Raw genomic sequence first — 113728 nt, forward strand, 5'->3', positions numbered from 1 at the left:
CCTGGGTATTGTGGGTGTGTTTATGCGCTCACACATCAAAGAGTCCGCCACCTTTGAGGCTGAGCAGGCCAGCGAAAACAAAGATAACCGGTCGATTGTTGGCGCGCTACGGGAGATCGTAAAAAGTCACTGGCCGCAGCTGCTCATCGGTGCTGCTCTGGTGATGTGCGCTCAGGTGATTGGCTACACGCTCACCACCTTTATGCCCACCTACCTCACCGAAAACCTGGGGTATGACACCCTGCACGGTAATGCCCTGCTCGTTCCTGTGCTGCTCATCGTGTCTCTCTGCCTGCCGCTTTTGGGTATGGCCTCGGATCGGGTGGGCCGTAAACCGCTGATGGTAACGGGAGCCGTGCTCGGCATTCTGCTGGCCATCCCCTCTTTCTGGCTCATGATGTTGGGTGAAGTGTGGTCGACCTTCCTGGGTCTGCTGATCATGGGGGTTCTGCTCATGTTCCAGGTGTCGGTGCAGCCGGCAGCTCTGCCCTCGCTTTTTCCGACCCGAAGCCGCTACACGGCCATGGGTATTATGTTCAATATTGCGGTGGCCCTCTTTGGGTCTACCACCGGTTCCGTGGTGACTGTGCTTGAGGCATGGTGGAAAACCGACTACGCCGGGGCTATCTACATCATGATTGCCTGCGTGATCGGACTCGTGGGCATGTTCTTTATGAGGGAGTCTTCGGGCCGTAACCTGTTGGGGTCGATGCCGGCGGTGGAACACGAGCACGAGGTTTCTGAACTGGTCGAAACCCAGCTGGAGAACCCTCACCTGGACACCTCCACCATGCCGATTCCTCTGGCCAGGATCAGGGAGGCGGAGAAAAAACTGGAGTCGGAACAGTAGCTTTCTGTGGGCCCGGCGGTCCATTAGGTAAAGTGTGGGGTGGTCGAGAGATTTTTCTCGGCCACCCCCCACACTTTAACAATCGAATGGGCTCGCTCCGGTACCGTCGCTAGGCTGCATACCAACTATTCAGAGGTAGAAGCAGAGGCGGTTGAGCCGCTATCGGGGCCCCAGACGGTGTAGCCCTCAAGAGAGGTGGCTAGTGTAGCAAGATTGGCGTAAATATCGGCGATACTTTCTTCCCCGAGATTAATCTGCCAGTCACCGTCGGTCCAGATGAGCGGCATACGAATCACCATGTAGCGGTCGGGGTAGTTATCGCTGGCAATAACAACGGCCACCTGCGCCCTCTCCGAGGTGTACGATTCCATGCTGTAGGCGACCGGCTTAAAGGTGGTGTTGGCGGCGGATGCGTAGGTTTCCTCCATGCTGGCGAGCATGGAGTCGTAAAATTCCTGTGCCTGATCGGCGGGGTGATAGTGGTCAAGAATAACCTGCCTGAACTCTTCCTGGGAGAGGATAGACCCCTGATAGGTAGCGGCAGCAAAAAGAGCCCCCTCGGGCGAGTGCTCAAAACAGGAGGGGGAGCCGTTTGCACCGGTGCGCTCACCGCCGTACTGTTCCGATACCGGGCGCATCGCGGTACCCCAGGATACCCACCGGTCAACGGCCGGGGCCCGGTCAAGAGTGCTGCTGGTACTGCTGGGCCGTTCGCAGGCGGCGGTCGCTGCTGTCTGCGTGCTAGCGCTTGCGGTAGCCGACTCAGCGGCGCCGTCGTTTCCACCGCCGCAGGCAGAAAGAGCCAAAAGAGCCAGTGCGGAACAGGAAAGCAGGGTTTTCTTGGTAAACACAGGGTGTACCTTTCTGTAGTTTTTACCGGTGGTGGTACGGGCGCGGAGAAGGGTAGGTGGTAAGGCGTAGAGGGAAACACTGTACCTGTGCGCAGGCCCCACCGTTTAAAAGAAAGAAGGCTCGTGCCTTTCCCCCGAAGGGCACGAGCCGGGAGAACACGCCGTTAGGTGCTTCCCCAAGCACCTTCTCTCGCCCAAGGTTCTATCCCCTAAATACCCTTTGCGAGAGAATCACGGAAACCGTGTCCCCTAGTGAGCGCGATAGAGAGCACTCAAATCCTCTTATGTGAGGGTGTCAAATTTCTGATTGACAGTTCTTAACTATACCCCAGAAGTCACCCCAAGATACATCCTTCTTAGGGACGATAATTGTCCACACAAGAGCGAAAAATCAAGGATTTTGTGGGCCATTGTAAAGTATTTGTGGGTCATATGGTGTCGGTGCGTCCCGAGCGGATCTGCTCGTCGGTGAGCACCTGAAGGTTCTCGGTGAGGGGCTGGCCCGGTGTCCAAGTTTGCTTCTGACCAGCCGTGACACCGCGGCGGCGCCGCCAAATTTTGGGCCGGGGAACCTTGAGCGTGATAGGTTCGGGAAGCTGCCAGTTGCGGCTGCGAGCAAGCAAACCAATCACCAGGCAAGAAATGATTGACAGACCCATGGCAAGATTAGGTCTGTTAAAAATCTCATAGACAACTGCGCTTTCGCAGGCACCGATAAAGGCAACCGTGGCGTAAAGCGAACTCCCGCCAAAGATTGAGGGGATACGGTTGACCATCACGTCGCGAATAATGCCACCACCCACAGCGGTAACCACCCCCAGCGCAACGGCGGGCAGCCAGTTGAGGCCCAGACCCAGAGCCTTAATGGTTCCGGTAGCCACCCAGCAGCCCATACCCAGAAAATCAACAATCATCAGTAGCCAGTTAGCCCAGCGCGCCCCAAAATCAATGGTGTAGGCAAGCACCGCGGCCGCTATAGCCCCCGCCCAGTAGGAAGAATCGGTGAGAGCCACGGGAAGACCGGTGTTGAGCAGAACATCGCGGATAATGCCGCCACCCATACCGGTGATAACCGAGAGCAGAATAAAACCCACAAAATCAAAGCGGAAGGCACGCGCCACGGCGCCGCCCAGCAGGCCGCAGGCAACGATAGCGGAAACATCTACCGCACGAAAAACCAGTGTCGGGTCCCAAGAATCCATGTGCACCTATACACGAGTCAACAGATCACCATAAAAAACAGGCGGCGCGGATCTTTTCGCACCGCCTGAAGTGTAACAGCTAGCTATGAGCCAATCCTAGCTATCCTGATCTTTCTTGAAAATTCGCGAAAACCTATCTTTGACCCGGTCCTGGCGCTGCTGCGCCTTCTAGCGGAAATCGTCGCGCTCTCCTAAAGGAGCGACGACCAGAGACGGCAGATATTCTCAACGACCTTAACCCGGCCCGGACGGTTCACCCACTCGTCGTAGCGCAGGGTTTTACTGCGAGAAATATAGTCGCGGGCAATGAACTCCACCTCGGTGACCATGCGCTTACCCACGATAAAGGTGGACACCTCAAGGTTGAGCGCAAAAGACCGCGGATCCATATTGGAAGAACCAATGAAGGTGAACTCGTCATCGATCAGCATGAACTTGGAGTGAAGAACCGTGGGACCGGGGTACTGGCGAATCTTAATACCCGCCTTGAGTAGCTGCTCATAGTAGGAGCGCTGAGCCATATTGGGCAGAAACTGATCGCCCTTCTCGCACACCAGCAACTCCACATCAATGTTCGAGTAGGCGGCATTGGTCAGCGCCTGCAAGAGGGTGTCATCGGGAACAAAATAGGGGGAGCAGACAACAATACGGTGCTCGGCGTTATAAATCAGATAGTTAATCAGCCGAAGATTATTTTCTGTTTCAAAGCCCGGACCCGAGGGCACCACCTGGGCGAGATCACCGTTATTGACCGCCGGTATATGGGTGTTAATCTCGGACAGCGGTAGCTCCTTGGTCTCCGAATACCAGTCGGAAATAAAGACAGCGTTGAGTTCCTCAACGACGGGGCCGGTGCACGAGAAAGTGAGGTCCTTCCAGGCAAGACCGTTTTTAATATTCTTCTTCAGGTCATAGGAGCGGTCAATCGCGTTTTGTGAACCGGAGTAGGCGATCTCGCCATCAATCACCACCACTTTGCGGTGATTACGTAGATCGGGCCTCTGCCACTGCCCCCTCCAGGGCTTGACGGGAAGCATCAGCCGCCAGTCTATCGCCGACTCGTCAAGCATACGGCAGAGCTTCTTATAGGAGGGATACTTGCGTGAGCCAATATGGTCGATCAGCACACGCACCTGCACACCGCGGTCGGCGGCGCGAAAGAGGGAATCCCACAGCTGCTGCGTCGAGTCGTCGTAGGCGGTGATATAAAACTGAAAATGCACGTACTTGCGGGCGCGGTCGACCCGCTCCGCCATGTGCCGCATTGCTTCATGGTTATCGGGGTGCAGCTCAAAGTGGTTACCACCGACCAGCGGAAGCGCGCCCAGCCGATAGTTGAGGTTGGCGGCCACCCGGGCGGGTTCGGAGAGCTCCACGTGCTCACCCAGGACCGGGTGCTCCCCACCGTCACCGCTATCGATGGTGTCTCGAATCATCTCGTTCATGACGCGCTGGCGGGTCCGCCGATAGCGCGGCAGGTGCGATGACCCAAACACCAGAAAGGCGATAAAACCGACAAAAGGTATCAAAAAAATTGCCATAAGCCAGCCCAGCGCCACCACCGGCTTACGGTTGTAGGGTAGCCAGCAGATGGCAATAATGCGCAAAGCCGCGTCGATGAGAAGAAGGGTTATGGATAGCCAGTTGGGGAGATTGGCCAGCTCTGCTGCGTTGAGATAGTTCATCGCTCCCAGTGTAACGAGAAACCGCGCCCGGTTGAAGATTTATTGAGACCGCGCGCAAAAAACCCGCAAACCATGCTCCCGCACACGATTTTGCTAACTTGCACCGCCAATATCCACACATCGGTGTTCCGCAGACCATAGGCTGGTGTGAACACACCGATTCTATTGATGAGCTTGAGGAGACTCGTGATGAAAATTTTGACACCCACCACTATCACCCTCGACGAGTCCCTGCTGGGACTCAAAGACAACGATCACCTGGTGAGCTACGACCCCTCCCGGCCCCTGCCCGCGCAGGACCGTGATGCCGATGTCCTGATCGCCTGGGGAAACACCGAGGAGCAACTCGCCGACTCCGCCGCCCACCTGGGGCGGGTACGCCTGGTGCAGGCCCTTCTGGCGGGCCCGGACCAGGTGCGTGCAGCCGGATTTCGCCCTCAGGCGGTGATAGCTTCGGGAAGCGGCCTTCACTCGTTGACCGTGGCCGAACACGCCCTGGCTCTGACGCTCAACTTTATTCGTTTTTTGCCCACCCTCGCCGACGAGCAGGAGCGCTCGCACTGGGCCGAGGAGCTGGGCGGACCGCAGGAGCTGCACCCCAAGGGTAAGGTGACCACCCTGCTCGACTCTCGGGTACTTATCTGGGGTTTTGGGTCGATTGGCTACGAGACGGCCCGTCTTTTTGAGGCTTTCGGTGCCCGCGTCACCGGTGTGGCCCGCAGCTCCGGCCGGAGGAAGGGTTTTCCGGTGATCACCGAGGAGGAGCTCGCGGACTACCTGCCAACAACCGATGTGCTGGTGATGATTCTGCCTTCTGGCCGGGAGACCTACCGGGTGCTCAATCGCGAGGTGTTTGATCTGCTGGCTGAGCGTGCCTACGTGGTCAATGTGGGGAGGGGGTCCACCGTCGATGAGACCGACCTGATTGAGGCCCTGGAGAAAGGCAAGATCGCCGGGGCGGCAATTGATGTTGCCGAACTTGAGCCACTGCCGGCTGATAGCCCACTGTGGGGAACCAAGAACCTGGTTATTACCCCGCACAGTGCCGGTGGCCGGCCGGTCAACCCTGAGCGGCTGATCGCCCACAACCTTGCGGCGCTGCGGGCAGCGGATGCGGGAGAGCCGGCCGACTACCGCAACAGAATGAACGGGTAAAGCTGAGCCGGAACGGGTAGGGGAAGTCTCGCGGGGCGGACACGCCTTTCTAAAATTGAGCATTCTTTCAGAAAGAGGGCGGGAATCCGCGCCACTATAAGGCAGACGATAGGTTCACAGTAACCTTATCACCTGTCCGGCATTCGGTGTGTACTTTGATTTGGGTTACAGCTCCTATATAATCATTTGTCAAAACAAGGGTGACTACACTCACATATAAAACTGTCTTTGGCAGAAGGTACACACATGAAGAAGAAGCATCCGGAGCGCGGGGAGATGAGGGCCCGTGTTTAAATACGTGCTTAAGCGAGCTCTCACCTACGTGGTCATGATTTTTCTGGTGACCAGCAGCGGCTACTTTCTCGCGGTCATGACACTCAACCCGTCCCTCCTCGAACAACAAAAAGTACCCCGCCCCTTACCCGAGCAGGTCCAACAAAACTTTGCCTCGCTCAAACTTGACCCCCACATGAGCCCCTGGGATCGTTATGTGCAGTGGCTGAGCGATATCGTGCTGCACTGGGACTGGGGGCGTTCACCCGACGGCGCCTACGTCAATGCGGAGTTCGGCCAGCGTATCTGGGTATCCACACGTCTTTTCCTGGCCGCCATTATCCTCTCTCTGATCATCGGGATTGCGCTGGGAGTTTTTTCGGCGGCCCGCCAGTACAAGGCCTCGGACAGGATTATCACCGGCTACTCCTACCTGGTGTACATGATCCCCGCCCCGGTGGGATACTTTCTGGTGCAGCTGGGCGCTATCGCCATCAATCAGGCGGCCGGCACACAAATTTTCTACGTGACGGGAATATCGTCGCCGGGTGTCGAACCGGGCTGGCCGACCGTCCTTGATATGGCCGCCCACTACCTGGTTCCCACCTTCTGCATCACGATTATGTCCTGGGGCGGCTACCAGATCGCCCAGAGACAGTATCTCCTCGACAATGTCAACGCAGACTTTGTGCGAACGGCGCGGGCCAAGGGGCTAACCCGCAACCAGGCAATAACCCGCCACGCCCTGCGCGTCTCCTTTATCCCCGTGGCCCAGTCGATTGCCTTTACCATTCCGGCGATCTTTGCCGGCGGCTTCTTTGCCGAACAGATTTTTGCCTGGCCGGGTATAGGCCTCTGGTCTCTTGAGGCCATCAGCAAACAAGATGTCAACGTGGCCACCGCTACGCTTGCCTACGGGTCGGTGCTCTTTGCGATCGGGGCGATCCTGGCTGATATAGCGACCACCGTTGTTGACCCGCGCGTGAGGATTCAGTAATGGCACCTACACCCCAACACAGTGAAACACCTCAGCAGGAGAAGAATCCGCAGCGCCCGGGCACGGGAATGGCTCCACCGAGAGAATACGCGGTGGAGCACCCCGACCAGCTCAGCGCAGAGGTCATAGAAAACCCGGATTTCAAGATCATCAACAAGTCCACCATCATCACCCGGCGTTTTCTGCGGAATAAATCCGCGGTACTCGGTCTCGTCATCTTTGTTGCCATGGGCCTCTTCGGCCTGTTTGGGGGCTACCTTGCCCAGTGGGACACCAACACCATAGACCCCCTCTGGATGGCCAGCGAACCCAACGCCTCACACTGGTTTGGCACCACCAGCGCGGGCACCGACCTCTATGCCCAGGCGGTAGAGGGGGTGCGCGTCTCCATGATGATCGGCCTGATTGTGGGCGGGCTCAGCGTGGTTATCTCCGCTGTCTACGGCTGCCTCATGGCATATTTTGGGGGCAAGATCGACGCGGTGATGCTCTTCGTTCTCGAGGCCCTGATCATGGTTCCGCAGGTACTGATCGTGGCTATCGCCATTAACGGTGCTGGGGGGAGGATAATCCGCGAAAACCTGCCGGGCTGGATCATTCTCGCCTCGGTTCTACTGTTCTTCAACTGGATGTACGATGCCCGCGTGATCCGATCCATGGCGATGTCGCTGATTCAGCGAGACTATGTCAAAGCCGCCCGCTACATGGGGGTGCGGCCCTTCAAGATTGTTTGGAGGCACCTGGTGCCCAATATTGGGTCGTTGCTGGTGCTGAACTTTACCCGCGGTATTACCGCCGCGATTCTTTCGGAGGTCGCCTTTACCTTTATCGGTATCGGTGTTAAATATCCTAACTATTCCCTGGGCTCCCTCATCGCCCAATCTTCAAGCCAAATTAACACCCTGCCCTGGATGTTCTGGGTCCCCATGATTCTGTTTTTCTTACTGGTGGGCCCCCTCTCACTGATGAATGACGGGCTCCGGGACGCCTTTGATCCCACCTCCCTGTCCGTGGGTAAGGCAAGGAAGAAAAAGAAAGCAAAGAAGGCAGACTCATGAGTGTTTCTCCGGTTCTATCTGTTAGGGATCTTAGCGTTTCTTTTAACACCGAAAACGGTGTGCTCCACGCGGTGCGCGGTGTTGACTTTGACCTTTTCGAGGGCAAAACCCTGGGTATTGTGGGTGAGTCTGGCTCGGGCAAGTCTGTTGCCTCTTTGGCGATTATGGGGCTGCACCCTACCACCGCGAGTATTAGCGGATCGGTCACATACAGGGGTACCGAGCTTCTGGACTTGAGCGACAAGCAGATGTGTAGCTATCGCGGCAAAGAGATCGCAATGATCTTCCAGGATCCGCTGAGCTCCCTGACCCCGGTGTATACCATCGGAGATCAAATTGCCGAGGTCCTGAAAATCCATAACAGGGGCATGAGTAAACGCGCCCTCAAAGACCGCAGCGTCGAACTGATGAAGCTGGTGGGTATCCCTGATCCCGTCAACCGACTGCGAGCTTTTCCCCACGAGTTTTCGGGTGGAATGCGGCAGCGCGTCATGATAGCTATGGCGATAGCAAACGACCCGCGGGTACTCATCGCCGACGAACCGACCACGGCACTCGATGTAACCGTGCAGGCACAGGTGCTCGAGGTCATGGAAAAGGCACAGGAGGAGACCGGGGCCGCAATTATCATGATCACCCATGACCTCGGTGTGGTGGCCGGCATGGCAGATGACATCATGGTGATGTACGCCGGCAAAGCGGTGGAAAAAGCGCGGGCAGCAGATCTCTACGCTCACCCGGCCCACCCCTACACCATCGGCCTGCTGGGGGCAGTGCCCCGCGTCGACCGTAAAGACAAGGTGTCGCTGGTGCCCATCGAGGGTACCCCGCCCAACCTCCTGGACAGGGTGCGGGGGTGCTCCTTTAGGCCGCGCTGCCCCATTGCCCGGGCCGGTGGAAAATGCTGCAAGGACAGTGACGAAGAGCCCCAGCTGCGGCCCATTACGGGGGCCGGAGAAGGCCACTATGCGGCAGCCGATATTGCCGAAGACCTGGTGGAGTCGGCCCCCGAAGATCTCTACCCTGTGCCGCAGGTGCCGGTCTCTGACTACGACTCGATACCCCGCGAAGACCGGGCACCGGTGATTGAGGTAGAAAATCTCAAGAAATATTTCCCGCTGATGAAAGGGTCCCTGGTTAAGCGCCGCGTGGGTACCGTCAAGGCGGTCAACGGGGTTTCCTTCGATATTCGTGAGGGTGAGTGCTTCTCCATTGTGGGCGAGTCCGGCTGCGGCAAAACCACGACCCTGCTGGAAATCATGGAGTTCTCCCGGGAGACCGACGGCGATATCAGGATCAGCGGAATTTCAGCAAACAGCGGCCTCTCGGGGGCAGAGATCAGCAAGCTGCGCAAGAATCAGCAGATGGTCTTCCAGGACCCTACCGGTGCACTGGACCCGCGCTTTACCGTCTACGAGGTGCTGGCGGAGCCCCTGCACAATCTGGGGTGGGGTAGGGAAGAGATCAAAAAACGGGTTCTAGAGCTCATGCGGATAGTCGGCTTGCAGCCCGATCACGTGAACCGTTTCCCCAACCAGTTCTCGGGAGGCCAGCGGCAGCGTATCGGTATCGCCCGTGCCCTGGCGGTCAACCCCAAGCTGGTGGCGCTCGATGAACCGGTTTCTGCGCTGGACGTTTCGGTGCAGGCGGGAGTCATCAACCTGCTGGAGAAACTGAGGGTGGATCTGGGGTTGAGCTACCTCATGGTTGCCCACGACCTTGCGGTGGTTCGGCACGCCTCAGACCGGGTGGCCGTGATGTATCTGGGGAGGATTGTTGAGATCGGAGACGTTGACCTGGTCTTTGACCACCCGATCCACCCCTACACCCGGGCCCTCCTCTCGGCTATCCCGGTTCCCGACCCCGAGGTAGAGGCGCAAAGGAGCCGAATCATTCTTGAGGGAGACCTGCCCACCCCGGTGAATGCCCCCTCGGGCTGCCCCTTCAGCACACGGTGCCCCGTTTATAAACTTCTTCCCGACGACAAGAAGAAGGTGTGCACAGCGGATATGCCGCCCGTGCGCCAGGAGGGCAGCGAGGACCATGGCTACGCCTGCTACTTCCCCGAGCAGCAGATAGCGGTCTCTACCCCGCACACCGACCCGGAGGAAGTGGTGGGCTAAAGATTTCACAGTTTTGACACAGACGTGGGGCAGCGCAGCCCCACCGCAGTATAACCGCAATGACAACAACTATGTATCAGGAGAGATAACCGTGGCAAAAGAATACGTTTTTAACCGCCGTGCCCTGCTAGTGGGGTCATCGGCTCTGGGGGGACTGGCTCTTCTCACCGCCTGCGGCGGAGGTAATGGTGGTAGCTCAAGCGCCGAGTCGGCTTCGGCCCTGGGGGTCGGCGATGATATTTCCCAGCTCATCGATATTAACCCCAAGGATGTGTCTGAGCTTCAGCAGGGTGGTGAACTCAACCTGCCCGCAAACCAGATGGGCCCCGACTTCAACGTCGGTACACAGAACGGCTTTACCATCGGCAATCTTGCTGTGATAGCGCCGCTCTCACCCATTAGTGTGGTGGGCCTGTGGCAGAGCGACTACGAGGGCGAATACACCGTAAACCCCGATTTCTGCGAATCTTTTGAGGCTGAGCTGGTTGACGGGGTGCAGGTGCTACACATTAGGCTCAACCCCAATGCGAAGTACAATGACGGAACACCGATCGATATTGAGGCCCTGCGGGCCACCACAGAGATCCTCCGCGATGGCCGGGACAGGGGATTCAATATTGTTGACCCGGGCCCCCACGCCTTCATCGAGTCCCTGGAAGAGGAGGGGGACTCCTTTAGTGTGCGGGTGACCATGAGTCGGCCCTACTATCCGCTTTCCGATATTTTTGGGGCTTCCGTCTACCACCCGGCGGTGAATGACCCCGAGGTCTTTAACGATGGCTTTGTTGATAATTTCCATAGCGAGTGGCAGGCCGGCCCCTTTAAGCTTGAGAGCTGGAACTCCAGCGAGAAGGTGGCCACATTGGTCGCCAACGAGAACTGGTGGGGCGAAAAGCCCGTGCTTGATCGCGTTGTTTTTCGCCAGATGGACTCTTCAGCAACCCGGGCGGCTTTTAAAAACGGTGAGGTGGACGCTGCGGATGCAAGCACCCTTACCGCTTACAGAGAGCTTGAGGGCACGGCCGGTTCTGTGCTTCGCCGGGGACAAAACCTCTATGCCGGAGGTATTAACATGTCCTCGCTGCGTCTACCCCTGGAACTGCGGAAGGCGATCTTTGCCGCAATCGACCGGCAAGCCATGGCGGGAATTATGTTCAACGGGCTGAACTGGACTGAGACCATGCCCGGGTCCATGATGCTCATGCCTTTTTCTGACTACTACCGCGATAATTTTAGCGAGGCCACCGAGGGCTGGGATGCCGGCACAATTCTTGAGGAAGCCGGCTACACAAGGTCGGGTGACTATTATCAGAAAGACGGTGCAAACGCCAAGTTCGCCGTCACCACTTTCGGTGATGATCCCGTTTCCGCTGCCATGGCCCAGACCCTGGTGCAGCAGATGAAGGACGCCGGTATCGAGTGCACCATTGATAGCCAGCCTACCGCTAATTTTGGCACCGTGGTGGGAAACAAGGAATATGACCTGGCCTTTTCCGGCTATAGCGTGATCAGTGATGATGCCACCGCTGCCGCAGGGCCCTTCTACCACTCGGATAGCAATAACGGCACGGGCTCCGAAGAGATCGACGCCATGATCGATGAACTCTTCCAGATCGAGGATAAGGAAGAGCGCCAGAGACTGTGCAACGAGATCGAGCGCAAGCACATGGAAGAGTTCGCCATGATGGCCCCCTACAATAATGGACCCGTAATGACGGTGGTCAAGGAGAATCTTGCCAACTACGGCCCCGCCCTCTTTGGGACCCCCACTTTTAACCCGCACATGTGGTCAAGGATCGGTTGGGTGGCGTCATGAGATAGATAAAAATTTAAACTGATGAGTTTGAGGCCCTTTCCGGTGGAGACAGGCTGGTTTGTCAGCACCGGAAAGGGTAGCTGTTTACCCAAAAACAGTGACTAAAAAATGTGCACATTGATGAGAACCATATTTTATTTAGGAGTAACACCGTGGTAAAAGAGACAGTATTCAACAGAAGGACCCTGCTGGTGGGGTCGGCCCTGATCGGAGCAGGCGGGATGCTCACCGCCTGCGGCAGTGGCGGGGGAGGCGGTGCCTCCAACGCCGAGTCGGCTTCGGCTCTGGGCGTGGGTGAAGACATTGCCCAGCTCATCAGCGTTAACCCCAGAGAGGTCTCTGAATTACAGCAAGGGGGAACACTCACCCTTCCCCTGAATCAGCTGGGGCCGGACTTCAACAATAACTCCCAAAACGGGAATAGCTACTACAACGCTGTCGCGGTCTCCGCCCTGTCACCGATTTCTGTGACCGGTCTATGGCAGAGCGACTACGAGGGCAACTGGACACCGAACCCCGATTTCTGCGAATCCTTTGAATCCGAAACCGTCGACGGCACCCAAATATTGCATATCAAGCTCAACTCACAGGCACGTTTTAACGACGGGACACCGATCGATATTGAGTCCCTGCGGGCCACCACAGAGATCCTCCGCGACGGGATAGAAAACGGGTTTAACATCGTTGACTCCGGACCCCACGCCTACATCGAGTCCTTGGAAGAGGAGGGGGACTCCTTTAGCGTGCGGGTGACCATGAGTCAACCCTATTACCCGATTGCGGACATCTTTGGGGCCGGTGTTGTCCACCCCGCCATGAACAGCCCCGAGGTCTTTAACAATGGCTTTGTTGATAATTTCCATAGCGAGTGGCAGGCCGGCCCCTTTAAGCTTGAGAGCTGGAACTCCAGCGAAAAGGTAGCCACGCTGACCGTCAACGAGAACTGGTGGGGCGAAAAGCCCGTACTCGATCGCATTATCTTCCGCCAGATGGAGTCCTCTGCCGCCCGGGCGGCCTTTAAAAACGGTGAGATCGATGCGGTGCAAACCAATACCCTGGCAGCCTATAGAGACGCGGAGGGGGTAACCGGTACCGAGTTTCGGCGCGGGCAGAGACTTTTTGCCGGCGGTATGAACATGTCCTCGCTGCGTCTACCCCTGGAACTGCGGAAGGCGATCTTTGCCGCAATCGACCGGCAAGCCCTGGCCGACATCAATTTTAACGGCCTCAACTGGACCGAAGAACTGTCTGGTTCCATGACACTCTTGCCCTTCTCCGAACACTATGCAGATAATTTTTCGGAGGCTACCGAGGGCTGGGATGCCGGCACAATTCTTGAGGAAGCCGGCTACACAAGGTCGGGTGACTACTATCAGAAAGACGGTGCAAACGCCAAGTTCTCTATCACCACCTTTGGCGATGACCCGGGAACCGCTGCCATGGCCCAGACCCTGGTACAGCAGATGAAGACCGCCGGTATCGAGTGCACCATTGACAGCCAGCCCCACGCCAACTTCGGTACCGTGCTGGGAAACAAGGAATTTGATATGACCTTCACCGGGTACACGGTCGGCTCCGACGCAACAGTTCCCGTAAAACAGTACTACCACTCAGAAAACAACCAGGGCCACGGCTCAGAAGAAATCGACGCCATGATCCGAGAACTTGGCGGGGTAGAAGACGACACAGAGCGCAGCAGAATGTGCAACGAGGTCGAGCGCAAACACATGGAAGAGTTCGCCATGATGGGAACAGTATTCAACGGCCCAGAAATCTACGCGACCAAAACCAACCTGGCCAACTACGGGGCGGCCCTCTTCGGGAGCCCCAGGAATAACCCGCACATGTGGTCAAGGATCGGTTGGGTGGCCCAGTAACCGAGACCCTACCTTGCGTCCGAGTTCCTGGGTTATTTCCTAGGAACTCGGACATTCGCTAGGGCCTCGACGAAGGAGCGGGTGTTTGGTGACATAATGGGAGAAGTATCGCACACACTTCGTGAAGAAGGCACACCATGAGCCAGACCAAAGCTCCACAAGAACAGGCGGAGCAGGCTCCGCACACGTTTAACACGGGCACAGCCATTAAGGTTGCCGCCATCGTGCTTGTAACCCTCGCCATTTATTTTCTGCCCGCACCGGAGGGGGTTGACCCACGCGGTATGCACATGACCGCAATTTTCGTGGGCACTATCCTAGGTCTCATTCTTCAGCCGCTCCCCACGGCGGCGGTAGCCATCATCGGTTTAGCGGTTGCCATGATTACCGGCACCATGACCGCCAAACAAGAGGCGCTACAGGGCTTTGGGGATGCAACCATTTGGCTGATCGTTGCGGCCTTCTTCATCGCCGACGGTTTTCTCATCACCGGCCTGGGCAAGCGGATTGCGCTCATCTTTGTGCGTATCCTGGGCAAGTCATCGCTGGGGCTCTCCTACGGCATGACAATCACCGACCTCATCCTATCCCCGGCAACCCCCTCAAACACGGCCCGCGCCGGCGGCGTGGTGTACCCGATTATTAAATCGCTGGCCAACCTCAACAACTCCGAGCCCGTCTCAGACGAATCACGCCGCCGCCTGGGCTCCTACCTCTCCCTGACCGCGGTGCAGGTCAACACCATCACCTCGGCCATGTTTATTACCGCCATGGCGGGCAACCCCATAGCGGTTGGGTTTGCCCGAGACAGGGGAGTTGACATCAGCTGGGGCACCTGGGCTCTGGCAGCTATCGTGCCCGGCCTTGCCGCCCTAACTTTTATGCCCTGGGCCATGAGCAAAATCTACCCGCCCACGCTCAAGAAAACCCCGCAAGCACCCGAGCAGGCAAGCACGGAGCTCTCCGCGATGGGCCCTATGAGCGGTAAAGAGTGGATCATGCTCGGTACTTTTGTGCTGCTGCTCATCCTCTGGATATGCAGCGAATTACTCGGAGTCTCCGCCACCGCGGCGGCCTTTTTGGGTATCGCTATCCTGCTCTGTACCGGCGTTATTACCTGGAAAGACATGGCGGCCAACTCGGGTGCATGGTCCACCCTCATCTTCTTCTCGGTGCTGGTGGGCATGGCAAACCACCTCAACGAGCTGGGGGTGATCGGCTGGATCGGCGACTCGGCGGCAAGAACCGTGGGAGGTCTCTCCTGGCCCGTCGCTCTCATCGCCCTCCTGCTGGTCTACTTCTACGTTCACTATCTCTTCGCCTCAAACACCGCGCAGATCGTGGCCATGTACTCGGTCTTTCTGGGCACCACTATCGCGGCAGGTGCCCCGCCGCTGCTCGCCGCACTCGCCTTCGGTTTTGCCGGAAACCTCATGGGCGGTCTTACCCACTACGCATCGGGCCCGGCCGGGGTAATCTACGGTTCGGGTTACGTGAAGACAACGGAGTGGTTTAGGATCGGTTTTATTGCCTCGCTCGCCAACCTCACCGTCTGGGGTGTGGTCGGTGGAATCTGGTGGATGGTCCTGGGCTACTTTTAAGCGCGGGGCAACCAACCGGGAGAGATGGGGGTGCCGCTGAGACGTGGTGTCGCCCGTGGGGTCCGGGTCCCCGTCAGCCTGTAAGGAGAATAGATGAGCTGTACCAGCAAAAAAATTACCGTGCTCACCACCGGGGGGACCATCGACAAAGAATATAATTTTGACTCCGAGATGGTGATCGGTGAGCCGCACATTGGTCGGATCCTAGCGCGGGTAATCACTGACCTCACCTTTGAGATTGAACCGGTACTCAAACTTGACTCACTCGATATGACCGACACGGACCGGTCGGTGCTTGCCGCGGCCCTCGAAAAAGTAGAGAGCAGCCGGGTGCTCATCACCCACGGCACCGATACCATGGCCGAAACCGCCCGCTACCTGCACCGCCACGCCAACCACACCGGAAAAACAGTGGTGCTCTGCGGGGCAATCCAGCCGGCGGCCATGCGCGATACAGACGCAGACTTTAACGTGGGTGCAGCGGTTGCGGCACTCAACCTCCTGGGGCCGGGTATCTATATATCCATGAGCGGGAAAATTTTTAACGCGGAGTCGGTGCGCAAAGACCGGGCGAGGGGAATTTTCACAGCGGCCGACGGGGACAGCAAGCTTCGATAAGATGGGGGAGAGCTACACCGATAGTCGCTAGTCGCTTCCGATCACCGGGCCGCGCACACCGGCAGCCCGCACGTGAACGGCTGCCCCGCGTGAGGACCCTCAGGGAGGAGAACAATGACCGAAAACAACAGCTACCGCCCGCAGGAATACGCTGGCCATAGTAACGGTGGCCAGCCGCAACCGCCGTCCTACGCCCAGTACATGGGCTATAACAGCCCCACCGCCCCCGTGGAGAAACCGGCTGTACCGGTACAGACCAGGGCGGCCATCTACATCATGTATGCGATAGTTGCCCTCAGCCTCACCAGCGCTCTTCTCACCGCGCTTTTCCCCCTACAGATGGTAAGCGTCTTGAGGGAGGGTAGATTCGGAGTAAACTACTCCTCCCTACCCAACCATGAATACTTTAGTTTGCTCGCTACCCTCGGCCTCATTTTTGAATTTATTTTCTGTACAGCCTACGTCATCTTTGCGATCTTTGCCCGGCGGGGGGCCAACTGGGCCAGGATCGTTGTGACTGTTATTTTTGGCCTCTCCATTTTTGATCTTTTGCAGGTTTTAACCGCGGACCTCAGCAGATTTACCCTCCCCACTCTCGTGGCCTTGCTGGGCGTTATCTCGGCTCTGCTGGCTGTAGCGGGTATCGTTCTACTCTGGCTGGCACCGTCGAATGACTATTACAAATCCATGAAAACCTACCGCCAATGGCGGGTTCAATCCGCCCAGTACCGATAAGATCCGGAGGAGCAGGCCCCGGGTTAGGGGCCGGTGGTCGGCAGAGCCGCACTGCCCCTTGAAAGGGGGACAAGCTGTCTTCTTTAGGGTAGGCTGTAAAAGTCAAACCTCCTATTGGTGCTTGTCAGAGGGCAAAAACCTCGCAGGCACCGCCGAACAGTCCTGCCTCATGCACATACTCCTCATTACACACCACTACGAGCCAGAGATCGGCGCACCGCAGAGGCGTTGGTCTGCTCTGATCGAGCGCTGGCAGGAGGCCGGGCACAGGGTCACCGTCTTCTGTCCACCGCCACACTACCCGGACAGGGTCTCAACCCGGTCCCAGCGCGGGAGCAAAAATCGTGCCCTGCGGAGGGAGACCGGCAGACACGGCGAAACCCTGGTGCGTATGCCCTATATTTTGCACGGTTTTTCTTCCTACAGCCGCACGCTTGACCAGCTGGTTACCGCCGGTTGCACGGCGACCTATGCGGCGGTGGACGGCCTTATCCGGCAGCTCACCGGCTGCGGATATAGCCTGGTTATCAGCACGATCCCCGGCCTGCCCAGCCTGTTCGCCGGCTGCACCCTGGCAAAACTTCTGGGTATTCCCCACATCGCGGAAATGCGTGACGCCTGGCCCGATATCGTGACCGGGACCCCCGAGCCCCGGCGCGGGTCACGCTCCGTCGGGCAGTTAGCCAAAAACATGCTTTACAGGGCAGTTACCGCCGCACAGCGTTCGGCGGACGCGGTGGTGACCACCACCGAGCAGTTCGCCCAGCTTCTGCGCACGCGCGGGGTGGGCACGGTGACCGCCATTCCCAATGGTGCAGACGCCGGGGAATTCGACGAACTTGTGCCGCTCACCCCGGACCTTCACCGTGACCGCGCAGACGCGGAGCTGCGGGTGCAGTATCTGGGTACGGTGGGTAGAAGCCAGAGCCTTACGGTTCTTCTGAGGGCCCTGGAGATTGTGAGAACTCGCGCGCCGCACCTCAACATCCGGGCACGGATCGTGGGTAGCGGGGCGCAGCTGTCTCAGCTGAAAGCGGCGGCAGCGGATAAGAATCTTCCCCTCGATTTTCTGCCACCGGTTAGCCGGGGTGCGCTACCGGCAACCTACCGGTGGGCCGACGTCGCGCTGGTTTCTCTCAAAGATAACGGACCCTTTCACTGGACGGTCCCCTCCAAAATTTTTGAGCTGCTGGCTATCCGCCGCCGCGTGATCGCCCTGGTTGAGGGGGATGCGGCCGATATTGTGAGGGCTTCGGGGGTGGGTACCGTGCTCGCCGCAGAAGATGCGCGGGGACTCGCCGACGAACTCCAGCGGCTGGCCGAAAACCCCCGGCTCCTGTGCGTGGGATCGTCGGGGGTACAACTGCTGCGAACGAGCTATAGCTATGGGCTGATGTCGGATAGGTACCTGCGCCTGATAGATCGGATAGCCGGTGAGGGGCGGGGTACCGCGGGGCGAGCCCTGGGGGTGGCGAGGTGAATAGCGTAGAGCGGGTGCGCGGCCTGGGGCGCAACGCAGTGATAGTTGCACAGGTGGTGGGGCGAAACCTGGTTGACGACCCGGTGCTCTTTGCTCTTCAGGTGAGCAGGAGACTTCCCGATACCGTCTCCGGGAGGCTGGCACAGCTGCTGATACGTCTACCCGGCGCCGGCCTCCGTGCCCTGGGCCACCAGATGCGGGGGCAGAAGGAACTGTATGAACCCGCGCAGGAACTTTTGCGCAGACCGGGGCGGGGGTTGCAGCGCCGCATCGCTGCTGAGGTGGCGATAGGCTACGGCCTGGTTGACTGGCGTAGCGAGTCCCTACCCGCTATCACCAGGGCCCGGGCCGCCTGGGATTCCGGTGCTGTTTCTGCCGCCGTTGAGCTGGCTGAGGTGGCCGGTGCCCGGTCGTATGCCCGCCGCCTGCGCGGAGAAATAAATATGCTTGAAGATACATATAGGGTGTTGTTGCCCGGTACCGGCACACCTCTACCGGTACCTGGGCAGGCGGCAGCCGTCTCAGCCGGTACCGCAAAACCCAGCGTGCTGCACCTACTCACCAACTCGCTGCCCGACACCCAGTCGGGATACACCCTGCGCAGCCAGCGGCTACTGGGCGCCCTCCGCGAGAGGGGGGTGAAAGTGCGGGGAGTAACCCGTATCGGCTACCCGGTGACCATCGGCAGACTGACAGCTGCCGATACGGTGGAGGTGGACGGTATCCCCTATCGGCGGGCTCTACCGCTCGTCCCGGCACCAACCCACCCGCAGCGGCTCACCCAGTGGGCAAAAATCCTGCTGGCGGAGGCCGCTGTGCACCCGCCGCAACTGATACACACCACCACCAACTATCCCAACGCACTGGTGGCTGAGGCGGTCGCCCAAAAATTGGGGGTGCCCTGGATCTACGAGGCTCGCGGGGTTATGGAAGAGACCTGGGTGAGCTCCAAGAAAACCGCCGCAGCGGCAGCGGAGGCAGAAACAAGCCAGCGATTCCGCCTTATGCGACAGCGGGAAACCACTATGATGCTGCGGGCTGACCACGTCATCACGCTGAGCGAGACCATGAAAAGTATTTTTGTCTCTCGCGGGATTCCCGCCCACAAAATCACGGTGATCCCCAACGCGGTCGATAGCGGCCTTCTCCGGGAGGATCTCACCCCGGTGCAGGCACGAAAACGTCTGGGTCTCGACATGGGCGGGTTCTGGGTGGGGTCGGTCAGTTCACTGGTCGACTACGAGGGGTTTGACACCCTGCTGCTGGCGGTAGCGGAACTGCGCCGTGCCGGCCACGATGTGCGGGTGCTTTTAGCCGGTGACGGTGCTGCCCGCACCGGCCTTCAACGCCTTGCCGCCGAGCTGGCAGCGGATACCGCCGGGGGAGACTTCACCGTTTTTCTGGGGAAAATTCCCCGGGAAAAAGCCGCGCTGGCCCACCAGGCGCTTAACCTTTTTGTGGTTCCGCGCCGCAACGACCGCGTGTGCAGGTCGGTGACGCCGCTCAAACCGATCGAGGCGATGGCTCTGGGGCGTGCAACGGTGATGTCCGATATTCCCCCGCTGGCCGAACTCGTCAATAACGGCGTGAGCGCCCCGACCGGTAAACTGTGTACAGCTCAGAGCCCGCAGAGTTTTGCCGCGGCGATTCTTGAGGTGATGGGCAGTGAGGCAGAAGCTGCCGCCTATGCGGCGGCGGGGCGGCAGTTTGCGCGTACAAGAACCTGGGCGGGCAACGCTGCCCTCCTGGAAGATCTTTATTCTCGTGTGGTGAAGGAGGGCTTCGGTGGCTAGACACCTGCATAAAAATCCGCAAAATGTATCGCGGGCGGGGCGGAGCGGCCGGCAGCCAAGGCACGGGCCCCAGCTTTATACGGTCCGCTACCCGCTTGACCCGAGCCTGCGCCGCTACAGGGTCCCGATCGAATCGGGGCAGCTGAAGCCGGTGGGGGTGCGTTCCTCACCCCTCACCTATCTACGGGAAACCTGGGATAGGCGCGGGTATATCTGGAAGGAGGCGCAGACCAGGGCCCGCACCCAAAACGCCCAGCACAGGCTGGGTGTGTGGTGGCTGGTGCTGAAACCGACCACCGACGCTGTCTTCTACTGGGTCCTCTTTGCCCTGCTCCTGAAAACTTCGCGGGGCATGGAGAACTACACCGCCTACATCATTATTGGTGTGCTGATGTTTCAGTACTTTGCGGCGGCAATAACCGGTAGCAGTTCGGTGATGAAGTCGGGGCGGGCCATGATGAGAGCCTTCTCTTTCCCCCGGCTGAGTATCCCGCTGTCATTTGCGCTGCGCTCGGCCATGAACCAGGTGCCGGTGGTGGCGGTTATCCTGGTGGGGATAGTGCTGATACCTCCCCACGCCTACCCCGCTTTCTCCTGGGTACTGTTGGTTCCGCTCTTTGGCCTGTGCTTTATCTTTAACCTTGGCGTGACGCTGCTGATTGCCCGTATCGGCTACGTCTTTCCCGACCTCCACCAGTTTCTGGGTGTGCTCACCCGCTTCCTCATGTACGGTTCAGCGGTGCTTTTCCCCATTGAGCAGTTTATTAACCACCCGCTGATCACCCAGATAGTGACAATGAACCCCATCTATATTTTCTTGAACCTTTTCCGGGTGATTCTCATTGACGGCATGGCGGGGGCCGCGGGGCAGTGGCTGGCGGCAGCGGGGTGGTCCTGCGGTGTGCTGGTGGTGGGCTTCTTTGTTTTCTGGAGTGCGGAGGAGGTTTACAACCGTGAACTTAACTGAGAGCGAACGGCAACCCATCGATATCCCCTGGGGGAACGGGCCCGCCGACATATACGGTGCACACCCCCTGCCCAACCTGGTTGTCAACAGGGTTTCCCTTGACTACCGGGTGCCGGTATCGCGCGGTCTCTTTAAACCTGCCCGGTACCGGACGGTGCACGCGGTCAAGCCCCTCACTTTCGTCGCCGGCGAGGGCGAATTTATTGGCTTGGTGGGGCGCAACGGTGCCGGCAAAAGTTCCCTGCTGCGCATGATAGCCGGGCTGGAGGCACCCACCGCGGGACAAATTTTTGCCAGCTCAAAACCGGCCCTCATCGGTGTCTCTGCGGCCCTGAACCCCCAGCTGACCGGCTACGAGAATATCGAGCTGGGGTGCCTGGCGATGGGGCTGAAAAAGAGTGAGATCGAGCTAGCCCGCGAGCGCATCATTGAGCTGGCCGGGTTGGAGGAGGCCCTGGAGCGGCCCATGAAAACCTATTCGTCGGGGATGAGCTCCCGGCTGAGTTTTTCCATTATGCTGGCTAACCGGCCCCGCATTATGCTGATTGATGAGGCCCTGGCTACCGGTGATGCGGCGTCTTCGGAGCGCTACAAGAACGCGATGGATGATCTGCTGGACAGGGCGGGAACCGTTTTTCTGGTGAGCCACGCGGCACAGACTATTGAGAATATGTGCACCCGTGCCCTGTGGATTGATGCCGGGGAGTTTGTCATGGACGGTGACGCCCGTGAGGTTGCGCGCAAGTACCGCTGGTTTGCCCACAATCTGGCGCAGGGTAAGGAGGGGAAGGCGGCTAAGCTGCTGGACGATGCCCGTCGGGAGGGGAGAGCCGGATATGTGAAGAATACCGATTAGGGGTCCTCTTCCCACCCCTCGAGCCGATGCTCGATGTATTTGTACTGTTTGAATTCGCCGATGTCGTGTGATGGAGCCTGATTCGTGTGGCCACTCAAAAAATAAAGGTGATGACCGTCTATGGTACGCGCCCCGAAGCCATTAAGGTGGCGCCGGTTGTGAGCGCGCTGGAGAGGTCCGATGTTTTTGAATCAATTCCGGTGGTGACCGGCCAGCACCGGCAGATGCTCGCCCAGGTGAACAGGGTTTTTGGTATCCGCCCCCGCTACGATCTCAACGTGATGGCTGAGCGGCAGGGTCTCAACGGGCTTTTGGCTAGGGTGATCGCCGGGATCGACGGTGTCTATGAGCGTTTTCGCCCGGATGCTGTGCTGGTTCAGGGGGATACGTCGAGCGCCGTGGGGGCGGCTCTTGCCGCTTTTAACCGGAAGATTCCCGTGGTGCATGTTGAGGCGGGTTTGAGGTCCGGTGATATAGGTTCGCCGTTTCCTGAGGAGGCTAACCGTCGGATTATTTCGCAGATTGCCTCCCTGCACCTTGCCCCCACGGAGCGTACCCGGAAGAATCTTTTGCGTGAGGGCCACCGGGCGGAGACCATTGTGGTGACCGGTAATACGGTGATTGATGCGCTTTTAGAGGCGCTGGATTCACCGGTGGGTTTTAGCGATGAGCGGTTTGAGCAGGTGGTGAACAGCGGTAGGCGGATTGTGCTGGTGACCACCCACCGGCGGGAGAATCTGGGGCAGGGTATCCAGCGTATCGGTAGGGCTGTGGCGGAGTTGGCTGACCGCTACCCGGACACCTATTTCGTGGTGCCGCTGCACCCGAATCCCGCTGTTCAAGAGACTATCCGCCCCCACCTTTTGCGCGGCAATATTGTGGTGAGCACCCCGATTGCCTACGGTGATTTTGCGCGGCTGATGCGGCACACCTACCTGGTACTTACCGATTCCGGGGGGATTCAGGAGGAGGCTCCGAGTTTGGGCATACCGGTGCTGGTGATGCGCAAGAGCACCGAGCGGCAGGAGGGGGTGAAGGCGGGCACCCTTAAACTCATCGGCACCAAGAAAACGCGCATTGTGAGGCAGGCTAGCGCGCTTTTAGATAACCCCGACAAGCACGCTAAGATGGCGCAGAAGAAAAACCCCTACGGTAGCGGGGACGCTGCGGAAAAAATTGTGCGGGCTCTCCGGGACCTTTTGGTCTAGGGGTTAGCGCCAGACACCTCTGGTGTCGATCACCTGTGTGCCGGCTAGTTTCTGGGTGAGTTCGGCTGCGGTTGGTGCGGTGAATTCGCGGTGATCGACCAGTAAAACGACAAGGTCTGCGCGCTGTAGGGCCTCCTCAAAGCCGGCGAGTTCAAGGTTGGTCAACCCCCCGAGGGCGTCGGGTAGGGCGGTGATGTGGGGTTCAACCGCGAGAAGAGTGGCCTGCGGGAACCTCTCTGCCAGGGTGCGGGTGATCGCCACAGCCGGGGATCCGCGGAGGTCGTCGATATCGGCTTTGAAGGCCAGACCGAGCACGGCGATCACCGGTGCCCGGCGGTCACCGAGGGCCGCCTCCACCCGATCAACCACCCAGCCGGGTTTGGAGTCATTGACCTGCCGGGCGGTGCGCACCAGGTGTGAGTTGTGCGGGTCCGCGGAGACAATAAACCAGGGGTCAACGGCGATACAGTGTCCGCCCACCCCGGGGCCGGGCTGCAGAATATTCACCCGCGGATGCTTGTTGGCTAGGCTAATGAGCTCCCACACGTCAACCCCGAGGCCGTCGGCAACCATCGACAGCTCGTTGGCAAAGGCAATATTGACATCGCGGTAGGAATTCTCGGTGAGCTTGACCAGCTCCGCGGTGACATCGTCGGTTACCGCCAGCTCACCGGTGCAGAAAGTGCGGTAAACATCGCGGGCGAGTTCGGCGGCGCGCGGTGTCTGCCCGCCGATAATGCGCGAGTTGGTGGTCAACTCCTGGAGTGAACGACCGGGCAGGATGCGCTCGGGACAGTAGGCGAAGTAGACCACAGGTTTCCCGTGCGGGTTCTCGCTGCCGTCGGCGACCAGATCGGGGCGCAGCTCAAGGATAGCGTCCGCCAACTTGCGGGTGGTCGTGGGCGGGGACGTGGACTCGAGAATAATAAGTTCACCGCCGGTCAGCTGCCCGGCAATACTCTCGGCTGCCGCCATAACAAACGAAAGATCAGCCTGGTGGCTGTCGGTGAAAGGGGTGGGCACAGCAATCACATAGGTGTCCGAGGCAAAGATGCTCGTACTCGCCCTAAAATAACCGCTGGCTAGGGCGGCCTCCAGCTCGTCCTGAAGCCCGGGCTCCACAATGGTCACCTCACCCCGGCTAATCCTCTCAACGGCCGCGGCATCGGTATCAAAGCCCCTCACCCGTATCCCGTGATTGGCCATCACCAGGGCGGTGGGCAACCCAATATATCCCAGACCTACCAGCGTCAGGGTGGGGGAAGAAACAGACACGATACCCTCTTTTCGACGGTTGACTAGGAACAACTATAAACACGGACTCAGGCCCCATCGTACAGCAGGACTATCACACCGACCGTAATCTTAGGCTAGACTTACAGACGCGGAACCCATTATCTTTCATCGCTTGCTAGAGTGTTGAAGACCAAACGTAGGTTACAAATTCAAGGGCGTGAACGAGAAGAACTATGGCTCAAAAAACCGGTGGGGACAACACCCTAGAGCTCATGACAGATATTTTAGAAACCAACCACCACGCACCCTCCACCCTCCCCCTGCACTCCTTCCTCACCCCCGCCCGACCCATAAAAATCACCCCCGAAGAAATAATCACCCGAAAAATATTCGACTACCTGGGCGGCCGCCGCTGGGGATACGCGCGCAGAGCCCGCGAAAAACTCCTGAACCTGACCACCGGCCGAGGACTATCTACAGCCCCCGTCTTCCTCCTCGAAAGCCTCTCAGATATTTTTGAGGGCAAAGTGGAACGGGCGGTCAGCGCCTACCGGAAGGCATCCCATCAAGAGCACAAAGACAACCATGTACTCGACTTCTATATCGTCCGCGAATTCCTCACCTACCTGGGGGCCGACCGCCTCGAAACACCCCCTCCGGCCATCACCGACCAAGAACTCGCGCGGGCCCGCTGGTTTTTCTCCCCTATCGCCAGTGTGCTCTACCGCAGCAGGCAGGAAACCAGTAATGTGGTGATCAACGAGCTGGGCCAGCTCGCCGATGCCCTCATCAACGAACCGGGGACCACAAGATTTACCGCCGTCATACTGCGCGCCATCCAGGGCAACCGCCTCATTGAACGGGGAGAATACGCCTGGGCGCAGCGAGTCCTCACCTACACGCAGAAACGCGCGGACCGTCTCATGAGCTTTAACACCGCGCTCACCGACGGCATTCAGCGGGATCTCGCCATCGCCCACAACGGTTTAGCTCACCTTTCTTACCAGTAACAGCCGCCGAGAGAAAGCAGGAACACCGCGTGAACCACAGTAGAGGCTTGCCGGAACATCGTATTCTCGCAGACAGCCGTCTGTACCACCGCAGGCCCCTCTTCTCCATTACCGTGGCGGTCTACAACGTCGAAAAATATATGGCCAGCACCCTACGTTCTTTTCGGCGACAGGATATTTCCCCCGAACTGGTCGAATACCTCATCGTCGATGACGGCTCGGTAGATTCTTCGGTAGATATTGCCACACGCTTTGCCGACCGCCACCCCAATGTGCTGGTGGTTACCAAAGAAAATGGTGGGGTGGCCGAAACCCGCAAACTGGCGTTAGCGCTCGCCCGCGGCGAGTGGGTGAGCGCGGTGGACCCCGACGACCTCATCCGCTCCAACTATTTTTCAGAAGCCAAACGGTTTCTTGACGCCGACACCCGTGGGCAGATTTCCCTGCTCAGCTCCAGGGTCTTTATCACCGACGGCTCAGACGGAAGTTACCGCGACACCCACCCCCTGGGGGTGAAATTTCGCGGCGGTAACCGGGTGGTTTCCATGCTGGAGGAACCCACCGCGATCCAGATGGGTGCCACCACCTTTATGCGGCTGGACGTGCTCCGCCGGTACGGGCTCACCTTTGAAACAGACATCACCCCGACCTTTGAGGACGGCAACCTGGTCTGCCGCTATCTCGCTCATTTTGAGGAGCCGGTGGTGGGTCTGCTGGCCACCTCCCACTACTTCTACCGTAAGCGCTCGGACAGCTCCTCCCTGGTGCAGTCGAGCTGGCTTAAACCCGAACGTTACACCGTGGTCCCCGAGCTCGGCTACCTGGGGGCCCTCACCTATGCTGAAGAGCGCCTGGGCTATATTCCCGACTGGCTGGCTAACGTGATCCTCTACGACCTCATGTGGTACTTCAAAGAGGACGAAAAAATGGGGTCCGCGGTATCCGGTATCGACACATTGCTCAAAAGTGCCTTTATGTTGGCTGCCGAGAAGATTTTTGCCAAGCTCAGCTACGAGCAGATACTGCGGCAGACACTCAACAAGCCGGCCTGGCGGCTGCGGGAGTCCCTGCTCCGCAGGTTCGATCTTGAGCCCTCTGCCGCCCGGATTTTCCGGTGGGGCCGGCGCCCTGACGGGCGGCGCAACTATTCCCTGGTCACCTCGCCCGGTTCCCACGATATCCGCGTCTACTCGGCGGGCAAGCTGCTGGAGGTGACACACGAGGGTGCCACCAACCGTATCTACTTCAACGAGATTTTTGCTACCGAATACTCTTTCTCCCTCCCCGAGGCTCCCACCTATTTTGTGGTTGATGGCCAGTACCTCACCTCGGTGGGTAAGCTGCCGCCGGTCAGGCTAGCCGGCCCCTCCAGCTACCTGTCTCGGGTCACCGATCAGATCCGCTCCTCCACACCCGCCTACACCACCGGCCAGAAAATCCTCCAACGGTGGCGGGTGGCCGCAGGAATCCAGAATGTCAGCCTCGGGGAGGTGGCCCGGCAAAAACTGGTCGCCAATATCAGGCGTCTTTTTGCGCGACGGAAACCCGACCCTGACAAGCAGACCCGCCGGGATGTTGAACAGTTTATCGCCGGAGGTAAAGCCGAGAAATACAGGGGAGCCTGGCTACTGCTCGACCACCCGGACCGGGCCGATGACAACGCCGAGCACCTCTACCGCCACCTACTGAGGGAAGAGAAAGATACCGCGGCCTACTTTCTGCTGGAGCGCAGCTCACCCGACTGGGAACGGCTGGAGGCGGAGGGGTTTAGGCTGATCGACTACGGGTCGGTGGAGGCGATGGCCGCTGCCCGCAGTGCGGCCGTGGTGGCCTCCTCGGACGCGGTGGAAGAGTGTATCTACCCGGCCCCCCGCACCATTTTTGGTGCCCCCTCCTACCGGTTTATCTTCCTCCAGCACGGTATCACCAAGGACGATATATCGCGCTGGGTCAACGGCAAGAAAATTGACCTGGTGGTCTCCTCCACCCTGGCAGAATACCGGTCTTTCACCTGGCTTGATTCACCCTACGAATACAAGTACTACAACTCGGCGATTACCGGTATGGCCCGCTATGACAACCTTTACCGTCTGGCCCGAAACCGGACAGGCCGCCCCGGACAGGCCCGCTCCATTTTTGTGATGCCCACCTGGCGGCAGGAGCTACGTAACAGTATCAACGCCGCGGACAGCGAGCAGGAGCGGCTTCGTATACTCAAAGACTCAGAGTTCTACAAGAACTGGTGGGGTTTTCTCGGCGATCGGCGGATAGCGGGCCTTTTAGAAGAGCAGAAAATCCGCATTAACTTTATGGTGCACCCCAGTTTTGGGGACACCTTTAACAGTATTGACCGATCCGAGGGCATCACCTTCCTCATGCCCGGGGAAAGCGCCTTTCAAGAGCTTATTGCCGATGCCGACATCTTTCTCACCGACTACTCCTCCCTGGCCTTTGACTGCGCATACATCGACACCCCGCTCGCCTATTTCCAGTTTGACCGCGCTACCATGTTCTCGGGCGGGCACACCTACCGGCAGGGCTACTTCGACTACTTCCGCGACGGGCTGGGGCCGGTCTTTGAACACAGGGATGTTTTGGTGTCCTGGGTTGTTGATACCCTCAATAGTGGCTGCCGCATGGAACGCCAGTACGAACTACGCCGTCGTCAGACCTACCGCTATATCGATGACCACAACTGTGCGCGTATCACCGAGGTGATCAAACACATGGTTGCCGGAGATTGGCCGCCTGACGACTGTGAATATATTTCACTACCGGAAAGGTCACTGTAATGCTCATTGAGGGTATCAATGAATATAGAACCTCACAGGGACTCATCAAATATAAATTTCGCAGGGGAAGAAGCGATCGGAAACACCTGCTGGTTATTTTTTCCGGTTTCCGCACGAAAGACACCCTGGACTTTGGCGGATCCGCTATCGACTCTATCCAGCACAACGTGCTGTGGCTCTACGACGAGTTTGGGGAGCCCACCGAGAACTCCTACTATATAGTGCAGGACGGCCGTGACACGCCCGGGCGGATTGTTCAAGAATTTATTGGTCTGGTGTGCACCTGGCAGGGGCTCACTGTCGATGATCTCACCTTCGCCGGGTTCTCTAAGGGGGGATCGGCTGCCCTCTACCACGGGCTCACCCTGAAGGTGGGCGCGGTGGTGGTGACCGTGCCGCAGTTTGCTATCGGCAGCTACGTACGCAAAAACTGGGAGCGGGTTTTTGAGCGGATGCGGGCCGGGGTGGACGCCGATCGGGAGGTGGCCGAGCTCGACTCGATCATGCCCGAGCTTTTGGAGGCGTCCCGCTACGTTTCCACCCACGTCTACCTTTTCTCTTCCCCCTCTGACCGCCAGTACTCCGAAGAGATTGTGCCCCACCTGGATGCCCTGCGCAGGCTGAGGTTCTTCAACTTTATTACAGCCCAGTCTCCGCTGATTACAGAGCACATCGATGTCACCCCCTACACGGTGCCGGATATTCTGGCCCTCTTTCAGCTCTGCGCTGATAAGTTCTACCCCTATTTTGGGGAGATCAGCCAGATCAGTGAAACCAATCGGGTACTGGTGCAGAATCAGCTTGACCGGCGGCAGGGGCTGGCGGTGATAGAAAACATGACGCGGCGCGGGGAGCGGGTTGATTTTGAGCTCACCACGCTTATTCGCGGGGTGCCGCAGACCGACTGGGGGGCGGTTGACCGCACCCTCATACTCACCGGCGGGCAGGGGCTGGTGAGGCTTCCGCTGGGGAAGAAAAAAGCTGGGCACCTGTCCCGCAGATACTTACAGGACACCTATGTCGACTACAGCGCGGCCATGTCCGTCTCCCCGCGAGATGCCGCCTATGATCCCGCTGTCTTTCCCCAAGGCACAAGCACCATGACGGTGGAAATGACGGCTCGACAGCAGGGCCTGAGCCTGGCCACCCCCCTGGTGGCGCCGGCCCCCCGATTCTTCCACACGGTGGCCGCGGGGAATATTCTGCTGGTTGAGGCCGATCCGGAAAAAACCACGCTGACGCGGTGGGAGATCGCCACTATGCCGGCCTCAGAGAGGGCCCTGGTCTCGGTGGACACCCTGGAAGTGGCCGATGACCGGCTCAGGGTGCGCGGGGTGTTCGCCCCGGCAGGCACCACGGTGCGTAACTGGGGCGATATATCCTACTACCTGGTGTTTCAGGGGGACTCCACCTGCACCGTGGCGAGACTAGGGCTGCTTGACTCCGCAGCGCGCATACGGGAACTGGGGCTTCCCCTCTCTCTGCGCAAAGCCTACTTCTCCGACCTGGCGGGGGAGGGCCTGGACCTTTCCAGCCTGGACCCCGGCGACTACTCGCTCTCCCTCATAGCCGTCAACGCCGATGTCTGCGCCAAAAGCACGGAGATGGGCGGTCTCACCGTTGACGGGGAAACCGGGCTTGCACTTATCCGCTAGTTATAATCTGAACTGCCATACTGCCTATTTCTAAGGAAGCTTTTCTGAGCGGTAGATTAATGTTTGCGTAGACGAGTAAGAACCCGTCCAATAGAGAGGGAACCTACAATAGCGGGAAATGATGCCATATTTCCGAAGGGAAAAATGTGTCGACGAGCGGAAACATTGACTGACCGTGTAGATAAGAAGAACACACGAGCCGCAAGTAGTCCCATCAGGGGTGCGGTGATAAGCCCGCCGTTATAACGACGCTGTACTAGTCCCCGCCCTATGTGGGACAAAGCGTTTCCCACCAGAGCAGCTGAGGGACTTCCTAAAAGTACGGCACGGCAGGTTCCCCGTGATTTGAGCCCTCCCTCCAGCAGAGTGCCTGCAATCGCTGTCAACAGAACGGTTGATAGGGCAAAAGAGCCCCTATCTTCCCATAGCCCTTTTAGCCTGACCCGGGGTAGTAAGGTTTCCACATCGCGCGACAGGTGGGAGACTTCCTCCCCGTTGTGCAGTAAAAATGCCCCTAAAAGTAGTCGCGCACAGTCTCGTTCATCGGCAAACATCAGAGAAATATCTTTTCAATATAAATGGACCGTCAATCTGGTAGAAAATTGATATGAAACCGTAAAGAATTCCTCTGTGGATTCTTCACGGCTCCATTTCCTCATGTTATCGCTCCTGTTTATGCAGCCAACATAAGCGCAACATCATTCACATGGCGAGGCATCTGCTCGGGTTGCTTCTGTTGAATTCCAAAACTTTCCCAATCGGCGGTAGCTTCTTCATATACTTCCCACTGCTTCTCGGTTTTCGGGTACTCGACAAGAGCCAAAATAGTAGTCTTATCAGGTGAAAGTTGGTGGATGACCCCACTACTACTCTGGACTGTTGCTCCGTTGTTACGGAGCTTGCCAATATTGTGGGCGAAGGCAATACCACGGTCCCTTAAATCAGCTGTTGGGGTTACAGCGAAAGAGAAAGCTCGGGTAAGTTCCTGGTAAGAATCGGCCAGGACTGCCAGATCAATCTTGGTTGAACCCCTATCCATCTGCACTATCGGTCCCTCAGTGAGCTTTTGGGCAACCACCGCATTGCTCTGGTACAAATCCTTGGCTTCGCTACGAATCTGAGTAACTCGGTGAGCAGCCCTCTGCTCAGGCTGCTTACGGGTTACCAGTCGGTCAAACAAGAACTCACAGAGCCACCGAGCGGATTCACCGGCAGCCGGGATCGGTGCATCAATACGTAAAATACCGTAGTTCTGGCGACGCAACCGTTCAATAAACGATCGAGCAGAAGAAGTGTGCGAGAGAGCAAAACCTTCTTGCTGGAGGGTGTAGAAGATGAGGTCGCTCTCAAGGTTTCTGAGCACTTGAGCAAACTCCTTACGCGGCCCCCCAATATCGGGGATTTCATCATAGCGTCGCACGACTTTGACGGCTAAATCTGTGGGATCCTGCCCAATAACAACGACCCCTACACCGACAGTATCCGGTCTAGCGGTGTCCGGTACGTATCTCAGCAACCAATAATGGTAGAGCATGCCTTCCCCCTCTCTAAGATTTTAGTATCCTCTGATAATACCTGAGCTTATCCAGTGCATAGGGGATACGGTCAGCATCGGTGGCATGACCTGTGCATCCTGCGGAGCTTATCCAGTGCATAGGGGATACGGCCTATTGCGTAGTGAACCATCTCGTTAACAGTCTGGGAATCGACTCCCCATTCATCTGGAATACAGTGGTGAATATGGTTCAGGGTCTTGGGGTCAAAATTCTCAAGAGTGCTGATAGCAGAGACCCAATGCTCCTGTGGAATAGGTTCGGGAAGTCGGGGAATCTGAGTCTTGCCTGCTGGGTCAGTTGCTGGTGCAAGGAATCGGTTAGCCTCATGGGAGCCGAACCAGTATCCCTGGTCTACCGAATATACGGAGTAGTCCTCGGTGATGCTATACATCATCTGGATATCCTCTGCGTTGCAGATATACCAAAGAGCAACTAGCCGAGGAAAGCGATGGTAGTTATCGTCCTTATCGACGTATCGTATGGGGTCGTCAATAATAACGTTCTCGACTTCTCTAGACCCAAAGAGAGGAAGCTCTGAGAAAACAGCTCCCTCAAAACGTCGGTTAGCGAGTTCCCTAGGAACATCAACAATAGCCCAATCACAAACCGGTGCACCGATAGCTTTGCCGATCTCTATAGAGATGATTTCGTTGACTGTAGTTTCCTTAGCCCCTGGCCCATCAAAGCTCTTGCACCAGTAGCGCTGTTCATCTGCTGTCAGACATAAGATTGGCTTTTCACCGGTATTGGCCACCTTCTGCGGGGCTACAACGTGGGTTCTATGAGGCTGGAACTCTGATATGCGGGCAGGTTTCCCAATCATACATATGCCTTTACATTGTACATCTAGCAAGCAAAATCTGATTAACAGTATGCCAAAGGGGTGAAGACAAAGGTGAGCTAGCAGAGGTCTGAGTAGGCCGTGTCTTTATACAGAGTGGCTTTGAAGTGTAACCCTTAGAAACTAATCAGGAAAGTCTCCTGGTAATTATACTAGGCAAGATCTATAAAATCTGTGGCGGGATCGTCCCCAGCATACGCTAGGAGTTCCCCAGCAGCTTTTCCAGTAGTCGTCTACGGGCGTGGCCGTCGTGCAGTATCGGCAGATCGGGGGGCCCCGTTCGAGTCAGGGCGGAAACCTGCTGCCCCATCTGCTCCAGCCCGTCCACAAACGTAAAGCCCGGCAGCCGGTGGCTCGGCTCCACCTGGAGGGGGTCGGGGTACTGGCGCAGCATGAAAGCTGTAACCCCGATCATTTGGCCTTCATCGGCGATGGAGGAAGTGTCGGTCACCGTGGCTACCGACCGGGACAGGGATTCGGCGAGCCCGGAGCCGAAAACCGCGGGCACGGGCAGGGACAGGCCGTCCAGTGCCTCCTCCATATTGGGGTGCACAAAAAATACCGGTTTCAGCGGCGAACCGACAGCTAGCAGGTCTCCCGGGATCCACGACGTCCAGTTCCTCACCCAATCCCGCGCCGGTCCCGGATCCCGCCGTAGTTCCGGCACCCAGGTGGGGGCAATGAGCAGAGTATCTCTCACCGGCTGCTGCCGCCTGAGCGCCAGCAGAGAATCTAGCCGGGGCATACCGGTCTGCCACACCTGCGGGCTGCTAAGCGTATAGTGGCTACCGTCGGCGACGATGCCGGCGGTCTCATCGTCGGTGCTGGTGACCATCGCGTCGATCCGGCGCGGGTTTAGCCACCGCCAAATTTGTTTGCGGGTGATACCGTGCTGAAGAAAAACCAGCCTCTGGTGCCTGTCCAGCTTGGTGAGCAGGGGGGCCAGCACTGTGTCGCTAATATCGCTCACCAGCAGAGTCTCGGCCCCGGCGAGGGCCTCCTTCATGTTCTGCCCGCGGTCGGAGTCCACCAGGGTGAAACCGTCGGCTGATAACCGCTCCCAGTCGCTGCTGCTGCGGCTGAGCGCGAACACGTGGTGGACCTCTGGTAACCGGTTGACCGCATAGCGGTAGAAAGCCTCGGCATTATCGCCGGCCCGGTGAGCCCTGTCCATGTAGAACCAGGTCCGTGCAGCGGGCTTCACCTGCCGGCGCTGTACCGGTGCTTTTTTCTGCCGGTGGCGTAGATGCCACAGGGCCCGGCGGATGTCACCGAGCGGGCCGGTGCCCCTACGCTGCACCGGGTCAGAAACTCTATGAACGGTCGTGCCTGCGCGGGCAGTTTCTTTTGTGGCCGGTAGCCGCGGTAGTCCCCGGTAGGGTGCCACCGTTATATCCTCCCCGTTGAGCCGCACCGTGGGGTGGTCGGCGCCCCGGGCCTCGAACCACAGGATTCGCTCGCGCACAAACTCGATATCGAACAGGGTGTGGCTCACCCACTTCTGGCTGGCCGGCACCGGGGCCCGGGGCCGGCCTATAAATTCTTCGCGGGGTATATCGCCCGTAAAAAAATAGGTGTACTTGCCGAGCCGGTGCCCGGTATGCCGGTAGGAGATCACCTGCCCGTTGAGGGGCACAGACCTGTCCCCGCGCGCAGCAGCGGCAAACATCATGCGCCGGTCAAGGCTGAGCGGGGTCAGCGCATAATCCTCTACCGCCACCCGATCGACAGCGGCAAGCACCCGCTCCACCAGTTCGGCACAGTGCCGGCGGGTCTGCCGGTCAAGAGCACGGGAGGGGTGGTGGACCTGTCGGTCCGCCTCCACATACCAGCAGAGCTCATAGAGCAGGCTATTCTGTAACCAGCGGGGGAGGGAACCACAAACCTGCCGGGCGGCCTCAATCCAGGGTAGATAAAGCTCGGTGAAAGGCAGACTGTACTTGCGCGGGTCAGCCCAGGCGGATACCGTTGCCGTGCCCGCATCCCCCACCCGGTAGCGGTAAACGGCAGAAGCCGAAAACCCCACGGTAAACCCCGGACACCGCGCAGAGAGAGCCAGCAGGTAGCGCACCATAAAATCGGCATCCTCGGACCAGGGCGTATCGGTATTCACCCGCACCCCCGACTCAACCAGCATACTGCGCCTTACCGCTGCGGCCGCCATCGAGTGTCCGATCATGTGCGGCTCATCGTCCGGGCGGATAACACGGCTACCGGAGGAAAAACGGAACCGCAGCGGGTGGTCGTCGAGCTCTTGTCCCCCGCACACCCGCAGGATCCGGGTGTGCACCAGCGCCAGCTCAGGGCCGGCCGTATCAATCAGATCCGCCAGTGCCTCCGTGTAGCCCGGCGCGTACTCGTCGTCTGCATCCAGAAAAAGCACCCAGTCGGCTCGGCACTCCCGCAAGCCCAGGTTGCGGGCGGCCCCCACCCCCGATGCCCGGGACCGAAGAACCCGCACCCGCTCGTGCTGCCGAGCCAGACTCCGGGCCACCTCCAGGGTTTTCTCACCGCCATCAACCACCACAAACACCCGCCGAACCAGCGGCGCCAGCGCTGATTCCACCGCGGCAGCGAGCGTGCGCTCGGCACGGGCGGCCGGTATTATCACATCAAAGCTAGTCACCGAGAATCACCCGCAGCCACAGGTCCGCCACCGTGTCAAAGTCAAAATGTCGGGCATAGCGCCGGGCCAGGGCAGACTGCTCGGCCCAGGTACCGTTTTGTACCGTGGCGTGAATAAAATCGGCGATTTCTTCCGGGGCAGAGAAAAGCCAGCGGGAACCAAAAATGTCGTCCACCCCCGGGCGGGGCAGAAACACCGGGACAGCGCCCGAAGCCATCCCCTCGGCGGCCGCCAGATGGAAGGTCTCCCGCTCGGAGAGGGAAAGGACCCACCCCACCCGGCTCAGCCAGGATTCCACATTGGCCCCCGGAGCCTCAAAAGCGATACTGTCTCTCAGCTGCTCATCGGCACCAATCCGGGTGTACAGTTGGCGGGCCGCATCCGCCTCGTCTGCGCGGGAGAACCAGAGCCAGTCGTGGGTGGTGGGGCCGCTACCGCGCAGGTGTAGAACATAGCGGTCATCGCGGTGCAGCAGCTGCCGCAGAATCTCCACCGCCACCTGCGGTCGCTTCAGCAGCGGGGTGTAGCCGAGCATCCCCAGATGAAACGGGGAACCGGCCATCTTCTGGCGCTCAAAAACCGCGGTGGACAGTGAGTTAGGGACCACCGTGATATTCTCCGGTGCAAGAGACAGCCGCTCGCCCACCTGCCGAGCGTAGAAAGACGAGACCGCCAGAACCTTCTCTACCGCATCGAGGTTGAGCCCCCCGATCCACCGGGCGTCCACCTCAAAACCGTGAAGGCGCACCAGCAGACGTTTACCCTCCCCCAGGTTCTGCGAGTACCAGACGGCGTTTCTACCCGCCCATTCACAGAGCACGACGTCCGCCCACCGGGCCTGCCGCTGCTGCTGGGGGGTGGGTGTGGCGCTGGCGAGATCCCAGTGCTGCAGCTGAACCTCAAAGCCGGGTAGCCGCCGCAGCATGGTCACGGTGTCGGCAATAAACCTGAAATCGTGGCTGGAGACCAGTACTCTACAGGGCCGCCCTGCTCCGGTGGGGCGCGGAAAAGCCCGGTTGCCCCGGTCTACTGCCGCGGATCCGGTACTGTTGAGGGCCGATGCCAGCCCCGCCAGGGTGTGGGTTCTGCCCGAGGCCCCGGCGGCGGAATACTCGAGGGCCGAGCGGGAAGGCTCATCGGAGACAAGCAGGGCGTCGGCGGTGCGCGCCAGGTCCTCCACGTGGGTGAGAGCAGAATCGTAGATCTTCCGGTGGGTGCCGGGTATATCGGGGAGGGCGGCGAGAAAGAGGGGCCGGGGAGTGGGGCGGGCGGGCCAGCTGGCGGCAAGCTCTACCCCCAGCGTGTAGCCGACCGTGATGACCGCGGCCACCTCTTCGCTGGCGAGTAGGGTGTCAAGCTGAGCAAGCGCTGTGCGGTGGTCCGCATACCGGGGTGCGGGGAGGAGGGTGCAGCCCAGGCCGGATAGCTGGGCGCGCAGCTGCCCGGTCATGGCCTCGATTGAGTCTTGGGCGGTACCGTTACCGCTGAGAACCAGTACCGGCTTCACGGCGCACCGCTTTGTTGCGCATAGCAGGTAAGACTGTGTAGCAGGGGTGAGGGCGCAGGAGCGTAGGGGTCGGTGGTGGGAACGGGACTGTCCGGTGAAAGCCGGGCCGGTAGAGCACCCCGAAGACGCTCTAGAGGGGTTGACAGGGTGAGAGAGGCTGCCCCTGAGGTATCTTGCCCGGGGTGGTTTTCGATCAGCAGGGGGGTCATCAGCTGTTCCCGTGCGGCGGCGACCAGGGTAAGAATTTCGTCCAGCAGGTGCTCACCGCCGGGTTCCAGGGCCCCGAACCAAACCCCGCGGTACAATGCCGCGGTTTCCACCACAAAAAAATGGCAGTCGTAGTGGCGCACCACGGCCTCAGCCCAGCCCGGAGACAGCGCAATCAGCTCTTGATTCTCGGCGGATAGGTGCTGGCGCAGGCGGGGGGTCACCGGGCCGCAGACTCGCGCCCGCCCCCACGACGGGGGAGCGGAAGAAAAATCACGGCCAAAGAGGAGGACCGCGGTATCCCGTGTTGCCGCCGGGCCCGGCAGCAGTCGGCCGGTCGTCACCGGGGTCTGGGCCTCACCAGTAGAAACATCATTAGAAACTGCGGACCCGGCACCTTTGCGGGCCCCGGCCCTAACAAAAGACCTCAACCGGCCGGCTACAAGAGACCTCGGGCCCCTCACCGCGGATCACCCTCTACGCCGGCAAATTTGCGCAGGGCGGTGAGCATCTCATCATAGACTTCCAGAGTGTAGTGGAAAGGCGCTAACCCCCACCGGTGCAGGGGCTCAGCAAACACGGGGAAATCGGTGAGATTGATGAGCCGGAAACCCTCGGCCGCCAGCGCGTCATAGTAGGGCCGGTAGATTTCGTTTGCCTCGGCCGCGGGCAGCCCCATGCTGGTCGGGGTCGGCTGCCCCGCCTCTGTCTCCCTCGCCCAGGGCACCTGAAAGACCACCGTTTTCTCAAACAGGCCCAGCTGCCTCAGCTGCCCGGCAAACTCCTTCAGCCGCTGTCGCCAGAGACCCACGTGGTCGTTACCGCCAAAAGAGAGAAAAGTCTGCCGCTGGGCCACCTCCTCAAGGGGGGTAGCCATCATGTCTATCGTGCGGGTAACCATCGCGCCATCGTCGAACAGGTAAGCACCAAAACGCTCATCGGTCAGATCGAGAACCACCAGATCAAGTCCGGCGGCAGCCTCCCGACTCAGCAGGTCAAGCGCGCACCCCTGCCAGTCTTCACGGGCCATCGTGTGCTGAAAATGTGAATCCAGACGAAAATCTCCCGGCCAATGGGAGCTGGCGTCGCGCCCTACCGAGAGCAGAGACTGCCGGGCCACATAGCGTCTGATCACAAACTCCTGCTCACCCGCCAGCTCAAACATATCCCGGGACACGCACGAACCATAGATAAAGGTGCGAACAGGTGTATTAGTCAGCGCACTGCCTCCTATCCTTCCTACAGAAACATCTAGAAGCTACATTAGTAGCTAAAGCCTAAAAGCACCTAGACCAGCAACTATGAGGATTCTTTCATGCCAACGGCCCGTCAGTTCCGCGATTCCGTAGCCTACCTCCGCCGGGCTGCCTGGCACCTCCGCACCGGGGGACTCAGCCAACTACGCGCCTTCACTACCCGCCACCACACCCTCAGCGGCGCAGACGCCCGCCCCACCGTCTCCACCACATCCCCCCTGGCCGCCCTCCTCTCACGCAGCAACACCGCCTCGGTGACCCTCGATTTCCCCCCGGCACAGCAGGAGGGCCTCAGGCCGGCACCGTTCGGCGACATCACGGTGGCGGTGATCCTTGACGATTTCTCAGCCCTGGCCTGGGGGCACGAGTTCACCACCGTGGAGCTTACCGCGGGCAACTGGCACAAAGAGCTGGCCGGCGGGGTAGACATGCTCCTGGTGGAGTCGGCCTGGGCGGGTAAAAACGGTAGCTGGCGGCACAAACTCACCGGAAGTCAGGCCCCGGCTGAGGAGCTGACGGCCCTGGTTACCTACTGCCGTCAGCGCGGTATCCCCACCGTCTTCTGGAATAAAGAAGACCCCCCGCACTTTGAAGATTTTCTAGCCACCGCGGCCCTCTTCGACACCGTGTTCACCTCAGACTCCCGCAAAGTGACCGAATACAGAAAACGCCTGGGACACTCGAGGGTGGGTGTCCTCCCCTTCGCCGCCCAAACGGCAATCCACAACCCGGTGCGCCCCGCACACGGTTTTCACGAAAGGGACGTGGCGTTTGCCGGCATGTACTTTGCCCACAAATACCCGGAGCGTCGCCAACAGATGGACCTGCTGCTGGGGGCCGCCCACCGCGCATTCCCTACCCCCGCCCCGGGCCGAGGTCTAGAAATCTTCTCCCGCTTTCTCGGTGATAACCCCAACTACCAGTTCCCCAAACCGCTGGCTGAACATGTGGTGGGCTCCCTGCCCTACACCAAGATGCTCACCGCCTATAAGGCATACAAGGTTTTTCTCAACGTCAATTCTGTGACCGACTCTCCCAGTATGTGCGCTCGCAGAATTTTTGAAATTACAGCCTCGGGAACACCGGTGGTCACCACAGATTCGGCGGCTATCGCACACTATTTCAGCCCCGACGAGGTGCCGGTGGTCACCGGCGACCGGCAGGCGCAGAACACCATTCGTGCCCTGGTTCTCTCTGACCAGCTCAATGACCGCACCGTCCACCTGGCCCAGCGAAAAATCTGGGGTAACCACACCTACACTCACCGGGCAGTCAGCCTGCTGGATTCCGCCGGGGTTTCTACGCGTCACGGTAGCCCCGGTGATCGGCTGACGCTACCCGCGGTGTCGGTGCTGGCGGCCAGCAACCGGCCGGGTCAGCTCAATCACCTGCTGGATACCGTGGCGGGTTTTACCGGGGTCGATGCGGAGCTTGTTTTACTAACCCACGGATATGAGGCTCCGGCGGGTCTGGCGGACCGGGTGGCGCAGACCGGCCTTGAACTGAGGCTGCTTTCGGCACCGGCGCAGATGCCGTTGGGCCGCTGCCTGAATCTGCTTGTTGACAACGCCTCCGGGCAGGTGCTCGCCAAGGTCGATGACGATGACCTCTACGGCCCCCACTATCTGCTCGACATGCTCTACGCGCTGCGCTACTCGGGGGCGGAGGTGGTGGGCAAACAGGCCCACTACATGCACCTGAGCTCGTCCGGGGCAACAATTTTGCGCAGCCCGGAACGCGAGCACCGGTGGACAGACTTCGTGGCGGGCCCCACCCTCACGGGTGCGCGGGAGGTTTTTACCGCCCACCCCTTTGAGCCGCTTGCCCGCGGTGAAGACACCGCCTTTCTGCGGGCGGTCTCTGCCGGTGGCGGCAGAATCTACTCCTGCGACCGCTTTAACTTTATACAGGTGCGCAGCGGCAACCCCGCGGCCCACGCCTGGGACATTAGCGACGGAGAGCTGCTGGCCGCATCACCGGTCAAATTTTTTGGGCGGGGCTCAGAACAGGTGATGTTTTAGCCGGCTACCCCTCTGCCACCGGGCCAAAACGGTCTGCCAGGGTGCGCGACCAGGCCGAGCGCAACGCCTCCAGCGGAATGCTGGCCTCCCCCTGAATCTCAATTGCTTCAGCCTGAGCATCAACCACACCGACGCGGGCGAAAGCAAAGTTGCGGGCGGTGCACATGTCCTTGAAACGCACCTCTTCGGAGCGCGGCACCGAGACAAGTACCCGGCCCAGGGACTCGGAGAAAAGCAGGGTGAAGATATCGAGCCCGTCGCGCTCGGCAACCTCTCCCAGCCCGATGCGGGCACCCACGTTAAAGCGCAGGCTGGCCTCGGCGAGGGCGGCGGCCAGACCGCCGCCGGAAATATCGTGGGCGGCGTCGATCATGCCGTCGCGCGAGAGATTCACCAGGATATCGGCGAGCTCTTTCTCCTGGTGCAGGTCAACCCTGGGGGGTGTCCCGCCCAGGTGGCCCCGGTAGCGGGCCCATTCTGAGCCGTCGAGTTCGTCGGCGGTGGTACCCAGCAGGTAGATGGCTTGCCCGTCGTGGTCCGGCTGCCAGCCCGAGGGGATACGGCGGGTGACATCGTCCATGACACCCAGTACGGCCACCACCGGGGTGGGGTTGATAGCCTTGCCCGAGGTCTGGTTGTAGAGTGAGACGTTACCGCCGGTGACCGGGATACCCAGCTCCATGCAGCCGTCGGCGATACCGCGTACCGCCTCCACAAACTGCCACATGATATCGGGGTCCTCGGGTGACCCAAAGTTGAGGCAGTCGGAGACCGCGGCCGGGCGGGCGCCCACGGTGGCGACGTTGCGGTAGGCCTCAGCCAGGGAGGCCCTGGCGCCCTCATAGGGGTCGAGGTAGGTGAAGCGGGGGTTGGCGTCGGTGGAGAGCGCCACCCCGGCCCCGGTCTCCTCGTCGACCCGGATCACACCTGCGTCATCGGGCATAGAGAGCGCGGTGTTGCCCTGAACATAGCGGTCGTACTGGTTGGTGATCCAGGATTTATCGCACATGTTTGCCGAGGCCATGAAGTCGATGATCGCCTCTGCCAGCTGGCTACCGCTGGGGCGGAAGCTGTCGGCGGCAGAACCGTTAAAACGGTGAGCTTGCAGGTCGTCCTGCCAGACGGGGCGGGAGTGGGGGCGGTTGTAGGTGGGTCCGTCGTGGGCCACGGTCTTGGGGTCGACGTCGACGATGACCTCGCCGTCCCACTCGATGATCAGTCTGCCGGTGTCGGTGACCTCGCCGAGAATCGAGTATTCGACCTCCCACTTGGCCATAATCTCCTCAAAACGGGGCAGGTTCTCGTCGGTCACTACCGCCATCATGCGTTCCTGGGATTCGGACATGAGGATTTCGCTGGGGGTGAGGGTGGGGTCGCGTAGGAGCACCTTGGTGAGATCGACGTGCATACCCCCTTCACCGTTGGAGGCCATTTCGGAGGTGGCGCAGGAGATGCCGGCGGCACCAAAATCTTGGATACCCTCAACCACCTGCCCCTTAAAAAGTTCCAGGCAGCATTCGATGAGGACCTTCTCGGTGAAGGGGTCTCCCACCTGCACGGCCGGGCGTTTGGAGGGCTTACTGCTGTCAAAAGATTCTGAGGCCAGCACGGAGGCCCCACCGATACCGTCGCCGCCGGTGCGGGCACCGAACATGATGACCTTGTTACCCACACCCGAGGCGTTTGCCAGCCGAATATCTTCGTGGCGCATAATGCCCACCGCCAGCGCGTTCACCAGCGGGTTGGCCCGATAACAGTCGTCGAACTCCACCTCACCGCCGATATTGGGCAGCCCCAGAGAGTTGCCGTAGCCGCCGATACCGGAGACAACACCGGGGAGCACGCGGGCGGTATCGGGGTGGTCGATAGCACCAAACCGCAGTGGGTCCATGACGGCCACGGGGCGGGCACCCATGGAGATGATGTCGCGCACGATGCCGCCCACCCCGGTGGCCGCACCCTGGTAGGGCTCCACGTAGGAGGGGTGGTTATGCGACTCGATTTTGAAGGTGACCGCCCAGCCCCCACCGATATTGATGACACCGGCATTTTCGCCGATACCCACCATGAGATCCTTCTTCATCTCCTCGGTGACTTTCTGGCCGAACTGTTTGAGGTGAATCTTGGAGGACTTGTATGAGCAGTGCTCGGACCACATCACCGAGTACATGGCCAGCTCGGCGGCGGTGGGCCGGCGGCCCAGAAGCTCCACAATGTCCTTGAACTCGTTTTCTTTGAGTCCGAGTTCTGCCCAGGGCAGCTCGGTGTCGGGGGTGGCTGCTGCGTGCTCAACGGTGTCCAGGTTGAACTGTTTTTCACTCATGTTTTTGGTGATCCTTCTTTTGGCCGGTACCGGCGCGGGGATTACTGTGCTTCGATAATGCTGTGGAGAAGCGAGGTGAAGATGCCCAGCCCGTCGGTTCCCCCGCGCAGGTCGGCGCTACCGGCACCCGAGGATGAGGGCCCAAACCCGGCCTCCGTGGCGTGTTCGGGGTGCGGCATGAGACCCACGACGTTGCCGCGGGCGTTGCTGATTCCGGCGATGTCGTTGCGGGAGCCGTTGGGGTTGAAGCCCGTGTAGCGGAAGACCACCCGGTTTTCTTCTTCAAGCTGCTGGAGGGTGTTGGTGTCGGCGACGTACTGGCCGTCCTGGTTTTTGAGCGGGACGACGATTTCGTCCCCGGCGTTGAACCCGCGGGTCCAGGGGGTTTGAGTGCTGTCGATGCGTAGCCGCTGGTCGCGGCAGATAAAGCGGCGGTGGTCATTTTTGATCATGGATCCCGGGAGCAGGTGGGATTCGGTGAGCACCTGAAAACCGTTGCAGATCCCCAGCACGGGGAGGGCGGTGGCGGCGGTGGCCGCCTCGATAATTTTGTGCATGAGTGCGGCCTTGGCGGCAATGGCCCCGGCGCGCAGGTAGTCACCGTAGGAGAAACCGCCGGGGATGATGACCGCGTCAATATTTTTGAGGTCGGCTTCGTTGTGCCACAGCGATACGGCGGTGCCGCCGGCTAGTCGGACAGCGCGGGCGGCGTCGCGGTCGTCCAGGGTGCCGGGGAAGGTCACCACACCCACGCGTACACTGCTGAGCGCGGAGTCCGGGCCGGTGGGGGAGAAGTCGCCGATCAGCGGCAGGTCGTGGCTGGCGAGGGACTCTACCATGCTATGCCTCCACCACGGAAATGTTGACCACGTCTTCGATCACGGGGTTAGACAGCAGCTCTTCAGCGGCTTGGCGGGCCTGGTCGACCAGCTGTTGGGTGACTTCACCTTCGACGGTGAGCTCGAAACGTTTTCCCTGGCGGACGTCGGTGAAATTGTTTAGGCCGATGCGGGGCAGTTCGTTGGCGATTGCTTTACCCTGGGGGTCAAGAATTTCTGGTTTGAGCATGACATCAACAACAATACGGGCCATGTGAGGGTACTCCTCGGTGTGTAAAAACTACAGTGAGCTGCTACCGATTCTAGCCCAGGTGGGCGTGCTGTAGTAGCCGGAATGCGGCGGGCGCGTTGGGTAGGGACATATGTGTGTCGGTGTCTAGGCTTGCGTCCAGGGGGTACCCGATGAGTCGTCGGAGTCGCTGAGGATGTACCTGTGCATGCCCGCTGCGTCAATCTTCCACTGGCCGTCTACCTCCACAAGGTGGTATTGGCTGCGGTCTGAGCCGGAGACACCCACAAAGCTATCATCGACCCAGATGTCGGAGATGAGGCCGCTTATCACCACGTGGGTGTTGTCGGTCTTTTTTACGGTGGTGTCGCTGGAGGAGGCGCGGAAATCTTTGTATGTGGAGGATTCCTCGTTGATGCCGACACTGGCTGAGGATAATCTCATGAAGAAAGCCACCTGCTTTTGGGGAGATAGGTCGGCGGAGTCGACGACGGCAAGGTAGGGGAGTTCTTCGCGCATCTGATCGATGAGAGCCTGCGCCGAGGCGGTTCCCATCTGGTCGGCGATATCTTCTATGGTTGTGGTGTCATCGACGGTGAAGTCTGAGGGTATGGCGGAGGCAATGGTGCGCAGGTAGGTGTCGCGGTGGGTCGAGGCTGCTTCCCCCTCTTCGTACATGCCGCTGAAGAGCTGGTTGACTACCGGAAGTGTTTTGTCGAGAATCTCGGAGTCTTGGCTGGATTTGCCACCCGAGCTTGACGAGGGCGAGGGGCTGGATGAAGTACCGGGGCTGGTGCGTGAACCCGGGGTGCTTTCTTGGGCGAAAGGGTCAACCTGTTCTTCCGCGCTAGTGCTAGTGCGGGTGTCGGTGCTGGTGTTTTCAGCGCCTAGCCCGCAGGCGGAGAGGGCGGTCAGGAGGCAGAGGGTCAGGGCGGTGGCTGACGCTTTGCGCATGGCGGTTCCTTACATGTCTGTGGTAGCGGTGAGAACAAAAATTTTGTACTCATCATGGCATACCCTTGCCCGCTGTCGCCGGAAATTTTTTGCTGGGGCGCCAAGATGAAGCGCCACAAAAATGGGGCTAGATTTTTGGTTTAATTTATGGCAGTAGCCTCTCGCCGGGGGCTGAGATGTCCGAATACTATCCGCTGTTTTTGGTGTTCACTAGGACAAATAATCTATGCTGGTGGGGTTGGTGAAAGGGGAGCGGGTAGGTGGCCGAGGGGCCTACCCGCCCCCAAATATTACGTTACGGTCGCCGTGCACTTTACCGGGATTCTTGGGCGGGCAGAGCGCGCTCAACGATTTCCAATAGCCGTTGCCGTATCTCGGTGCCGCGCCGGGCGAAGCCCCGCTGCATTCGCACATACTCGGCTTTGCCCTCGGGACTTTCCACCGGAACAGGGCTATAACCCCAGTCGGTGAGATCGTAGGGGGCTGCCCGCATGTCGAGTTCGCGCACTTCCCAGGCCAGCTCAAACGAGTCGAGTAGCAGCTGCGAGTCCACCAGCGGTAGCAGCTTGTAGGCCCACTTGTATATATCCATGGTGGCGTGGAGGCAGCCCGGTTGCTCAAACTGGGGCTGTTGTTCGCGTGTGGGCTTTAGCTCATTGAGCGGTACCGCCTGCGGCATGAAGAACCGGAAAGCGTCAAAATGCGAGCAGCGCAGGCGGTGGTTTTGCACCACCCGGTCGGTGCCTTCAGCCCCCAGCCGTAGGGTGAGGTAGTCGTGCCGGATACGGTTTTCTTCGGACCTGTAGGCCATCGCCCACTCGTGCATGCCGAAACAACCAAAAAATCCGGGTTTTTCGGCGGTACTGTGCAGGATCTGTCGGGTGTAGTCCAGCACCCGACCCCTATCCCGGCGGAAAGCGGCGGTGTCAACCGTGGTGGCATGACCGGCAGCTTTTCTCACCTGGCCGTCCGACAACCCCGCGGCGGCAAGTTCGGCGGTACTCGCCGCCCGGTAAAATTTCTGCTCCCGTAGTTGAGGGCAGTCCAGCAGGATCGTGCCGGCACCGGGGTGCCAGCGCCTCAGCTGGGCGGGTTTGAGCCTGTAGTAGGTGAACAGAAAATCCTCGACCGGGTGCTTGAGCCCGCGATGGCGCCGCTGCAGGTAGGGTTCGGTGTAGCGGCCGACCCGCTGGCTGTGGTCCTCGGCCGCTTTTTGCCACTGTTCGGCGGTGAGCACGCGAAAACCGGTATCGGGGGCGGGCACGGCAGAATCTGAGGGGGACTGCATCACCTAGCGGCCGGTACCGCCGTAGACGGTTGCCTCAGAGCCCGAGTCGAGGCCGAAGGCGGTGTGTACGGCCCGGACCGCCTCGTCGAGTTTATCCAGCTCGGTGATAACCGAGATGCGGATCTCGGAGGTGGAGATCATCTGCACGTTCACTCCCGCGCGTGATAGGGCGTCAAAGAACGTGAAGGAAACACCGGGGTTAGCCTTCATGCCGGCTCCCACCAGGGACAGTTTACCGATCTCCTCGGTGTACTGGATGTCATCAAAACCCAGCCTGTCCCGGGCTAGGGAGAGTGTGGAGACTGCCTTCTCGCCCTGCTCCTGCGGCAGTGTAAACGAAATATCCGTTACCTCCGGCCGGTCTGTTGAAACATTCTGCACAATCATGTCGAGGTTGATGTCGGCCTCGTTGAGCAGGCCAAACACCTGGGCGGCAGAGCCCGGAATATCGGGGACCCCAATCACCGTTACTTTAGCCTGGCTACGGTCGTGGGCCACACCGGAAATAAGCGGCTGTTCCAAAGGGATCTCCTTCATGTTGTTGGGCTTGAGGTCGTCAGAATTTTCGGGGACGATCACGGTTCCTTCCCGGGGGGAAAACGACGAGCGCACATGCAGTTTGAGGTTGAATCGGCGGGCGTATTCCACGGATCTCAGGTGCAGGATTTTTGATCCGCTGGCCGCCATCTCAAGCATGTCTTCGCTGGTGATCGTGTCAAGCTTCCGTGCCGAGGATACCACGCGCGGGTCGGCGGTGAATACGCCGTCAACATCGGAGTAGATTTCGCATACGTCGGCGTGCAGGGCGGCGGCTAGTGCCACCGCGGTGGTGTCGGAGCCACCCCGCCCCAGGGTGGTGATATCGCCGGTTTGCCGGTTCATCCCTTGAAAGCCGGCCACGATAGCTACCTCGCCCTCGTCCAGTGCGCGGCGGATACGCTGGGGGTTGACCTCAACCAGGCGGGCTGCGCCGTGCATGCCGTCGGTGATCATTCCCGCCTGGGAGCCGGTAAAGGATTTGGCGGTCACCCCTTCTTGCCGGTTGACGGCCATGGATAAAACGGCCATGGAGATACGTTCACCGGCGGTGAGCAGCATGTCGAGTTCGCGGGAGGGGGCTGCGCCGGGGCTGATTTCTGCGGCAAGGTCTAGCAGGTCGTCGGTGGTGTCGCCCATGGCGGAGACAACCACCACCAGGTCGTTACCCTCCCGGCGTGTCTGCGCAATACGGTGGGCAACCCGGTTGATCCCTTCGGCATCGGCAACAGATGACCCGCCGAATTTTTGCACGATAAGACTCATTGAACTACTCCAGTCAGAATCAATAGGTACCAGATCTCCAGCAGGATTTATAGTACGCCAGGGCGGGGGCCCGCGGCGATATCGAGCTCACCAGGTGGTATTGCTACAAATGTTACGCAGTGTTACAGGCCGAATGTAAGAAAACAGGTCGCTAGCCCCTAGACCCAGGGGTTGACGTATTTTTTGCCGGGGATAGGGGGCGGCTCTGGTACCGCCGTGCGCAGCGGGGCCTTGTGCAATTCTTCCAGTTTCTGCCGGTAACTGGCGCGGGGGTCAGCTTCTTCACCGTCAGCTACCTCAGCTTCGTCCCGGGCCTCAACGACGCTCCGGGGTCCCTCGGTGTCGTCTATCTCCCCAAACATTGACCCCGACCACCGTTTCGCGGGCTCAACCTGCCGGTTCTGTTGCTCGTCTGCTCGGGCGGCCGACTCGTCTTCCAGCGCCTGCTCAAACTGCTCGGCATCGCGGGTCTGATCATCCAGGTTACCGGCAGAAATAATCTGCCTCCCCTCCAAGGCACGGCCCAGGGTAATCTCATCAGCATACTCAAGGTCACCACCCACAGGAAGCCCGGAGGCCAACCGGGAAACCCGGATACCCAGAGGCACCAGCAACCGAGAAATATAGGTGGAGGTCGCCTCCCCCTCCAGGTTCGGATCCATAGCAAGAATAATCTCCTGCACACGCTCATCGGAGAGACGAGCCACCAGTTCGCGGATACGCAGCTGGTCAGGGCCCACCCCGGCCAGGGGATTAACAGCCCCACCCAACACATGGTAGCGCCCGCCAAAAGAGCGGGTGCGTTCCAGCGCCACCACATCTTTCGACTCCTCCACCACACAAATCACCGAGGCATCGCGCCGGTCATCACGGCAGATCGCGCAGAGACTATCCTGAGAAACATTGCCGCAGACCTCACAGAAACTTACACTGTGCTTGACCGTGGAGATCGCGTCGGTAAGCTTTACCATCTCCTCCGCATCGGCGTTGAGAATATAAAATGCAATGCGCTGGGCAGACTTGGGGCCGATACCGGGAAGCCTCCCCAGCTCGTCAATGAGGTTCTGCACCGCTGCATCGTACACGTTTTACTCCTTACATCGCGGCGGTTACCTGCCGTGAGATTGCTCTTCAATCACTACCCCGCCCAGAACTTTCTCGACCGCCTCCCGACCAATGAGCACCGAGGACTCAAGGGCTTCATCGTCATCGGAAATACTTATATCTTCGGGTGCCGCAGCCGGCTCTTCCCGCGGTACGGCCTGCTGGCCGGTGCGGGCGGCCTCAAGCTGGGCGGCAAAGCGCTCGCGGAACCTGGCCCCGGGCTGGGCGGACGGTGCCGGGGGCTCAGTTTCCGTTTCCGGTGCAGCGGCCGGTGGGGTGATTTCTGCTTCCGACGCCGGTGCGGCGGGGGCATCACCCGGTACCTGTTCAACCGGGGTCACCGGGACCTCGGGGCGCCGCCACCGGTCCGATGCCGGGTGGTGATCCCGCGACCGCCCCTGTTTATCCTCCGGAGATGTGTCCCCGCGGACCACGCGCAGCTGCGGGGGCTGCTCCGCGGTATCCGGTGGCGGCGGTGTGTACTGGGTTCGGGCCGTTTCTGTCTCTGCCCCGGTCTCTACCGGGGATTGCGGGTCTGCCACACCGGAGCCGTCCGGCCGGTTGTCATCGGACCCCGACGGAATAGGGGCAACCTCCCAGTCGGTCACCGGATTATTCCAGTCGTCAGTGCTCCACTGCGGGGCCGCCTCTGAGAGGGGCTGTCCGTGGGCCTGCCACGCCCGGTCCCCGCCGCGGGGCCCGTCGGCCAGAGGGGGACGCCCGGCCGGTGACTCCCAACCCGGCCGGTGCTGGGTTCCCTGCTGTCCTCCGCCGGGATTTTCCGCTGACGTGAAAGGCTCCCGCTGCCCCCGATCCCCGGTGCCGCTGGCGGTCGACTGCGCCGGTTTCGCCACCTCGGCGTGAACATCAACATTGAGCTGTAGTACCTCGGCCAGGGCAGTTTTCAGCTGGGCAATATACTCTTTGACTTGACGCAGCGTATTAATATCGGAGCGGATATAGAGGGCACCATTTTCAACCTTGGAAGGCTCGCAACGCGCAAATCCACTGCGTGCCGGCGGCGACTGCACCCGGTCAATAATGTCTGCCCAGGCATTGCGTACCGTCAGAAGCGTATTCTGTCCGGGCTGGTGTGCGGGTGACCCCGCCGCGGGTGCCGGGGTAGCTGTACCTTCCGGGTGTCCAGTCCGCTGCGATGTCGCCGGAGACTGGCCGACGGCTGGCCGGTGCCCCTCATCCTGTGGCGGGGAGGCCGGTGTTTCCGGCCCCCGGGCAGCGGCGGACTGCCGGTTATCGGCGAGCTGCTGATTCTCGGTGGGCCGGGGCCGTAGATGGGCCAGAGGTGCGCCTCCCTCGGGGCTGGTGGCCGGCGCGGAAACATTCCCCCGGTCCGGGTCACTCCTCTGCCCGGTCTCGGGCCTATCCGCCGGTATCCCCGCGGGGGCCCTGTGCTCTAGCCGGTCTAACCGCGCACCCAGGCCGCCCAAGGTCTTGTCAGCTGCCGGCAGCAGAATCCGCGCGCACAGTAACTCAAGGTGCAACTGGGGAGAGGTCGCCCCGGCCATTTCGTTGAGCGCGGTATTGGTGGTGTCTGCCGCCCGAGAGAGTTCAGCGGCACCAAAAGCCTCTGCCTGCCTTCGCAAACGTGCCAGCTGGTCCCCGCTCATCGCCCGTAGGATAGCCGGTGCGGCATCGGGTACAGCCTGCACAATAATGAGATCGCGGAAACGTTCGAGGAGGTCTTCTACAAAACGCCGCGGGTCCTGTCCGGTTTGGATAACACGGTCAACGGCAGAAAAAACGCTGGCCGCCTCACCCGAGGCAAATGCCTCAACCACGCCGTCGAGCAACTCACCGTGGGTAAACCCCAGCAGCGCCACCGCAAGGTTATAGGAGATAGTGCCGTTCTCCGACCCGGCCATGAGCTGGTCCAGCACCGACAGGCAGTCACGCACCGAGCCTCCGCCGGCGCGCACCACCAGGGATAGCACACCGTCCTCAACGGTCACACCCTCCCACTGACAAATCTTCTGTAGGTAGGCGTGCAGAGTATCGGGCGGAACCAGCCGAAAGGGGTAGTGGTGGGTTCGTGAACGGATGGTTCCCAGAACCTTGTTGGGCTCGGTGGTGGCAAAGATAAACTTGATATGCTCGGGCGGTTCTTCAACAATTTTCAGGAGCGCGTTGAAGCCCTCCCGGGTTACCATGTGGGCCTCGTCAATAATAAAAATTTTGAAACGGTCGCGCACGGGGGCGAAGGTTGCCCGCTCCCGCAGGTCACGGGCATGGTCCACGCCGCCGTGGGAGGCAGCATCCATCTCGATGACGTCGAGGGAACCGCCGCCGTCGCGGGAGAGCTCGCGGCAGGAATCGCAGGTGCCGCAGGGGGTGGGGGTGGGCCCCTGTGCACAGTTGAGGCAGCGGGCCAGAATGCGGGCGGATGTTGTTTTGCCGCAGCCGCGCGGGCCCGAAAACAGGTAGGCGTGATTGACACGGTCGTGTTTGAGAGCGGTCATCAGTGGCTCGGTGACATGCTCCTGCCCGATGACATCGGCAAACGTTTCCGGGCGGTAGCGACGATAAAGTGCAGTACTCACAGCTCAACCCTATACGTTCGTGTGGTGGATACGGAATTGTGAACAGTCTACCGGGGGTAAACCGGCACACGAAGGGTGTTTTCTATCGGCGAGAGAACAGGGTAAGAGGGAAGAAAAGACCCCTTACGCACCCGTTAGAGCCCGGATACCCTTGCTGCCTTCCGGCCCTGGGGGAGTTCTCCAAGATAACGCCACGTAAGGGGCGTATAAAAGAATACAGCACAGCCTTATGGCTGGCAAACCCTCATAGGTTAGAGGAGGGCCTGCACCATCTGTTTGCCCAGCTCGTTGGAGGCCAGCGGGCTGTCTCCGGTCAGTAGGTTGCGGTCCCGGTGGACCTGCCCGGTCATGGAGTCGTTGATTACCTCAAGGCCGTCGGCGGTGAGGGCTTCCCCCAGCGCCCAGGGCATAACCCCGGGAATGTAGCCGATGTCGATGTTTGCCCCGGCGTCGAGGGTGTCGGGGAAAGCGCAGATCTGGTAGCCGGCGAAGGGGGACTTTTCCCTCCCCAGGGAGCCGGCGAGCAGGGCTGCTGGCCCGTGGCAGAGGGAAACGATCAGGCGGTCCTGGGCCAGGGCCCAGTCGAGTGCCGTCTGCACGTCGGCTGATTCGGGGATGGTGAGCATGGCGCCGTGTCCACCGGGGACAAAAACGGCGGCGTAGTCGCTGGAGGAGTCGAGGGTGGCGACAATGTCGCTGAGACGCTTGGGTGTTTTAAAGCTGTCTTTGAGGGTTTCCCAGGCGCCGGTGACCGCGGTGTCCTCGTGCGGGTAGGCCCACCACTCAAATTTTGCCGGTGCCCCGGTGAGGGTGGCAACCTCTACGGTAAAGCCGGCCTGAAGCACATGGTAGATGGGTAGCAGGGTTTCTACCGGGTGGTTGCCGGTGGAGAACATGGTGCCGTTTTGCATAAGCATGTAGCGCTCTTCGGTGCAGATGACCAGGATTTTTTTACCCGACCCTGCCGGTGCGGTGTGGACTACACCGTCGAAGTCGGTTTTGCTGGCGGTGTACTGGCTGAGCGAGTAGGGGGAGGGGAAGAAGGCTGCGTCTTCTGCGGGATCGGCTGTTGGTGTGCGGGAGAGGTCTTGTGAGGTCAAGGGTGAGTCCTTATGGTAGTTTGTCTTGTTTTCGCTAGTCGGGCTGTCCGAATAGTCTTCCCATGATAGAAGCCGTGTCCGCAGGTTGGCCAGTCTTGTGGTGTATCTCTCCGGTGCTGGGAAACGGTGAAATTGCTATGGGTCAAGCCGATGGGATAGAATCGTTTCTGCTGTCTTTCGTGATACCAATGTTTGGTGTGGGCAGTATCGAGGAGGATTCGCCTAGCGGCCTATGGCGCACGCCTGGAACGCGTGTTGGGTTCACGCCCTCGGGGGTTCAAATCCCCCATCCTCCGCGCAAAAATTAGGTCTCCCATCCCTGCTGGGGTGGGGGATTTTTTTGTTTAACTTTGTTGCCTCGACTTCCTACTTTTCGTCCCATATCCTGGGAAATAACCTGGGATCTGGGACGAAAAGTAGGAAGTCGAGAACGGCACAGGTGAGGGTGGCGCATAGAAAACCCCGGAAGCGCTGGGCTCCCGGGGTGGGTGCGGAGACGGGGGGATTTGAACCCCCGGTCGGGGAACCCCGACCCTTCATTAGCAGTGAAGTCCATTCGGCCGCTCTGGCACGTCTCCAATCCTGTCTTTGGCCGGCTCGTCAATGGCGGGCCGCAAGACAGTATTCACCATAGTAGCCGGTTCTTATGGCGAGGTCAAAGCAGGATGGGACTGCGGGGGAGAGGGGGAGCCCCTGTAACATTTTGTAATAATCCGACACGGCCCCGGAGGAGAACCACAAAAATAGGGGACATGTAAACCCGGGTATTACAAGCATCTACCTAACGGTGTCCCTATAAGTAATGACATGTTATTTCTAGCTTTTTGAAGTGTTGATGATGCTCAATAGGTTAACAAGAACATCGACAGGCTAAGGACATGAGGGCATGGCTGATATTCTTCAATTCGACTATGATCTGCTGCAAAGCTTTATCGATAATTTCAAAAACTGTGCAACCACGATGGAAAATTTTAACCGTTCTCTGGCTCCTCCGGTGAGTGTGGCAGGCACATGCTTGTCATGGGTTCCCGTTTCCTTGCCTTTCGTCCGGATCGATAGTAGGTCGGGTGTGGGCGGGGTCTGTGTGCACGAGAGGTGTGAGAGTACATGAAAAGAGTCCCCGGGGGAACACCCGGGGACTCTGTGCGGCGGATGGTAAGGGATTTGAACCCTTGAGACGGGGTTACCGCCTACTGGTTTTCAAGACCAGCTCCTTAGGCCGCTCGGACAACCATCCGGGAAAGACTCTACTGGATGCCCTCTCGCTTTGCAAAACCGCGGCGGGGTAGAGTGCTCTAGACCATGATGTCGCCCGGGGTAGGCGGCGGTAGCCTCGCCGCCGGGCTGGATCCACCCGTAAGCCGCCCTACCTGTAGGGCGGAGAAAAGCCGAACCGGGGAGCGATAAAACCGGGGTTTGTGTCTGCTCCACCCACTGCTTCATAAAACATCTTTTTCGGTGATAGGCCCGGTCACGCTGTGATCTCCCTAAAAATATAGATATGTTGGATGAGACACATACACTATTTTTCTCTAGGACACACACTATGAGTGAAACCGTACAGGCCGCGGAGCCTGCAGAAGACAGCCGTCCACCGGCATACGTTGACCCCGAGGTGCTTGAGGCCGAACACCGCACCTGGACCCCCAAAAAAATAGCGCTATGGGTGGCCATATCGCTGCTGGGTGCGGTGAGCTGGTGGATGCTGGCCATCGTGCGTGGCGAAACCGTCAACGGTATCTGGTTTGTTTTTGCTGCCGTCTGCTCCTACCTGATCGGCTACCGATTCTACTCGCGCTACATTGAGGCCAAGCTGACCCAGCCCGATGACCGCCGGGCAACCCCGGCCGAATACGATGCCGACGGTAAAGACTACGCCGCCACCGACCGCCGAGTCCTCTACGGCCACCACTTTGCGGCTATTGCCGGAGCCGGCCCACTGGTTGGCCCTGTGCTTGCCGCCCAGATGGGTTTTCTACCGGGCACGATCTGGATTATTGTGGGCGTTATTTTTGCCGGTGCGGTACAGGACTATCTGGTGCTTTTCTTCTCCATGCGCCGCGGCGGGCGTTCACTGGGCCAGATGGCCAAGGAAGAGCTGGGAACCGTGGGTGGCTACGCGGCAATCCTTGCAACTCTGGCGATCATGATCATTATTACCGCTATCCTCGCCCTGGTGGTGGTAAACGCCCTGGGTGAATCCCCCTGGGGTGTGTTCTCGGTGGGCATGACCATCCCGATCGCCCTGTTTATGGGTGTTTATCTGCGTTACATTCGCCCCGGAAAGGTGGGCGAGGTTTCACTGATTGGTTTTGTGCTGTTGATGGTGGCCATTATCGCCGGTGGCTGGGTTGCCGACACCTCCTGGGGTGTGGAGTATTTGACTCTTGACCGGGTGACACTGGCCTGGGCCGTGATTATTTACGGTTTTATTGCCGCGATTTTGCCGGTGTGGCTACTGCTGGCGCCGCGTGACTACCTGTCAACCTTCATGAAGGTGGGAACCATTGTTCTGCTGGCGGTGGGTATTGTTGTGGTGCGCCCGGAAATTTCTGTTCCGGCCTTCTCCGAGTTCGCTTCGCGGGCAGACGGCCCGGTCTGGTCGGGTTCCCTTTTCCCCTTCCTTTTTGTGACCATTGCCTGCGGTGCCCTATCGGGCTTCCACGCTCTGATCGCCTCGGGCACCACACCCAAGATGGTGGAGAAGGAGCGGCAGGTTCGTTTTATCGGCTACGGCGGTATGCTCATGGAGTCCTTTGTGGCGATCATGGCGCTGGTGGCTGCGATTACCGTTGACCGCGGTATTTATTTCGCCATGAACTCGGGCGCCGGTGCTACCGGTGGCACGGTTGAGGGCGCGGTTGCCTTTGTGAATTCGCTGGGTCTTGCCGGTGTCAATGTCACACCCGAGCTTCTGAGTGAGACCGCCGCGAACGTGGGCGAACACAGCATTGTTTCGCGAACCGGCGGTGCCCCCACCCTGGCGGTGGGCATGGCGGGCATCATGCACAATATGATGCCGGCTTTTGATCTGATGAGCTTCTGGTACCACTTTGCCATTATGTTTGAGGCGCTCTTTATTCTGACCGCCGTTGACGCCGGCACCAGGGTTGCCCGCTTTATGCTGTCAGATACCCTGGGCAATTTCTTCCCCCGTTTCCGTGACCATAACTGGAGGCCGGGTGCCTGGATCACCACGGCTGTGATGGTTGCCGGCTGGGGCGGTATTCTGATTCTGGGTGTAACAGACCCGCTGGGCGGTATCAACACCTTCTACCCGCTCTTTGGTATTGCCAACCAGCTGCTGGCCGCTGTTGCCCTTGCCGTGTGCCTGGCGATTGCGGCGAATAAGCGCAAGTTTAGGTATCTGTGGATTATTGCGGTACCGCTTGCCTTTGACCTGGTGGTCACGGTGGTGGGCTCCTGGCAGAAGATTTTTAGTTCTGACCCCAAGGTGGGTTACTGGGCTAACCACAGCGCCTACAGGCAGGCCCTCGAGTCCGGTGCCGAGAGTTTTCAGGCGGCCCAATCACCCCAGGCGATTGAGGCAGTGGTGCGCAATACCTTTGTGCAGGGTAGTCTCTCGATCGTGTTTGTGGTGCTCACCCTGGTTGTGGTGGTGATGGCGGTCGTTGAGGTGGTTCGTGCCTGGCGCGGGCACCAGGGCCACTCGCACGAGAACCCCTATATTGAGTCGAAGATTTATGCCCCGGCCGGTTTGGTGGCCACTCCCGCAGAGCGTGATGTGGAGAAAGAGTGGCGGAAGTTCTACGAGGAGCACCCCGAGGAGCTCGCCGGCTCTTCCGGACACGGCGGGCACTGACAGGTACCGGACGGGCTGCTCTGCGCACCCGTTTGGGTGAGATGAAAGGTTATTGACTGTGGTGACTACCCTGAAAAGATTTTTCACCGGGTTAACCTGGTATGCGCGCGGTGTGCTGGGTGCTGATAAATATCAGAAGTATCTTGCCCACCACCGGCAGAGCGGGTCTCAGGAGCCGCCCATGACAGAGCGGCAGTTCTGGCGGGACTACACTGACCGTATGGAGAAGAACCCCGGTAGTCGCTGCTGCTGATAGCCAAAAAATCTTCGTGAGGGGCGGGCCTAGGCCCGCCCCTCACAAATGCCCGGATCATGCCACCGGCCGCTGAGGTGAATATTAATGAGGTCGTCACGGCGAGACACCAAAAATTTAGGGTAACCTAATAATTAGGTGGAGATGTTGGGAGGGGGTACCCGTGGGACTCAAAGATTTTTTGCAGAAACGCCGCGATGATACAGAGTTGGGCGGTGGCGTGTGGCGTCGCGCCCATGACCGTTTTAACCGGGGGATAGATCGGTTTCACCAGATTCTGGAGAAGCTTCCCAATGACGAACTTCTCGACCTGGTGGTGCCGGAAGCAAACACGCTGGCCGACTTGATTCCGAGGGTGCGGTCTATAGCTGTTGAGGCGCAGGAGCTGGCCCCCAGTGACAGCCTCGATATTCCCCATTCTGACGATGGCGTGTATGCGGATCTTCACCGGAGCCTCTCGCGAGCGGGTAACGCGGTGGCCCTGTGTGCTGAGGCACTAGCTATGACCCGCTGCGCCGGTGACTGCATTTTTCGGTGTGACCGCCAGCTGGCGGTCACACGCAGGGTGCAAACGGTGGTTGAGCATGTTGAGGCTGCCGAGGCCCATCTGATGCGGGCTAGACACGGTGCGCAGGCTCTGACCGGCTGATGGGTATTCGCCGCGGGTTTGGCCTGTGTATGGGTCTTCTTCTGGCAACCGGGGCCGCGGGTGCTGCCGGTATTCTTGCCACACTTCTCTTGCACGGTGTTGAGGGGGTGTTTGCTCTGCTCACCGGTGCCTCTACGAGCTGGGTGGGGCCGCTGGCTATGGGCTTTGCCGGGTTCTTAGCCGGCTGTCTCTGGTGGTCCATTCGAGGTAGGCCGCTACCCAGCCTCACAGCGGTGGTGAAAGATCCCGCAAAAGATTTTCCGGTGGGGCGGAATACCCTTGACGCCGCGGTGCAGATATTCATAGTGGGTGCGGGCGCCTCCGTGGGGCGCGAGGTCGCTCCCCGCCAGTTCGCCGCGGCTCTCACCCACCGGTTGACCGGGCTTTTATCCCTTACTCTTGAAGATCGCCGGGTGCTGATGGCGGGTAGTGCCGGTGCGGCCCTGGGCGCTGTCTATAACACGCCTTTTGCCGGTGCGCTGTATACGCTGGCGGTGATGCTTGGGTCTGCGCGTCCGCTGGCTGTGGTGGTTGCTCTGGGGTCTTCGTGGGGAGGGGTGGCTATCGCCAGTGCGGTGCACAGCGGGCACAGCTACTATTCCTTTCCGCAGCAGACTATCACGGCGCAGGTCTGGATCTTGTTTCCGGCGATTGTGGTGCTGTGCAGTCTGGTCGGTGCTATCTTCCGCCGTCTGTGTGCCGGGGCAAAGCGGAGCCGTGTGCCGGCACACTATCTGCCGATCACTATAGCCGCTGCCATGGCGGCAACCGGGATGGTGGCCCTGTGGCAGCCCGATATTGTCGGTAACGGTGTGCTCGTGCTGAGTAGCGGCTTCAACGGGAGCCTCTCACTGCAGAGTCTTGCCCTGCTGTTTTTTCTAAAACCGCTGTTCACGCTGCTTACCCTACGTGCGGGGGCGGTTGGAGGTGTCCTCACCCCCGCCCTGGCTCTCGGGTGTGCCGGCGGGGGAGTGCTCGCCCACCTCACCAACACCGCGGATACGGCCCCGCTTGTGATGGCTCTTACCGCTGCCGCGGTGCTCTCTGTTTCCGAGCGTTCAGCATGGTTTGGTAGCATTTTCACCGCCGAACTGATCGGGGCCGATATTGAGTTCACCCTGCTTATTGGGCTGGCCTGCCTGGGTTCTCGCGCTGTACAGGTGGTCGCGGGGAGGCTGCCCCTGAGGCCGGGTCGAAAAAACGGGGGCAGACAGTAGCTTAAACTGTGCCGGTATGCCCCCTAAAATAGGGCCGTCATAGATTATGATGGTTTTTGCCACTCGCATTCTCTTAGCCTTTGAAGGATCTCATGAATCGCTACGCCCATATAGACGCCATGCGCGCCTTTGCTGTTCTCCTCGTGGTTTTTTCGCACGCGGGCCTCACCTTTGTGCCGGGCGGCTCGGGTGTCACCATGTTCTTTGTCATCTCGGGCTTTATTATCACCTTCCTCCTACTGCGGGAGCGTGAAAAAACCGGTGGGTTCGACATCGGCGGCTTCTATATGCGCCGGCTGATCAAAATCGTTCCCTCCCTGGTTTTGGTGGTTGTTATTCCCACGCTGATCTATATGGCTTTCGGGGGCCCCATCGATGTTGTTGATTTTCTGGGGCAGATTTTTTTCTTCTTTAACTGGCGTTACCTGGATTCCGAGATTATGGTGCTTCCGGGAACCCATGTGACGTGGTCGCTGGCGATTGAGGAGCAGTTCTACCTTGTTTTTGCGCTGATCTGGCTGTTGGCGGTCAAGAGTAAGCACTATATGAAGATAGTGGTAGCTATCGCTGTAAGTGCTATCACCTATTCGGTGGTTGCCCGCCTGGTGCTCAGCCTTCAGGGCGCACCCGGTAACCGTATCTATTTCGGTACCGATACCCGGGTGGAGGCGATCGCTATCGGCACCCTGGTTGCGGTCTGGTTTTTTTCCTATCGCTCCACCGATGCGGTGCGGGGCAGAGTGATTGGCAACCATTTTGCGCGGGTGGAAGCAGATAGCGGTGATCGTGCTGTCCCCCTGCTGGGCCGCAACTGGGTCATCCTGTTGGCCGTGACCATGTATGTGGTTTCGCTGGTGATCCGCGACGACTTCTTCAGGGACACCGTGCGCTACACGATGCAGGCGGTGGCCGCGGCCCTCATGATCCTGTGGGGGCAGGTGGCCTCGCGCCAGCGGATGGGGGACGCTCTCATGAATATTCTTCGCTGGCGTTTTCTTCAGCTGCTGGGGTTGGCAAGCTACTCAATCTACCTATCGCACGATGTGCTTTACAAGGTGATGGAGCCCCACCTGGAGTTTCTGCCCCCGGCTCTCCGGGTGCTGGTGATGGTGTCCGCCGGTCTGGCACTGGGCATCACCATCTATAAGGTGGTTGAGGTTCCCGCGTTGGCTTTCAAGGACCGCTATTTTGCCTCGGCGAACACCAGAGCGGAGCGGGAAGCGTCTTCCGCGGGTACCGGTCAACGAGCTTGACGGTGAGCTCTTCTGATCGAGTTTGCTTTGTGAGATGTACGGTTATACGGGCTGTCGGGGCGGGCCGGTGTAGCCCGTGTCCGCCCCGACAGCCCGTTGAGTTTTTAGAATTCGAGAAGAACCTTGATAGCCTCACGCTGGTCCATGAGCCGGTAGCCTTCTGCCGCCTCCTCAAAGGGTAGGCGGGCGTCAAAGACCTTACCGGGGTTGATGGTGCCCTCAAAGATGAGGTCAATCAGTGTGGGCAGGTAGGTGCGTACAGCGGCGGGGCCACCAAAGAGATGCACCTCGGCAAAGAAGAGCTCACCGCCGTCGAGCTCCACACCGTGGGAAACGCCCACGTAGCCCACGTGTCCGCCGCCGCGGCAAGAGTGGATAGCCTGGCGCATCGACTCCTGGGTGCCGACAGCCTCAACCACGGAATCTGCGCCGTAGCCGTCGGTCATCTCAAGAATCTTGGCAACGCCCTCGTCGCCACGCTCGGTGACGATATCGGTGGCGCCAAATTCGCGGGCTAGTTTCTGCCGTTCGGGGTTGCGGCTCATCGCAATGATTCTTTCTGCCCCCAGCTGTTTGGCGGCCAAAATAGCTGAGAGTCCCACGGCCCCGTCACCCACGACCACGACTGTCTTACCGGGGCCGGCCTGGGCTTCAACGGCAGCAAACCAGCCGGTACCCAGCACATCGGAGGCTGCCAGGAGACTGGGAATCAGGTCCGGGCTCGGCTGGGAGGGGGTGGCGACCAGGGTGCCGTCTGCCATCGGCACCCGCATTTTTTCGGCCTGTGCCTTGCTGGCAAACTGGCCGCGAATACACTTTGAGGGGTAGCCGTCTTGACAGTTGCGGCACTCACCGCAGGAAAAGACAAAGGAGCCGACCACAAAGTCGCCCACCTTCACGTTTTTGACCTCGGAACCAACCTGTTCAACAACACCAACGTATTCGTGACCGCAGGAAGAGCCCTTCTCCACCGGCTGGGCTCCGCGGTAGGGCCACAGGTCAGAGCCGCAAATACAGGCGGCTGCCAGTTTGATAACGGCATCGGTGGGTTCTTCAATAACCGGTTCGGCAACGTCAATGACCTCAACATCGCCCGGTGCGTTCATGACCACTGCACGCATTGATCTTCTCCTTGAGTATTTTCGACATAGGTTTTGGGGTGGTCTGTGCTCCACCCCGGGGGTCGGTACTTTTAAGCCTAACCCCGCAACGCCCGTCCCGGAAGGTACTGACAGTACCCCGGCCGAGAGGCCGGAGGCGAAATGTGCACGGGTGTTCACTTGCCGGGCTACCGGGGTAAAACACCGCCAACTAAACTGGTGGTAGTGAGACTCGTTTGGCGGAACTTTAGCTGAATACCCCTAAGGAGATACCGTGCCCCACTTTCACCGCAACGAACGCGCAGCGTCGCTACCTGCCCGCCTCTCCCGCTCCTGGCTGTTGGTCTCGGCCGCTTCCGATGAGGAGACGATTGCCGCGGCCCTTGAGTCGGAGGCGGACTCTATTCTTCTCGACCTTGAAGACGGCTGCCCCGCAGAGCAGAAGGATGAGGCGCGTGAGAAGGTGGTAAAACTGTTGGGGGGCGAGCTGGAGACGTGGGTTCGTATCAACGCTATGGGGACAGAGCACTGGAATAAAGACGTGCGCGCGCTCAACGGGCTGAAGGGTTTACGCGGGGTGATGTTGGCAACCACCGAACACCCGGACCAGGTGACCCGCACCGCTATGATGTTGGCTGCGGGCACACCGGTGATAGCGCTGATTGAATCGGCCCTGGGTATTGTTAACGTCGTTGATATTGCTCGCGCACCGGGCACCTTCCGCCTGGCTTTCGGTGTGGGGGACTACCGCCGTGATACCGGTGTTTCTGCCGACCCAATGGCGCTGGCTTACGCCCGTTCTCAGCTGGTGGTTGCCTCCCGAGTGGGTGAGCTGCCGGGTCCAATTGACGGCCCTTCCGTGGGTAAGCAGGGTGGGGCTCTCCTCAGGGACTGCGCTACAACTACCAGCCACGGTATGACCGGCAAGCTGCTGCTTGACCCCGGGCAGGCAGAGACCATTAATATTGCGTTGGCTCCGAGTGAGGAAGAGATTCAGTGGGCTCAGGAGATGCTTCAGGACACCGGGTCTGGTTCGGTGCCCAAAGATGGTTCTTACCTACCGCGGTTGGCGCGCGCTCGTAAAGTGTCTGAGCTCGCAAAAACCTACGGCCTATGGCGCAGCTAAATTTATCATCGTGATAATAAATTATTATACTTTTTGCGCGGAGTGGAGTAGTATGGGACTCATACCCAGGGAGTAGGGACTCAACGAGGAGCTTCACCCACAAACTCTTCACAAAAATGAGAGAAAAATTATCACTACGGGTCATTTGAACATGAACCCTTTGAAAGTTTTTCGCTCTCGCAGGCGCTCGTCATCCCGCACTCTGTGGTCTTGGAAACCTTGACTTACCAGGAGAACAACATGTCGAGCAGATCCCACGCCGCGCAAGACAATAAGGTAGGCTCACCCGAGAGCCCCGTACCCCCGGATGCGATCGAGCGCACGGGGCAAGAAACAGGCCGGCCGCCCGCCTGGAATAAAAGTGACACCCTATGGATGCTCAGCCTCTTTGGCACGGCTATCGGGGCCGGCGTTTTGTTTCTGCCAATCAACGCGGGAATCGGCGGAATCATTCCCCTGCTGATTATGAGCGTGGTAGCGTTCCCCATGGTTTACTGGGCCCACCGCGGGCTCACACGCTTCGTGCTTTCGGGCACAAATGAAGACGCGGACCTGACCCAAACGGTTGAGGAACACTTTGGCAAAACTGCCGGGGCGGTGATGACCGTGCTCTACTTCCTTTCGGTCTACCCGATTCTGCTGGTCTACTCGGTGACCATCACCAACACCGTTAACTCCTTTATCGAAAATCAACTGCATATGGATCCGCTTCCCCGCGGACTGCTCTCTTTTGTCCTGGTCGGCGGACTCATCCTTATCGTGCGCATGGGCAAAGACATGGTGGTTAAGGTGATGTCGGTTCTGGTATACCCCTTTATCGGTATCCTGGTTCTGCTAGCCCTCTACCTGATTCCCAAATGGAATACCTCGCTCTTTACCACCTTTGACCCCGCGGTGGCCCGCGAAGCATCGGGAAACAGCCTCATGGTTACCCTCATGCTCTTGGTTCCGGTTATGGTTTTCTCGTTCAACCACTCGCCCATGATCTCTTCGTTCGCGGTGGACCGCCGCCAGAAATACGGTGTTCACGCTGACTATAAAACCGGCCAAATTCTGCGCCGCGCCGAAATTCTCATGGTTATCGTGGTGATGTTTTTTGTTTTCTCGTGCGCACTGAGCCTCAGCCCCGCCGACATGGCTCGGGCTAAAGAGCAAAATATCACCATTCTCTCCTACCTGGCTAACCACTTTGATAACCCGCTCATTCAGTGGGTTGCCCCCATTATCGCCATGATTGCTGTAGCAAAGTCCTTCCTGGGGCACTACCTGGGTGCCGCCGAGGGCTTTGAGGGGATCGTCGTCAAATCGGCCAACGCCTCGGGTAAGCGTCAGGTGACCCGCAACAAGACTCTGGCCAATGCCACTTTAATCTTTATGCTGGTTTCGTCTTGGTTGGTGGCCTGGGCAGACCCCTCGGTGCTGGGCATGATTGAGACCCTCTGCGGGCCCACTATCGCAATACTGCTCTTCCTCATGCCCATGTGGGCTATCCACACCGTGCCGGCGCTCAAAAAGTACCGGGGCAGGGCATCCAACTACTTTGTGTTCTTTATGGGTCTGGTGGCTCTTGCCACGATTATCTACAGCATTGTTCAGGCTCTCTAGATTATTCACCGTCTTTCTACACAGGAGTAGATCATGTTTATTAGTGTTTTTGATATGTTCAAGATCGGGATTGGGCCCTCGAGTTCCCACACCTTAGGGCCCATGAAGGCCGGTAAGGCTTTTGTGGATCAGCTGATCCGCGAGGAGAAGCTTGACGCTGTTACCCGGGTCCGAGCCAACATCTACGGGTCGCTGTCGCTGACCGGTATCGGTCATTCTACAGACAAGGCAATTTTGTTGGGGCTTGCCGGCGAAGAGCCCGAGACCGTGGATATTGACAGCATCGATACTTTCACCGGCAGGGTGCGAGAAACCGAAAGGCTCCTGCTTGGCGGGGTGCACGAGGTGGATTTTCCTGCATCCGACGGTTTCCACTTCTACGACGACTGCCTGCCCATGCACGAGAACGGTATGTGCCTGGTGGCTTTCGCGGGGGATGAGGAACTGCTGCATAAAACCTACTACTCTATTGGTGGCGGTTTTATTGTGGACCAAGAGAACTTTGCTCGCCGGGATGAAACCGGCGTTAAGGTTCCCTTCAACTACAGCAGTGCCGCTGACCTGTTGGCTTTCTGCACCGAGCACGGTATCAGCATCCCCGAGGTGGGGTGGACCAATGAACTTGCGGTGGCCGATGAGGCGGATATCCGAGCCCACATGAATCAGGTCTGGGAGGTTATGCGCACCGGGGTTCAGCGCGGATCAACCACCGACAGTGTGCTTCCCGGTAATCTTTTGCTACCGCGCCGGGCGGCCGCTCTGCGCCGTCGATTGGAGACACAGAAATCTAATCCGGCCCTGGACATGATGAGCTGGATCAATATGTTTGCCATGTCTGTCTCGGAAGAAAACGCCGCCAGTGGCAGGGTGGTCACCGCACCCACCAACGGAGCCTGCGGGGTGGTTCCTGCTGTTCTGCACTACTACGACAAGTTTGTGGAGCCGGTGAACGATAAGAATCTTGCCGACTATATTTTGACCTGTACCCAGATCGCCGCACTGTACAAGATGAATGCTTCCATCTCGGGGGCCGAAGTCGGCTGTCAGGGAGAGATTGGGGTGGCCTGTTCGATGGCTGCTGCCGGTCTTGCCCAGCTCATGGGCGCTAGCCCCGAACAGGTGTGTATTGCCGCGGAAATCGGTATGGAACACAACCTGGGGCTCACCTGCGACCCGGTTTTGGGTCAGGTGCAGGTTCCCTGTATCGAGCGAAACGGTGTTGCGGCGGTGGAAGCGGTCAATGCGGCTAACATGGCGCTGCAGCGAGAATCCACTCCCTGCGTTTCCCTGGATAAAGTGATTGAAACCATGTACATGACGGGTAAAGATATGAACCGTAAGTACCGCGAAACGTCTTTGGGAGGTCTCGCCTCGGTTATTCACGTGGCCCCCTGCGGCTAACACGTATCTCGTAGCGTGAGAAAGAGAGTGTTCCATCGTCGATCAAAAAACGGTGGAGCCCTCTCTTTTTTGATTCTTTATGCGATAATAATTTTAAATTTTCAAGAATGTGAGTCTCCGCGATGTTCAAGGTAGTAAAGAATATGGCAGTGGAATCCAGTGATCAGCAAGGATTTATCGAACAATACATTCCCCTGGTAGATTTTCTTGGCCAAGCTATGGGCCCCAATGTGGAGGTTGTTCTCCACGACCTAGACGTGCCAGACAGGTCGGTGGTCGCTATCGCAAATGGTCATATCAGTGGCAGAAAAATAGGCGGGCCTGTGACCGATTTTGCGCTATGGTTTATGAAGCAGGGTGGGGCAGAACACCTGCCCATGCTCACCGGCTACCGTGCCGTGAACCCCGAGGGAAGAATCTGCCGTTCCTCCAGCTATTTCTTGCGGGACAAAAATAATACTATGCGCGGTATGCTCTGCATCAACGTTGATATGAGCCACTGGTCTCAGCTGCAACAGACCGTTTCTCGGGCACTTGACGCTGTGGGGTTTGTCCATGTGTCGGAGGAGCAGACCGCAGTGCTGGACGGCTCAGATAGGCCCTCTCTCCAAGATCGTCGGCGAGTATCCGAGCTAGCCCCGGCGGGGGCCCCACCGGACAACGAAAAGCGGAGCAAAGCCCTGCCCGATAAAATCGCGCAGCCGGAGGTACCGGAGGCAGAACCTATCACCGAAAACCTACGTGCCGACGTGCAAAACCTGCTCGAGTCCATGCTCGATCAAGCTACCGCCCGATATGAAACTCAGCCGGAAAGACTCCAGCGTGACGAACGTCTGAGCATCATCACATTCCTTGAAGAATCGGGTTTCTTCCTCCTCAAGGGAGGTATTACCGCCGCAGCAGAACGGCTGGGCGTCTCTGAACCCACCATCTACCGGGACCTTGTGAGAGTGCGAAACCAGATGTGAAATAGAAAAACTTTTTCTGCCGGCACACCTTTCAGAGCAGAGAGGGAGTCTACAATGGGGGCATGATTTTCAAGGCAGTCGGGGAGGGGCGGCCCTACCCTGAACACGGTCTCACTCAGCGCACCTGGGGAACCATCGCCCCGGAACAGGTGCGGCTTGACAGTCTCATTACCACGCAGCGAAAACTGGATTTGGGTACTCTACTTGAAGAGGATTCCACCTTCTACGGGGACCTTTTTCCGCACGTCGTTCGCTACCGGGGAGAGCTCTATCTTGAAGAGGGCGTGCACCGGGCCCTCCGTACGGCCCTGCAACGCCGCACAATCATGTACGCCAGGGTGCTCGACCTAGATACACTGCACCCCGGTTTACTCAACCGCGGCTAGGAAACCGCGCTCAGTGTGACCGTCTCCTGCTGACCGGTGATTCGCACCGGGTTACCCTGCTCGTCAAACCGGGCGCCCAGACCCATCTGGATAAAACGGATGGTGGATTCGATGTGGCGTGCCCGAGCCTGCGCGTCGGGGGCCCCATCGGTGCGATTGGCGCTTGCGGTGAGTGAGCCGTGCACCAGCTGTGCTACTTCACGGAGATCGTTGTGCGGCAGATAGCCCTGATTCATGGCCTCTCCCAGGATGGTGGAGAGTATGATTTGAAGGCCCGAGATGTGTTTACCCAGTTTGGCGTAGGACTCGGGGGAGAGCACCGAGCGCATGGCCGGCCCCGGCGGAATATGGTGCAGGGAGAGACGGTCTATTTCGAGCCGGATATAGACCGCTAGCTTTTCAATGGGGTTGGTAATTCCCTCAAGCGCCTCATTGAGTTCGGCCGTAAACTTGTCTGTCTCGTCTAGGGCGTAGGCGACCAGGAGCTCGCCCATGTCGGCAAAATAGTTGTAGACAGCGGTGCGGCCGATACCGGCATTTTTTGCCACGTCTGTCATGGTGAGCCCGGGAAGCCCGTGCGAGTAGAGGAGGCGACCAAAAGAGTCGAGGATAGCCCGCTTGGTGTTTTCACGCTGGGCGGCGTTTGATGCTGCTGAGATTCGAGGCATACTGACACTTTATACCTATATGTCACCAATTAGTGACACATGTGCCCGAAGTGTCAACTAATTTTGCTCAAACGTACAGGAATCAAGTAGGATTTTCACGCCCGGGTGGCAGACGGGCCCAGAATCAATGACCGATCAAAATATTTGAGGATACCCATGCCCGCACACGATCAACAGAGCTCAGCCACCTACGCCAGCCCGTCCCGCACCTACTATGATCTTCTTCTGGGAGCCTCGGCAATTATTCTGGTGCTCTCCAATATAGCCGCGACCAAGGGTGTGGCATTCGGCCCCGTGCTGACCGACGGCGGTTTCTTCCTCTTCCCTCTGGCCTATGTCATCGGCGATGTGCTCTCGGAGGTCTATGGTTTTGGAAAGGCGCGCAGGGCAATCCTGTTCAGCTTCTGCTCGGCGGTTGCTGCGAGCCTAACTTTTTGGGTTCTGATTGCGCTGCCCGGGGCCGATTTCTATGAGAATCAGCCGGCACTGGAGGCCGTGCTGGGCCCGGTCCCGCTAGTGGTGGTGGGTTCGCTCACCGGCTACCTGGTAGGTCAGCTGCTGAACTCCTGGGTGATGGTGCGCATGAAAACACGCTTTGAGGGCCGTTTCTTGGTGGGCCGACTGGTGGGATCCACCGTGGTTGGTGAACTGGCAGACACCGTGATTTTCTGTACGGTCGCCGCCCCCATTATCGGCATTAGCAGTGTGGGCGACTACCTTAACTATGTGGTGGTTGGCTACATCTACAAGTGCCTGGTTGAGTTTGTGCTGATGCCCATCACCGTGCCCGTCATTGGCTGGTTTAAACGCCATGAACCCTCCTACCCCGGCAGCGGGCACTAGCGCGTCAGCCGCCTGCCTATCTCAGCACGCAAAAAATCCGCCATAAATTTTCGGATAAGCCTTATGCCCGGAGTACGATGGTGAATCACACTCAATTTGTTCCTTGATCAGCAAGTAGGTTGACATATGGCCTCTCATAAAGAACAGGGCGCTCAGGGTTCGCTTGATCGCTCTCTGAATCACGGCCAAATGACCATGATTGCGTTGGGTCTGGCCGTGGGGACGGGGCTCTTTCTCGGGTCCGGCCGCGCCATCAGTATTGCGGGCCCCGCTGTGATTGTCTCGTACGCTATCGGATCGCTACTGGCCGCTATTATCGGTGCCTGCGCCGGTGAAATGGCGGTGCGTTACCCGGTACGCGGAGGGTTTGGCACTATAGCGGCTAAGTTTCTGGGCCCCTTCGCCGGCTATCTTACCCGCTGGGCTTACGTGGCCACCATGGTGCCGCTGGCCGGTGCTGAACTCGTGGCGGTGGGGCAGTACATGATGTACTGGTACCCCGATATTCCGCTCTGGGTGTGGGTTGCGGTATCCACGCTCATTATTGTGGGACTCAATGCCACCACGGTCAAAAATTTTGGCACCCTGGAGTTTTTTCTCTCCTCGATCAAGGTGATAGCGGTGATCGTCTTTATCATCTTTGGCCTGGTCCTGGTCTTTTTTGGTCTGCCGGATACCCCGCCGGCTGGCCTGGATAACCTGGTCGATGACGGCGGTTTTATGCCCATGGGTGTCGGCTCCATCTTTATTGCCCTGGCTGTGGTCATGTTTTCTTTCGGTGGTATTGAGATGATCTCCATCTCGGCAGCTGAGGCGCAGGACCCTGTGAGGTCGGTGCGTTCTGCTGCCAAGGCCATGATGTGGCGGTTGGCCTTCTTCTACGTGCTCTCCCTCTTTGTGGTGCTCTGCCTGATTCCCTGGCGTGAGGCATCGGGACTACAGGGGGATATAGAGACCTCCCCCTTTGTGCTGGTTTTCTCGACGGTACACATTCCTTTTATTGCCGGAATCACCAATTTTGTGGTGCTTATTGCCGCTCTCTCCGGTGCCAACGCAGCCCTCTACGGGTCCACCCGCCAGCTGCACGCTCTCGCCCACGACCGCATGGCCCCCCGTATCCTGGCGCGTACCAGCCATCGCGGCGTACCCAAACCTGCGCTGGCGGTATCGACCCTGGGGTCGGTGGTAGCGGTGGTTCTTTCCATCTCCGGGGTGGGCGGAATCTTTACCCTGCTCATGGCTCTGGTGACACTCTGCGTGGTGGTCACCTGGTTCATGATTCTTTTCAGCTACCTGAGTTTTAAACGGCAGGAGGGTAATTCGTCGCCCTTCCGTGTCTGGGGTGGGGCTGCCACCGCCTGCCTGGCAATTCTAGGGCTTATCATCACCTTTGTATCGCTTTTTCTGGTGAGCGATATGGCGGGCTCGGCCACGGTAGGGCTTATTTTCTTTGCCTTTATCTCGGTGATTTACCTGCTTTTTGTGCGCAAAGTACAGACCTCGGATAACTCTGCTTTCGATGAAGCCGGTCGGGTTGTCGCGTCGGAGTCGTCGCGCTAAACAAAATATCAATGTACTGTTCATCTACTTTCTAAGGGTTTCTTGTGGTTTCTTCGGTACAAGATCCCGCGCAGAAGAATGCGCAGGGTCTACAACGTTCTCTGACTCACGGTCAGATGACCATGATTGTGATGGGTTCTGCCCTGGGCACCGGTCTATTCCTGGGCTCGGGTAGTGCTATTAGTATGGCGGGTCCGGCTGTGATTGTTTCGTACGCTATCGGCTCGCTGCTGGCCGCCATTATTGGTGGCAGTGCCGGTGAGATGGCGGTGCACTCACCGGTGCGCGGTGGTTTTGGTTCTATTGCCGCCAAGTATTTGGGGCCTTTTGCGGGTTTTCTTACCCGCTGGGGTTACTGGACTGTCACCATGATTATTACCGGTATTGAACTGGTGGCGGTGGGGTCTTATCTCAAATTTTGGTGGCCGCAGCTTCCCCTGTGGGTGGGGATTGTTGTTTTTGGTGCCGTTATTATTCTGCTAAATATACGGAGCGTCAAATATTTTGGTGGCATGGAGTTTGTGCTTTCCTCCGTGAAGGTGATAGCTCTCGTGATTTTTATTGTGGTGGGTTTGTGCCTGGTTTTCTTTGGGCTTCCCGGCGGGCACGCACCGACCGGAGTGTCCAACCTGACCAATGACGGCGGTTTTATGCCCGGCGGTTTCGGTTCGGTGTGGCTTTCGCTGTCGGTGGTGATGTTTTCTTTTGGCGGTATTGAGATGATCTCGATTTCGGCTGCCGAGGCGAAAGACCCGGCGAGGTCGGTGCGTACCTCGGCTAAGACGATGATGTGGCGGCTGGCAACTTTCTATATTCTCTCGCTTTTTGTGGTGGTTTCGGTGATTCCCTGGAGACAGGCGGGGCAGCTGGGGCATGATGTTGAAGCGTCTCCTTTTGTGCTCGTTTTTTCGGAGCTGGGTGTTCCGGCTATTGCCACGATTACTAATCTGGTGGTGCTGGTTGCGTCCCTTTCGGCGGCTAACGCTAACCTTTATGCGGGCACCCGGCTCATGCACTCGCTGGCGACCGATAGTATGGCGCCTGCGGCACTGGGGAAAACTACCCGTGACGGTATTCCTGCGCGGGCCATGTGGGTTTCCTGTTTGGGCGTGATGCTGGCAATTGTTTTGGCGGTGCTGAGACCCGGTAATGCTTTTACGCTGATGATGACCCTGACCATGGTGAGTGCTCTTACCGTGTGGGTGCTTATTTTGCTTGCCTATATGGCCTTTAAAAGGGTGGAGGGGAACTCGTCTGTCTTTAGGCTCTGGGGTGGGCGGGCCACCGCTGCGGCGGGTATTTTGCTGCTCTTTGCGGTTTGGGCGGCACTCTTTGCTGCCGGAGAGAATGCTTTACCTGCCGCGGTTGGGCTGGTCTACTACCTGGTTTTAACCATGGTTTATTTTGCCCTGGTCAAGCGTGGTTATAGGCCCGATGAGGCTGCTTTTACCGAGGCGCGCAGGGCAAGTTCTACCGGCTCTACCGGGCCGGAAAAGTAAGAGCTGCAGCCGACACTGTGCATACTTGCTTTATACCGTCGGTAAACCTCTCAGCCCCGAGCTTTAAACAGGCACGGATAGGCCCCACGTAAGATATACCGGCTGCGGTATCGGCTACCACTGCTTGGTTACCTCGACGTCGCCGTAGTCGTCGGGGGAGAATCGGGAGTGATAGACCGTGGTCCAGTCGGTCAGCACCACGTCATTGAGTATGGCCTCGTTATAGGAGTCTAGGTCCGCAGAGGTGATGTCGTATGCTGTGAGGAGTTTCTGGGTAATCTGATGATCATATCCGCGGCCTTCAGTGTGCTCACCTTCGTCAAAGGTAGCCGTGATAGAGAGCTTCTTTGTCTTGGAGTCATACAGATTTGAAAAATGAATCCTAAATCCCCCCTCGACAGTTTTTGTAAAATAGAAATCTACTGTTTTCTCTTGGGTATCTATAAAAATAAAATCAATAAAAATAGATTTATATCCTGGGGGAATCTGATCATTATCATATTCATATATCGGTCCGCTACCTACAGGTTCTCCGAGGAAACCGTAGCGTTGAAAAGGGCTTACTCCCTCAATTCTTGGTATTTTATTACCCCCATAACCAAAATAGTTTTGAGTATCATAGAATATTTCATCGAAAATATTCATTCGGAGGGGAAACGTGTTTTTCTTGATCTCGGTAGCTGCCCATGCTGTGTATAGGGTGATGATGATCGTGATCATAATTAATACTAGGGTGCGTTCCGGTGTCTTGGTCATTGGTCTTCACCTCCGGCGTAGGAGCCAAGGTCGTTGTCTTCTTCCTCCAGGGAACGCAGGAAATTATAGGAATCCCGGTAACACTCTGCGTGTGTTCCCAGAGAGTTTCTAGACGGGTTTCGGTATGCCCGGACGACGGCTACCACTGCTTGGTTACCTCGACGTTGCCGTAGTCGTTGGGGGAGAATCGGGAGTGATAGACCGTGGTCCAGTCGGTTAGCACAAGGTCATTGAGGATAGCCTCGTTATAGGAGTCTAGGTCCGCAGAGGTGATGCCTTGTTGAGCTAGAATTTCCTGGGCAGCAGGATCGGTGTACTCTTTGCGTCCTTCGCTGCCTGGAGCTGTTCGTACAGCGGCTGAGATAGATAAACTCCTTGTTTTTGAATCATAGGTATTATGAAAAATGATACTGGTAGTATCATTAATTATCTTTTTAAAATAAACCATAAAATTTTTTTCTTCGCTATCAATAAATGTGAAAGTGATAGAAATAAACTCGTATCCGGCGGGAAGCCGATCATCATCGTATCCATACTCCGGACCCTCGTATACCGGTTCTCCGAGGAGTCCGCCGTAGCGGGGTGAGGTTACCCCGGGTATCTCTTTCAGACCGGCCTTGGCAAGACCCTTAAAATTATTCCTAGTATCGTAGAATATTTCATCGAAAATATTCATTCGGAGGGGAAACGTATTTTTCTTGATCCCGGTAGCTGCCCATGCTGTGCATAGGGTGATGATGATCGTGATCATAATTAATACTAGGGTGCGTTCCGGTGTCTTGGTCATTGGTCTTCACCTCCGGCATAGGAGCCAAGCTCGTTGTCTTCTTCCTCTAGGGAACGCAGGAAATTATAGGAATCCTTGTAGTTCTTCTGCACGTAGTTGCGGACTTCTTCTTCGGGTACTTCCTCGATCCAGGGCGGGGCAAACCCCAGGGCAGCGGCCTGGGCAGCATCTTCTGCACGATAGTACTTCCCGTCTCGTTCAGCATAGGGGGACAGCTGATAGACCTGCTGTTTGACCCGTTCATAGTCAACATTGGTCTTAAACTCTGTAGCCCGGTTGGTCTTACCCTCTCGGAGATCCCGGTAGTAGTCAGCCTGGACCTCCAGATAGCTCTTCGATGGGTTCTCATCCATACGCCGGTCAATATTAACAGCGTCCAGATCAGCCCGATAATCATCATTGCCCAGGCTAGGATCAGCCCCGGCGTCTTTGGTGACATCACCGCGCCAACCCGAAAGCTCCTTGACTATACCAAGATGCATTGCTTGCTCGGTTGCGGTTGTCACCGCCTGATGAGCAAAATCAGTACGACCATCATACTGGCCTTGCTTTTTATACCAGTAATCTTTGAACTTCTCATCAGAGACCTCACCGTAAATTTTTTCGTACTGTGCCCGCATCGCAAGATACGTTTTACTATCCGTGAGTTCATCTTCTTTCACAGCATGAAATCCCTCACCGGATAGGTTGTGCTGTAGGTTGAGTTGGTAGATTAATTTATGAGCTTCTTCCTCGGACAGCCCTAGTTGTTGGTAAACCTCTAGCATATTACCGGTATACGGCAAAAGAGGGCTCACCGTTTGGGTTGGTGATAGTACCGGCCAGGTAGTCGCATTCCATTTCAGAGTATCTACCGGATCATCACCACCGTAGACAGACCGACCCAGGATCTGCACAAAGAGCATGTTCTTCATGTTCTGCGGTAGATGGGAATACACCGGTGCCTCATCAATTCCCTGCTTGATGCGGTACATCAGGTACACGGTCTCATAGCTGAACCCGTACTGCTCCACCAAAGGATAAAGAAACTCAGCCGTCTCAGCATCCATATTGTAGACCTCAGCCATTCGATTCACAAAGTCGGCCAGGCCAACATCCTCCGCGCTATCCTGATCCTCGGTTTTAAAATCGGTTAACAGAAAATTGATCGGCTCAGACACGCCCCTATGGGTCACCGTCACCCGTGAGGCCAACACCCGGGCCGGAGCAAACTCGTACTGGGACCGTATCCGGGAGACCTCAGCCTCATACTCAGCCCGGATCTCATCCACCTCCCGCTGGGCAGCCTCAATCACCCACCGCTGCTCCATCACCTGATCTTCTAGACCCAGACCACCGGGACCGTCGAAAACGATCCTTCGCTGTAGATCATCCATGATCTGTTGGGCCTCGTAGGCCCTGTGCCAGGCTAGACCGGCTCGGGTCTGCATGTCTTCTAGGCTGTTACGCCAGGAAAGGATCACCATCGCGGCCTGTTCGTATTGTTCTGCCAGGGAATGCATATATTCTGCGGCCTGGATAAAAGCTAGTTCTAGCTTGCGAAAGGACTGTCCCTGAGCATCGATACTGGTATGGGCAGCTAGCTTCTGTCTTATTGATTCACAGGTCGATGCGCGGTTGTGCCAATCGGCAACCACACTATCCCACTCCTGCGGGTTACCCCGACACGGGTCCCCGCCGGTCAAAGGATACCAATCAGAAGGACGATAGAAACCGCCATACATCGCAACCACAACCTTTCTTCGTGTACTCTAAAGACCACTACTCCAGAAGAATCCTGGGTGAACGAGACAGGCAGGAGCCCTTACCCGCCGGCCCCTTCCGTGCTACCGGTGTGACCGGCCCGGTCGGCTTCCCTAAAATTCTCATCAATAGTCTCTGCCCCGACCCGGGCCTGAGAAAGGAAAACAACAGATTCCGTGAGAGAATCCACCTGGTACTGCCCGATCTGATCGTGGATTTCTGCTATCGGGTCGTCGCTGGCCGGGTGCGCTACCGCGTGCCCGGACATGGCCTCTGCCTCGGTACGGGCCTGTTCAAAAACCCCTATTATTGTGTGAATGGTTTCATAGTCAAAGTGTAGATCAGCCACCGTTAACACCCCTCTGTCGATTGCATCGTCTTGGGATCTTATTCTTGAAGAATCGCCCTGGCCTGTCTAGAGCAAGCAGCATCAACCGGGCATATGTCGGCCTAAAAGGGGACAAAAGACCGGCCAAAGTCCTACCCGGTATCCCGCATTATGAGACAACCGGGGTGCGACATGGCGGGGTCCCTTTGCTCGCGGTGCCTCCAGATAATTTGCTATTGAGAATCGTTTTTATTTATAGTGGAGGTATCGAAGGCGTGATCTTCTCATGCATTCAATGTCTGTGTGTTGCTGGAGCCCCTTTTCAGGGGCTCCAGTTTTACCATCTATCCTTTATATAAGAATGACTCTGAGTACATTTTCGATGTATGGCTATACAGGGCTCACCGGGTCTTAAGCCGGTCTTACACCCGGAGTAAAATTACGACCATGACCATCGCAGACCAAGAGAAAATCTTTACCGTGCAGGTACCCCTACGCTGGGCAGACATGGACGCCTACGGGCACATTAACAATGTCACCGTATTTCGCCTTCTCGAAGAAGCGCGCGTGGCGGTACTCGGCTGCCCGCCCTCGTCCGGTCAACCGGAAGGGGACGGCCCTCAACCACCCCTGCCTGTGTTCTCGCAACTGCCCTCCGGGAGCCAAGCACTCGTAGCCGAGAACCGGGCACGGTACCTGGCACCGCTGCCCTACCGGGGGCTACCGGCCCGTGTTGAGGTGCGTATCGCCGAGGTGACCGCGGCATCCCTCACCCTCGCCTACAATATTTACGACCCCGTTACCGGCACCCACTGCGTGAGCGCCTCCAGCGTCTTAGCCTTCTTCAACGCAACAAACAGAACACTTCTGCGCCTGGGCAAAGAAGAAAGAAAAGCGCTAGCCCGGTACCTCTAAACGGGGTAAACCTAGTTGGCCAAGAGCCTCTCAAGCTTACGGTAGGACGAGAGCCAGCCCTCGGTAGCCTGCTCGTGTATGTCTTGGGGGAGCGGCCCCTGGGCAATACGAAGAAGCGTTTCCCCGCCCCGACGGGGAATAAACTCTACGCGCATAAAGAAGGAGCTGCTCCCGCTATCCTCCGGTAGTGTCTGCACGCCCTCGATAAGTTTGCCGGGAATCAGGTTAACAAAGACAGCCTCAGAGGGGCTGGTCAGCTCGGGGTTTTCCCTATTGACCATGGTGAAAGTCCAGGAACCACCCACGCGCGGCTCAACCACCGCGGTCTCGCGAGGCACGGCGCACCCCTCGGGGCCAAACCACTGCACCAGCTGATCTACCGAGGTAAAAGCCTCAAAAAGTTGTGCTGCGGGTGCGGCAAAAACATGCTCAAGCACAAAAACCTGCTCGGGGGCTAAACTGTCGAGCTCAAAACGGGGAAGAGAATCTTCCACAGGACACCTTTCCTCAAAACCTATACCGGCATAGATTCTACCCGGCACCGTTGCGGCCCAGCAGCTTTTCAAGCTGGGCAAAAGACTGCCCCCAGGCCGCTCTGGTCTGCCCGTGTACCGCAGGCGGCAGCGGCCCCTGCTCCACAATCACGGTGGTACCGGGCCCCACACCGTCAGCGGTCACCACCGTGCCGGGAACAAACCGTATCCTCCAACCAATCAGCTGAGAACTCGGCTGGCCGGCAGGGTCCGCAATCGCCTCGGTAAGCTCAAGCAGGTTATCGGTAATCAACTCAAACCGCAGATACACCGGAGAGACCACCCCCGGGGCCGACTCGTGCTCCATCACCAGTTGAATCCTACCTCCCCGGGCGGGTTCAAAAATAAAATTTTCCCGCCGAATACTCCACCCCGCGGGCGCGTACCAGCGCTGAAAAAGATCACCCGAAGTGAAGGCCGCCAGCAGCTCATCGGGTGGAACAGCGAAATCGTGTTCGACCCTCACCAGCTCGTCGCGAGCCACGGAATCAAGAGGGAAATCAGCCATCATCTAGCCTTTCTGCCCGGCAGACTTCTGAGAATAGTAGCTGCCCAAAAAATCGTCTTTGTAATCAAAATAGGTGCCCCGGTCGATAGCGGTGCGGGCATCATCGACCATCTTCACAATAAAACGCTCATTGTGAATAGAAGCAAGGGTCGCGCTCAACCGCTCGCCCGCCTTAAAAAGATGGTGCAGGTAAGCACGGCTATAGTGGGTGCAGGTATAGCAGTCACACCCGGAAAAGATAGGCGAAAAATCCGTTTTAAAACGGGCATTGGTCAGATTCACCCGACCACCCGGAGTATAAACCGCAGAATTACGGGCAACCCTGGTAGGCGACACACAGTCAAAAGTGTCCACCCCGTTTTCAATACCGGTAAAAATATCATCGGGCTCAGAAATCCCCAGCAGATGCCGGGGCTTATTCTCGGGTAGCTCCTCGGTACACCAGCGCACAATAGCCCCCAAATTCTCCTTCTCCAGGGCACCACCAATACCGAACCCGTCAAAAGGCATAGCCCCCAGATCCCGGCAAGCCTTCCGCCGGAGATCCTCATACTGGGCCCCCTGGATCACCCCAAAAAGCGCCTGATAGGGCCTGTCTGCCCGCTCGTCCGTCAACCGCTGATGCTCGGCAATACAGCGCAGAGCCCACCGCCGGGTACGCTCCAAGGCATGCTCCTGGTAGGCGCGCGAATTATAGAGAGTGGTCAGCTCATCAAAGGCAAACATAATATCCGCCCCGATCTTATGCTGAACCTGCATAGACACCTCGGGAGTGAAACGGTGCATCGAACCGTCGATATGCGATTTAAAGTTCACACCGTCATCATCGACATGCGCCATACGCTGCCGGCCACGGGCAACGTCATCATCACCAAGCGGCCTACCATCGGCACCGGTAGCCCGAGCAACCGTACCCATATCAATCACCTTTTTAAAACCGGAGCCCAGGCTCATCACCTGAAAACCACCGGAATCGGTGAGAGTAGGCCCCGACCAGTTCATAAAGGCCCCCAGACCCCCGGCGGAATCGAGCACATCGGGGCCCGGCTGCAAATAGAGATGGTAGGCGTTAGCAAGCAGAGCCTGGGCACCGAGTTCCTTCATCGACTCGGGCAAAACAGCCTTGACCGTGGCCTTAGTACCAACGGGGGTGAAAGCCGGTGTGGCAATATCGCCGTGCGGGGTACGAATAATACCGGTACGACCCCCAAACTCACCGCCGTTTTTATCAATACGGCTAGCCTCAACGCCGGTGGCGTCACGGAGACGAACACCGGGTTCAAAAGAGAAAGTGGGGTGAGAAAAATCAGTATCGAGCACGGGAACCATTCTACAGGGAAGGCCCCAGCCACCCTCCGGGGCAGTTCCTACACCACCGCTAACCCTCGGCCAACACCCGGGCGGCAGCCTCCAGCACCATCCATGCCTGCAACTGCGGAGAAAGCTCTACCGGGGCGGCAGGGCGCAGAGTATCCGAGGTATGTCTCACCACATTGGTCGAAAAGAGTACCGCAGACTCACCGCGAATCTCCCGCACATCGACCCCGGGCTCGTTGAGCGGCAGATCGGGATCGAACTCGCGGCGACCCTCCCAAAACACCTCTGCGGTATGAACCACCAGATTACCGGCACGCTCCCGCAGCTGCCCGGGAAGACTTTCGCTCAGAGCAACCTGCCCCAGGTAACGGGCCAGAATACCGGTAAACAGCCCGGCATCACCATCCCCCTGGGTCTTGAGCACCCGCAGAGTCTCGATAGCCGAAAGCTCAAAATCCTCTACAAAATGCCGCTCAATACCGTCTAGCACCGCAGCCACACGGGACGGCACATGAAACCCGAGAGAACCACCGGCCTCCTCGGCTTCTACCATGGCAGAAAGCACGGGCCCCTGATTATAGGTAAACATGCCCTCGGCTAACTCCACACCGTCACCGCGCAGGGCAAGACCGTCAAGATAAACCTGCCGTGCAGGGTCCCACAGGTACTCGTCGAGCCAGTTAATCAGCGAAGATGCCTGCCCCACCCGGTGCCCGCGCACAAAAGCGAGCGCGGTGGGTGCGGTGGCCGGAGTATTTTTAAAATCCTTCCGGGTAGACCAAAAAACACCACCACCCAGATCTGAGGTAGCCCCCCTCGCCAGCGCCCGATACAGGGCAGAACCCGCGTCTTGGGCCGATGCCTCACCGCGGCCACGCAGAAGCTCAGAAAGAGCGTTGAGACGGCCCGCCGCCAGGGTGAGCCAGGCCATGTCATCGTAGTAGGTGTTGGTGTAGACACCAAAATTGCGGGTTTTGATACCGCGCAGAATCTGCTGGGACAGTTCAAACCAGCGCATGGAGTTACGCGTGTCGTAGCTACGGTGCGCTCGCAATGAGGCATCGACAGCGCAGTCGAGCAGGTGAGCCTGCCACCAGAAATGCCAGTCGGTGAAGCGGGTGCGCATATCGCGGGGGTCGGGAACCCGGACAGCTCCAATGAGGGTGCCCGGCACACCGAGTGCTTTTCTTCCAAAACGACGGATAATGCTTCGTCCGGCAACCTCGGCACGGTTACCCATCTCTTGGGCGTGTTCGGCCCTCAGCAGCCGGAGGTCTTCGGGGCTGGGCTCGGTGCGGTGGGAATATCGGGTTGGCAATTCTGTCATGTCTTCCTCGGATATTGGGGTTTCCTCTTTTATGGTACCCGCGGTAGAGAGGGTCGGTCTTGGTAGGGTGCAGACCGGCTGGTGTTTATCCCCTTTTAAGGGGATAAATGATGCTGGATCTGTGAGGCATCGACCCCGGGGTGTAGGGCAAGCTGCCTGCGACTTTCAATACGGATGTTTTCCCCGGTCAGCGGGTGGGCGAACGTGAGGGATCGGGCTAGAAGCTGAAGAGGAAGCGCCGCTTCGTCGGCTGCCCGATTGATCACATGCGGGTACATGGTGTCACCAATAATGGGGCAACCGAGAAGATTCATGTGCGCTCGCAGCTGGTGGGTTTTCCCGGTGCGTGGACGGAGACGGAAGTAAGCGAGAGGCTCCCGCTGCCGCGGAAAACGCAGTAGCGGGTTGCTGGTACCGGAGGTGGGGAAACCCCGAGGCGGCCAAAAGATCGCGAGGGTCTCGACCAGTGACTCAGCGTTAGGCACGATTTTTAGTCTTCGGCAGTCGGCGGCACTGTGCTGCACCACCTGCATCACCGAGCGCTGTTTTTCAATACGGCTGAGTACCCTCACCCGAGAACCGGGGCCGCAGTGGGGTAGCGGGTGGGCAACCGCCTCGTAGCTCTTGTGCATCTGGCCCCGCTGGAACATGGTTTGCAGGGCACCGCGCGCACCCCTATTTTTGCTCAAGACCAGCACACCTGCGGTCGCCCGATCGAGCCTGTGAACGGGGCTGAGCTCGGGGTTGCTCTGGCTGACCCGAAGCTTGACCAGAGCGGTTTGGGCCACAAACATACCCCGCGGGGTGGTCGGTAAAAAGTGGGGCTTATCCACGGCAAGAATCCACTCGTCTTCGTAGAGAATAGGCAGATCAGAGGGCAGTTCAGGCTCGGGGCCAAGCTCCCGGTAGTACCAGATGACCTGACCCCCGATAAAGGGTGCCGACACCGGGAGGGGGCACCCGGTGCAATCGACGATCTCGCCGGCATCCATGCGGTCATAGAGATGCTGGGGGTCATGCGGGTAAAACCGTGCTACCAGATAGCTGGCCAGGGTGGGCTCACCGGCGTAGGGAAAAACTTCGGGAAGCCTCAGCTTGACCGGGTCAACCCCGGCTCGCTGGGGGAGGGGACCGGGTCGGGAACCGGCCTTGCGACGCGCCATATCTCTCCTTATACGACAGGGAATATTGTCATGATGGTGTAGGGAAAAACCGGGATATATGTGGGCTAGAGAGGGGACATATAGTCCCCCGGTCATCAATTTGTGACTGGCCTAATGGCTGGTAGAGTGGTGAAACCAGCCGCCATCGAGGCGACTTTTACACCGCCATCTACACCGATGGAAAGGAGAAGAAAATGTCAGCGCTCATCACATACCTTATCGTTTTTGCTCTGGTCGCGCTCGCAGCTCTCACCGCAGCGGCAACCACCGTTCAGCTCATTCGATCGGTCAGAGAATTCCGCATCGGATACAGGGAACCCGACGAACACCATAAGTTCCACTCAACACTCTAGCCCCCTATACCGCTCTTCTGATTCTCAGCCCCCTGGGTGTGGAGTAGAAGCCCGCCGCACACAAGCCCTCACGTAAACCGGCTAGAGGGTGCCGATCCTCGGCCGAATCCCCGCCGGCTAATGAGTCTCCGACAATATCTACCCCGTTGACCTTCTCGATAATAATTTTATCGGCCGCACCGCGCCGCACCAGCTCACCCAGGGCCAGGCCCGCAGCCCTGGCAGATGCGGCATCTGCGGCAAAGAGCAAAACGGTGCGCTCGCCGCGTTCCAGGTAGAGGGCTAGCCTTCCGTCGAGGAGTACAGTCACGGCACCGGCCTTCCGGCCCGGATGGTGCCCGGTAGACCGCTTTCGGACCGGACCTGTAGCATGAGCTACCTCGCTGTCCTCACCCCGGTTGAGGTCGGGCACCGCGGGCCAGGGCAGGGCGGACCCGTAGGGGTTAGCCGGATCGGTTGCCGCACACAGCAAAACTTTGTGCCGCTCACGACCAGAACCGGCAGCGTTTTCTTCATCCCTGGTATGGGCGCGGAGGAGGTCTACCGTGGTCGCGGTAGAGAACTGGGCTGCTCCTAGCCCCTCAATAAAATATCCGCGGCGGGCGAGACCTTTCTCCTCGGCCGCGGCCAGCACACGGTACACCGCGTTGAACCCTCCGGGAGTGTTCTCTGCGGCTACGGTTCCGCGAGTTAGCACCCCGTAGCGGTCAAGTAGCAGCTCAGCACGGGCAGAGGCTGCAAGGGTCGGTTCAAGATCCCGGGCAGAAACCCGCGACCAGCGGCCCGACTCACGGGGTGAAACCTGCTGCCCGACCCCGCTGGAGGAGGAAGCGGAGGAATATCCCGCCACCGCAAGCCGCCCCGCCCCGCGCCGCAGAGCAGACCGCGGTGACGCCGCAAGTCCCCGAACCCGGTGAGCCGAATGCGACCGGGTAATCCGGGCCCGCAGCGGCACCAAAGTATCGTTGGTGACCAGTCCGGCCCACACCAGCCTCCACAGGGCAGCAGAAACCTTTTCGGTGTTAGAATCGGTAGCCGCCTCATCGGTGGCAAGGGCTGCGCAAATCTGTGCAAAAAACATTCCCCCGCCGGCAAGCACCCGGTATATCGCGTGTTCGAGCGGCCCAAGACCCTCCAGGCGCTCTGCACGTTCACCTTCGGTGGGCAGGGTGAGTGCTGCCGACTCACTCAGATGCAGGCTCACCCAGCCATCGCCAGCGAGTTCACCCGCACCGGCCCAGAGCACCTCGCCCGAGCTCAGAACCCGGTCAAGCATCTGTGGTGAATAGTCGCTCACCCGCGAGCGCAGTATCAGCGGCTCCAGCGCGGAGGCGGGTAGGCGCACCCCCGCGAGCTGGTCGACGGCGGTGAGTAGGCCGTCCTCGCCGGCCAGCATATGCTGCTGGCGAGGGTGCAGTCGCACATCTTTCCCGCCGGCCCCCGCTCCCCGGCCCGTTTCTTCCTCGGCCACCTGCCAGTACTCCAGATGCTGCCAGTCAGAAAGAAAGCTTCCATAGACCTCCGGTGGAACCGGTTCAATATCGGCGCGCAGGGCAGCCAGCGACCGGGTGCGCAGGGTTCTCAAAACCCCGCTGTCAACCCACTCGGTTTCGGGGCCACAACCTCCCCCGCGAGATTGGGCGAACTCTACCCGCACATCCCGGGGAAGAAACTCTCCGGAGATCACCCGGTTCTCGCCGGCAAGAGTGTGTAGAGCAACCTCCGCAACCGCCCTGCCGCACCCCAGCGCTACCGCAACCTGGGAGGCAGTGAAGGGGGCATGCGTTTTGGCGTAGCGGCCTACCAGGTCCACCAGCGGCTGATCTGCGGGCTGAAGAAAAGCAAGGGGCACACCCGCGGGGAGGGGAACTCCCAGACCGTCACGGAGCCGAGCCGCGTCCTCGATAGCCGCAAAGTGTTCACTACCGTGCAGCTGGAAAACCAGGGCGCGGTTTTCAGCAACCAGCCCCAGGGCATGAGCACGGGCTTGATCGGGTGTGAGGATCTGTATCGGCTGACCATCCTCTGCAACACCGCCGCTGTCCTGCTCTAGCCTCCTACCCAGCTGCTCTGCGGTGAGCGGACCCAGCAGACGCAGCAGATCCGCGACACCCTCGCGACCCCGGTAACGGTAGCCGGCCAGGGTGTGCTGGAGACGGGCTTCGGTCTGCCGGATCACATCGGGGTCAAGAAGCTCGCGGAGTTCGGTTCGGCCTAAAAGCTCTGAGAGAAGCGCCGGGTCAAGGGAAAGCGCCGCCGCCCGCCGCTCGGCAAGAGGGGAATCACCCTCGTAGAGATACTGCGCCACATACCCAAAGAGCAGGGTGCGGGCAAAGGGTGAGGGGCTTTCGGTCTCCACCTCGGCCAGCCGCACCCCACCGGACTCGATCGCGCGGTGCAGATCGATGAGCGCCGGCATATCGTAAACATCCTGCAAACATTCGCGCACGGTCTCCAAAATTATGGGGAAATCCGGGAAGTCACGGGCAATATCAAGCAGCTGGGCACCCCGCTGCCGCTGCTGCCACAGAGGGGTGCGGCGGGCCAGATTGTAGCGCGGAAGTAGCAGGGCGCGGGCAGCATTTTCTCGGAACCGTGAGGCAAAGAGGGCCGACGACCCCACCTGCGAGGTCACAATATCTTCGAGCTGGTCGGTCTCAAAAAGAAAGAGGGATGCGCTCGGTGCGGTGTCGGCGGCGGGTATGCGCAGCACGATGCCGTCATCGGCAGCCATTACTGAGGCATCCACACCGTATATTTCCTGTACCCGCTGTCGTAGAGCTAGCGCCCAGGGGGCGTGCACCGGCATTCCCAAGGGGGAGTGCAGCACAAGCCGCCAGTCGCCCAGCTCGTCGCGAAAACGCTCAACCACCAGCTGCCTGTCCGTGGGTACTAGACCGGTTGCCTCCTGCTGTTCGCCTAGGTAGGCGATCAGGTTGTCGGTGGCCCACCTGTCAAGCCCGATCTCCTCCAGTTCTCGCTCAGCCCGGCCCCGCTTTCCGGCGAGGGCGGCGGTAAGACGGCGGCTAAAAGCCCCTACCGCCCGGCCCAGCTCCACGGGCCGACCCGGCCCCTCTCCGTGCCAGAAGGGCAGCTTTCCCGGCTGTCCGGGGGCGGGGGTGACCGATACCCGGTCATGGCTGATGTCCTCGATACGCCAGGAACTAGCACCCAGCGCAATCACGTCGCCTACCCGGGATTCGTAGACCATTTCCTCATCTAGTTCTCCCACCCGTTTGGGGGCGGGGGAATCGTCAGATCCCACGATATATACCGGGAAGAGGCCGCGGTCGGGTATGGTCCCACCCGAGGTGACCGCGATCCGCTGTGCACCGGGCCGACCCTCCAGGGTACCGGACTCACGGTCCCAGATGAGACGGGGCTTGAGCTCGGCAAACCGGTTTGAAGGGTACCGCCCCGAGAGAAGGTCGAGGGTTGTCTCAAAGACAGACTGCGGCAGAGTCGCAAAAGGTGCGGTGCGGCGCAGGGCCGTGAACCAGGCAGTGACATCGATGGGGCCCAGTGCGGCGGCGGCCACCGTCTGCTGGGCGAGAATATCCAGCGGATTAGCGGGTATGCGAAGGGGCTCGATATTGCCGGCGAGCATACGTTTAACGGTGACGGCTGCGGTGAGCAGGTCTCCGCGGTGCTTGGGGTAGAGAAAACCGTGTGAGGTTTGGCCCACCCGGTGGCCTGCGCGGCCGACCCGTTGAAGGCCCGATGCTACCGATGGCGGCGACTCCACCTGCACTACCAGGTCTACCGCGCCCATGTCGATGCCCAGTTCGAGCGAGCTGGTAGCGACCACGCAGCGTAGCTGGCCAGATTTAAGGGAGTCTTCGATGACTTCCCGCTGATCTTTGGAAACGGAGCCGTGGTGGGCGCGGGCCAGCGGGGCTGTTGCGCCGGCATTGTTCCCCCGCCGGGCCTCTTCCCGGGTCCGATGAATGTCGTTAAGTCGGGAGGTGAGTTTTTCGGTTAGGCCGCGGGAATTGGTAAAAACGATGGTTGAGCGATTTCTCTCGATGAGGTCAACGATTCGTTCTTCGATGTGGGGCCACAGCGAGGACCGTTGCCCGGGGGTCTCGTGTGCGGTCTGGGGTGTGGTGACGCCGGTTTTTGGCCTTTCGGCGGGGGCGGTTTCACGGTGGGTGTCGTCTGGGAAGATCCCGATAGCTGCTTCAAGGCTGTCGGTCGGTACCGGTTGCCGGGGTGCGGTAGCGGCCGCCGACCCGTCGGCGGGACCGCTAACGGTGTCAGGCAGGTGCGTCATATCGGGTACGGGCACCGATACCCTAAGCCGCCAGTCTTTCTGCGAGGGCGGGTGAACAATCTCCACCGGGGCTGCCCCACCTAGAAACCGGGCGACGGTTTCAACCGGCTCAACCGTCGCTGAGAGTCCTATCCGCTGGGCGGGTTTTTCCAGAATCTGGTCAAGACGTTCGAGGCTTACGGCCAGGTGGGCCCCGCGTTTGGTTCCGGCCACCGCGTGCACTTCGTCAACAATGATGGTGTTGATATTGTGCAGTGTTGACCGTGCCTGCGAGGTGAGCATGAGGTAGAGGGATTCGGGGGTGGTAATCAGTATGTCTGGCGGGTGTGAGATGAGGTGTCGCCGCTGTTTTGCCGGGGTGTCGCCGGAGCGTATGCCCACGGTGATCTCGGGTGGTTCGGTGCCCAGGCGGCGGGCGGTTTGGGCAATACCGATGAGCGGGCTGCGCAGATTGCGTTCCACGTCAACACCCAGGGCCTTGAGCGGAGATATATAGAGTATTGAGGTGCCCTGACCGGTGTGTTCGCTGCCGTGTAACCTGTCCAGGGCCCAGAGGAAGGCGGCCAGTGTTTTACCCGATCCGGTGGGGGCCACCACCAGCGCGTGTTTGCCCGCGGCGATAGCTTCCCAGGCGCCGGCCTGGGCGGGGGTCGGTTTGCTGAAGGCACCCGTAAACCATTCGCGGGTGGCGGGAGAAAAATTATCCAATGCATGGGCATGTTGACCGCTTGACACCCGTTCATTATCGCAGACGGGTGCAACCGGCGGGTCGATGAGATTGGTCTGGCGCGGTGGTGAGCCTGGCCGAGAGGGACCGAAAAGGGTTATATTCTCTGTGGAAACATAAACTATTACGGAGGAAAAATATGACCCCCGCACTGCCCCAAGAGGCCCTGAGTACTCTCTTTACTGATGCCCGCACCGTGAGCGCGTTCACGGATCGGGAGGTGACCGATTCCGATCTGGAGGCCATCTGGGACCTCACCAAAATGGGCCCCACCGCGTTTAACTCGCAACCGCTACGCGTTACTTTTTTGCGGTCGGAGCAGGCCCGTGCCCGTCTTCTTGACCACCTGGCCAGCACCAATCGGGAGAAGACCCGGAAAGCCCCGGTTACCGCCGTCCTCTCTTTTGATACCCGGTGGTCTGACCGTTTCCCCGAGTTTAATCCGCGGGCAGCCGAGCAGGGGGTTGCGGCAATGTTTGAGGGCTCCGAGCGTGAGGAGGCCCGTCACGCTGCCGGATACCAGTCGGCAAACATTGCGGCAGGATATTTTATTATGGCTGTTCGCGCCCTGGGGCTGGCGGCAGGCCCCATGACCGGGGCAGATTTTGCCGGGATCGACGCGGAGTTCTACCCCGATGGGGACCGGAAAGCCTTCATGGTGGTCAACATCGGTTACGGTGTTACCCCCAACTACCCGCGTAACCCACGGTTTGGTTTTGACCGGGCAGCTGAGGTGCTCTAGCCGCACACGGTTTCCCCGCAAATCTAGCGGCTGGCCCCTACCTGGCCCACGCTGAGCTGGGTGACAGCCGTGCTGCTACAGGCTTCGGCGGGAAAGGCGATCACGAAGGAGCTGGAGGCGCCGGGGATACCTACCCGGTACCCGGCCGCCGTGGTTGACTGGCAGGTTTGCGGGTCGTAGAGGCCGGCGCGGGTTTCGCGCAGGGTGGCTGTGGCTGAACCGCCCGGGTTGAGCACCCTGGCGGAGCCGGTCCACTCAGCGGCTTGCGCTGCCGCAGAACCGATCTGGTTGCCGGCTGCGTCAACATAGTTGACTGCCGGGTAGCCGTTCACGGTGCAGGGGCTTGAACCCGAGTTGGTGAAGGTCAGGTTGATATAGCGGGAGCCGGCCGCACCCCCGCCGTCGGCGACCTGGGCGGCAACATGGATTTGCCCGTAGTCGCAGGTGGGGGTTCCTACCGCGGTGGACGAGCTACCCTGGGTTTGCGGCGCATCTGTCTGCCCGCTGTTGTCGGTGTCCGGGGCGGATTGTTCGGCTGCCGGGTTCGAGGCGGAGTCGCCGCCGGGTGTCATCTCGGTTTCGGTCACCGTGGGCGTGACGAGCGTGGGGGAAGGTGCCACCGTGACGGCTGAGGCTGACGGCGTGGAGGCAGCCGTAGAGCTGGTTGTGGTGGCCGCGGGAGAGCTGTCCGGCTGATCTTGGGCGGATGAACAGCCGGCTAGCAGGAGCGCTGCGGAGCAGAAAAGGGCCGCGGCGCGAAGGTGTGAAATATTTAAGATACCCATGATCACATCCCGGGTTTGAGGGTTACGGTGGCTCCGTCCATGCCTTCAGCATATTCGGTTTGGCATGAGAGCCGGGAGTATTCGTTGGCTACATCGTCGACCATGTCGAGGAGGTCTTCTTCGGCTTCGGTTCGTTCACCGGCGGCCGGGTAGTGCTCGGGGTCGATGTAGGCGTGGCAGGTTGCGCAGGAGGCGTTACCTCCGCAGGTGGCAAGTACGGGGAACCTGTTTGCAAGCAGGGCGTCGAGCAGGGTTTGGTCTTCTTCCCAGACCGCGCTGCCCTCTTCTCCGTTTTCGTCGATAACTTTGATCGTAATGCTCACTGGCATGTTCTCCTTGGTGTTCTACGTTCTTTATAAATCTTAGGTGCTATCGGGTGCTTCTGCTGTTTGTCGGGGCACTCTCGGGTGTTTTATTTCTGGTTTGAGGTGGCGGTGTACCTGTTGAATCGGAGAGATTGTGCCCGGCGGGGCCGCAATCACAATCTAGTGTTCGGTCTTCTGCCAGGGGATGGCCGCATAGAGTGGAGGGCTCAGGAACCCGGCTAGCATGATGAGTATTCCGCCCATGATAAAGGCCAATCGGTAGCCGGTTTCTGCCATGAAGTCTGCGCCCAGGTGTGAGCCTAGCCAGGCGTAACATGCCCAGAGGGTGAGACCTACGGTGGAGGCGGCTTGAAATACAGCTGTGAATGCTGTTGATGTTCTGCCCAGGAGGGCCCGGGGCGTGAATTGAATTTTTGCCGCCTGAAAGAGGCCGGATACCAGCCCCAGGAACAGGCCCTCTCCGAAGGTGGTTAATAATACTGTCTCCCAGGTGGGAGCCACTCCTTTTGCCGCAAAGCATAGTCCAAAACCCGTATAGCAGGCACTTGGCCAAAGTCTCCAGCGGATTATTTTTCGTGTCCAGCCTGTAGAGAGGGAGCCGACTATTAGTCCGAGGGAGAGCGCGACGGTAAGCAGACCATAGTTTCCCACGTTCTGCCCGAGGGTGTCCGTAACAAAATAGATATCAAAGGACTCGCGTGCCCGATTACCGAGAGCTTCGGTAGTCATAAGAATGAGGATAATTCCGATGTGTTTAACATATGTGAGGGATCGTAGGCCCGTACGGTTAGTGCTTTTCTTTAATGATCTGGGAGATCTTTTTTGTGTTCCCGGTAAGCTACGGTAGCAGGAAAAGGAGGTGAGCAAACCCTGCCAGGCCAGGCGAGGGGTCCAGGAGACGCGGAGTCCATAGCTCCGTTTTTCTAGAACTCGATAGGCAGGGGTGAGCAACAGCGCGAGGCTAAGTGCTGTGATAACGCAGGCGATCCCGAGTCCCAGATACACGGATTGCTGTACAGCATAGGAGGCTGCCATGGGAGCGAGAAATACGGCGATGAGGCCGATACGAAAGTCGAGAGCGTAATAGTCGGTTCGGCGTTCTTGGGGAACGATATGTGAGATAAAGACGTCGATGGCACTGTTGTAGGTGCAGGTGCGTGCTGAGGTGAGCAGGTTGAGGAGGAATAGCACCCCCAAAGTGAGCCAGGGGAGCGCGGGATGAGATAGCGCTATTGTCAGGGCTAAGAGAGGGAACAGGATAAGGTTGGCACCGTGGACGGAAAGGAGAAGCCTGTAGGGCTTGAATCGATCCACTGTGGAGCCCACGTGTTTCATGATGAGAAAGATTGAAAGCCCCGTGATGGCTAAGAAGAATGTTGAAGTGGTGGCGGGATCCCACGCGGTTTGCGGAAGAAAGCCGACGGTGAGCCAGATAAAAGAGGCCATCGTCGCAAAGTTTGAGGAGAATGTTTCGAGTAGACCGATCGCGATCATCAGCTTGGCTTCACGGGCAACTCGGTACGAAGGGTTTCTATGGTTCTTCATCAAGGTCTAGTCCTAGTCTCACGCCCAACTCATCGAGCCTTCCTCCTTCAGCTAGGCCAAAATGCCAATCATGTTCGCTACGCTCTTGACAACAATCGTGTAGTCAACTTAAATAAAATCAATTAGGAGTACGTCGTTTGCGGACATGCTACCTCCTATTTACTTATTTGAACATGCCGGGCCTGGTCGCCCGGCATGTTTTTATGTTGGTACACTCCTACTGGGCGTTGAGCTGCCCTGTAAATACTCGACAGTGGATTCAGTAGGTGCGGCGTAGATGCCTTCTGGCTTCTCAACGGGTACGAAAAAAGCCCCTCCCCGGAGGGGGAAGGGCTTTCGTCTGTTGTGCGCCCGAAGGGATTCGAACCCCCAACCTTCTGATCCGTAGTCAGATGCTCTATCCGTTGAGCTACAGGCGCATCCTGCCTCGCGGTAATCCTGTAGAACCCGCTGTGGCAACAGCTAAAACTCTACACCGGAGCGTTCGATCCGCCAAATTAAAACCGGGTGAGCCTCATCTCACAGTCGCGGTTGTTTCCCGGTATGCCGCGTTGTGAGGGCGGGCTGTCCTCCGTTCCGGTGTCCGTGCCGTGTTGAGACGCGCAATATATTCGCAAATCCGGGTTGAGCAGCTAACCTGGTTCTATCACAAAGAAGTGAGCAGCCCCGGTTTCGCTCCCGCCCACTTCCCGGTGGGCGGCGTTTTTGCTTTCTGATCGCTGAGGGAGCGTGAGAAACTGGGATTGCATACGGTACAAAGATGTGCCGGGAAAACTCAACATCTAAGGGGAATCGTCAGATGACTGACCTTTCACATGACACTGTTTCTTCCGGGTTGTCCGCACAGGTGCAGCAGCAGCTTGAGCAGGCACCGACCCAATATGCGGCACTGGTTAACTGGGTGCGTGAGGTCGCGGAGCTCACCCAACCCGATTCAATCCACTGGGCGGATGGCTCGCAGCAGGAATACGACCGTCTTGCCGGCGAGCTGGTTGAGGCGGGGACATTCATCAAACTGTCCGACCACGAATTTCCCAACTCGTATGCGGCCTTCTCCGACCCCGACGATGTGGCGCGCGTCGAGGAAAGGACATTCATTTGCTCCGAGGAAGAGCGGGGGGCCGGCCCCACCAATAACTGGCGTGACCCGGTGCAGATGAAGGAAACACTGATAGAGCTCTACAGGGGTTCTATGAGGGGGCGCACCATGTATGTGATCCCCTTTGTGATGGGGTCTTTGGACGCGACAAACCCCCAGTACGGTGTGGAGATCACCGACTCTGCCTATGTGGTGTGCTCAATGCGGATTATGGCGACTATCGGCAGTCGGGTGCTGAAAAAGCTGTCCGATACCGAGGCTTTCTTTGTTAAAGCGCTGCACTCTGTGGGTGCCCCGCTAGCCCCCGGCCAGAGCGATGTACCCTGGCCCTGCAACCCAGAGAAATATATTGTGCACTTCCCCGAATCTCGGGAAATCTGGTCTTTTGGGTCCGGCTACGGGGGCAACGCCCTGCTGGGTAAAAAGTGCTATGCCCTGCGCATTGCCTCGGTACTGGGGCGCGACAACGGTTGGTTGGCCGAACACATGCTCATTCTCAAGGTCACCAATCCCGAAAACAAGACCCGCTATTTTTCCGCAGCCTTCCCGTCAGCCTGTGGCAAAACCAACTTTGCCATGATGGAACCCACCATTGAGGGGTGGAAAGCGGAGATGGTCGGCGATGATATTTCCTGGATTCGTTTTGACTCTGAGGGAAAACCGCGGGTGGTTAACCCCGAGACAGGCATGTTCGGTGTGGCCCCGGGGACGGGCTGGTCCACCAACCCCAACGCCATGCGCGCCATTGCCAAGGGCAACACGATTTTTACGAACGTTGCGCTGACCGATGACGGGTCGGTGTGGTGGGAGGGGAAAACCGAAGAAGCTCCCGCTCACCTGATCGACTGGCGGGGCCAGGAATGGGCCCCTGATTCCGGTCGCCCTGCGGCCCACCCGAATTCTCGTTTCTGCACCCCCATAGACCAGGTGGACATGCTTGCCCCCGAATTTTATGAGCCCGACGGGGTACCGCTGTCGGCCATTATCTTTGGTGGCCGCCGCAAGACAACTATCCCGCTGGTCTCTGAGGCTCAGTCCTGGGAGCAGGGCGTGTTTAGGGGGGTGACGCTCTCGTCTGAGACCACTGCCGCCGCTAAAGGCGCGGTGGGTGTGGTGCGCCGGGACCCCATGGCCATGCTTCCCTTTATCGGCTATAACGCCTCTGACTATTTCGGCCACTGGCTTGAAATGGGGCAGCGGCACGGGGAGGAGAACATGCCCGGGGTCTACTATGTCAACTGGTTCCGCCGCACCCCTGACGGTGGTTTTGCCTGGCCGGGATTTGGTGAAAACTCTCGTGTGGTGAAGTGGATTTTCGAGCGGCTTGAGGGGAAGGCGGGAGGAGAGGAGACCCTCTTGGGGCTGGTGCCCCGTCAAGAGGATCTCGACCTGGACGGGCTGGATATTTCTGATGCTGAAATTGAGGCGGCGCTGGCGGTTAACCTGAATGAGCTGGAGGAAGAGCTCGCAGGTATTGACCGGTGGCTGGAAGAGTTCGGGGAGGACCTTCCCAGCCCTGTCCGTGATCAGCGCGATCAGCTGGCGCAGCGTATTGCGCAGGCTAGAGCTGATGCCTGAAACAGATAGCTGATAAACCGCGTGTTGCGGGTTCACACGATGGCGGTAGTGCGATTGCTTGCATTACCGCCATCGTGTGGGCTGTAGGGGAGTTTTTGCCATACAATAGTTGATTGACTTTGAAGTCTTGGGGAATGAGCCACATGGATCGAGAGCTATCTCAAAGAACACTCGCATTTGAAGGGAAATATCATAGTGGAGAAGTTGCTTCATGTTGAAAATCTGACCAAGTCCCACGAGCAGTTGCGCGCGCTTAAAGGTGTTGACCTTGAGGTAAACCGGGGCGAAATTTTGGGGTTGCTCGGCGAAAATGGGGCGGGTAAATCCACCTTCATTTCGATTCTCGGAGGCTGGGATACCGCCGATTCCGGCACGATGGTTCTTGCCGGCGAACCCTATAAGCCGGCCGACCCCGAGGAGGCGCTTGCCGCCGGCGTGGGCTCTATCCGGCAGAAATTTAAGGTGGATCCCGAGCTGACCGTGGCCCAGGCAATCTTCCGATCGAGCAGGCACCACCGTGACGAAGAGGCCAAAATGAGCCGGGCTACCGAGCTTCTACACGAGGCGGGGCTGGACATCGACGCGGAGGCCAAGATGGGTGATCTGGTGCGCGCCGAGCAGGCGCTGGTCGAGGTGATCCGGCTGGAAGCCGAGGAAACCCAGCTGGTGCTCATGGATGAGGTCGCGGCAACCTTCAACGATTACGAGATTTTTCAGTTCCACGAGATGACCCGCCGCCTGGCATCCGAGGGGCGGACGGTTATTTATATTACCCACCGGCTCGATGAGATCCGCTCGCTGGCCGACCGTGCCGTGATCCTCGATGAGGGCCTCATCTCCCACGAGATTGTTCCGGGCCATATGAGCGCGAAGGAAATAGCTTTCAAGATATTTCACCGCGATATACCTATGGGTTCGCGGCCCGAGGACTTCATGTCTGAAGATGACAAACTGGTGGTTCAGGGGCTCAATACCGCTGACGGGTTTTTGAAGGATGTTTCTTTCTCGGTGGGCCAGGGCGAGGTGTTTGGTCTGACCGGGCTTCGACGCTCGGGTATTAACGAGGTCGCCTCAGCCCTGGTCGGTGTTACCGACGCATCGTATGCGTCTCTGCGTATTCTGGGCGAGGAGGTTACCATTTCTTCGCCCGAGGATTCTGTCAAGCACGGCATAGGTTACCTCTCCGACGACGATGACGAGCTGGGGCTGGTCAGCGAGCGTTCGATCGCCAAAACACTGCTGGCCGATGACGAGCAGGAGGGCGGCTTTGTGCACGAGGTTTCTGCCCTGCGAGAGGTTGCCCGGCAGATCCAGAAGATGAATATTAAGACCACGAATATTCAGGCAGAGGTGGGCAAGCTTTCCGGCGGGGACCAGCAGAAGGTTGCGCTCGCACGCTGGATTGCCGCAGACTGCGAGATCCTTATTTTCAACCATCCCACCCGCGGGATCGATATGAGCGCAAAGAGCGAGATCTATAAGATGTTTCGGGAGCTTACCGCCCGGGGTATGTCTATTATTATGATCGGCTCGGACATGAGCGAGCTGATTGAGCTGTGTAACCGTATCGGTGTGATGCATGAGGGGAGGCTGGTGTCTATCCAGGAGAATAAGATAGCCACCGAGGACACCCTGATGGAGGCGGCTTTTGGGGAATAGCCGGTAGGTAGCGGAGGTTATTCCGCTTATCCTCTACGAAGGTGGCGGGTGAACCGGAATCGGTTCACCCGCCACCTTCGTATGTTGCGGTAATAAAAATTTAGATCGAGATACGGGAGGCGATAACGTTGAGCTTGTGGCGGGCCAGGGCGAGGTTGGCGGTGTTGCGGTCAAGAACCAGGTACACGAATAGCCCCGCGGTGTCGGAGGTGTTGAGCACGTTGATGAGGTGGTACTGGTCAGTGAGCGTGATCATGATATCTTCGATGGTGCTGTCGACCCCTAGATCAGCCATGGTTTTAAGTTTGGCGCGCACCACATTGGAGTTGCCTGCCGCGGCGACGGTGAGATCGAACCCCGGGTTACCGCCCGAGGCCAGGGCCATGCCGGATGCGATATCGACCAGTGCGGCGCCGTTGGCCCCCTCGATGGTGAGTAGCTCTTGGATGGAAGCGTCAAGAGTAGACATAGTCTGTGTCTGTCCTTTTCTTACTAGTTGAGTGATAAATAAATGTGCAAACCCTGTCGGCGGAGCAGCCATCTATCCGTGCTGTTCCGTCACCCAAGGCGCGTGAGGATCGGGGTAGGTGGAGTCCTTTAGACGACCTCCATATTACTCTCAAGTAAGTTTATTTTAAAAACACATGGTGCCTGTACCGAGATGTATTCGGTGTGCTGCGGGCGGTGTTGCGTTGGGGCAGGTCGGTAAAACACGGGTGTAGGTTTCTTGCCCTGACCCCGTCGCGTAGACTTAAAGGTGCCACCGCTGTGTGGGCTAACGGTATGTATAGATCAGGAAATCGGGGTGAGGAGGGTATGAGGCTAACAGCTTTCTCTGATGTCTCTTTACGCATCATGATGCTTCTTGCTGCATCCAAGGAGCAGAAACTATCGACACAGGCTATCGCTCAAGCTATTGGAACCCCCTATAACCATGTGGCAAAGTCCGTTGCTTTTTTATCTCACCGGGGGTGGGTGGAAGCAACGCGCGGACGATCCGGCGGGGTGGCGCTATCCGGTGAGGGCCACCGGGTGACCGTGGGGCAGATCCTCCGTATTACCGAGGGCGATGTTCCCATGATCGAGTGCGAGAGTCACGAGGGTAACTGCCCCCTTGACTACGCCTGCCGTTTACGTTTCTCTTTGAGCAGGGCACGGGAAGCTTTCTTAAAAGAACTGGATCCGGTGGTGGTTTCCCAGTTGCCTACGGAGAAGCAGATGGGGCCGGTTTTTGTTGAGCTGGGTCTGGGGCCGCTGGCTCAAACAAAGAAACTTGCTTCTGCCTAGCCGGGATCTGCGCGGTTGAGCGGGCGATACCGGGCAAATATAATTCGCATAATATATGCTATATTTGTGGGTGGTTTAATAACAGACTGTCACTAAGGAGAAGCAGTCCATGCTTTCTGAGAAATCCCGCCCCGTTATCGAAGCCACCCTCGGCACCGTCGCCGAACGCATGCCCCACATCACCCCCGATTTCTACCGGCGCATGTTTGAGGCCCGGCCCGACCTTCTCGACGGCATGTTCTCCCGCTCCTCACAGCTGGAGGGAACCCAGCCCCAGGCGCTGGCCAACTCCATCGTGATTTTTGCCGACTACATCTTTAACAACCCCGATAAATACCCCGATGAGGTTCTGGCCAGGGTCGCTCACAAACACGCCTCCCTAGGGTTGCGGGAAGACGAATACCCGACCGTTTACACGTACCTCTTTGAGGCTATTGCCGCTGATCTTGGCGATGTCTGCACCCCCGAGGTCGCTGAAGCATGGACAGAGGTCTACTGGCTCATGGCCAATGCCCTGATTACCCTGGAAAAAGGGCTCTACAGCCGGCAGGCAAACACCACCATGCACGCTCCCTTCACGCTGGTAGATCGCAGCGAAACCGGGGACAGGGTTGTTGTCCTCACCTTTGAGCCGGCCGATAATACCCCGATGACCGAGGCGCAGGCGGGCCAGTACATCACGCTGATCACCGAGGCGGAAGACGGTCTGCGGCAGCCCCGCCAGTACACCCTCCTTCCCGCGGAGAAAAACCAGCGTCGGATAGCTATCAAACTCGACCCCGACGGTGAAATGACCAAGCGTCACCACGCCCTTGTGCCCGGGGATATCGTAGAAATCTCCAACCCCTACGGCGACATAACCCTCGGTGGCTTTGGCGATGACGGCAGCGGCCCCCTCTACCTTTTTTCCGCGGGTATCGGGGTGACCCCCATGATTGCGTTCCTCAGTGAGCTAGTGGCCGGAAACTCCGACCGCCAGGTGGTGGTGGTGCACGCCGACCGTAGCACCAACAGTTGGCCGCTACGTACAGAGATGAGCGAACTGGTCGGCAAACTCTCCAATGCTCGGCTGGTATCTTTCCTTGAAGACGGTTCGGGAGATTTTGAGGGACACGTTGAGGTTTCCCGGCTTGAGGTTCCCTCCCAGGCCGCCGTCTATCTGTGCGGTCCGCTAGGGTTTATGAAAAATGTGCGGTCACAGCTGGTTGAGGCCGGTGTTCCCGGCGCTCATATCCGGTATGAAATTTTTGGCCCCGACCAGTGGATGCTGCGCGATACGGCCCGGGTCGCCTAAAACCTCACATACGGTAGCACGATCGGAGTATCACAAACACAAACCGCGGTGAGCCCCGCGGCAGCCAGTTGGTTGCCGCGGGGCTCACTCTTTCTTCATCTGGGTCTTCTATCGGGTGCTATCCGCGCACGATGGACAGGATACGGTCACGCACCCGTTCCATGGTCTGCGCATCGGAGGCTTCAAGATTGAGCCGTAGGAAAGGCTCGGTGTTGGAGGGGCGCAGGTTGGCCCACCACCCCTCCTCCCTGTTCTCAAAGGTGGTGCCGTCCATCTCTGAGACCTCCACGCTGTCGCCGAGTTCCTCCCGCACGCGGGCGATAGCGGCATCTTTGTCTTTCACCTCGGAGTTAATCTCACCGGGGGAGAAGTAGGGGGAGTAGTGTGCGCTGATCTCGGAGAGCGGTTTTGAGGACGACCCCAGTACAGCCAGCACGTGCATGGCTGCAAGCATACCGGTGTCGGCGTTAAAGAAGTCTTTGAAATAGTAGTGGGCCGAGTGCTCACCGCCGAACACGCCGCCCTCGGCCGCCATGACAGCTTTAATAAAGGAATGCCCGACACGGGTTTTGACCGCCCGGCCACCCAGTTTTTCCACGAGCTCGGGTACAGCCTTGGAGGTAATCAGGTTGTAAATAATGGTAGGTTCGTCGTTTCCCTCTGCCCGTGCCCGGGCAATCTCGCGCTTGGCAACAATTGCGGTAATAGCGGAGGGAGAGACCGGCTGTCCCAGCTCATCGACCACAAAGCAGCGGTCGGCGTCACCGTCGAATGCCAGACCCAGATCTGCCCCGTGCTCAACTACCGCTTTTTGTAGATCAACCAGGTTGGCGGGTTCTAGCGGGTTAGCGGGGTGGTTGGGGAAGGTTCCATCGAGCTCAAAATAGAGCGGAATGATTTCAAGGGGCAGACCGGGAAGAATCGAATCCCCCAGCACGGCCGGGGTGGTCATACCGCCCATACCGTTGCCGGCGTCAACCACCACTTTGAGGGGGCGGATGGTTGAGAGGTCTACAAGATTGCGTAGGTATTCGCTGTAGTCTTTGAGGAAATCCCTGCGTGCCACGGTGCCGGTTTTTTCTGCCTGCGGGATACCCTCGGCAAGGTATTTCTGCGCGAGGTCGCGCACCCGGTACAGTCCGGTCTCCGATGAAATCGGTACGGCACCGGCTTGAGACAGCTTCATGCCGTTGTATTCTGCCGGGTTGTGCGAGGCGGTGAAGGTGGCGCCCGCCGCGTTTTCTACACCGCAGGCGAAATAGAGCTCGTCGGTGGAGACCAGCCCGATCGTGAGCACATCCGCCCCGCGGGCAGTAGCGCCCTCGGTGAATGCCTGAATGAAAGCGGGGCCCGAGGGGCGCATATCGGAACCGACGAGGACCTTCTCGCCGGCAAGCCCTAGGACGTCTACAAAGGCGGCAGCGGTGGCGCGCACGGTTTCTTCTGTGATGGTCTCACCCACGATGCCACGAACATCGTAGGCTTTAAAAGATGCGGTCAAATCTATAGTGTTCACGAAAACATAGTCTATCCTGCCGTGTTTCATTTATCTTTATCCGCGGGTGTTTATGGTGTTAAACACTGGATTCTCGGTTTGGGATGGTCGGTCAAAAAAATCTGCAATGTGGTTGGATAAAGGTATGGGTGAAATTTTTCGACTGAACAACCAGATACAAAACTATGCCTGGGGTTCGCGCACGGTTTTGGCAAGGATGCGCGGTCATGAGTTTCCCACAGTCCAGCCCGAGGCAGAGCTGTGGGTGGGGGCGCACCCGGCTGCCCCATCTACGGTGGAACTGGGTTCATCCACGGTGTCACTGGCCGATATGGTTACCACCGACCCTCAGCGGGTGCTCCCCGCGCGCAGATCAACCGACTGGTTTCCTTTTCTTCTCAAAATTTTGGCCATTGACGCACCCCTGTCTATCCAGGTGCACCCCGACAGTCGGTCGGCGGCTGCCGGTTTTGCAGCGGAGGAGGCGGCGGGAATTTCACCCGATGACCCCGCCCGCACCTACCGGGACCCCTACTCCAAGCCGGAGACCGTGATAGCGCTGGAACCCATGCAGATTTTGACGGGTGTGCGCCCTCCCGATCAGCTGGCAGAACTGGCAGCCGCACTTGATTTGCCCTGGCTGCGGAAGCTTCTGCCGGGGAGGGGGGCAAGAGAGCTTTTGACCGCGATCATCCGTATGCCGGATACCGCTGCGGCGGAGGCGGTCCGCATGACCGTGGGGCGGGCAGCAGTCGCCCGCCCCACCCTTGAGAAAGGTTCTGTTTCAGCCGGGGTTGCCGACATGATTGTCGTCATCGACGGGAAACACCCCGGTGACCGTGGTCTGCTGGTGGCCGTGATCATGAACCTGCTCTCCCTTGCCCCCGGCGACTCTGTTTTTACCCCCGCCGGGCAGGTGCACGCCTACCTGTCGGGTACCGCCGTGGAGATTATGAACCCCTCAGATAACGTGCTGAGGGCCGGGCTGACCCCCAAACACGTGGACCCTGAGGAGCTGGTGCGGGTCTTGAGTACAAACCAGTCGCCCCCGCGCATTCAGCGGGCTAACCCCGACGGGGGACCTACGGGTGTTTTTACCACCTGGGATGAGCGGCTGACCGTTACCCGTTTGCGACTGACCGGTGAAAGCTGCCGGATCACCCTGGAGGGGACAGCGGCGGTCCTGAGTGTTGCCGGTAGCATGACCTTCTGTGCCGGTGCCGAGCGTTTTAGCCTGGCACCTACCGAGTCACTGCTTCATGTCGGGGAGCCCGTTGCGGCTACCGTGACCGGCACCGGCGAGGCCTATATCGCCGCCTACACGTGAAACCCACCCGGGCCCGGGGCGACAACGTCACAACAACGATAGAAAGACAAAGAACACCATGAACATTATTCTGACCGTGACCGGTCTCGACCACGAGGGCATTGTTGCGGCGGTGTCGACACAGCTGGCGGCACACCGGGTTAACATCACCAATATTTCCCAGACCCTCATGGACGGTTATTTCACCATGATTTTGCAGGGTAGTTTTGACGATTCCGCGCAGACTATCCAGGATATCCAGCAGGCTATGAAGGTCGTTGAGCAGGAGCAGGCGCTGAAGATCCGTATTCAGTCGGAGGCTATCTTCGACGCCATGCACACCCTCTAAGGAGCACACCGTGGTATTTGATCGCGACGCAAATATTCTCGAAACCATCCAGATGATCGAGGAGGACAGGCTCGATATTCGCACCGTCACCATGGGCATATCGCTGCTGGACTGTGCTGACTCGAACGGGGAGGTGGCGCGGCAGAAAATCTACCGGAAGATCACCGGCCGTGCGGCCCGGCTGGTTGAGGTTGCCCAGGGAATTGAGGCTGAGCTGGGTATTCCCATTATTAACAAGCGCATATCGGTGACTCCTCTGTCTCTGGTTGCCGGTGCCTCAGCAGATACTGACTACGTGGAATTTGCCCGCACCCTTGATGCTGCGGCCAAGGCGGTGGGGGTTGATTTTATCGGGGGTTTTTCCGCCCTGGTGGACAAGGGAAGTACCGGGGCCGACCGCACCCTGATGAGCTCTATTCCGCGGGCTTTGAACGAGACCGACGTGGTGTGTGCTTCGGTAAATATTGGTTCTTCGCGGGCCGGTATTAACATGTCCGCTGTGCGGCGGATGGGGGAGATTGTTCGGGAGACCGCCGAGGGGTCGGCTTCTGCCCACGGGTTTGGCTGTGCCAAACTGGTGATTTTTGCCAATGCTGTCTCCGATAACCCCTTTATGGCGGGGGCTTTTCACGGGGTGCAGGAGGCAGAGACCGTGGTGTCGGTGGGTGTTTCGGGCCCGGGCGTGGTTAAGCGGGCGCTGGAGCGAGTGCGCGGGGAATCCTTTGATTCGTGCGCGGAGGCTATCAAGAAAGCGGCTTTTAAGATCACGCGGGTGGGCCAGCTGGTGGGGACCCTTGCGGCCGAGCGGTTGGGTGTTGATTTTGGAATTATTGACCTGTCTCTGGCTCCGACTGCCGAGATCGGCGATTCTGTGGCGCGCGTGCTTGAGGAGATGGGCCTTGAGACCGTGGGCGGCCACGGCACGGTTGCGGCCCTGGCCCTGGTCAACGATGCGGTGAAGAAGGGCGGGCTGATGGCTTGCTCGCAGGTGGGAGGGTTGTCGGGGTCTTTTATTCCGGTCTCGGAAGACATCGGTATGATTGAGGCCGCCGCGGCCGGTAAGATCAGCCTGGATAAGCTTGAGGCGATGACGGCGATATGCTCGGTTGGTCTCGATATGGTGGCTATTCCCGGTGATACCCCGGCGACGACTATTGCCGCCATGATCGCCGATGAGGCGGCGATCGGGGTCATGAACCATAAAACCACCGCGGTGCGGGTAATTCCCGCTGTCGGACTGGAGGTGGGCGAGATGGTTGAGTTTGGTGGGCTTCTGGGGAGGGCTCCGGTGATGCCGGTCCACGGTGCCTCTGCCGAACTTTTCACTGCTCGCGGTGGGAGGATTCCCTCGCCGGTGCACGGCTTTCGTAACTAGAGCTAGAGCCTGCGGGATGTTTGTGGGGCGACACGGTGTGCCGGTCTGCGCAAAGAATTTTTTGGGCTTTTTTGGTTGACGGCGAATCTAATTTTCCGCGCCAGACCGGCGTGGGCCGGGCCTGCGGGGTCCGCGTAACCTCAGGGTTCAAGCGGTGGATAGACATCCTGTCGCCATAGGCACCTCCCCCTCGGGATTACTATATATAGTGTTCCCAAGAGAAAGTAGCCACAAGATGTTGTTGTCTGAAGAGAAGAAGGTTTCGTCCGCCCTCGCCGATTTGCAGCGTGGCGACTCGGCGGTCCTGCACGAAAACGCCAATAAAGACGCCACCGTGTTTAACACCCAGCGCGACCTCACCGCCGGGGCGGTGTCCAAAGATTTTGCCCTGCAACACCTGCTGCCTCGCGACGTGGCCCGGGCGCATATCAGCGGTGATATTCACTTTCATGACCTCGACTACTCGCCCTATGCGCCCATGACCAACTGCTGCCTTATCGATATCGACGGCATGCTCAAAAACGGGTTCACTATCGGCAACGCCAGGGTGGAATCTCCCAAATCCATTCAGACAGCCACCGCGCAGATCGCCCAGATCATCGCAAACGTAGCCAGCTCCCAGTACGGCGGCTGCTCGGTTGACCGCACCGACGAGATCCTCGCCCCCTACGCCGAACTCAATTTTGCCAAGCATATGAAGGATGCCCGCCGGTGGGTACCCGAAGACCGTCGCGACGAATACGCGCTAGAAAAAACCACCAAAGACATCTACGATGCCATGCAGTCTCTGGAATACGAGGTGAACACCCTCTACTCGTCGAACGGCCAGACCCCTTTCGTCACCCTGGGCTTTGGTCTGGGAACCGGCCGCTGGGAACGCGAGATCCAGAAGGCCATCTTGAAAGTGCGGCTGGCGGGCATCGGCAAGGACGGGCACACCGCCATCTTCCCCAAACTGGTGTTCGGCCTTAAACGCGGAACCAACCTGCGGGCAGAAGACCCCAACTACGATATTAAACAGCTTGCCCTGCGCTGCTCGACCAAACGCATGTATCCAGACGTTCTCAACTATGAGAAAATCGTGGAGCTCACCGGGTCCTATAAGGCACCTATGGGCTGCCGTTCTTTCTTGCAGGGGTGGACGGATGAGCAGGGCCGGGAGGTTTCCTCCGGGCGCATGAACCTGGGCGTGGTGACCATTAATCTGCCGCGGTTAGCGCTCCAGACTTCCCCGGCCCTCACCGGGGTGGACCGTGAGACCGGGCTGTCTCGTTTCTGGGAGCTGCTCGACCGCCGTATTGAGCTCGCCCGCCGGGCACTCTTTTACCGGGTGGACCGCTGCCGCCAGGCTCTGCCCGAAAATGCCCCCATACTCTACGAACACGGTGCTTTCGGGTTGAGGGCAGAGCGCGGTGAGTCGGTTGACCGTTTCTTTGAAAACGGGCGGGCCACCGTGTCTTTGGGGTATATAGGGCTCTACGAGGTGGCCGCTCTCTTTTATGGTGGTGCCTGGGAGACCAACCCCGAGGCAAAGCAGTTTACCCTTGATATTGTTGCTCGGCTCAAAGATAATTGCCGAGCCTGGTATGAGGAGACCGGTTTCTGGTTCTCGGTGTACTCCACACCTTCCGAGTCCCTAACGGATCGTTTTTGCCGCCTCGATAAAGAAAAATTTGGTGCGGTAGAAAACGTCACAGATAAGGACTATTACACCAACTCCTACCACTATGACGTGCGTAAAAAGGTAACACCTTTTGAGAAGCTCGACTTTGAAAAAGACTACCCGGTGTATGCTGCCGGCGGCTTTATTCACTACTGCGAGTACCCCAAACTCACCCACAATCCGGCAGCGCTTGAGGCTGTCTGGGACTACGCCTACGACAGGGTGGGGTATCTGGGCACCAACACGCCGATTGACCGCTGCTATGAATGCAATTTTGAGGGGGAATTTGACCCCACGGCAGACGGCTTTGCCTGCCCTGACTGCGGCAACACCAACCCCGAGACCTGCGATGTGGTGAAGCGTACCTGCGGCTACCTGGGTAATCCTGTCAAGAGGCCGATGGTGCACGGTCGGCACGAAGAGATTGCTGCCCGCGTCAAACACCTCGATGACTAGGACGCACGACGGCCCGCAGCAGCTCCCACCGGCCAGCGGGTCCTGGAATACGGCCCGACTGAGCCGTAACTTTGTGGCCGACTATAAGCCCGACGTGTTCGTTGACGGGCCCGGGGTACGCTGCTCACTGTATGTGTCGGGGTGCCCCTTTCGCTGCGCGGGTTGCTACAACGAGGCGGCCCAGTCATTCCGCTACGGGCAGCAGTATACGCGCGAGCTTGAAGACCGTATTGTGGCCGATCTGGGTAAAAGCTATATTGCCGGCCTCACTCTCCTGGGCGGGGAACCGTTCTTGAACACGGGTATTTGCCTACCCCTGGCCCGCAGGGTGCGGTCTGAGCTGCCGCAGAAGACTATCTGGGCTTGGAGCGGCTACACCTGGGAGCAGCTTTTTGCCTCGATTGCGCGCGGCAACACGGACCAGCTGGAGCTTTTACGCCTGTGCCATGTCGTGGTCGATGGCCCCTTTATCCGGTCGCGCTCTGACTCTCAGCTCGCCTTCCGCGGATCCAGTAACCAGCGCATTATTGATGTTGCGCGGTCGCTGCGCACCGGGGAACCGGTGGTGCTCACGCTAGACGAATGAGGCCATCATCGCCTCAAAGGCCAGCAGAGCACCGGCATTAGTTGAGATTCGCTGCCGGGTGAGAGCCACCGTATCCAGTCGTTTGAGGGTCTGCTCGGGGCGGGTTTGTGTTGCCTGTGCGTGCAGTTCTTCAGCCAGGTGCGCGTTCACCAGGGCGGAACCGGTATTTAGCTGTATCGTGAGCAGGTCGCGAAAAACCGTTTGAATATCAATCAGAAAACGGTCCAGCGTATCGGTTTTGATGCGCCGGGCACGGCGTTTCTGGTCTTCCTCAAGCTGCCTCAGCTGTGCCCTCATGGAGGGGGTGATCCTCTGGTTTTCGTCGATACCGAGCACGGACATCAGTTCGGTGCGTTCGTGTTCGTTGCGTTCCCGGGCATCAGCTTCTGCTTCTTCGTTGGCGATGTCGACCAGCTGCTGGGCAGCCGACATGGCCCGGGGGATAGAGTCGATACTCAGCGGCATACGAACCACGGCTTCCCTGCGGGTGCGTGCCTGCTCGGAGAGCGCTAGACGGCGGGCAACGCCCACGTGCCCCTGGGCCAGGGTGGCGCAGTGCAGAGCTAGGTCATCCGGTATACCCTCCTGCTGGCTGAGGAGCCGGGCAACCTCTGCCGGGGCCGGTACGCTCAGCAGTAGGGGCCGGCAGCGGGACCGGATGGTGACCAGCACATCAACTGGGGAGGGCGCACAGAGTAGCCAGATCGTGTGAGGCGGAGGTTCTTCGATGGCTTTGAGCAGGACGTTGGAGGTGCGCTCGGGCATACGGTCTGCGTCCTCGATAATCATGACCCTCCAGCGGCCCACCGAGGGGCGGTCCTGTGCTTTCACTACCAGGTCGCGGGCTTCGTCAATCTTGATGCTGAGGTTCTCGGTGGCAAAGTGGGTGAGGTCGGCGTGGGAGCCCCTGAGCACGGTCTGGCAGGAATGGCAGGTGCCGCAACCGCGGTTGAGGGGGTTTTCTTGCTGGCAGAGGAGCGCGGCCGCGAAAGCGAGCGCGGCGGTAGACCTCCCCGAGCCGGGCGGGCCGGTAAAGAGCCAGGCGTGGCTGGGGGTGCCGGCTGCGGCGGCACGGCGTAGTTGCTCAACCGCGCGGGGCTGGCCTATCAGGGTGTCCCACACGCTCATGCCTGTTTCTCCAGTATGTTTTCTACCGCATCGAGTATCCCGCGGTGGACCTGATCGACGGTGCCGGTGCCATCGATCAGGGCGTAGCGGTGAGACTGGTGTGCGGCTATTTCTCCGTAGGCGCGGTGAACCTTGGTGTGAAAGGAGTCCGGCTCCGCTTCTAGACGGTCTACCGTGCCGCGGGTTCCCCGGCGGTGGCGCCCCGTGTTGAGCGGGATATCCAGGAGCACGGTGAGGTCGGGGAGTAGATTGTGGGTTGCCCAGAGGTTGAGGGCGGTGACGTTGGCGATGCCGAGGCCCCGGCCGGCGCCCTGGTAGGCGGCGGAGGAGTCAATGTAACGGTCGCAGAGTACAATCTTGCCCGCTTGCAGAGCAGGGAGAATTTTTTGTTTCACGTGGGCGGCCCGCCCGGCGGCGAGTATCAGTGCCTCGGTGCGGGGGTCAAGATCAGCGTGATCGGTGGACAGCACCAGCGAACGCAGTATTTCTCCCAGCTCTGTTCCGCCGGGTTCGCGGGTGGTAAGCACCTCGTAACCATGCGCGGTGAGGGCCGTCTCCAGAAGCTGTACCTGGGTCGATTTTCCCGCGCCGTCTGCCCCCTCAAAAGCAATAAAGGAGCCGGTGAAGGTGGCGTGGGTGGGCCTGGAAACGGTGTATTTTAGCGAGTCATTCACCCCATTAGACTATCAAGCGGCGGCTGTGAGGTGTGGCCAAGACCCCCTGACCGGTGTTGGTCTGCCGCTCGCACGGGTGGGCAGGTGCGGGTAGGGTTGAGACTATGACTCCCATAGAACTTCTGAATGTTGTTGTTTTTGCGGTGCAGGGAATTTTTGCCCTGGTTCTTTTTGCCCTGTCGGTGTGGGCGCTGGTTGTTGCGCTGGGGGCAAGTGACTACGCTTACCGGAGCGCTTTTAAGCGCACCAAAACTTTCTGGGTGGCGGTCACTGGTGGGTGCACCGTGTTTTCGCTGCTGGGTTTGTCCGGCGGTGCCGGTAACCTTTTGATTCAGCTGATTATTGCGATTGTCGTGGGTGTGTTTCTTGCCGATGTGCGCCCGGCCGTGACCGTGCGTCGCTAGTGATGCGAGATGTAAACGCAACTAAACGCACAGTTAGATTCTTGAAGCGGAGGTGGTGCGCATGGTGTGCAGAGAGCCTGTGCTCGCAGATTGACTCTTAGGGAGTAGCTGACTTCAAGACTGTGATTTTTCTGCTTGCTCCACGGGGTGGGAATATCTTTGCACGTGTGATTTTTGGTGGGATAATGGGAGCTATGACATATAAACTAGTATTACTTCGTCACGGTCAGTCTGACTGGAACAAGAAGAACCTTTTCACCGGCTGGGTCGATGTGCCCCTCACCGAGCAGGGTGTTGAGGAAGCAAAGCGCGGTGGCGCGCTCTTGAAGGAACGCAACATCCTCCCCGATGTGGTACACACCTCTCTACTGCGTCGGGCCATCAACACGTCCAACTACGCCCTCGATGCCGCAGACCGCCTCTGGATCCCCGTCAAACGTAACTGGCGGCTCAACGAGCGGCACTACGGCGCCCTACAGGGCAAGAACAAGGCTGAAACCCTTGAAAAATACGGTGAAGAGCAGTTCACCACCTGGCGGCGCTCCTACGATGTCCCGCCGCCGGAAATCGATGAGGACGACGAATTTTCACAGTCGAGGGACCCCAGGTACGCTGACGTCGAGAACGCCCCCCGCACCGAGTGCCTCAAGGATGTTCTTGAGCGGATGCTGCCCTACTGGGAGTCCGAGATTAAGCCCGATTTGGCCGCCGGTAAAACGGTGCTGGTTGCGGCTCACGGTAACTCGCTGCGTGCACTGGTGAAGGAGCTTGACGGCATCTCGGACAGCGATATTGCCCAGCTGAATATTCCTACCGGTATCCCGCTCTACTACGAGCTTGATGATAATTTCAAGCCCGTCAAAGCCGGCGAGTACCTCGACCCCGAGGCAGCTGCGGCCAATATTCAGGCTGTTGCTAACCAGGGCAAAAAATAGTCTTGTGAGGAATGCAAAAAAATTCTCCGATCCCCACCGGGGTCGGAGAATTTTTTATGGTGCGCTACCGCCGGTCATACTGTGCGGGTGCTGTCTAGGTCCATTCACCGGTCACCAGGTAGGTGACCTTGCGGGCTACCGAAACCCCGTGGTCGCCGAACCGTTCAAAAAAACGGCTTGCCAGGGTCACGTCAACGGTGATCTGTGCGCTGTGGGGCCAGTTCTTGTCGTTGAGGACCGTAAAGACATCGCGGTGGAGCTGGTTGATGCGGGTTTTGGCGGCGTAGATTTTTTCGGTGTGTTCGAGTTCCCGGGTGCTGAGGAGCTGAATGAGGGAGTCGATGATCTGGGTGTCCAGGTCCACCATTTCTTCAAAGATGGCGGTCACCTGGGGCGGTACAGCGTGCTCGGGGAAGCGCATGCGAGCGATCTGGGCGATATGCCGGGCAAGGTCTCCCATGCGTTCTAACGATGAGCTCATGCGCAGTGCCGAGACGATGGCGCGTAAATCTGAGGCCACCGGCCCCTGGAGCGCCAGAATGTCGATGCAGCGTTCGTCGAGCTGGTTTTGGAGAGCATCGATGCGCTGGTCGTTGGAGATGACCTCCTCGGCGTCCTGCACATCGGCGTGGAGAAAAGAGTTGGAGGCGCGAGCCAGTGCCTCTTTTACCAGGGTGGCAATGTGCACGAGTTCTTCGCCAACCTGCTGTAGTTCTGATTGAAAGACTTTGCGCACGTGCGCGTCCTTTCTCCCTCGTAGTCGACAGTTGATAAGGCGCCGGCCGCAGCGCAGACACCTAGAGCTAGCTTGCCAAGTGAAGATGAACGAGTATTCTCCTGAGGGTAAACGTTAGCTGAATCGGCGGATCAATGTGTTTACCCGCGAGGGTGTTGGGCACAATTTATGGATATGCTGTTAGTCGTGGATCCTATCCTCCTGGTCTTAATTTCGATTCTTGTTGGGCTCTGTGTCGGCGTGGTGAGCATGTGGGCGGTTGGCAGGTCTGAGCGTGAGCGTGCCCGCTGGGCTGATGTTGAGGAGTCAGGGGTGGGCGACGGTGCCGCTGAAGTGCTGGCCGTTATTGGCCGTGCCTATCTGGTGGTTGATGCGGTGGACGGGGTGGTTCAGGCATCGCCCGGCGCGTATGCCCTGGGGCTGGTGCGGGGGCACACTGTTATCGATGATGAGCTGGTGTCTATGGTCCATCGTGCTCGCAGTCACGGGGTGATTGTCGAGCGTGAGATTCAGGTGGGGCGCGGCACGGTGGTAAAGAACAATCTGGTGCTCGATGTGCGGGTGGCTCCGGTGGGGGATGAGTATATTGTGGTGCTTGCCGATGACCGCACCGAGTTCTCCAGGGTACAGGCGGTACGCACCGATTTTGTGGCCAACGTTTCGCACGAGCTGAAGACCCCGGTGGGTGCTATCGGTTTACTCGCTGAAGCCATTGAGAGCTCGGCGGAGGACCCGGTGTCTGTTGACTATTTCTCCAGGCGGTTACAGCAGGAGGCCAAGAGACTAGGGTCTTTAATTCAGGATGTGATTGAGCTTTCTCGTTTGCAGTCGGCCGATGTGGTCAGCCAGGCGAAGCTGGTTGATGTGAACGAGCTGGTTGCGGCGGAAGTGGAGCGCAACCGCACGATGGCCGAGGGCAAGAGTATTAGTCTGCTTCTGGGCGGGAGTGCGACCCGGCCGGTACACGGGGACCCCGAGCTTTTAGGTACGGCGATCCGAAACCTTATCGAAAACGCGATTCGCTATTCACCCGAAGACACCACGGTGGGTATCGGTATCGGCGAGAAGGGTGGTAATGTGAAAATCTCGGTAAAAGACCGGGGGCCGGGTATCCCTGAAGATGAGCAGGACCGTATTTTTGAGCGGTTCTACCGGGTTGATCCCGCCAGGTCTCGGCAGACCGGGGGGACGGGTCTTGGGCTGTCCATCGTCAAACATGTGGTGGGTCAGCATAACGGTGAGATTTCACTGTGGTCTGTGGTGGGCGAAGGGTCCACCTTTACCGTGACCCTGCCCAGTGTTGATGAGGCGACGGAGCTGGATTTGCTGGCATCTGATGCTGTTGACGTTTCCGGTACCGGTGGTAGTACACCCCCTAATACCGATTCTGCGGATGCGGCCCCCACGAGGAAAGGCTCGGAGTAGTGACCAGGATTTTGGTGGTGGAAGACGAAGAATCCCTGAGCGAGCCCCTGGCATTCTTGCTGGGGCGGGAGGGCTTCGAGGTGCAGGTGTGCGATAACGGCGACGACTCGCTGGTTGAATTTGAACGCAACGGTGCTGATCTCGTGCTTCTCGATCTCATGCTGCCCGGTAAAGACGGCATGCAGGTGTGCCGGCAGTTGAGGGCGAACTCGTCGGTGCCCATCATTATGTTGACGGCCAAGGACTCTGAGATTGACAAGGTGCTGGGGCTGGAGCTGGGGGCCGATGACTACGTGACAAAGCCCTATTCGTCGCGGGAGCTGATTGCCCGGATTAGGGCGGTGCTGCGCCGCCGTGCCGAGGAGGTCGAGGGCCCCGCCGCTAACACGGTGGAGGGTGGGCCGGTACGTATGGATATTGACCGCCACGTGGTGACGGTCAACGGTAATCCTGTTGCCATGCCGCTCAAAGAGTTTGAGCTACTCGAGATACTGCTCCGCAATGCGGGGCGGGTGCTCACCCGCGCCCAGCTGATTGATCGCGTGTGGGGGTCTGACTATGTTGGGGACACAAAAACTCTTGACGTGCACGTTAAAAGGTTGAGGTCTAAGATTGAGCCCGATTCGTCCAGCCCCCGCTATGTGGTGACCGTGCGCGGGTTAGGCTATAAGTTTGAGTCCTAGTGCCGGTTTAGCGGCCCGCTGTGGCTGCCGGTGAGGCTGGCTCAAATTCGGGGGTTTCCAGGTAGCTGGGGGTGCTCTCAGCTGTCTCGGAGGCAGAGGGCAGATAGGGAGCATATTCGTCGAGGGTGCCGTCGAGTACCGGGATATTGACGGAGACAGAGTCGCCGTTGGTGCTGATCCGGGTGTCCAGAAGCATCTCACCGGGGGCAGCACCGGCCGGTGAAATGATCGTGGAGTTCGCCTCTTCCTCAAAACGGATTTCCTCACCGCTTGCCACGGTAACGGTACGGGTGCCGCCGGGGAGGTCGAAGGTTACCGTCGCGTCGGTGCTACCGCTGTTGAGCACCGTGCCGAGCAGGCGGCCATCGGAGTCTGCCGATGATGCGATCACCATGATGTTGCGCAGTTTTACGTCGCCGATGTTGGTGCTTGCCCCGTCGGAGGCGGCGTAGACGATGGTGGTGGGCTGCTGGCCGATGGCCACCGGGCCGCAGGCGGTGACGGATAGTAGGGCTGCACCGATAGCTCCGGCGGCAACCGCACGTTTGAGGGGGGTAGAAGCGGCAAACTTCACGGCTGAACTCCTTGCTGGTCACGAAGGCTTGATGCGTTGGCAGATTATTGCGTGTGTGTGCATAAACGAACGAATCAAACATTGAGAGTCATTATTTCTACAGTCTAACGGTTTATCGACGGAACGTCTGTATCGGCGGGAAGGTTTCTGGTGCGCGGGCCTTTACGCTTGCGGCTTCACACAGGGCCCCGTCCCTGACGCATGGTAGAATAAATAGGCTGAAAGGGGTTTATCCATATGCTTTTTGAGGTTGGCGAAACCGTCGTATATCCTCACCACGGTGCCGCAACGATCGAAGAAATTAAGATGCGCAAGATTCGTGGCGAAGAAAAGATGTACCTGAAACTCAAGGTTGCTCAGGGGGATCTTGTGATTGAGGTGCCCGCGGAGAACGTTGATATGGTGGGTATGCGCGATGTGGTCGACGAGCGTGGGCTCCAAGAGGTGATCGATGTTCTGCAGGCAACCGATATAGAAGAAGCATCGAACTGGTCCCGTCGTTATAAGGCTAACGTTGAAAAACTTGCTTCCGGCGATGTGCTCAAAGTTGCCGAGGTGGTGCGTGATCTGTGGCGGCGCGAAAATGACCGCGGGCTCTCTGCCGGTGAGAAGCGTATGCTGGCTAAGGCCCGGCAGATTCTTTCCTCGGAGGTTGCTCTTGCCAAAGAGATTGATGAAGAGGCGGCAGAAAAAGAGCTCGATAAAATTCTTGAAGAGGTTTAGCACCGAGAAATTGGGTAGGCTCAGTAGTCGTGATTGAGACTAACACTGTGTTGACGGGGGCGAACGATGCCGGTGCCGGGGCGCACCCATCGTTCGCCCTTATTCTTGTTGCCGCCGGTTCTGGTTCCCGGCTGGGCTACGGTAGACCTAAAGCCGAGGTGCCGGTGGCGGGTAAGGAGATTCTGCGCTGGGCCTTGGAGGGTGCCGATGCTGCGGTGCGGGCCAGTCGTATTGTCGTGACGGTGCCTGCCGGTGATAGTCTCTTGAGCGCTATCGCCGGCGAGTTTGGTGCTCTGGCGGTGACTGGCGGGGCTACCCGTGCCGATTCGGTGGCGGCAGCTCTTGCGGCGATCCCGCGGGCACCTCACCGCGGTGATGGGCCGGGGGATTCCGGGGAGGAACCCACGGCTGTGCTGGTGCACGATTGTGCCCGCTGCTTTACCCCCGGTGAGGTTTTTGAGAGCGTGCTTGCGGCTCTGGGGAGGGGAGAGCGGGCGGTGATTCCCGCGGTTTCTGTGGTTGATACGATCAAGACCGTTGATGGGAGCGACTATGTGAGCGCAACCCCGGCTCGTTCGCGGTTGCGGGCGGTGCAGACTCCGCAGGGCTTTGATTTGGCAACCCTGCTTGATGCCTACGGGCGGGCCGCCGAGAGGGGATTGGCTGAGAGCATCACCGATGATGCCATGCTTGCTGAGACTATGGGTATTCCGGTGAAGGTTGTTGCCGGTTCCGCTGATTCCTTTAAAATCACCACCCCGGTGGATGTGATGGTGGCAGAAGCTCTGTGTGGGAAGGATAGGTTGTGATGGTTCCTCGTACCGGTATCGGTGTTGATGTTCATGCGTACGGTGAGGAGGGAACTGAGCTGTGGCTGGCCGGTCTGCTGTGGCCGGGGCAGCGGGGGCTGAGCGGGCACTCTGACGGCGACGTGGTGGCGCATGCGGCCGCCGATGCCCTCTTTTCTGCTGCCGGTACCGGCGATTTGGGCTCTCATTTTGGTGTGGACAGACCTGACATGGCGGGTGCATCCGGTCTGCGGATTCTGTCTGAGGCGGCGGCTATTGTGCGGTCTTCCGGGTTTGAGGTTGGAAATATTGCGGTGCAGTTGATAGGGAATAGGCCCAGGTTCGCGCCGCGGCGGCAGGAGGCGAACCGGGTTTTGAGCCGGGCCGCGGGTGCGGCGGTGACCGTCACCGCTACCACCACCGATGGGCTGGGGCTGACCGGTCGCGGTGAGGGCGTTACCGCCGTTGCCACAGCACTGGTGTATGCGCGGGAGAGCTGACCGGCTGTGAAGAGAAAGAAGCGTGATTCGGGGCTGTAAACCGCCCAGGGGGCTTGGCTTGCCCCTAGACTGGAAGACGTGACTTTGCGTTTTTACGATACAGCTACCTCTTCCGTTCGAGACTTTGTGCCCGTGTATGAGGGCGAAGCCCGCCTCTACTATTGCGGTGCCACCGTGCAGGGTGCCCCTCATATTGGGCATGTGCGCTCAGCGCTGGTGTTTGACCAGCTGTCGCGCTGGTTGAGCTACCGGGGTTTCAGGGTAACCACGGTTCGCAACGTCACCGATATTGACGACAAGATTCTTACCAATTCGGCCCGGTCATTTGAGCCGAGCTTTGAGGGTGAATATCCGCGGGAGCCGTGGTGGGCTCTCGCCTACCGTTTTGAGAAGGTTTTTAACGGGGCGTACGAGGCCCTGGGTATTGCTCCACCCACCTATGAGCCGCGTGCAACCGGTCATATTCCCGAGATGCAGGCGCTGATTCAGCGGCTGATTGACCGTGGCCACGCCTACCCGGCGCTTGATGGTTCGGGTGATGTTTACTTTGATGTGCGGTCTTGGGCGGACTACGGTGCTTTAACCCATCAGAGTGTCGATGACATGAAAGATGCTGAGGACGCTGATCCTCGCGGTAAGCGGGATCCCCGTGATTTTGCCCTGTGGAAGGGCAGTAAAGAGGGGGAGCCGGCCACAGCGGCCTGGCCATCTCCCTGGGGTTCGGGGCGTCCGGGGTGGCATCTTGAGTGCTCGGCGATGGCGGGCAAGTATCTGGGGGAGAGCTTCGATATTCATGGTGGGGGCCTTGATCTTCGGTTCCCCCACCACGAAAATGAGCTGGCACAGTCGGCGGCGGCGGGGTACGGGTTTGCTCGTTTTTGGCTCCATAACGGACTGGTGACCTACGGGGGTGAGAAGATGTCTAAGTCTCTTGGTAACACGGTCTCACCCGCCCAGATGTTGGAGCAGGCGCGGCCTCTGGTGGTTCGTTATTATCTGGGGCAGGCTCACTACAGGTCGGTACTGGACTACCGTCCCACCTCTTTGGAGGAGGCGCGGGTGGCCGTTGAAAGGGTGGAGACTTTTTTGCGCGACAACCTTGAGGTCATCGATGGGAAGACCCTGGTGCCGGCAGAATTTGCCGATGCTATGGACGATGACCTCAATATTCCCCGTGCCCTGGCTGTGCTTCACGAGCACACTCGTGCGGGTAATGCGGCGCAGGCTGGAAGTAAAAATGCTGCGGAGTTCGCACAGTCTGTGTACGCTATGGCGGATGTTCTGGGTCTTGTGCAGCTGATGGATCTGGCTAGCGGGGGCAGGGCCGAAGGCGAGCGGGCTGCCCTTGACTCGCTTGTGCAGTCTATGCTGGAGCAGCGGGCTCGGGCGCGTGAACAGAAAGACTGGGCTGTAGCCGATCAAATTCGTGACTCCCTTGCGGCGGCGGGTATTAGCATCAAAGACGGTGTTGCCGGTTCGTCGTGGTCTCTGGATTAGAGTTATCGGGTGAGATGGTTGGGGCCCGTTCTGTGAGTGAGCTAGGCTGTCTAGGGTTCAAATTTTTGGGTGGACTGTGATCCGCTGACAAGGAGAAGAGGTAAGTGCATGGCAAAGGCAGGGCGCCGTCCCGGTGCTGTTAAGACTAAGAAGGGCCCCACGAAAGGTTCTGGGGGTAAGGGTCGTAGGGCCCTTGAGGGTAAGGGGCCAACTCCTAAGGCTGAGGACCGTCCTTATCATAAGGCCTATAAGATGAAGCGCGCCGCGGAGCGGAGGCAGGCGGGCAGGCATCCCCGCAGCTATCAGCCGCGCCTGGGCGGTAAGCGTACAAGTGAGGAGCTGGTGACCGGACGCAATGCGATCTTGGAGGCGCTGAAGACCGATATTCCGGCCAAGCATCTTTATGTGATGAGCCGTATTGAGGCCGATGAGCGGGTACGGGAGATTATGGTTCTCGCCCAGAAGTTTGAGCTTCCCATGCTTGAGATTTCTCGTGGTGAGCTTGATCGGCTCACCGAGGGCGCGGTGCATCAGGGTCTTGCTTTGCAGATTCCGCGCTACACCTACCTCGATGCCGACGATCTTATCGTGTCGGTGGGTAGGAGAAACGGGGAGGGGAAGGTTACTAGTCCGCCGCTCTTTGTTGTGCTTGACGGTATTACCGACCCCCGTAATCTGGGTGCAATTATCCGCAGTGTTTCTGCTTTTAGCGGTGACGGTGTGATTATTCCTGAGCGGCGTTCGGCTGCTGTTACCGCTTCGGCCTGGAAGACCTCGGCCGGTGCCGCAGCGCGTGTTCCGGTGGCTATGGCCACCAATCTCACCAGGGTGATTCAGCGGGCTAAGAGTTCCGGTTTTTTTGTGGTGGGGTTGGATGGTGGAGGAGATGTTGCTCTGCCGCAGCTTGCCCTGGCTACGGAACCGCTGCTGCTAGTTGTGGGTTCGGAGGGTAAGGGGCTCTCACGGTTGGTGGCTGAAAACTGCGATCAGATTGTTTCGATTCCGATTGATTCTGCTATGGAGTCGCTTAATGCTGCGACGGCCGTGGGTATTGCTCTCTACGAGGTGTCGCGCCGGCGGGCAGGGGGTGCTGGCCTGGTCGACTAGGCGGCGTCCTGCTGTGTTCGGGGGTGCTTAAAAAGTTTTTCCAAAAAATTTTGACCGCAAAATATGCCTCTGACTAGCGCAAACTCTGGAATGACAAAAGTGTAAGTCACTCAGAACACGCTTTTGCGAGTTGCATGGGTGTGGGAGGGTGCGTATAGTTATATGAGTCGTCGCGGCCGGTGCTCAAGGTCTGGTGCCTTCCGATGTGACCTATTGAGAGATGGGTTATCTGGAGTATGCGGATTTTGGTGGTCGCGATATTGAGACGGCCTTTTTCTTTCACTCTTATTTTATTGTGGTGAGAGGTGGGGTCTGTTGTTTGAGAACTCAATAGTGTGCTTTGTTTGATGGAATATGCGCAGGCTGGTGGTTTCTTGCG

Annotated in this window: 94 protein-coding genes, 4 tRNA genes and 1 other RNA gene (1 of these 99 only partly in view); 54 read left to right on the forward strand and 45 right to left on the reverse strand. The window is 58.8% G+C overall.

The genetic code is table 11. The features are described 5' to 3' along the window. A protein-coding gene (locus ACS1BR_RS04785; protein ID WP_463560565.1) for an MFS transporter crosses the window boundary here: on the forward strand, window positions 1-850 show its 3' portion. It extends 635 nt beyond the left edge of the window; 850 of the gene's 1485 nt are visible here — the last part of the coding sequence; the start codon falls outside the window, past its left edge; it ends in the stop codon at window positions 848-850. Window positions 851-975: 125 nt separating this feature from the next. On the opposite strand, the gene ACS1BR_RS04790 is transcribed toward ACS1BR_RS04785, so the two are convergent. From ACS1BR_RS04790 to cls, 3 genes are all read right to left on the reverse strand, one after another. Further along, window positions 976-1701, reverse strand: coding sequence for a hypothetical protein (locus ACS1BR_RS04790; RefSeq protein ID WP_463560568.1), 726 nt, complete (start codon window positions 1699-1701; stop codon window positions 976-978). A gap of 428 nt (window positions 1702-2129) precedes the next feature. Then, window positions 2130-2903, reverse strand: coding sequence for a trimeric intracellular cation channel family protein (locus ACS1BR_RS04795; RefSeq protein ID WP_463560570.1), 774 nt, complete (start codon window positions 2901-2903; stop codon window positions 2130-2132). A gap of 191 nt (window positions 2904-3094) precedes the next feature. Further along, window positions 3095-4588 (reverse strand): cardiolipin synthase, encoded by a 1494-nt coding sequence (gene cls / locus ACS1BR_RS04800; RefSeq protein ID WP_463560572.1) that lies wholly within the window; start codon window positions 4586-4588, stop codon window positions 3095-3097. A gap of 189 nt (window positions 4589-4777) precedes the next feature. Here cls and ACS1BR_RS04805 point away from each other — a divergent pair, with 189 nt between their 5' ends. The 14 genes from ACS1BR_RS04805 to wecB all read left to right on the forward strand — a co-directional run bounded on the left by ACS1BR_RS04805 (window position 4778) and on the right by wecB (window position 23145). Next, window positions 4778-5743 (forward strand): NAD(P)-dependent oxidoreductase, encoded by a 966-nt coding sequence (locus ACS1BR_RS04805; RefSeq protein ID WP_463560574.1) that lies wholly within the window; start codon window positions 4778-4780, stop codon window positions 5741-5743. 286 nt (window positions 5744-6029) lie between these two features. Next, window positions 6030-7013, forward strand: coding sequence for an ABC transporter permease (locus ACS1BR_RS04810; protein ID WP_463560576.1), 984 nt, complete (start codon window positions 6030-6032; stop codon window positions 7011-7013). A 68-nt stretch (window positions 7014-7081) separates the two neighbouring features. Continuing rightward, entirely contained in the window at window positions 7082-8071 is a 990-nt protein-coding gene (locus ACS1BR_RS04815) for an ABC transporter permease (protein WP_463560760.1), read from the forward strand. After that, the gene (locus tag ACS1BR_RS04820) at window positions 8068-10194 is read left to right on the forward strand and encodes an ABC transporter ATP-binding protein (RefSeq protein WP_463560579.1); all 2127 of its coding nucleotides are present in this window, start codon (window positions 8068-8070) and stop codon (window positions 10192-10194) included. The genes ACS1BR_RS04815 and ACS1BR_RS04820 overlap by 4 nt, the downstream gene beginning before the upstream one ends. Before the next feature lie 91 nt (window positions 10195-10285). Then, entirely contained in the window at window positions 10286-12010 is a 1725-nt protein-coding gene (locus ACS1BR_RS04825; protein WP_463560581.1) for an ABC transporter family substrate-binding protein, read from the forward strand. 152 nt (window positions 12011-12162) lie between these two features. After that, the gene (locus tag ACS1BR_RS04830; RefSeq protein WP_463560584.1) at window positions 12163-13887 is read left to right on the forward strand and encodes an ABC transporter family substrate-binding protein; all 1725 of its coding nucleotides are present in this window, start codon (window positions 12163-12165) and stop codon (window positions 13885-13887) included. A gap of 137 nt (window positions 13888-14024) precedes the next feature. Then, entirely contained in the window at window positions 14025-15488 is a 1464-nt protein-coding gene (locus tag ACS1BR_RS04835; RefSeq protein WP_463560587.1) for an anion permease, read from the forward strand. A gap of 93 nt (window positions 15489-15581) precedes the next feature. Further along, window positions 15582-16106 (forward strand): asparaginase domain-containing protein, encoded by a 525-nt coding sequence (locus ACS1BR_RS04840; protein ID WP_463560589.1) that lies wholly within the window; start codon window positions 15582-15584, stop codon window positions 16104-16106. Window positions 16107-16220: 114 nt separating this feature from the next. Beyond that, entirely contained in the window at window positions 16221-16841 is a 621-nt protein-coding gene (locus tag ACS1BR_RS04845) for a hypothetical protein (protein ID WP_463560591.1), read from the forward strand. A 121-nt stretch (window positions 16842-16962) separates the two neighbouring features. Continuing rightward, window positions 16963-18321, forward strand: coding sequence for a glycosyltransferase family 4 protein (locus ACS1BR_RS04850; RefSeq protein WP_463560596.1), 1359 nt, complete (start codon window positions 16963-16965; stop codon window positions 18319-18321). Then, window positions 18318-20114: a glycosyltransferase family 4 protein gene (locus ACS1BR_RS04855; RefSeq protein WP_463560600.1), complete on the forward strand. Its 1797-nt coding sequence runs from the start codon at window positions 18318-18320 to the stop codon at window positions 20112-20114. The genes ACS1BR_RS04850 and ACS1BR_RS04855 overlap by 4 nt, the downstream gene beginning before the upstream one ends. Continuing rightward, complete coding sequence (locus tag ACS1BR_RS04860; protein ID WP_463560602.1) at window positions 20107-21081, forward strand: ABC transporter permease; 975 nt, start codon at window positions 20107-20109, stop codon at window positions 21079-21081. The genes ACS1BR_RS04855 and ACS1BR_RS04860 overlap by 8 nt, the downstream gene beginning before the upstream one ends. Next, complete coding sequence (locus tag ACS1BR_RS04865) at window positions 21068-21937, forward strand: ABC transporter ATP-binding protein (protein WP_463560604.1); 870 nt, start codon at window positions 21068-21070, stop codon at window positions 21935-21937. Before ACS1BR_RS04860 ends, ACS1BR_RS04865 begins: the two co-directional genes overlap by 14 nt. Window positions 21938-22047: 110 nt before the next feature. Next, complete coding sequence (gene wecB / locus ACS1BR_RS04870) at window positions 22048-23145, forward strand: non-hydrolyzing UDP-N-acetylglucosamine 2-epimerase (protein ID WP_463560605.1); 1098 nt, start codon at window positions 22048-22050, stop codon at window positions 23143-23145. Window positions 23146-23148: 3 nt separating this feature from the next. Here the strand turns inward: wecB and wecC are convergent, their stop codons facing one another. Then, window positions 23149-24420, reverse strand: coding sequence for a UDP-N-acetyl-D-mannosamine dehydrogenase (wecC, locus tag ACS1BR_RS04875; protein ID WP_463560607.1), 1272 nt, complete (start codon window positions 24418-24420; stop codon window positions 23149-23151). Between the two features lie 194 nt (window positions 24421-24614). Between wecC and ACS1BR_RS04880 the strand changes: the two genes are divergently transcribed. The 3 genes from ACS1BR_RS04880 to ACS1BR_RS04890 are packed head-to-tail and all read left to right on the forward strand — an operon-like array spanning window position 24615 to window position 29838. Beyond that, a complete protein-coding gene (locus ACS1BR_RS04880; protein ID WP_463560609.1) occupies window positions 24615-25391 on the forward strand; it encodes a hypothetical protein in 777 nt (258 codons plus the stop codon). A 29-nt stretch (window positions 25392-25420) separates the two neighbouring features. Then, on the forward strand, window positions 25421-28183 hold the full coding sequence (locus ACS1BR_RS04885) for a bifunctional glycosyltransferase/CDP-glycerol:glycerophosphate glycerophosphotransferase (RefSeq protein ID WP_463560611.1): 2763 nt from the start codon (window positions 25421-25423) through the stop codon (window positions 28181-28183). Beyond that, window positions 28183-29838 (forward strand): hypothetical protein, encoded by a 1656-nt coding sequence (locus ACS1BR_RS04890; RefSeq protein ID WP_463560613.1) that lies wholly within the window; start codon window positions 28183-28185, stop codon window positions 29836-29838. Before ACS1BR_RS04885 ends, ACS1BR_RS04890 begins: the two co-directional genes overlap by 1 nt. A 56-nt stretch (window positions 29839-29894) precedes the next feature. Here the strand turns inward: ACS1BR_RS04890 and ACS1BR_RS04895 are convergent, their stop codons facing one another. The 7 genes from ACS1BR_RS04895 to ACS1BR_RS04925 all read right to left on the reverse strand — a co-directional run bounded on the left by ACS1BR_RS04895 (window position 29895) and on the right by ACS1BR_RS04925 (window position 37809). Then, window positions 29895-30392 carry an HXXEE domain-containing protein gene (locus ACS1BR_RS04895; protein ID WP_463560615.1) on the reverse strand — a complete coding sequence of 166 codons (498 nt, stop codon included), beginning with the start codon at window positions 30390-30392 and terminating at the stop codon, window positions 29895-29897. Window positions 30393-30511: 119 nt separating this feature from the next. Then, on the reverse strand, window positions 30512-31372 hold the full coding sequence (locus tag ACS1BR_RS04900) for a hypothetical protein (protein WP_463560617.1): 861 nt from the start codon (window positions 31370-31372) through the stop codon (window positions 30512-30514). Window positions 31373-31443: 71 nt separating this feature from the next. Continuing rightward, window positions 31444-32217, reverse strand: a complete 774-nt coding sequence (locus tag ACS1BR_RS04905; RefSeq protein WP_463560618.1) for a HipA family kinase — start codon at window positions 32215-32217, stop codon at window positions 31444-31446. A 217-nt stretch (window positions 32218-32434) separates the two neighbouring features. Next, a complete protein-coding gene (locus tag ACS1BR_RS04910; RefSeq protein WP_463560620.1) occupies window positions 32435-34861 on the reverse strand; it encodes a bifunctional glycosyltransferase/CDP-glycerol:glycerophosphate glycerophosphotransferase in 2427 nt (808 codons plus the stop codon). Further along, a complete protein-coding gene (locus ACS1BR_RS04915; RefSeq protein WP_463560622.1) occupies window positions 34854-36368 on the reverse strand; it encodes a glycosyltransferase family protein in 1515 nt (504 codons plus the stop codon). The genes ACS1BR_RS04910 and ACS1BR_RS04915 overlap by 8 nt, the downstream gene beginning before the upstream one ends. Next, window positions 36365-37006 carry a hypothetical protein gene (locus ACS1BR_RS04920; protein ID WP_463560624.1) on the reverse strand — a complete coding sequence of 214 codons (642 nt, stop codon included), beginning with the start codon at window positions 37004-37006 and terminating at the stop codon, window positions 36365-36367. Before ACS1BR_RS04920 ends, ACS1BR_RS04915 begins: the two co-directional genes overlap by 4 nt. Before the next feature lie 29 nt (window positions 37007-37035). After that, window positions 37036-37809: a DUF6270 domain-containing protein gene (locus tag ACS1BR_RS04925; RefSeq protein WP_463560762.1), complete on the reverse strand. Its 774-nt coding sequence runs from the start codon at window positions 37807-37809 to the stop codon at window positions 37036-37038. An 81-nt stretch (window positions 37810-37890) separates the two neighbouring features. Here ACS1BR_RS04925 and ACS1BR_RS04930 point away from each other — a divergent pair, with 81 nt between their 5' ends. Further along, window positions 37891-39852 (forward strand): glycosyltransferase family protein, encoded by a 1962-nt coding sequence (locus tag ACS1BR_RS04930; RefSeq protein WP_463560626.1) that lies wholly within the window; start codon window positions 37891-37893, stop codon window positions 39850-39852. A 4-nt stretch (window positions 39853-39856) separates the two neighbouring features. Here ACS1BR_RS04930 and purL read toward each other — a convergent pair whose 3' ends face one another. The 10 genes from purL to hchA all read right to left on the reverse strand — a co-directional run bounded on the left by purL (window position 39857) and on the right by hchA (window position 51549). Beyond that, on the reverse strand, window positions 39857-42175 hold the full coding sequence (gene purL, locus ACS1BR_RS04935; RefSeq protein ID WP_463560628.1) for a phosphoribosylformylglycinamidine synthase subunit PurL: 2319 nt from the start codon (window positions 42173-42175) through the stop codon (window positions 39857-39859). 41 nt (window positions 42176-42216) lie between these two features. After that, a complete protein-coding gene (purQ, locus tag ACS1BR_RS04940) occupies window positions 42217-43014 on the reverse strand; it encodes a phosphoribosylformylglycinamidine synthase subunit PurQ (RefSeq protein WP_463560630.1) in 798 nt (265 codons plus the stop codon). 1 nt (window position 43015) lies between these two features. After that, window positions 43016-43267, reverse strand: coding sequence for a phosphoribosylformylglycinamidine synthase subunit PurS (gene purS / locus ACS1BR_RS04945; RefSeq protein ID WP_463560632.1), 252 nt, complete (start codon window positions 43265-43267; stop codon window positions 43016-43018). A 123-nt stretch (window positions 43268-43390) separates the two neighbouring features. Next, entirely contained in the window at window positions 43391-44197 is an 807-nt protein-coding gene (locus ACS1BR_RS04950) for a hypothetical protein (RefSeq protein ID WP_463560634.1), read from the reverse strand. A 313-nt stretch (window positions 44198-44510) separates the two neighbouring features. Continuing rightward, the gene (locus tag ACS1BR_RS04955; protein WP_463560764.1) at window positions 44511-45485 is read right to left on the reverse strand and encodes a 3-methyladenine DNA glycosylase; all 975 of its coding nucleotides are present in this window, start codon (window positions 45483-45485) and stop codon (window positions 44511-44513) included. Between the two features lie 3 nt (window positions 45486-45488). Then, on the reverse strand, window positions 45489-46787 hold the full coding sequence (locus tag ACS1BR_RS04960; RefSeq protein ID WP_463560636.1) for an aspartate kinase: 1299 nt from the start codon (window positions 46785-46787) through the stop codon (window positions 45489-45491). Between the two features lie 158 nt (window positions 46788-46945). Continuing rightward, the gene (recR, locus tag ACS1BR_RS04965) at window positions 46946-47872 is read right to left on the reverse strand and encodes a recombination mediator RecR (protein ID WP_463560638.1); all 927 of its coding nucleotides are present in this window, start codon (window positions 47870-47872) and stop codon (window positions 46946-46948) included. A gap of 24 nt (window positions 47873-47896) precedes the next feature. Further along, a complete protein-coding gene (locus tag ACS1BR_RS04970; RefSeq protein ID WP_463560640.1) occupies window positions 47897-50449 on the reverse strand; it encodes a DNA polymerase III subunit gamma and tau in 2553 nt (850 codons plus the stop codon). A 112-nt stretch (window positions 50450-50561) separates the two neighbouring features. Further along, window positions 50562-50656: signal recognition particle sRNA small type (gene ffs / locus ACS1BR_RS04975), an RNA gene on the reverse strand. 44 nt (window positions 50657-50700) lie between these two features. Beyond that, on the reverse strand, window positions 50701-51549 hold the full coding sequence (gene hchA, locus ACS1BR_RS04980) for a glyoxalase III HchA (protein ID WP_463560642.1): 849 nt from the start codon (window positions 51547-51549) through the stop codon (window positions 50701-50703). A gap of 211 nt (window positions 51550-51760) precedes the next feature. Here hchA and ACS1BR_RS04985 point away from each other — a divergent pair. Next, window positions 51761-51845 (forward strand) — tRNA-Ser (locus tag ACS1BR_RS04985). Between the two features lie 195 nt (window positions 51846-52040). On the opposite strand, the gene ACS1BR_RS04990 is transcribed toward ACS1BR_RS04985, so the two are convergent. Further along, window positions 52041-52127 (reverse strand) — tRNA-Ser (locus ACS1BR_RS04990). Between the two features lie 571 nt (window positions 52128-52698). Beyond that, window positions 52699-52786, reverse strand: a tRNA-Ser gene (locus ACS1BR_RS04995). 309 nt (window positions 52787-53095) lie between these two features. On the opposite strand from ACS1BR_RS04995, the gene ACS1BR_RS05000 reads away from it, so the two are divergent. The 5 genes from ACS1BR_RS05000 (at window position 53096) to ACS1BR_RS05020 (ending at window position 58744) form a co-directional block, all read left to right on the forward strand. After that, window positions 53096-55372: a carbon starvation CstA family protein gene (locus ACS1BR_RS05000; RefSeq protein ID WP_463560644.1), complete on the forward strand. Its 2277-nt coding sequence runs from the start codon at window positions 53096-53098 to the stop codon at window positions 55370-55372. A 61-nt stretch (window positions 55373-55433) separates the two neighbouring features. Further along, on the forward strand, window positions 55434-55625 hold the full coding sequence (locus tag ACS1BR_RS05005) for a YbdD/YjiX family protein (protein ID WP_463560647.1): 192 nt from the start codon (window positions 55434-55436) through the stop codon (window positions 55623-55625). 163 nt (window positions 55626-55788) lie between these two features. Next, a complete protein-coding gene (locus ACS1BR_RS05010) occupies window positions 55789-56274 on the forward strand; it encodes a dehydrogenase (protein ID WP_463560649.1) in 486 nt (161 codons plus the stop codon). 29 nt (window positions 56275-56303) lie between these two features. Next, entirely contained in the window at window positions 56304-57491 is a 1188-nt protein-coding gene (locus ACS1BR_RS05015; RefSeq protein WP_463560652.1) for a chloride channel protein, read from the forward strand. 92 nt (window positions 57492-57583) lie between these two features. Continuing rightward, the gene (locus ACS1BR_RS05020; RefSeq protein WP_463560654.1) at window positions 57584-58744 is read left to right on the forward strand and encodes an acyltransferase family protein; all 1161 of its coding nucleotides are present in this window, start codon (window positions 57584-57586) and stop codon (window positions 58742-58744) included. Window positions 58745-58848: 104 nt separating this feature from the next. Here the strand turns inward: ACS1BR_RS05020 and ACS1BR_RS05025 are convergent, their stop codons facing one another. Then, window positions 58849-59865 carry a zinc-binding dehydrogenase gene (locus ACS1BR_RS05025; protein ID WP_463560657.1) on the reverse strand — a complete coding sequence of 339 codons (1017 nt, stop codon included), beginning with the start codon at window positions 59863-59865 and terminating at the stop codon, window positions 58849-58851. 253 nt (window positions 59866-60118) lie between these two features. Here ACS1BR_RS05025 and ACS1BR_RS05030 point away from each other — a divergent pair, with 253 nt between their 5' ends. From ACS1BR_RS05030 to ACS1BR_RS05050, 5 genes are all read left to right on the forward strand, one after another. Beyond that, window positions 60119-60970 carry an HpcH/HpaI aldolase/citrate lyase family protein gene (locus ACS1BR_RS05030; RefSeq protein WP_463560660.1) on the forward strand — a complete coding sequence of 284 codons (852 nt, stop codon included), beginning with the start codon at window positions 60119-60121 and terminating at the stop codon, window positions 60968-60970. A 240-nt stretch (window positions 60971-61210) separates the two neighbouring features. Then, window positions 61211-62575, forward strand: coding sequence for a serine/threonine transporter (locus tag ACS1BR_RS05035; protein WP_463560663.1), 1365 nt, complete (start codon window positions 61211-61213; stop codon window positions 62573-62575). 33 nt (window positions 62576-62608) lie between these two features. Beyond that, the gene (locus ACS1BR_RS05040) at window positions 62609-63976 is read left to right on the forward strand and encodes an L-serine ammonia-lyase (protein WP_463560665.1); all 1368 of its coding nucleotides are present in this window, start codon (window positions 62609-62611) and stop codon (window positions 63974-63976) included. 143 nt (window positions 63977-64119) lie between these two features. Next, window positions 64120-64944 carry a helix-turn-helix transcriptional regulator gene (locus tag ACS1BR_RS05045; protein ID WP_463560667.1) on the forward strand — a complete coding sequence of 275 codons (825 nt, stop codon included), beginning with the start codon at window positions 64120-64122 and terminating at the stop codon, window positions 64942-64944. A gap of 62 nt (window positions 64945-65006) precedes the next feature. After that, window positions 65007-65330 carry a type II toxin-antitoxin system VapB family antitoxin gene (locus ACS1BR_RS05050; RefSeq protein WP_463560670.1) on the forward strand — a complete coding sequence of 108 codons (324 nt, stop codon included), beginning with the start codon at window positions 65007-65009 and terminating at the stop codon, window positions 65328-65330. Here the strand turns inward: ACS1BR_RS05050 and ACS1BR_RS05055 are convergent. Further along, complete coding sequence (locus tag ACS1BR_RS05055) at window positions 65327-65998, reverse strand: TetR/AcrR family transcriptional regulator (RefSeq protein WP_463560672.1); 672 nt, start codon at window positions 65996-65998, stop codon at window positions 65327-65329. The genes ACS1BR_RS05050 and ACS1BR_RS05055 overlap by 4 nt on opposite strands. A gap of 156 nt (window positions 65999-66154) precedes the next feature. Between ACS1BR_RS05055 and ACS1BR_RS05060 the strand changes: the two genes are divergently transcribed. The 3 genes from ACS1BR_RS05060 (at window position 66155) to ACS1BR_RS05070 (ending at window position 69900) form a co-directional block, all read left to right on the forward strand. Then, the gene (locus tag ACS1BR_RS05060; RefSeq protein WP_463560674.1) at window positions 66155-66841 is read left to right on the forward strand and encodes a queuosine precursor transporter; all 687 of its coding nucleotides are present in this window, start codon (window positions 66155-66157) and stop codon (window positions 66839-66841) included. Between the two features lie 126 nt (window positions 66842-66967). Next, complete coding sequence (locus ACS1BR_RS05065; RefSeq protein ID WP_463560677.1) at window positions 66968-68401, forward strand: amino acid permease; 1434 nt, start codon at window positions 66968-66970, stop codon at window positions 68399-68401. A 44-nt stretch (window positions 68402-68445) separates the two neighbouring features. After that, on the forward strand, window positions 68446-69900 hold the full coding sequence (locus tag ACS1BR_RS05070) for an amino acid permease (protein ID WP_463560680.1): 1455 nt from the start codon (window positions 68446-68448) through the stop codon (window positions 69898-69900). 114 nt (window positions 69901-70014) lie between these two features. On the opposite strand, the gene ACS1BR_RS05075 is transcribed toward ACS1BR_RS05070, so the two are convergent. The 4 genes from ACS1BR_RS05075 to ACS1BR_RS05090 all read right to left on the reverse strand — a co-directional run bounded on the left by ACS1BR_RS05075 (window position 70015) and on the right by ACS1BR_RS05090 (window position 73535). Further along, window positions 70015-70656, reverse strand: coding sequence for a TipC family immunity protein (locus ACS1BR_RS05075; RefSeq protein ID WP_463560682.1), 642 nt, complete (start codon window positions 70654-70656; stop codon window positions 70015-70017). A 139-nt stretch (window positions 70657-70795) separates the two neighbouring features. Then, window positions 70796-71443, reverse strand: coding sequence for a TipC family immunity protein (locus ACS1BR_RS05080; RefSeq protein ID WP_463560685.1), 648 nt, complete (start codon window positions 71441-71443; stop codon window positions 70796-70798). Beyond that, window positions 71440-73080 carry a hypothetical protein gene (locus tag ACS1BR_RS05085; protein WP_463560688.1) on the reverse strand — a complete coding sequence of 547 codons (1641 nt, stop codon included), beginning with the start codon at window positions 73078-73080 and terminating at the stop codon, window positions 71440-71442. The genes ACS1BR_RS05080 and ACS1BR_RS05085 overlap by 4 nt, the downstream gene beginning before the upstream one ends. Window positions 73081-73247: 167 nt before the next feature. Further along, a complete protein-coding gene (locus ACS1BR_RS05090) occupies window positions 73248-73535 on the reverse strand; it encodes a hypothetical protein (RefSeq protein ID WP_463560690.1) in 288 nt (95 codons plus the stop codon). A 426-nt stretch (window positions 73536-73961) separates the two neighbouring features. Between ACS1BR_RS05090 and ACS1BR_RS05095 the strand changes: the two genes are divergently transcribed. After that, window positions 73962-74429 carry an acyl-CoA thioesterase gene (locus ACS1BR_RS05095; RefSeq protein ID WP_463560693.1) on the forward strand — a complete coding sequence of 156 codons (468 nt, stop codon included), beginning with the start codon at window positions 73962-73964 and terminating at the stop codon, window positions 74427-74429. An 11-nt stretch (window positions 74430-74440) separates the two neighbouring features. Here the strand turns inward: ACS1BR_RS05095 and ACS1BR_RS05100 are convergent, their stop codons facing one another. The 5 genes from ACS1BR_RS05100 to ACS1BR_RS05120 all read right to left on the reverse strand — a co-directional run bounded on the left by ACS1BR_RS05100 (window position 74441) and on the right by ACS1BR_RS05120 (window position 79277). Beyond that, entirely contained in the window at window positions 74441-74923 is a 483-nt protein-coding gene (locus ACS1BR_RS05100; RefSeq protein ID WP_463560695.1) for an SRPBCC family protein, read from the reverse strand. A gap of 37 nt (window positions 74924-74960) precedes the next feature. Further along, window positions 74961-75473, reverse strand: coding sequence for an SRPBCC family protein (locus ACS1BR_RS05105; protein WP_463560698.1), 513 nt, complete (start codon window positions 75471-75473; stop codon window positions 74961-74963). Further along, window positions 75474-76799, reverse strand: a complete 1326-nt coding sequence (gene tgt / locus ACS1BR_RS05110) for a tRNA guanosine(34) transglycosylase Tgt (RefSeq protein WP_463560701.1) — start codon at window positions 76797-76799, stop codon at window positions 75474-75476. Between the two features lie 49 nt (window positions 76800-76848). After that, window positions 76849-78114 carry a glycoside hydrolase family 76 protein gene (locus ACS1BR_RS05115; RefSeq protein WP_463560704.1) on the reverse strand — a complete coding sequence of 422 codons (1266 nt, stop codon included), beginning with the start codon at window positions 78112-78114 and terminating at the stop codon, window positions 76849-76851. A 95-nt stretch (window positions 78115-78209) separates the two neighbouring features. Next, window positions 78210-79277 carry a pseudouridine synthase gene (locus ACS1BR_RS05120; RefSeq protein WP_463560706.1) on the reverse strand — a complete coding sequence of 356 codons (1068 nt, stop codon included), beginning with the start codon at window positions 79275-79277 and terminating at the stop codon, window positions 78210-78212. 194 nt (window positions 79278-79471) lie between these two features. Between ACS1BR_RS05120 and ACS1BR_RS05125 the strand changes: the two genes are divergently transcribed. After that, the gene (locus tag ACS1BR_RS05125) at window positions 79472-79630 is read left to right on the forward strand and encodes a hypothetical protein (RefSeq protein WP_463560708.1); all 159 of its coding nucleotides are present in this window, start codon (window positions 79472-79474) and stop codon (window positions 79628-79630) included. Between the two features lie 4 nt (window positions 79631-79634). On the opposite strand, the gene ACS1BR_RS05130 is transcribed toward ACS1BR_RS05125, so the two are convergent. Beyond that, window positions 79635-84638 (reverse strand): DEAD/DEAH box helicase, encoded by a 5004-nt coding sequence (locus tag ACS1BR_RS05130; protein WP_463560710.1) that lies wholly within the window; start codon window positions 84636-84638, stop codon window positions 79635-79637. Between the two features lie 131 nt (window positions 84639-84769). On the opposite strand from ACS1BR_RS05130, the gene ACS1BR_RS05135 reads away from it, so the two are divergent. Then, entirely contained in the window at window positions 84770-85372 is a 603-nt protein-coding gene (locus ACS1BR_RS05135; protein WP_463560712.1) for a malonic semialdehyde reductase, read from the forward strand. A 23-nt stretch (window positions 85373-85395) separates the two neighbouring features. On the opposite strand, the gene ACS1BR_RS05140 is transcribed toward ACS1BR_RS05135, so the two are convergent. The 4 genes from ACS1BR_RS05140 to ACS1BR_RS05155 all read right to left on the reverse strand — a co-directional run bounded on the left by ACS1BR_RS05140 (window position 85396) and on the right by ACS1BR_RS05155 (window position 88447). Next, window positions 85396-86157: a DUF4232 domain-containing protein gene (locus tag ACS1BR_RS05140; RefSeq protein ID WP_463560714.1), complete on the reverse strand. Its 762-nt coding sequence runs from the start codon at window positions 86155-86157 to the stop codon at window positions 85396-85398. Between the two features lie 2 nt (window positions 86158-86159). Next, window positions 86160-86486 (reverse strand): 2Fe-2S iron-sulfur cluster-binding protein, encoded by a 327-nt coding sequence (locus ACS1BR_RS05145; protein WP_463560716.1) that lies wholly within the window; start codon window positions 86484-86486, stop codon window positions 86160-86162. 156 nt (window positions 86487-86642) lie between these two features. Then, window positions 86643-88028, reverse strand: coding sequence for an MFS transporter (locus ACS1BR_RS05150; RefSeq protein ID WP_463560718.1), 1386 nt, complete (start codon window positions 88026-88028; stop codon window positions 86643-86645). A gap of 346 nt (window positions 88029-88374) precedes the next feature. Further along, window positions 88375-88447 (reverse strand) — tRNA-Arg (locus tag ACS1BR_RS05155). A gap of 380 nt (window positions 88448-88827) precedes the next feature. On the opposite strand from ACS1BR_RS05155, the gene ACS1BR_RS05160 reads away from it, so the two are divergent. After that, on the forward strand, window positions 88828-90705 hold the full coding sequence (locus ACS1BR_RS05160) for a phosphoenolpyruvate carboxykinase (GTP) (protein ID WP_463560719.1): 1878 nt from the start codon (window positions 88828-88830) through the stop codon (window positions 90703-90705). A gap of 195 nt (window positions 90706-90900) precedes the next feature. Next, a complete protein-coding gene (locus ACS1BR_RS05165; RefSeq protein WP_463560721.1) occupies window positions 90901-92364 on the forward strand; it encodes a sugar ABC transporter ATP-binding protein in 1464 nt (487 codons plus the stop codon). Window positions 92365-92464: 100 nt separating this feature from the next. Here ACS1BR_RS05165 and ACS1BR_RS05170 read toward each other — a convergent pair whose 3' ends face one another. Beyond that, the gene (locus ACS1BR_RS05170; protein ID WP_463560722.1) at window positions 92465-92833 is read right to left on the reverse strand and encodes a hypothetical protein; all 369 of its coding nucleotides are present in this window, start codon (window positions 92831-92833) and stop codon (window positions 92465-92467) included. Window positions 92834-93180: 347 nt separating this feature from the next. Here ACS1BR_RS05170 and ACS1BR_RS05175 point away from each other — a divergent pair, with 347 nt between their 5' ends. Next, window positions 93181-93651 carry an RrF2 family transcriptional regulator gene (locus ACS1BR_RS05175; RefSeq protein WP_463560724.1) on the forward strand — a complete coding sequence of 157 codons (471 nt, stop codon included), beginning with the start codon at window positions 93181-93183 and terminating at the stop codon, window positions 93649-93651. A 109-nt stretch (window positions 93652-93760) separates the two neighbouring features. Further along, window positions 93761-94945 (forward strand): globin domain-containing protein, encoded by a 1185-nt coding sequence (locus ACS1BR_RS05180; protein ID WP_463560725.1) that lies wholly within the window; start codon window positions 93761-93763, stop codon window positions 94943-94945. Window positions 94946-95063: 118 nt separating this feature from the next. Here ACS1BR_RS05180 and ACS1BR_RS05185 read toward each other — a convergent pair whose 3' ends face one another. Continuing rightward, complete coding sequence (locus tag ACS1BR_RS05185; RefSeq protein ID WP_463560726.1) at window positions 95064-96461, reverse strand: phosphomannomutase/phosphoglucomutase; 1398 nt, start codon at window positions 96459-96461, stop codon at window positions 95064-95066. Window positions 96462-96585: 124 nt separating this feature from the next. Between ACS1BR_RS05185 and manA the strand changes: the two genes are divergently transcribed. The 5 genes from manA to nrdG all read left to right on the forward strand — a co-directional run bounded on the left by manA (window position 96586) and on the right by nrdG (window position 102175). Further along, window positions 96586-97767, forward strand: coding sequence for a mannose-6-phosphate isomerase, class I (gene manA / locus ACS1BR_RS05190; RefSeq protein WP_463560727.1), 1182 nt, complete (start codon window positions 96586-96588; stop codon window positions 97765-97767). Window positions 97768-97825: 58 nt separating this feature from the next. Further along, window positions 97826-98095: an ACT domain-containing protein gene (locus tag ACS1BR_RS05195; RefSeq protein ID WP_463560729.1), complete on the forward strand. Its 270-nt coding sequence runs from the start codon at window positions 97826-97828 to the stop codon at window positions 98093-98095. Between the two features lie 10 nt (window positions 98096-98105). Next, on the forward strand, window positions 98106-99470 hold the full coding sequence (locus ACS1BR_RS05200; protein WP_463560731.1) for a DUF711 family protein: 1365 nt from the start codon (window positions 98106-98108) through the stop codon (window positions 99468-99470). Window positions 99471-99705: 235 nt separating this feature from the next. Then, window positions 99706-101589: an anaerobic ribonucleoside-triphosphate reductase gene (gene nrdD, locus ACS1BR_RS05205; protein ID WP_463560732.1), complete on the forward strand. Its 1884-nt coding sequence runs from the start codon at window positions 99706-99708 to the stop codon at window positions 101587-101589. Further along, window positions 101582-102175: an anaerobic ribonucleoside-triphosphate reductase activating protein gene (gene nrdG, locus ACS1BR_RS05210; protein WP_463560734.1), complete on the forward strand. Its 594-nt coding sequence runs from the start codon at window positions 101582-101584 to the stop codon at window positions 102173-102175. Before nrdD ends, nrdG begins: the two co-directional genes overlap by 8 nt. Here the strand turns inward: nrdG and ACS1BR_RS05215 are convergent. Then, window positions 102164-103303, reverse strand: coding sequence for a DNA polymerase III subunit delta' (locus ACS1BR_RS05215; RefSeq protein WP_463560736.1), 1140 nt, complete (start codon window positions 103301-103303; stop codon window positions 102164-102166). The two genes, nrdG and ACS1BR_RS05215, sit on opposite strands and share 12 nt — an antisense overlap. Then, window positions 103300-103977, reverse strand: coding sequence for a dTMP kinase (gene tmk, locus ACS1BR_RS05220; protein ID WP_463560738.1), 678 nt, complete (start codon window positions 103975-103977; stop codon window positions 103300-103302). Before tmk ends, ACS1BR_RS05215 begins: the two co-directional genes overlap by 4 nt. A 104-nt stretch (window positions 103978-104081) precedes the next feature. Here tmk and ACS1BR_RS05225 point away from each other — a divergent pair, with 104 nt between their 5' ends. Next, a complete protein-coding gene (locus ACS1BR_RS05225) occupies window positions 104082-104381 on the forward strand; it encodes a DUF2516 family protein (RefSeq protein WP_463560740.1) in 300 nt (99 codons plus the stop codon). A gap of 194 nt (window positions 104382-104575) precedes the next feature. Next, on the forward strand, window positions 104576-105316 hold the full coding sequence (locus ACS1BR_RS05230; protein WP_463560741.1) for a phosphoglyceromutase: 741 nt from the start codon (window positions 104576-104578) through the stop codon (window positions 105314-105316). Between the two features lie 94 nt (window positions 105317-105410). Here ACS1BR_RS05230 and phoU read toward each other — a convergent pair whose 3' ends face one another. Further along, window positions 105411-106052 carry a phosphate signaling complex protein PhoU gene (phoU, locus tag ACS1BR_RS05235; RefSeq protein WP_463560743.1) on the reverse strand — a complete coding sequence of 214 codons (642 nt, stop codon included), beginning with the start codon at window positions 106050-106052 and terminating at the stop codon, window positions 105411-105413. Between the two features lie 174 nt (window positions 106053-106226). On the opposite strand from phoU, the gene ACS1BR_RS05240 reads away from it, so the two are divergent. Together ACS1BR_RS05240 and ACS1BR_RS05245 are read left to right on the forward strand one after the other, a co-directional pair. Next, entirely contained in the window at window positions 106227-107477 is a 1251-nt protein-coding gene (locus tag ACS1BR_RS05240) for a sensor histidine kinase (protein ID WP_463560744.1), read from the forward strand. After that, window positions 107477-108160 carry a winged helix-turn-helix domain-containing protein gene (locus ACS1BR_RS05245; RefSeq protein ID WP_463560746.1) on the forward strand — a complete coding sequence of 228 codons (684 nt, stop codon included), beginning with the start codon at window positions 107477-107479 and terminating at the stop codon, window positions 108158-108160. The genes ACS1BR_RS05240 and ACS1BR_RS05245 overlap by 1 nt, the downstream gene beginning before the upstream one ends. Before the next feature lie 7 nt (window positions 108161-108167). Here the strand turns inward: ACS1BR_RS05245 and ACS1BR_RS05250 are convergent, their stop codons facing one another. Continuing rightward, the gene (locus tag ACS1BR_RS05250; RefSeq protein ID WP_463560748.1) at window positions 108168-108734 is read right to left on the reverse strand and encodes a hypothetical protein; all 567 of its coding nucleotides are present in this window, start codon (window positions 108732-108734) and stop codon (window positions 108168-108170) included. Window positions 108735-108971: 237 nt separating this feature from the next. Between ACS1BR_RS05250 and ACS1BR_RS05255 the strand changes: the two genes are divergently transcribed. The 5 genes from ACS1BR_RS05255 to rlmB all read left to right on the forward strand — a co-directional run bounded on the left by ACS1BR_RS05255 (window position 108972) and on the right by rlmB (window position 113349). Then, window positions 108972-109457, forward strand: coding sequence for a CarD family transcriptional regulator (locus tag ACS1BR_RS05255; protein WP_463560749.1), 486 nt, complete (start codon window positions 108972-108974; stop codon window positions 109455-109457). A 29-nt stretch (window positions 109458-109486) separates the two neighbouring features. Next, window positions 109487-110266 carry a 2-C-methyl-D-erythritol 4-phosphate cytidylyltransferase gene (ispD, locus tag ACS1BR_RS05260; RefSeq protein ID WP_463560751.1) on the forward strand — a complete coding sequence of 260 codons (780 nt, stop codon included), beginning with the start codon at window positions 109487-109489 and terminating at the stop codon, window positions 110264-110266. Further along, complete coding sequence (gene ispF / locus ACS1BR_RS05265) at window positions 110266-110745, forward strand: 2-C-methyl-D-erythritol 2,4-cyclodiphosphate synthase (RefSeq protein WP_463560765.1); 480 nt, start codon at window positions 110266-110268, stop codon at window positions 110743-110745. Before ispD ends, ispF begins: the two co-directional genes overlap by 1 nt. Before the next feature lie 78 nt (window positions 110746-110823). Then, window positions 110824-112242, forward strand: coding sequence for a cysteine--tRNA ligase (cysS, locus tag ACS1BR_RS05270; RefSeq protein ID WP_463560753.1), 1419 nt, complete (start codon window positions 110824-110826; stop codon window positions 112240-112242). Between the two features lie 108 nt (window positions 112243-112350). Beyond that, entirely contained in the window at window positions 112351-113349 is a 999-nt protein-coding gene (rlmB, locus tag ACS1BR_RS05275; protein ID WP_463560754.1) for a 23S rRNA (guanosine(2251)-2'-O)-methyltransferase RlmB, read from the forward strand. Window positions 113350-113728 lie beyond the last annotated feature (379 nt).

It is taken from the genome of Rothia sp. 18CD1-1 (genome assembly GCF_055285355.1).

What these genes read in the sequence shown, in the direction of transcription:
- ACS1BR_RS05020 (WP_463560654.1), top strand. Translation starts at nt 57,584, where the DNA reads ATGAATCGCTACGCCCATATAGACGCCATGCGCGCCTTTGCTGTTCTC.
- ACS1BR_RS05115 (WP_463560704.1), bottom strand. Translation starts at nt 78,114, where the DNA reads ATGACAGAATTGCCAACCCGATATTCCCACCGCACCGAGCCCAGCCCC.
- ACS1BR_RS05105 (WP_463560698.1), bottom strand. Translation starts at nt 75,473, where the DNA reads ATGATGGCTGATTTCCCTCTTGATTCCGTGGCTCGCGACGAGCTGGTG.
- ACS1BR_RS05240 (WP_463560744.1), top strand. Translation starts at nt 106,227, where the DNA reads ATGCTGTTAGTCGTGGATCCTATCCTCCTGGTCTTAATTTCGATTCTT.
- tgt (WP_463560701.1), bottom strand. Translation starts at nt 76,799, where the DNA reads ATGGTTCCCGTGCTCGATACTGATTTTTCTCACCCCACTTTCTCTTTT.
- ACS1BR_RS04840 (WP_463560589.1), top strand. Translation starts at nt 15,582, where the DNA reads ATGAGCTGTACCAGCAAAAAAATTACCGTGCTCACCACCGGGGGGACC.
- ACS1BR_RS04820 (WP_463560579.1), top strand. Translation starts at nt 8,068, where the DNA reads ATGAGTGTTTCTCCGGTTCTATCTGTTAGGGATCTTAGCGTTTCTTTT.
- ACS1BR_RS05140 (WP_463560714.1), bottom strand. Translation starts at nt 86,157, where the DNA reads ATGGGTATCTTAAATATTTCACACCTTCGCGCCGCGGCCCTTTTCTGC.
- ACS1BR_RS05160 (WP_463560719.1), top strand. Translation starts at nt 88,828, where the DNA reads ATGACTGACCTTTCACATGACACTGTTTCTTCCGGGTTGTCCGCACAG.
- ACS1BR_RS04960 (WP_463560636.1), bottom strand. Translation starts at nt 46,787, where the DNA reads ATGAGTCTTATCGTGCAAAAATTCGGCGGGTCATCTGTTGCCGATGCC.
- ACS1BR_RS05175 (WP_463560724.1), top strand. Translation starts at nt 93,181, where the DNA reads ATGAGGCTAACAGCTTTCTCTGATGTCTCTTTACGCATCATGATGCTT.
- ACS1BR_RS05095 (WP_463560693.1), top strand. Translation starts at nt 73,962, where the DNA reads ATGACCATCGCAGACCAAGAGAAAATCTTTACCGTGCAGGTACCCCTA.
- ACS1BR_RS05255 (WP_463560749.1), top strand. Translation starts at nt 108,972, where the DNA reads ATGCTTTTTGAGGTTGGCGAAACCGTCGTATATCCTCACCACGGTGCC.
- nrdD (WP_463560732.1), top strand. Translation starts at nt 99,706, where the DNA reads ATGTTGTTGTCTGAAGAGAAGAAGGTTTCGTCCGCCCTCGCCGATTTG.
- ACS1BR_RS05035 (WP_463560663.1), top strand. Translation starts at nt 61,211, where the DNA reads ATGTCGAGCAGATCCCACGCCGCGCAAGACAATAAGGTAGGCTCACCC.
- ACS1BR_RS05015 (WP_463560652.1), top strand. Translation starts at nt 56,304, where the DNA reads ATGGGTCTTCTTCTGGCAACCGGGGCCGCGGGTGCTGCCGGTATTCTT.
- ACS1BR_RS05180 (WP_463560725.1), top strand. Translation starts at nt 93,761, where the DNA reads ATGCTTTCTGAGAAATCCCGCCCCGTTATCGAAGCCACCCTCGGCACC.
- ACS1BR_RS04805 (WP_463560574.1), top strand. Translation starts at nt 4,778, where the DNA reads ATGAAAATTTTGACACCCACCACTATCACCCTCGACGAGTCCCTGCTG.
- ACS1BR_RS05075 (WP_463560682.1), bottom strand. Translation starts at nt 70,656, where the DNA reads ATGACCAAGACACCGGAACGCACCCTAGTATTAATTATGATCACGATC.
- ACS1BR_RS04835 (WP_463560587.1), top strand. Translation starts at nt 14,025, where the DNA reads ATGAGCCAGACCAAAGCTCCACAAGAACAGGCGGAGCAGGCTCCGCAC.
- nrdG (WP_463560734.1), top strand. Translation starts at nt 101,582, where the DNA reads ATGACTAGGACGCACGACGGCCCGCAGCAGCTCCCACCGGCCAGCGGG.
- ACS1BR_RS05050 (WP_463560670.1), top strand. Translation starts at nt 65,007, where the DNA reads ATGATTTTCAAGGCAGTCGGGGAGGGGCGGCCCTACCCTGAACACGGT.
- ACS1BR_RS04955 (WP_463560764.1), bottom strand. Translation starts at nt 45,485, where the DNA reads ATGCAGTCCCCCTCAGATTCTGCCGTGCCCGCCCCCGATACCGGTTTT.
- ACS1BR_RS05195 (WP_463560729.1), top strand. Translation starts at nt 97,826, where the DNA reads ATGAACATTATTCTGACCGTGACCGGTCTCGACCACGAGGGCATTGTT.
- ACS1BR_RS05065 (WP_463560677.1), top strand. Translation starts at nt 66,968, where the DNA reads ATGGCCTCTCATAAAGAACAGGGCGCTCAGGGTTCGCTTGATCGCTCT.
- cls (WP_463560572.1), bottom strand. Translation starts at nt 4,588, where the DNA reads ATGAACTATCTCAACGCAGCAGAGCTGGCCAATCTCCCCAACTGGCTA.
- ACS1BR_RS04950 (WP_463560634.1), bottom strand. Translation starts at nt 44,197, where the DNA reads ATGCGCAAAGCGTCAGCCACCGCCCTGACCCTCTGCCTCCTGACCGCC.
- ACS1BR_RS04795 (WP_463560570.1), bottom strand. Translation starts at nt 2,903, where the DNA reads ATGGATTCTTGGGACCCGACACTGGTTTTTCGTGCGGTAGATGTTTCC.
- ACS1BR_RS05230 (WP_463560741.1), top strand. Translation starts at nt 104,576, where the DNA reads ATGACATATAAACTAGTATTACTTCGTCACGGTCAGTCTGACTGGAAC.
- ACS1BR_RS05225 (WP_463560740.1), top strand. Translation starts at nt 104,082, where the DNA reads ATGACTCCCATAGAACTTCTGAATGTTGTTGTTTTTGCGGTGCAGGGA.
- ACS1BR_RS05135 (WP_463560712.1), top strand. Translation starts at nt 84,770, where the DNA reads ATGACCCCCGCACTGCCCCAAGAGGCCCTGAGTACTCTCTTTACTGAT.
- ACS1BR_RS04930 (WP_463560626.1), top strand. Translation starts at nt 37,891, where the DNA reads ATGCCAACGGCCCGTCAGTTCCGCGATTCCGTAGCCTACCTCCGCCGG.
- ACS1BR_RS04880 (WP_463560609.1), top strand. Translation starts at nt 24,615, where the DNA reads ATGGCTCAAAAAACCGGTGGGGACAACACCCTAGAGCTCATGACAGAT.
- ACS1BR_RS05025 (WP_463560657.1), bottom strand. Translation starts at nt 59,865, where the DNA reads ATGCGTGCAGTGGTCATGAACGCACCGGGCGATGTTGAGGTCATTGAC.
- ACS1BR_RS04845 (WP_463560591.1), top strand. Translation starts at nt 16,221, where the DNA reads ATGACCGAAAACAACAGCTACCGCCCGCAGGAATACGCTGGCCATAGT.
- manA (WP_463560727.1), top strand. Translation starts at nt 96,586, where the DNA reads ATGGGTGAAATTTTTCGACTGAACAACCAGATACAAAACTATGCCTGG.
- ACS1BR_RS05145 (WP_463560716.1), bottom strand. Translation starts at nt 86,486, where the DNA reads ATGCCAGTGAGCATTACGATCAAAGTTATCGACGAAAACGGAGAAGAG.
- purS (WP_463560632.1), bottom strand. Translation starts at nt 43,267, where the DNA reads ATGGCCCGTATTGTTGTTGATGTCATGCTCAAACCAGAAATTCTTGAC.
- ACS1BR_RS04905 (WP_463560618.1), bottom strand. Translation starts at nt 32,217, where the DNA reads ATGATTGGGAAACCTGCCCGCATATCAGAGTTCCAGCCTCATAGAACC.
- ACS1BR_RS05125 (WP_463560708.1), top strand. Translation starts at nt 79,472, where the DNA reads ATGTCAGCGCTCATCACATACCTTATCGTTTTTGCTCTGGTCGCGCTC.
- ACS1BR_RS05000 (WP_463560644.1), top strand. Translation starts at nt 53,096, where the DNA reads ATGAGTGAAACCGTACAGGCCGCGGAGCCTGCAGAAGACAGCCGTCCA.
- ACS1BR_RS04890 (WP_463560613.1), top strand. Translation starts at nt 28,183, where the DNA reads ATGCTCATTGAGGGTATCAATGAATATAGAACCTCACAGGGACTCATC.
- ACS1BR_RS05170 (WP_463560722.1), bottom strand. Translation starts at nt 92,833, where the DNA reads ATGTCTACTCTTGACGCTTCCATCCAAGAGCTACTCACCATCGAGGGG.
- ACS1BR_RS04900 (WP_463560617.1), bottom strand. Translation starts at nt 31,372, where the DNA reads ATGCTCTACCATTATTGGTTGCTGAGATACGTACCGGACACCGCTAGA.
- ACS1BR_RS05120 (WP_463560706.1), bottom strand. Translation starts at nt 79,277, where the DNA reads ATGGCGCGTCGCAAGGCCGGTTCCCGACCCGGTCCCCTCCCCCAGCGA.
- rlmB (WP_463560754.1), top strand. Translation starts at nt 112,351, where the DNA reads ATGGCAAAGGCAGGGCGCCGTCCCGGTGCTGTTAAGACTAAGAAGGGC.
- ACS1BR_RS05215 (WP_463560736.1), bottom strand. Translation starts at nt 103,303, where the DNA reads ATGAGCGTGTGGGACACCCTGATAGGCCAGCCCCGCGCGGTTGAGCAA.
- purL (WP_463560628.1), bottom strand. Translation starts at nt 42,175, where the DNA reads ATGAGTGAAAAACAGTTCAACCTGGACACCGTTGAGCACGCAGCAGCC.
- ACS1BR_RS04815 (WP_463560760.1), top strand. Translation starts at nt 7,082, where the DNA reads ATGGCTCCACCGAGAGAATACGCGGTGGAGCACCCCGACCAGCTCAGC.
- ispF (WP_463560765.1), top strand. Translation starts at nt 110,266, where the DNA reads ATGGTTCCTCGTACCGGTATCGGTGTTGATGTTCATGCGTACGGTGAG.
- ACS1BR_RS05150 (WP_463560718.1), bottom strand. Translation starts at nt 88,028, where the DNA reads ATGAAGAACCATAGAAACCCTTCGTACCGAGTTGCCCGTGAAGCCAAG.
- wecB (WP_463560605.1), top strand. Translation starts at nt 22,048, where the DNA reads ATGACCGTCTATGGTACGCGCCCCGAAGCCATTAAGGTGGCGCCGGTT.
- ACS1BR_RS05045 (WP_463560667.1), top strand. Translation starts at nt 64,120, where the DNA reads ATGGCAGTGGAATCCAGTGATCAGCAAGGATTTATCGAACAATACATT.
- ACS1BR_RS05040 (WP_463560665.1), top strand. Translation starts at nt 62,609, where the DNA reads ATGTTTATTAGTGTTTTTGATATGTTCAAGATCGGGATTGGGCCCTCG.
- purQ (WP_463560630.1), bottom strand. Translation starts at nt 43,014, where the DNA reads ATGGTAGAGTCCCTCGCCAGCCACGACCTGCCGCTGATCGGCGACTTC.
- ACS1BR_RS05080 (WP_463560685.1), bottom strand. Translation starts at nt 71,443, where the DNA reads ATGACCAAGACACCGGAACGCACCCTAGTATTAATTATGATCACGATC.
- ACS1BR_RS05060 (WP_463560674.1), top strand. Translation starts at nt 66,155, where the DNA reads ATGCCCGCACACGATCAACAGAGCTCAGCCACCTACGCCAGCCCGTCC.
- ACS1BR_RS05055 (WP_463560672.1), bottom strand. Translation starts at nt 65,998, where the DNA reads ATGCCTCGAATCTCAGCAGCATCAAACGCCGCCCAGCGTGAAAACACC.
- ACS1BR_RS04895 (WP_463560615.1), bottom strand. Translation starts at nt 30,392, where the DNA reads ATGTTTGCCGATGAACGAGACTGTGCGCGACTACTTTTAGGGGCATTT.